This is a genomic window from Bacillus sp. NPDC093026 (assembly GCF_044754665.1).
GTDB classification, from domain to species: domain Bacteria; phylum Bacillota; class Bacilli; order Bacillales; family Bacillaceae; genus Bacillus; species Bacillus maqinnsis.
In genome coordinates, this window is record NZ_JBIVPN010000007.1 from 57,672 (window position 1) to 148,595 (window position 90,924).

Below are 90,924 nucleotides of genomic sequence, written 5' to 3' on the forward strand. Positions count from 1 at the left end.
CGACGGCGAGCAAGATAAAGCTGTATTTTACCGTCTTTTTAAAGAGTTCTGATTCTTTACCCGTTTCACCAACAGCGGCTGTTGCAATGGCGATAGACTGTGGAGAAATTAGTTTCGCCATAACACCGCCGGTTGTATTAGCTCCGATTAACAGACTTGCCTGTGATCCGATTTGAGAAGCAGTCACCGCTTGAAGGTTACCAAATAAGGCATTGTTACTCACAACAGATCCTGTGATAAATACACCAATCCATCCAAGCATTGGGCTGACAAGCGGGAACAGATCGCCTGTTTTCGCAAGGGCAAGACCGATCGCAGAGCTAAGTCCTGCAAAGTTGGCTAAGTTGGCAAAGCCCATGACAAAACAAATTGTGAGAACAGGTACCCAAAGTTCTTTCACTGCTGCTTTTAAGCAAGCAGCACCTTCTTTTAATTGAATCTGTCTGCTAAACAATCCTGTCAGCATGACAGCAATGAGAATGGCTGTACCTGTTGCACTGATCACATCAATCTTAAAGACCGCATCAATCGGTGTTTCTGTTTGTGCAATCGGCGGTAATTTGACGACTTGCTGATGAAGAAATGGCATTTTCACCAAGATGGTCGTCCAGTTCAGCGGCCCTCCAACTGCAAATAATGCTTTAAATGCTGGTAAGCTCCAAACCGTAATCACCGCTGTTAAGATATAAAACGGAGACCATGCCTTGAGCACCTCAACACCACGATACGTTTGTTTTGGTTCAAGTGCTAGTGAGCCTTCTTCACGATAAATATTCGTCGGCTGCCATTTACGAAGGAATAAAGCCAAGATTCCCATACTTGCCAAAGCTGATATTATGTTGGCAAGCTCAGGACCCATAGTAACCATGGTGACAGCTTGCAAGATCGCATAACTTCCACTGACAACAAGCAAAGCCGGCCATGTTTCTTTGATCCCTTTGATGCTATCTACAATCAGTATGAGTAAAAAAGGGATACAGAAAGAGATAAACGGAATCGTATACACGAGGGTTTGAGATAAAGAAAGCGGCGTCATATTCCCCATTTGTGCACCTGTAATGACTGGGATTCCAACTGCTCCAAATGCACCAGATGCAGCATTTGCAATTAAGCAGAGCATCGCTGCTTTCAGCGGTTTAAAGCCAAGTTCAGTTAACAAGGCGGCACTGATAGCAATTGGAACGCCAAACCCAGCCGCACCTTCTAAAAATGCGTTAAAACTAAAACCAATGAATAAGAGCTGAAGACGCTGATCTTGAGAAATTCCTGCTATACTAGAACGAATGACATCAAACTTCCCAGATCGCACAGCAATTTTATACAGCCATACGGCCATGATCACAATATATCCAATCGGCCAGAGCCCGTTAGAGATACCTAGCAACACAGCGGAAAATGCCTTTTCGATTGGCATATGAAAAAAGAAAACCGCTGTTACAAAACTGACGATCAAGGTAAAACAAGCGGATAACACGCCTTTTAACTTAAAAACGGTTAATGCGAGTAAAAAAAATAAAATCGGAAGCATTGCCACCAATGCACTTACGAACTCATTACCAAATGGATCATATATTTGCTGCCACATTTTGATTCATCCTTTTCTACTCAAATTGGTTTCAATTCATTGATTAAAAGTGCGGAGCCAATATCTCTTTTAAAACATGAACACTGCGTGTGAACTGCTCTTTTTCAGTGTCATTCAATGCAAGCTCCATCACTTTTGTTGCACCATTGCGGTTCACAAAGGCAGGTACACCAATGTATACATCTTCTGCACCGTACTCCCCGTCTAAATATGTGCTGACTGTCAGGATACTATTTTCATTGTGCAAGATGGCTTTTGTGATACGTGCCAGACTCATCGCTACACCGTAGTAGGTCGCACCCTTTTTCTCAATGATTTGATAGGCAGCATGGCGGACATTTTCCATGATGTCCTCTAAATCTTCTTGCTTGTATTGATCATTTCTCTTCAATAATTCTGTAATGGGCACACTTCCAATATTCGCATGACTCCAAACGGCAAGCTCTGTATCTCCGTGTTCTCCAATGATGTATGCATGCACATTGTGAGCGGCTGCTTCAAAGTACTCACTCAGCATATATCTCAATCTTGCTGTATCAAGCGTTGTTCCACTTCCAATTACTCGCTCTTTTGGAAGACCACTGAATTTCCAAGTCGCATAAGTCAAAATATCTACTGGATTTGTAGCGACTAAGAAAATCCCATCAAATCCGCTTTTCATCACATTTTCTACAATGCCTTTGAAAATGTTTAAATTCTTTTCTACAAGATCAAGTCTTGTTTCACCGGGCTTTTGGTTCGCTCCAGCACAGATACAAACAATATCTGCATCCTGACAATCCTCATAATTCCCATACCACGTATTCACAGGATGCGGGGCAAAAGCTTTACCATGATTCAAATCCATGACGTCTCCCATTGCTTTATCCTGATTGAGATCAATGACAACCAATTCATCTGTGATCGCTTGATTTATTAAAGTAAAGGCATAACTGCTGCCGACGAAACCTGCTCCAATAAGTGCTACTTTGTTGACTTTTTCGTTTGTCATGTTTCCACATCCTCCTGAGTAAAAACTCGGTTGTTATTTTTGTGAAATACTTCACATTCATATTGTGCAATACTTCACAAACTTTTTCAAGAGAGTTGCTCAAAATAAATATGTTGCGAATTTGTGAACACTCCTTATTATGGTTTCAATCAGCATTCTCCATACATTCAGAAGAATTTAGTAAGTTCCCCGATTGATGATGATCTCATGACAAATAAATACAAACCAAACGAGCACACAAAGGATAGAACTCTATCAGAACACCCGATGTTGGATGACACAAATGACCGCTTCAACAGCAATCTGCTTTGTGATGCCCATTCAATCAGTAACGAAGCAAGTATCGAAATAACGAAAACCGTCGCTGCTAATCCTGTGAAGATGAGGTAGTGAGAAAAACGCACTTGCAATATAGATGCCAATTATCTCGGCGATTGGATTTATATTTTGTCAGCATACATGCCAGTCTATTCACGACCGTATCAGTAATTTGCCGTCTTCTAGAAAGACAGGAATACAGCGTGCCCTTGGTACAATGAGTGACCCTAATACAAAGCCTAGATAAACGTTTTCGCAGTATGATTTTCTCCTAAGCCGCCGAGCGGTCAAGCATCAATCGCCACAAAGATAATCACACCCAAGACCAACAATATTTAGAAATGGTAAAAGACAAGAAGTTAGTCAAGGATGCTCATATAATGCAATGCCGCTCTAGGTTACCCGTTTATATCCTTCAATTCCTTCGGCAAATCACGCCCCTCCACAAAGCAAGTGACCATTTCGGTAAAAAGTTCTATCTTTTCAAAGGGAAATGTGTGCCCAATGTTTGGAATGATGACTCCTGTGGCTCTAGGGTGTGCGTTTGTTAATTGTTTCGCTGATCGTTGCATGATGCCTCTTTCTTTTTCTCCCACTGTGACGAGAATACGTGCCTTCGCTTGTTGGAAGGTCTTCGGGAGCTTGTAATGAAGATTTTCTTGAAACATCGTTTGAAGGGTTTCCTTTAACAAATGTTTAGAATCATTTACATAGTGATTCACTGCATTGCTTGGAATTCCTAGTTTCTCAGCTTGAAGCTGAATAAACCAATCCTTTTTTAGTAGCGGGTACGTAAGAGGTAAAATGGGTTTGACGAGTAGGTAGAGCCATGGTAATGGGATGACAAGGGCACTATTGATCACTGCAATATCCACTAAATCCGGCTTCCTAGATAAAATGTCAACGACGATCTGTGCACCAAGCGAGAAGCCAACTAGCATAATCACTCGGCCATGCGCCTGTTGCTCGATCCAAGAGATAATTTCATAGGCACTTTCCCTCATCGAAAAAGGCTGTACATTTGCTCTTGTCCCATGACCTATTAAATCAGGCGTGTAGCACTCGTACGCTTCATTCAATTTCTCGACCTGATTCTTCCACATCCAGCTACTAACCCCTCCGCCATGCAAGAACATCATCATTGGTTTACGATCTATCGACAACACATCCACCATCCTTATATATAAGAAAAAAGCAGCCGCTTTTGAGCAGACTGCTTTTTTCCATATGCTCCCTTCTATTATAAAGGAGTCATGATATAGTTGGCTATTTTTTCAAATCTTCTATTGAATTCACATTCTTCATATAAGTCGGAACAACCAGACCCATTCGAAGACCCTTCATGCTTGTACCGAGGTCATCATATTTGCCTTTAAACTTAGCTGCATACGCTTTATGCGTATTCGGCAGCCATGCGGATAATGACGCATCTGCACTTCCGGTTGCAATTGCTGTCCACATCGGACCTGCTTCAACCTGAGTCAAAGTTACTTTAAAACCAAGTTCACGAAGTACTTCAGCCGCTACATTGGTACTTGCAATCTCACTATCCCACGCTACATAGGCTAGATTGATTTTTTCACCATTTGACTTTTTCACGCCTTTTGTCCATTTAGCGACTTGATCTTTATGCTTTTTCACATATTTGATGGCCGCATCCTTTGGTTTGACACCATCTTGGATGTCAATCATCACTTCACCCATATCATCCTGAGACCATTTAAACTGACTGAGCATTTTAGCCGCATCCGGATGATCGTTCGCAAATCCTTTACGTGAGATGGTATGAATTTCTTCCTCTTCACCGTATGATTTCTTCGGATCATCTAAATATTTCAAATCAAAGCGGGAAAACATCCAGTGAGGATTCCAGCCAGTGATAATAATTGGCTTTTTACGGTCGTAAGATTTCTTCAATGTCGCTGTCATTGCCGCACTTGACGCAGAAACAATCGTCCAATCCTCTAGGTTATAATCTTTTTTCGCTTGGTCCGTCAGTGTCATAATTCCTGAACCTGGATCAATCCCAATAATGGTTTTATTAACCTGCTGTGCAGCACTTGCATTTGAGTCTGTTTGTGCTCCACAAGCGGCTAGTAAAAAGACAAGCAGGGCGGTTATCCCAATGTAGATGAACTTTTTCCACATTAAGCATTCCCCCTGTTTTTTTTCACTTTTATGTTTTGTGTAATACGATCAAGTGTAATTGCAACAATAACAATGGCGATCCCAGCTTCAAAACCAATACCTGTTTTCAGTTGCGTCACCGCACTGTATACTTCTGAACCAAGTCCTGGCGCACCAACCATTGCGGCAATTACAACCATTGATAGGGCAAGCATGATACTTTGATTAATCCCAGCTAGAATGGTTTTTGTTGCAAGTGGAAGCTGGACTTTGAATAAACGCTGGAATGTTGTTGAACCAAACGCTTCTGTCGCTTCAATTAAATCTGCCGGTACTTGTTTAATCCCGAGAATCGTCATACGAATTGTTGGCGGCATGGAGAAAATAACAGATGCCACAACTCCAGGAACGACCCCAATGTTAAAGAAGAAGATCGCCGGTAATAGATAGACGAACGCTGGCATTGTCTGCATTAAATCTAAAATTGGTGTCACAATTTTACGCACTGTTTCTTGCTGAGAAGCCCAGATTCCAATTGGAACTCCAATCACAATCGAAATAATAACGGCTGTCACAACGAGTGCGAGCGTTTGAAGCATTGGCTGCCAGTATCCTAAATAGTCGATCAGTAAAAACCCAATAAGTGTAAAAAGAGCAACTCCTCTTGTACTGATCCACCATGCAAGCCCTGCAAAAATCAATGTTAAAATAATAGATGGAATGACACCAAGCACTGAAACAATACCGTTAACAGTTCCTGCTAAACCATTTGTAATACCATCAAAAAAACCACCAAAGGTTAATGTTAACCAGTCAACAAATTGATCGATATAATCCGCAAACGGTATTCTAGGTAAATCACTCATACTAAACATTTTATTCTACCTCCTGTGCAGAAGGCTCTTGTGCTTTGACTTCCTCTTGGTTGTCGGACATGTTGATATACTCATCATTACCTGATAAAGCACCAATCAATGCACCTCTTACCACAATACCCTTCATTCTGTTTTTCTCGTCTACAACAGCAATTGGAATATTGGTCGCATCAGATACAGCATCGAAAATCTCTGTCAAATACGTAGACTCCAATACCGTTGTGAATTCTTTATCAAGAACTGTTTCAAGCGACATACCCTCTTCTGCCGCTTTTTTTGCTGCTCGTGCAGAAATAACACCTAATAAATGCTTTTTCTTGTCTACGGCATAAATAGATGAAATCCCAAGATTCTTCATCAGCATCAAGGCAACACGTGCCCCTTTGTCGATTTGAACTGTTTCTGCACGTTTCATAATATGACCAGCGGTTAATACTTTAGAAAGGTCAACATCTTCAACGAAACGCTCTACATATTCGTTAGAAGGATTCATAAGGATCTCTTCTGGTGTACCAATTTGAACGATATTTCCGTCCTTCATGAGAACAATGCGATCGCCGATACGAAGCGCTTCATCTAAATCATGGGTGATGAAAACAATCGTTTTTCCTACAGATGTATGAAGATCTAGCAATTCATCCTGCATGTCTTTACGAATTAATGGATCGAGTGCGCTGAATGCTTCATCCATTAATAAAATATCAGGGTCATTTGCAAGTGCACGTGCCAATCCAACACGCTGCTGCATACCACCACTTAATTGATTAGGATACTGATCTTCAAAGCCTTCAAGTCCAACGAGCTTTAAAGATTCAAGCGCTTTTTGCCGACGCTTTTCTTTGTCCACACCTTGCAATTCAAGTCCGTATTCAGTGTTTTCTAGAATTGTACGATGCGGGAACAATGCAAAGTTTTGGAAGACCATACTGATCTTCTTCCGTCTGACTTCACGCAATTGATCCTTTGACATATTTGTTATCATATCCCCATCAATATAAATTTCGCCGGAGGTTGGTTCGATTAACCTATTTAGCATCCGCACAAGTGTGGACTTTCCGCTCCCTGATAGCCCCATGATGACAAATATCTCTCCGTCATATACATCAAAATTTGCTCGATTGACACCAACTGTTGCGCCGGTCTCTTTTAGGATTTCTCTTTTTGTCTTCCCTTGTTCAAGCATTTGAGATGCTTTTTTCGCATTTTTACCGAAAATTTTAGATACATTATTTATCTTGATCTTGATGTTTTTCTCTTCAGAATTCATTTTTTCCCTCCAAATTAGCATCTTTATAACCGTAACATAATCGTCATGATGCGAACAATCTTTAGAATTCGCTTATTTCAGCACAATATGTATGAATTCCATTTTGATGACAGGTGATTAGAGATCATACGCCGTTTTACTCTTAATTCCTATAGATTGCTTCAAAAACTACATATTTTACGGGGTATTTTCTCTTATCAGTCAATATTTTATCTAACATTTCTTATTGTGCTAAAAAACAAGTCGAATGCTTTCGACACTGGACTTTCACATTCATGAATGAAACCATTCCCTGAACAAGATTTACCCGAAAATGGTCACATAAAAACCTATTTCACTCAAATTTTAATGATTTCAACAAATAAGCTGTCTGCAACTATAGTTACAGACAGCTTATGTTCTTAGGACTCTAGTGCAGCACGCTTAATGCGATCTTGAAGTTCAAGGATCCGTTTTGTGCCTTCTTCTCTTAATCGTTTGTTTTCATCTTCGATCTGTTTTGTTTCTTTCATTCCTTGTACAATTGTATTAAAAGATGATTCAATGGTCTCAATGTCGATACTTGGACGACCAGATAATTTGGCAATCTCAACACTTTGACTCGAGATATTTTCAGCATTTCTTTTGAGCATTTCATTCGTTCTTCTGTCTAGCTCACTCATAGAATCAGCCACAAGCTTTTGTCTTTTAGCTGTGACAGCTTGAATAATTCCATTTTTGAAAATTGGAATGGTAATAATAAAGGCTGAGTTGATCTTCCCGATCAATTTTGTATTACCACGCTGTAGCAATCGAATTTGTGGTGCCGTTTGAAGGGCCACCATCCGAGCCATATCAAGGTCATACACACGTTCTTCAAGCGCTTGAATGCCGTTACGGAGCGTATCAAGTTCCATTTGTGCCAGTTGATTCCCACTAGCAGCCTTTTCCTCATAAGACGGAAGCAATTGCTTTAATTCCTCGATCTTCATTTGACCGGCCACCACATACTTTTCAAGCTCCAAATAGTATTGAATGTTACGCTCATACATCTCTTCAAGAGTCACCGTGGACTTGGTCATTTCGTCCTTATATTTACTGATTTCTACATTAATTTTTTCAATTTCTGCACCAAGTGTTTGATATTTACTGAAAATCTTTTCGATCATGCTGCCGCCACGCTTAAAGATTTTTGACAATAAGCCTCCTTTTGGTTCGTCAAAATCATTTTTATCAAAGCGATCCATAATTTTCCCCAGTTGTGTGAGCATTGCGCCCGAATCTGTTACACTCGTTGAACGCATCATAGATAGAATACGATCAGAGAATTTTGAGATTTCTACAGCTGGCTGTTTTCCGTATTCAAGAAGCTCTAGCTGATTTTTGACATCAATTTGCTTCGCAATATTTTGCACCTCTGGTTCGTTGCGAAGCTGAATACGAATGTCATCCGCTTTCTCAATACTAATTTCTTCTTTATCAATTGAAATGATGTCATTTCCGTTTGTATTTGTCATAAGCTATGATCTCCTTATCGGTTTTTAATGGATTGAAATAATTTTCTGACGATGGACGGCTCCTTAAACTCCTGATTCATGACCATTTCATCTAGCCAATGAGTATCAAATAATTGGTCATCTATAAAACGTTCGATACACTGATATCCCGCTGGATGATACACAAAAAGATCTACACCCATTTCATTTAGAAAGATCAATGTAGCCGCATCAGAACGAGTCAGCTCTCCATTATATTCGGTATGGTATAAAATCACCTTCGGAACGGTTTGTGCATAATCAAATGTTTGAATGAGTTCAATGATATCTTGGCTTACATGCAAGATTTGCTTAAAAAGATAAATTTGAACATCTAATACGGTTTCATTTCCTTCTCGTAAAAGCTTCGGATGTTTACATATTCGAGAAATCGCCTCAGCGATTGCGCGTTGTGTGCCTTCATATAAGTGAGAAAACTGCCAGACATTACTTCTTATTAATAATTCAGGATCAATCTCTCCAGCAGAAGATAGCGCATGCTGATAATGAAATTGATAATTCGACGTTACCTCTTTTGTGAAAGGAAAATGACGGATTGTCTTTGTCTCCTTCCACTCCATTAATGTGTGGATACGATCCCAATATTCACGCTTGTCCCTCGTAACCCCCATCATTTTCGCAAAGAGATTTGGAATCTGTATGGATTCCCGATCCGCTTTGAAATTAGGGCGGATAAAGGAACGTTCCTTGGCAATTAAAAATAGCTCGTCATACGTAGTCTTTAATGTAATGGAATAAGGTGTATGATCTCTAAATTGCCATGGCTTATACAACATGGAATCCTCCGTGTGGAGAACCTCTTCAAGCTCTCTTGTAGAGCGGTACGCCACCGTCGATTTTCTCTCGGGCTTTTCTATAGGAAAAGGTTCGAGCTTTGAAGTACCTGGGTACTGATCAATAAAAGTCAGCTTTTCCTCTGGATCTAATTCTTGAAATGGATCCTTGCCTTCTGGATGAAACAGCACAACATCACAGCCAATCAGCATTAAATAATAGAGAAAATAAAGCTGACTTTTATTCGCCTCTCCATACCAAATGACAACCGGCATCTTTTCTTCTATGTTCACTTCCTTTAGCCATTTCCCTAGATGATTATTTGAAAACTTCACCACATCCAATAAGACTCTGCGAAAGTCAGGATGCTGAAACCCGCCCTCATGCTGATGTTTAAAATGCTCAAAAACCTTGATGAGGGAAAGGCGGATATGCCGATTCATTACAGGATTAGGATGGCGCACAATCAGCTTCTCCCCGTCTAGAAAAGCCACAAAGCGGCTGACAGACAATCCCTTTTCTTCTTGATTAATCAAATGAATGCGCTGAAGTGCTTGAAAATGCTCCTGCTCAATACGACGATCAAGCGCTTCACTTAAAATATGGATGCCGTCTGTTTCATATAATTCATGTAAATAAATAAAGTAATCGGTTGCATCATGTGGAGTTCCAAGTACGCGGGCGGCGAGATGCGGCAATGATAAGGTATGCTCGTCCTTTACAAAGCCGTCTCGTTCAGGTAGCGGCTTTTTGATTAGATTTTTCCAAGCTTCCTGATCCGCCCGTATATGGAAGACATTGATCTCTTTATAGCTCATGCCGCCCCTTCCTTTCTCCTATATTTTTCGTTCTGCATCATAAAAGCTACTTCTATCATATCATTCAGCCTTCTATTTCTGCTAATGAATCGTAGGCTTTTTTACTGTTACCATCTGCTCAGCCACACATACGGCTATCTCATCCGCTGCAGCCATCCCAGAAGCCAATGTCGGCTCAAGCGACTGGTCAAAATCTAGGACTTCCCCATGTCTTGGCACAAATCCAGTATCAGCCTGACGAATGAGCTCAGCATCTAACAAAGAGTCACCCGCGCCAAATACATGTTCAAGCTGAAGCCTTTCCTTTAGAAAAGCAACAGCAGCCCATTTATTGAGCGGCTGTGGAATAAAATAAAGCTTCCGGCCCTGAAGCGAAACTTGCCAGCCTCTTTCCTCGCCCCATATCCTCAATTCAGCAAGCGGAATTTGAGTAATATACTCATCTTTCATGATCAAATAAAGAAACCTTCCCTCTGCCGTTCGAGTACGCTTGACCCAAAATGAAATCGACAGAGCGGAAATCGCCCGCAGCATCTCTCTCACCGGCATACACAGCCTTAACCTCTCATCCACAATGGCCTGCCAATCTTCAAGCGGCTTGCCGTGATGAAGGATGCAACCTCCATTCATCGTGACCGCATACTCCGGCTTGAGCTCTTCTTGAAAACAAGTAATTCGTTCATACTGTGCGGTCGTTCTAGTTGTCACTGGCATGAAACAACCTGCTTGATGGATCGCCTTTAAGGACTTTTTCGTTTCAACAGACATGTAGGATAACGGACGTTCATCAAGCAATTCTACTAATTCATACGCTCCTTCATAAGGATACTGCTGAATCATTCGCTGTGAATAAATCAGTGTTCGGTCTAAATCACTCGCAAACGCAATCCTCGTCATGACGATTGCTCCATAGGGCGAATTAACCCGCAGCAAGTGTAAGACATATTGGCATATTCGATCACTGGTACGCCTCTGTCTTCTGCCAAAAGCAAAATATGCTTCAGTTGATCGTGAGCTCCTGGCTGAATCAGGATTTTCCAAGGGATTCTTCTGAGCAACACACGGGTTGTCTCACCAACACCTGGCTTAATCAAATGCGTATTTTCAATATGAAACTCCTGACCAATCGCTTCAATGGACGTCATCCCCCGCCAGTCAGCGGGTTCACCTTGCGTGAGAATTGCCTCCGCCTTCTTTTGTACATTTGATCCAATGCTAGAAAATGCGTCTTCAATCGTATCTACATACAGATTGGATACATCCTCATCTAATAACTCTTGATAATATTTTGCCCCATGAAAATCATCGTCCTTCATCCAGCGGTTGTTTAATACTGTTCGACTGACAAGACCAGAAACAGTCGAATTTAAACAAGCGCTCGGAATGAGGAAATCTTCTCTTGTTCCGTATACATTCGTACAATAGCCTGGGTCAGCCAACACAGCAAGCTCACTCGACAGACGAATGCCATATTTTTGTTCAAAATCAATCACAGCTTTTTGAAGCTCTTTGGAAATAGCGCCTTTACCAGTCCAGCCATCAATAAAGGCAATCTCAAAGCCCGGATGTTCTTTGAGCATATAATGCAATGCATTCTCATCTATTCCTCGGTCTCGAATAATAGAGATACTGTAATGAGGCAGATCGAGACCATATGTCTTTCGAATATATCGTTTGATGAGTACCCCGATCGGTGTCCCAGCCCGCGCCAAGCTACAAAGCACCGTTTGGAAGCCTCGCTTTTTTACGATTTGTTCTGCCACAACCGCCACTGCTTCAGCCACTTTATGCTTACTTTCTTCAAGAGATTGATAGAATAAGGTCATGTAAGATGCCGTCGGCTTATACTCAATTGGCAACATTTCAGAATAGTGCGTACCACTTTGAATCGAACGCTCACGCTCTTCTGTGCTTTTCTCCATATCAATAGATGATAAGTCCTTGAGTAAAAAGGTCACATCCTGCTCTGGATAACTTCCCATCTTTGTATACACATTAGCCATTCACCTTCACCCCATCTGATAAAGTCACAATATGCACATGCTTCACCTTCCGCTCTGCAAATAGGTGAACAAGTGGAAGCAGCGCATCATGAGAGACCTTTTTCTCAAAAAATACAAACACATCATCATATACATCTCGTGGTATGTTGTACACATAATGCTGAATACGATCATCCTCTGGGCTCGCAAACGTAAAACCATTCTTCACAGCATACCCTTCACTTGGTACCGGATGAATCGGACTTCTGGTTGTAGAATGAAAGAGAACTCCTTCTCCCATATGTGCAGCCACTCTCATCGGCACATACATGAGTTCACCAGTACCTAAACATAGCGTTTGTTTGCCCTTGCGCTCTTGCTTTAGTTTCAATCCGGCTTGGTAAACCGCCTTATCTATGACTACGGAATCCTCTGTGTTCAGCCCAAATCGACCGGTTTCATAAATATATGGCGCATGACCTGTAGTATCTGTTACATCACGAGGTGAATACGGAACACTTTGAAAGAAAGAACAAAGTGAATGAAAAGAAAGATTAGGCCTCTCCTCATGCTCATGGACCTCATACGAGTAAATAGGCTCATCTAATGTTTTGCCCCGAAAGACCATTTGCCCCTTTAATAAAGACAATGATGTGATGTGAATACCAAGCTCTTCCTGAAGCTGATGCAATGCTGCTTCATGCTCCTCTGTACGCCAATCCAAAATGGAGAGAATGGTATATGTGTTTCTTGGAAACTTCGCATGAAGATCACGAATGATGTTGATATTCGTACGACCTGTCGTGACTTCATCATCTACTAAAATAATGGGTCGATTTGTTTGCAGAAGTTCTTCCTCTGCATAACAAAGCTGATCTGTTGCATGCGAATGCTCTTCTTCAAACACTAATGTTGGGTCAAGATGAAACAGGCGTTCACGTGTTGTATGAATGTACGATGCTCCTTCAAGTACGTCAAAAACACCATGACCAAGTGCTGTCGCTGTTTCAGCAAAACCAATTACAATCGGACGTTCACCCGAAGAAAGCTTCTCCTTTTTAAGAGCATCATATGTCTCTGTAAGGTTAGCATGATCATCCGTCTTTAAAGCTTCAACCAAAGAGTCTTGAATCAGCGGTGTCTCGCCAGTTTGTTCTTTGACATAGGCCATTGCCAAAAGACCTGAAACAATGAGCGGTTTCACCGGATGGACGGGAATATGCTTACCGAGCACCTTACTGACAAATAAAAAGGCCCGTTTTTTGTTCACCCTTGCCGCCATGTCAAAAAGATGCTCCTTTGCCAATTGAATGTCTCCTTGTTGCAGATAAAGGTCAACCTCCATATGTTCCAAGATTTTCAGTGTATGCGGCGTCTGCTTCGGTGAGTATGTCGATGTAGCTTCTATTTTCATGAAACACCCCGTAAATGTTTGACTTGATCAATATGTGCTCTGCCCATCTGTAATGCGGCTTCGTTTCATTCATCTTGTTGGAGAATACGCTCTTCATCACACCCGCTGATCCATCTGCATGTTCCAAAATGCTTACTGCATCCAAATACTCTTCCTTTGTCACAACATACATACTTTGAACAGGCTTGAGATGTGTTGGATGAATGACTGTTTTTCCATGAATGCCATTTGCGACATCTAATTTGGTCTCCTTGAGCAAACCATGTAAATAATTGAATTCTGATGGATAAAATTCACTGCCCTTAGGCAGTGCACGTAAGTATGGTTTTGTGTCCTTTCGTGCCACTTCAAAGTATTCCCATACAGCACCGGACACCACAAAAGAACGACCGAAATAATTCATGATATCTGTAATCAAATCAGCAATAATCTTGATCTCATATATCGTGGTCTGGTGATTTCGGCGAATGCCGTACAACCCGCAAAGATCTGTTGCACCAATGCGAATATTCAAAATATGCTCCTCGTGATTCAGCATGATTTGCTTTAATTTTGACAGCACCGGAAATCTCGTCTCTTTTTCTAATAAATCTGGTGTTTCAAGAATGGGCATACCATAGAGTCTCGTATTCGTTTGTACCGCTGCCAATTGCAAATTGTCCAAATACTGCACTGCATTATGCACAGAACACTTCGGGAACACAAAACCCGTCAGCAAATGAAGCGATGGACCGAGCATATCCGCCATTTTCAGTATCTGCTTCGGTGAACGAACCCGTATAAATAAGAGCGGCAATTGATCAGCCGTATCAGGAGAATGGGTCAACTCCTGTGCGAGACGTGTCAATTGTACCACCAAGTTCCGTTCCGCCGTTTCCACCTCTTGATCGCCAATCGCATCCTCCAAACAAAACACAACAGAGCAAAGCGCTTCATATTTCTGCGAAAGCAGCATATCTGCTAAATCTTGTCTCGTCGCAGGCATATACAAAGTAGCACCTAGTGCATGCGCAAGTACACGCCTTGGCGATAATGGATGAATCGCCGCTGGTCGTTTCAAAAAGATGTCGTGCTGTCTCGCTTCTGATAAAAAACGAAAGTATCGCATGCAGTGCCCTCCTCCTGTTGTTCAGAGATCATCTATCAAATGACTTGAAGATTCAAAAAAGGATGGAGCCGCTATTCAACTCCATTCCTTTTTGGTCATGCTATTCTTCTTTTGAAGCTGCCGCTTCGCTCGTCACATCTTGATGCTTTTTCTTATTGATTTTATGAACAATGAACGTTCCGATAAATGCAAGAATAATAATTGCAAAGAATAATAGATGCGGAATCTCAATATGAGCAACGCTTAATGCCATTTTTGCTGCGATAATTCCAATGAGAATAAAAGCTGTATTCTCAAGCTCCGGCACACGGTCAATGAGAACAAGGAACAACTGCGCCACTGTACGCATCATGAGAATACCAAGCATACCGCCTAACAGAAGAATCCAGACTTCCTCAGATACAGCGAATGCAGCAAGGATACTGTCGACTGAGAACGCAAGGTCCATAATTTCAACAGAAATAACTGTTGCCCAAAAGACACCAAAGACGCGAATCAGCCATCCTTCTTTCTTCAATTCCTTTGCTTCATCATCTCCGTCACCTAACCAGAAGTGCTTAATCACAAGCCATGCTAAGTAGGCAGCGCCTAGGATTTTAACCCAAGCAAACTTGATGAGTAGCATCCCTACGCCAATGAATAGAAAACGGAAAAAATAAGCACCAATTAATCCGTAAGTTAATGCCTTTTTGCGCTGCTTTTCTGGTAAATGCTTCACCATAACAGCTAGAACAAGTGCGTTATCAGCTGATAATAATCCTTCAAGCACGACAAGTGTTCCAATTAACCCCCATGATACAGGGTCTGTTAATACCTCTACCCACATATGCCAATCAAAGAAAGAGGCATATGTGTCAAGCATATGTTTCAAAATATCCAAATGGTTTTCCTCCTATAAAGTGTAGAAGCATCAGCAGGCTTTCGCCTGCTGTTATTCTTGATCGCTGTTACTTTCTCACTTTGGGAAAGTCCTTCTATGAGTCATTGGCAGCGCCTCTGAATCTATTTCTCTTGTTTACACTTCTAACCCATAATTTTGACAAAGAGCCGCAAGTCCGCCAGAGAATCCGCTCCCGATCGCATTGAACTTCCAATCACTGCCATGGCGGTACAATTCACACACAACCACAGCCGTTTCAATTGAAAAGTCTTCACCTAAATCGAAGCGAATCAATTCTTCCCCGCTCTCTTCATTTACAACACGAACAAACGCATTAGAGACTTGTCCAAAGTTTTGGCTTCGCGCCTCTGCATCATGAATCGTGACTGTAATTCCGATACGATCAATGTTAGCAGGAATTTTGGAGAAATCAACGAGAATTTGCTCGTCATCTCCATCTCCTTCTCCTGTCCGGTTATCACCTGTATGTGTGACGCCACCGCTCGGATGCTGAAGGTTATTATAAAAAACAAAATCTGTTTCTTGCTGACAGCGATTGTTTGCATCCACTAAAAAAGCTGAAGCGTCCAAGTCAAATTCGGATCCGCCTGAATATTGATTCGTGTCCCAACCGAGTCCGATCATCACTTTGGTCAGCCCTGGGTTGGTTTTGGTTAAATCAACACGTTGCCCTTTTGAAAGCTGAATCGCCATAACCGTTTCACTCCTGTCTATTAACTTATTTGAATCAATCCTTACCCGATATCTAAGCCGTAATCCGTTGCAATTCGAGCAAGACCGCCTTGGTAGCCTGACCCGATCGCCGAGAATTTCCATTCACCACCATGACGATATAATTCACCAGCAATAATGGCTGTCTCAATTGAGAAATCCTCTGCCAAATCATAGCGAATGAGCTCTTCATTCGATTCCGCATTTAAAATACGAACGTATGCGTTCGAAACTTGTCCGAAATTTTGACTGCGTGCTTCTGCATCATGAATCGTAATGACAAAAGAAATCTTTTCGATACTCGCTGGTACAGATGAAAGATCTACATTTACTTGCTCGTCATCACCGTCTCCAGCGCCAGTACGATTATCGCCTGTATGTACGACACTACCGCCGCCGCCAGTTGTTTGGTTATAAAAGATAAAATCAGATGGAGAACTTGCTTTGCCCGCTGCATCTAAAAGGAAGACACTTGCATCTAGATCAAAGTCATGCCCGCCGTCATACTTGTTCACGTCCCAACCAAGACCTACAACAACCTTTGTTAAACCTGGATTTGTTTTGGTTAAATCAATTTTTTGACCTTTCGCTAAAGAAATTCCCACAGGAACCTCTCCCTTCTGATTAAATGTAGTTTCTCGTAACATCTGCTAGTTTCGCATCGTTCGTGCCCTTTCCAACAGCAGCAAACTTCCAATCATTCTCGTGACGATAAATTTCTCCAACGATTAATGATGTTTTACCTGCGTATTCATCTTTTAAGTTATATTTAAGTAATTCTTGATTGTTTGATCGATCGACCACTCGGATATAAGCATTTTGAATCATACCGAAATGCTGGTTTCTTCTTATCGCATCATAAATGTTTACGACAAATACCAATTTATTCACATTGTCTGGGACCTTGTTTAAGTCGACGAGAATTTGTTCATCATCTCCGTCTCCTTCTCCGGTTAGATTGTCACCCGTATGCTCTACACTGCCACATCTGCTTTTCAAGTTGCCGAAGTAGATCAAATCTTTATTTTCAGTAAAACGATCGTTTTTCAGCATCAACACTGAAGCGTCACAATCAATATCAGCTCCCCCGCCCCCACCAAACAGCTTTCCTAAAAAACCGCCGCCTTGTGATACTGGGTCCCAGCCAAGTCCAACAAGAATATTGGATAGTCCTGCTTTCCCTTTTGTTAAATCAATGCGCTGACCTTTTTCTAATGAAATTGCCAAATCACTCACTCCTCCACCATAATAAAAATCTATTTATTTAGCGATGGACCCTATTAAAATTATCATACATGAATATTCGACAAAATTCATGAAATGACTATGGGACCTCTTACTCTTTTTCTATTTACTAGTATATACGATCTATGATCATTCAAGGTTTCAAGAACATAACATTTTTTCAAGGAAAAGCTTGCCATTCACGGTTCATGTCATAAACGAAGTGTTTCATGTGAAACATTGTCGAAATACGCCGATAGACAGCCTCTTGTTGATCGAGTGAATGAAAGCAATACTTGATATGTTGATATAAAAAGTTGATGTTATCTACTTGAATTTGAGGTCAACGCTCATAGCCCAGTGTTTCAGCCAGCATGGCTTCTTTTTTTACATTGTCATAAAAAATGGGAAATGTAACATGAAGATGTCAAAATCCCTTTCGTCTGTCATCTGAACGCAAATGTTTCTTCCAATCGTTAGGGAACTGTAAACGCATTGAAGGTGTACCTTTTATATAGTAAAGGTAAGTATTCAATGAACTGTTCATGACAACTAGAAGGAAGGAGACGATATGCCAATGAAGAAGAGACTCGACTGGGTAGATGCAGCCAAAGGAATAGGGATATTGCTCGTGGTCATGGCACATGTACCCATCCCTGACTCGTTAAAGCAATTCATTTATTCCTTTCATATGCCGCTGTTCTTTATATTATCAGGTATGATGTTTCAATCAGCATCACGTCCTGCTGGTCCCTTTATTCAGAAGAAAGCAAAAAGCCTGCTCTTGCCCTATCTCTATTTCTCCATTATTACGTATGTCTTCTGGTTCTTAGTGACACGCTTTTTCGCATTCAAAGGGCAAACAGATATTGACCCTTTTGTTCCATTTACAGGTATCTTTATTTCCAATGCAGATGAAGCAAGGCTGACTCATAACCCTGCCATCTGGTTTTTAACAACACTCTTTTTAGTAGAGATTCTCTTTTTCTTTATGCATCGTCTGACGAAAGGAAAGCCTGCCACTTTGATCTCACTCACCGTTCTTTGCGGAATAACTGGATATGCGTCTACCTTATTTTTACACCAAAGTCTTCCTTGGAATGCCAATGTAGCCTTGACTGCTGTCGTGTTTTATTCAATTGGATTTTTGGCGAAGAAATGGTTTGTAGAATTAAAAACAGACCCAACCCTTCTTCTGTGTACAGGGCTATTTGTTCTCATCGGGTACGTGCAACATTTTAATTTACGGGTTGATATGCGAGTCAATGAATTTGGCGATATTCTGATCTTTTATGTTTGTGCACTGCTTGGCTCAGCCGCTGTTATTTATTTGAGCTTCAAATTCAAAACATCATCTATTTTGACGTATCTCGGACGAAATTCCATTGTGATTCTCGTATTACAGTTTGCCGGAATTGATATAATGAAAGCATTTGTTTATTACGGACTTGGTGTCGATATTTCTGACACAACGCAGTTCTCATGGACACTCTTTTATACCATTGGCACCTTGCTTCTCATGGTTCCATGCATCTCCTTTCTGAGCAAATATCCAATGTTGCTCGGCAAAACGACCAAAACAACACATCACTACGAACAAAAAACATCCGCCAGCTAATCTGACGGATGTCTTCTTTTTAATCATTGATTTGTGATAGATAAAGTGTCATCCCTCCACCGACAAATCATGCTGTACCCGTGATGTACACAGCTTCACTTGAAACTAGAAATGCCCTAGTTACATTGACATCCATGACTTTTTGCCATTGATCTAGTGTCATCTCATGGGGCTTCTTCTCCATTAAATGAATTATTCAAAAACTCATCCACTGTTTTGAAATGCTCTAGCGCCGCATCCATTAACGCTCGAATTCCTTCCTTTTTGGAAACATCCGCATGTACCTTGGACCCCGTGCTGCTGAATGGCTTGGACAGTCTTTTTTTGTACCATCTTCATCACCTTTATCGTTCACCACCACATTCATTTGTTCTTGTCCAAATCGAATTGCTACTGCCTGTCCAATTCCTTTTAAATCTTGATACATCTTGGTTTCCTCCAATCACGTGCCTGCTTCTTTGTTGGTACACAATGGTTACCCATTTTGAAAAAAGGAAAAACACAATCCCCTACTTTCTTGAAAGGATTGTGCTGATGATCATGCTAAAAGGTGTTATATACATTTTCACACGTTTCTGCTGTTGGTTGATAAAAACAATGCGACTTATACCTTGCAACAAACGGCTGATTGTACCATGTAGACGGACAATCACCAGGCGGTCTGAAATACCAAAGGCTAAATTTCGCTGGCCAAAATCGCTCTCCATTAATATTCCTTCTTGCAAGTGTCTTTTCACTTTCTCGTGCCCGTTGATAAAAATACCCATGTGTGACCGCTTCAAACGCATGCTCCTGATAAATCATTTGTGGAATCGTACGCAGCCCTTTAAAGTCAGAGCAGTTGGCACGCAAACGGTTGATGCCCACATTCCCTACGAGCAGCATCCCTCGTTTTCCTTCACCCTCTGCTTCCGCCCTCAGCAGTCTAGCCAATAAATCAATATCAGAGCTTGTCGCTCTTACCACTGCCATACATCCACCTCCATCTCATTTCCCTTTTATTTTATGTAGCGATTTTGTGTAGATGACTGCCATTTTGACATGAAAAGACGCTATGTCTGTCGATAGCCTGTCTTAAAAAAACAATGATGGAGAATTTCATACAGGACAAGAGTCTCACATTTCAACAACACGAGGTCTATGCGGAAAACCAACAAATATTAAAAGACGAGATTCACTTTTCAAATAACGCCAATTTTACCAATAGAATTCTATTAGTTCTTAAAACACACTGAGATATTGACAGTACTTTCGCTTCATTCTACAGTTAAAAAACAAACAGTATTTATCTTTTTGTGCAAAAAGGTCGATATAAGCTAAGATTTCCCAATGAAATTCACCATGAACCCGAGGAGGAAATGAATTCATGTTTAAAAAGAAATTATCCCTGTTTCTCCTGATTTTGTGTTTGACTGTTGTCGCTGTAGCTTGTAGTGGAAAAGATAAAACAGCCGCTAAAGAAAACGATACGAAGAAATCTCTTGATGCAGCAGAGGTCAAGGTGGAAAGTGCTGAATATACATTACCACCTCAGTACGATACATCTGTACAAGATGACCAATATGTACTGAAAGTGAATGTATCTGTAAAAAACATCAGCAAAGAACCTCTGAATGTCGACAAAAGCAACTTCACGCTTTATCAAGATGATGCACAAGTCTCTACAATCTCTCCAGATGACTACAATGAAGTATTATCTACTAGCTCGCTAAATGCTGGAAAAGTATCAAAAGGTGGTCTTTTCTACGTCGTTGATAAAAACAAAGATTATCAGCTTGTGTACACAGAGCCTGCTTCTGAATCGAAAAAAGACGACAAAACACTAGAATTCGATATTAAAGGAAAAGACTTAATGAAAAAAGCAGATACGCTTCAAGCATCTGCAAAAGCTCTTTCTTCTTATATTGATGTCATGATCTTTGGTAAGAAAAACGACGATTTCGAAAAATTAACTGGTGATAACAAATCAACCGTAGTGAACGAGTTTGATAAGTCATTCAAACAAGGCTATATCTCTTCTTCTGGTATCTCATCAAGCTCAGCTAAAGACGAAAACCTTGATAAGCTATTAAAGGCTGTCAAAGAAACGTTAGCTGAAAAATCTAAAGTATCGACAAAAACAAAATCAATCAGTGGTGATAAAGCAGTGGTATCTGTTACAGTGACACCAATTGATGCAAGCCCACTTGTCGATCGTTTGAAAGAGAAAGCAACTGAATTCTACAGCAAAAATCGTTCAGCGTCTTACGATGATGCACAAAAATATCTACTCTCTATCTATCCAGATGAGTTTAAAAAATTAGGACCATCATCTTCTGAAGAAACTGTAGAAGTCAACATGAAGAAAAATGATATTGACCAATGGAAACTTGACTTGAACGATTACAAAACAAGCAGTTTAGTCGAAAAATTCATCAAGAACTAATAAAAAAGCCACCGATCTCGGGGGTCACAGATTGTTGGCAAAGGGGTAAAATGATATTTATTTTACCCCTTTTGTTTTCTTTTCAGCGTGAATTAAAATGTTTAAAGTCTAGGAAAACCTGTGCTACGTGCTACTTGTGCGGAGCGAATGAAACATCTTGCGCACCAGTGCTCGATATCTGACAACAAATGCGAGGATTTGTCTACAAGCTGAAATAAGGTGCAGCAGCGCACTTTATTTTTTCGTTTTAAGAAAAGATTTGATCAATTTGCTTTATTTCTTCTTCAGTCAATTGAACTTCATTTGTTTTGAGGTTTTGTAGAACCTGCTCTGCCCGTTTTGCACCAGGAATTATGGCATCAATGCCATCCCTTGTTAAGAGCCAAGCCAGCGCAACGTGCGCCGCTTCTGCTTGTTTCTTTTGAGCAATCGCCTTCAGCTTGTCTACTTTTTCAAGGTTTTGTACAAAAGCTTCGCCTTGGAAAAGTGGGTCCTTCGCTCGAATATCATCAAATGTAGCATCTTTAGTGAATTTGCCTGTCAATAAGCCTGATGCCAATGGAAAATAAGGTATAAATGAAATGCCGTGTTCAACGCAGTATGGGAGAAGATCCTGCTCTGCCTGACGCTTTAACAAGGAATACTCTGATTGGAGTACATCTAAGTATCCGTCTCGGTTGAAAATTTGAAGCTGTTCAAAATCTAGATTAGATGCACCAATTGCCCTGATTTTCCCTTCATCCTTTAATTCCTTTAAAGTACCTGCCACTTCATCAAGTGGTGTTTTTCCATCTGGGAAATGCATATAGTACAAATCAATATAATCCGTTTGCAGTCGTTTGAGACTATTTTCTACTTGTTGTCTTAAGAAGTCACGACTATTATCGAGTTCGATTTGCCCGTTTACTTCTTTATGAGCCCCTTTTGTTGCAAGGACAAGTTCATGACGATTCCCTCTTTTAGCAATGATTTCACCAATCAGTTCCTCCGAACGGCCAAACCCATAAATAAAGGCAGAATCTAAGAAATTGACACCTTGATCAAGAGCCGTTTCCACAAGCTCGCGTCCAGCCTCTTCACTAAGGTTCGGGAATAAATTATGTCCGCCTACTGCATTCGTTCCAAGTCCTATCGGATTGACCTGTAAATCAGTTCTTCCAAGCGTTACCTTTTTCAAAACCTCATCTCCCTTGTCTGGTTCATCATCCTTATTTTCCCATGAACCCATTTTAAAATTCAAGTTTCCCGCTCTCTCAAAACCAATCTGTAGGTGAACGAATAGAACATCAAAGACGCTTATATGAAAATAAAAAGGTGCGGAACTTAAAATACGGTTGACGCGTCTTCTTTAATGACTATGATACTGTCGCCTCTTGCTCTTCTTTGACCGCTTTTTCAATATCTTTAAAACGGCTAGATACAGTTGACGCACTAATACCATATTTTTTAGCCAACTGTGCTTGAGAAAGTGGTGCTTCACTTGTAAGCGAATGAATATAGTATTCAATTCCCGCAGCAAATGACTCTGCTTTACGGATGACCGGTGATTTCTGATCACAGTATGCTTTCCAAACAGTTAGAGCACCATCTATCAAGCTTTGATCACCATGTTCTTTCATCCCATCTTCAATCAGCTTCGCTGTTTCAAACTGAGCATCACTTGTCCAGTCCATACGCTCTGCTGATAATCTTGTGCCTTCTTCAGTTTGATGAGCGATTTCAGACCCTTCAACTTCTTGTTTTGCAAACATGCGCTTCAACACTTCAGGATATAACTCTCTCATAAATGTGGTACGCTCTCCCCCATTTACTTCATAGTCCTCGACCAGTTGGCGAATTTGAAGTAGAAGTGTATCTGTAAACTCTTTAGCAAACATCGTATATTGAATGAAGAACTCTGCTTTTTTTTCAAATTGAACAGGAAAGCCAAGTACGAGACTGCCCTTTTCAGGCAGTACAGTTTGATCCGGTTTCACGTCAACTTCAACCTTCTTATTTGTTACCATATCTTCAAAATAAAGAGATTTATCTGTTTTTTCATTGAGTAATAGTAAAGATGGCTCCATGTCCGTCCAAGATTGAACCACTTGTCTTGTTTTAGGACGTGTAATATCTCCTGCTCTTTTTGAAAGGAATTCACTAAAAATCGTTTCACCTTTCTCTGTTAATGGACGGAAGAAGATGCCCCAAACGCTCAAATGAAATACTGAGATTTGTTGCGTTTCTTTATCCATTTCTGCAAGAAAAGAAAATTCATTTATGAATTGATTGATCGCTCTCTGATGCTTAGAAAACGCATAATTCATTAAATCCTTTTGAACTTGTACAACTTCCTTAAACACAAGCTCAGACGTTTGTTGCCTGCCTGATTTCTGACCACAGCAATGTTTATATTTTTTTTCGCTTCCGCACGGGCAGAGCGCATTTCGTTTAATTTTTCCCAAAATAAAACCTCCGACATTCTAGTCTAACCTCACTATTTTAACAAACGATTGTACAAGAGGGTTTCATTTTCAAGAAATAAGAAAAATCAGAATGATCAGAAATATAAGCAAACCTTACTGAAATGAAAGTTTATCATAGGAAAAACACCAATCCCTTGTTTATATTCCCCATTCATTCCAACAGATTTTTTCAGCTCATCCCTTCGAAAAGCTGTTTTGCTTCAAAATAAAAGATTTGAATAAACTTCTTCGTATTTACTCTGCCAGTCGATCCGGCATGTGAAGATGTTTTTTGCATCTCTTTCATTCTTTGGCTGACATCGGTAAAATCAAAAAACTTCGAAGCATAATGTTCAAACTTAGGATTCGAGAAATCTGTTAGCCCAAGTGAAGCGAAATGATTCAATGAATGATGAATCGCCCGTCTAATACGCTGTTCAGCTGCTTTCACTTCCCTCATCACCTCCACATCGGTCGCACCGTGATGTAGCTTTCTTTCCGCAGTCTTGATAAAAAGCTGTTTTAATGGAGGGAAATTTACTTCGTGGGAATTGGCTGTCTGTGTTTCATGTAAATATGTGAGAATCTCAAGTAAATCCTTTGAGCCACTCTCCCCTACAATGCCTAATTCAGATAAGAGAAACTCGCCAGCCTCTTTCATCGTTCTTCGCTTTATTACAGCTCCCGTTTCATGAGAGATCATCGGCTGTAAAGGTAACACACGTTGAAGTGAAACTTGAATATCGAAAATTGATTTCTCCAATTTTATGCGCTCAATCACTTTTCGAATGACACTGACAATCTCAATGCGGTTGACAGGCTTATGAATGTAATATTCAATTCCCAGTTCATAGGCTTCTGCCATCATTTCTTTCGCCTCTACTTGAGAGATCATGATGACCTTGCCTTTGAATTCATGTTGAATATGCCGAACCGTTTGAATTCCATCTCTAGCAGGCATCAGGAGATCAATCAGAAGGATGTCTACTTTCTTTAAGTTCAATGAATGAGCTTCTAATCCATCTCCGTCATCTGCTTCATCCACTACCTCTCCCAAATCTTCATCCTCTATGATTTGGCCTAAAATCGAGCGTATCGCACGATCATCATCTGCAATGAAAAACCGCATACACTCACCCTCTCTGTATTAAATTTTTTATAGGAAGGATCAGCTTAAAAGCCGTACCTTTTGTTTCTTTTTGTTCGATCAACAATTGACCGCCAAGCTCTTGAACCAGCTCTCTAACATACGATAAACCAATCCCAGTAGACGGCGTACCAAATTCATCAAATTTTGACGTATAACCTGGGTCAAAAACAATCTCTCTCAGCTTTTCAGGAATACCCGGTCCATCATCCTCGATCCGAATCTCTAATTTATCATCAATTCCTTTAAGGACGAGTGAGATTGTTCCGTTATCTTCTATCGCTTCAACCGCATTTGACATCAAATTATTAATCAATGATAAGAAAATAAAGACATGAAAATCCTGCATATGAATTCCTTGAATATCGGACTTAAATAAAATGGTTTTACCAAGGGATTGGGCATATTTCTCTTGAATGCCGATCACAAGTTGAACAAGCTCTTCTGCTTTCATATAGTCTTGCATATTTTCCTTGGAAATCAGCTTAGAAAGCCCAGCAAAAATACGCTGATTATCCTTTTTCACTTCATGAATTTCTCCTGCCAGCTTTAATAACTCTTGACTCACTTTCTTACCTGCTTCGTGGTCATTCAATATGCGGTATAGCCGGTAAGATTCTTGCGTAATGTGTTCTGTGTGCTTTAATGTCTTCTTCAAATGTACGGTTTCCTCGTATAAATTCGAAATGACCATCATCATATGCTCATTCTGTTTCATAATTTGTTTTTCTCTTGATTGTGCCTCATAGAGTTTCATCATATTAAAAAAGCTGATGACCACAAAGCTATGAGCAAACGCAATTAAAACCATATCACTCAGCTTTGATAACGTCATGGTTGTATCAAACACCAAAAATTGTACAAATAGCTCTACAAAATCAGCAAGTAATTCAATTATAAGACCGATCAGTCCAATGAAAATAGATTGTTGCTTAAAACTTCCGGTACGGATGAAATAAAACAGGAAGGCATAAGTAAGATAAAAAAAGAAGCTTGGGAACTGTTGATAAAATGATTCCACTACATTTGCCTTGTGCTGAATAAGATCTAACCCTACTCGAACAATAACAATGGCTGTTCCTGTTAAGAAGCCAGGCAATAGCGGTCTTGATTTCCTTAAGAGTAATAAACAAAAGAAAAATGTGGGTGGACCGAAGCTGATGCGAAATGTTTCGTTCACAGGATAGAATTTCAACTCTCCTGCAAGGGGCACAATTACGATCATAAAAAATAAAATGAATGCGTCCTTTTTAACAAGCTGATTTATACTCAAATGACTGACATCCCTTCACCTTTTGCATAGCCACAGTATACAAGGAGACGCTTTTCTTCACAATGTACAAAAAAATAATTTTCACCCCAAGTTTTATCCCCAAAATCATTTTTTAAGACTATTCTCCGGAAAAGCAAGGTGACCTTTCAGCTATCCGACTTTTGAAAAATCCTCTACAATGATCGGAATTATTTAACACAATAAAGCCGCACAGATTTTTATTTGTAAGTTTTTTTGTAGAATTTCGTCAGATTGTGTAGTTTCCAAGATAAATTGAATGAACAATTTTAGTGAAACTATATGTAAGCGTTTTCTGAATTTTCACTAAAAACCCTTTCTCCGCCAAAGCCTTTATTTGAACATACATTTAGGTGTAAAGGAGTGGGACAAGCAGCGCATGACAAGTTCATTGAAGATGTGTAACATGTTTTCGTGCCTATTTGATCGCATTTTTTGTCATCCGCCAATTCAATAGTGTACTTTTTTATTTTTGATTGGAGGAATCGTATGAAAACAGCTATTTCTAATCCTACGCAACACGCGTGTCAGTCTTCTGTCGATCAATGGGCAGAAGAAATACGACCTTATTTCAAAAACGGTCAAAATGCTGGCTACATTCCAGCACTCGGAAAAGTCAATTCCTCTCAACTGGGTATCAGCGTCATAGGACCAGATGGATCATCCGTTCGATATGGTGACTGGGACGTTCCCTTTACCCTGCAAAGTATCTCAAAAGTCATCAGCTTTATAGCTGCCTGTTTAGGAAGAGGTGTACCATACGTCTTAGACCGAGTAGATGTAGAGCCGACTGGTGATGCATTTAATTCCATCATACGCCTTGAGATGCACAAACCAGGGAAGCCTTTTAATCCAATGATTAATGCTGGAGCTATTACCGTATCCTCCATTCTTCCCGGAAGGACTTCTACAGAAAAGTTAGCATATATTTTCGATTTAATCGAAAACTTAATAGGGCAGCACCCTTCTGTAAATGAAGAGGTGTACCAATCAGAATGGGAAACTGCCCACCGAAATCGGGCACTTGCCTATTACTTAAAAGAAACCAACTACTTAGAGTCAGATGTTGAGGAAACATTAGAGGTCTATTTAAAGCAGTGTTCTATTGAGGTAACAACAGAAGACATCGCCTTAATCGGACTGATTATTTCAAGTGATGGCTATCACCCTTTTAAACAAGTCCAAGTCATCCCAAAAGATATCGCAAGACTGACAAAAGCGTTAATGCTGACATGCGGCATGTATAATGCGTCTGGTAATTTCGCTGCATTCGTAGGCGTTCCAGCCAAAAGTGGTGTGTCTGGAGGAATTATGGCTTGCGTTCCGCCAAGCGCAAGAAGAGAATTCCCTTTTAAGACAGGCTGTGGGATCGGCATTTATGGTCCGGCCATTGACGATTGCGGAAATAGCATTACAGGCGTCATGATGCTAAAAAAACTCGCTAAAGAGTGGGATCTCAGTATTTTTTAAAAAGAACAGTGATGAATTCAAAGAGGTGTTGTTATGAACGAAAAAGCTTTGTTATCTTATTTAACATATACAAATGATTTTATTTGGACTTATATTATCATTGTGCTGTTACTTGGAGTTGGGATTTTCTTCACGTATAAAACACGCTTCCTGCAAGTCAGAATGATCAAAGAGATGGTGCGTGTCCTTAAAGAAGGAACAAAAGAAAAAGAGGGCATTTCGCCGTTCCAAGCATTCGCCATCAGTATGGCGGCGCGTGTAGGAACAGGGAATATCACAGGGATTGCCATCGCTATTGCTATAGGCGGACCTGGGGCGATTTTTTGGATGTGGATCGTAGCCATCATCGGTTCTGCCTCAAGCTTTGTCGAAAGTACACTGGCTCAGGTATATAAGGTGAAAGATCATTCAGGATTCCGCGGTGGACCAGCTTATTACATGGAAAAGGGTTTAAACAAACGTTGGATGGGGATTTTATTTGCTATCCTTATTACGATTTCATTTGGAGTCGTCTTTAACGCTGTTCAGTCAAACACCATTACAGTCGCCTTCAAAAGTTCATTTGGACTTGATCGTTTAATGGTTGGTATCATCATGGCTGTCATTTTCGCAGCGATTATTTTCAAAGGAATCCATGCGATTGCAAAGGCATCTGAATACATTGTCGTTGTGCTTGCCATTGCTTATATCGGAATTGCCTTCTTTATCATCGTAACAAATATCACAGAACTCCCTGGCGTTATCGGAACCATTGTGAAACATGCCTTTGGATTTGAACAGTTTGCTGGTGGTACACTAGGCGGTGCTTTACTGCAAGGGATTAAACGTGGTCTCTTCTCAAACGAAGCCGGTATGGGTAGTGCACCTAACGCAGCAGCGACTGCTGTAACGAGCCACCCTGTCAAACAAGGGTTAATTCAAGCATTTGGTGTGTTAACAGATACGTTAATCATTTGTACAAGTACAGCCTTTATTGTTTTGTTCTCTGATGCGTATCAAACAACCAATTTACAAGGAATTGAATTAACACAGGCGGCATTAAGTGATCACATTGGACCTTGGGCATCCGGTTTCCTTGCGATTATGGTTTTCTTATTCGCCTTTAGTACATTAATTGGTAACTATTACTACGGTGAAACGAACATTGAATTTCTTGGAGCAAACAAATTTTGGCTTAATTTGTATCGAGTTGCCGTTATTGGTATGGTGCTCTTCGGTGCCGTTGCCAAAGTTCCTGTTGTCTGGGGTCTAGCCGATTTATTTATGGGTTTCATGGTCATTGTCAATCTCATTGCGATAACCATGTTGTCTAAGGTCGCCTTTGCGGCATTAAAGGATTATACGAGGCAGAAAAAAGAAGGGAAAGACCCTATCTTTTATAAAAATGCCGTTCCGCACAATGAATACATTGAATGCTGGGATGACGAACCTGCATCTATTAAAAAAAATCAAATTGGCTAAATCTAAAAAGCTCTGGTCATCCGATCAGAGCTTTTTCCTTCACTTCAAAAATTCCAGCATGAGCTGATTCACGATGTCTGGCTTTTCATGGTTGATCCAATGCGAGGCATCATCGACAAATATCAACTGTCCATTTGGACAAATTTTGATCGTTTCTTTCGCCAGCTTTCTGCTAAGAAATTTGTCCTCCATTCCCCATATCATCCGAACAGGAACTAGAATACGTTTTGAAATCGGCTTTTCAAAGCCCCCCTTTTTTATGGCTCGATACCAATTCAGCATCGAAGTGATGGCTCCAGGCTGTGTCCATGCAAGTTTGTAGCTTGAGACATCCTCCTTGGTGAACAAATGTGGTCTAGAGCTAAGACCTATTGCCTCGTCCAGCCTTTGAAAGTGATTTTCCTGAAGCGCTGCCTCTGGTATATGTGGAAGCTGAAAGAAGGCGATATAGGAGCTCTTTTTCCATTGTGGCGGATAAAAAGGGAGAACCTTCATCATGACACGTGGATGGGGCATATTGACGATCATTAGTTTCTCTACATATTGAGAACGCGTGGAAACCAAATGCCATGCCACAGTTCCGCCCCAATCATGCCCACCGACAATCGCTTTTTGATTTGGACTAAGCTCCTTTATCAGACCAACGATATCATCTCTCAACTTATCCAAGACGTATGATTCGATACCTTCTGGCTTATCGCTTAGATGATACCCTCTTTGATCTGGAACGACTACACGGAAGCCAGCCTCAGCCAGCGGAATAATTTGATGTTTCCATCCGTACCAAAACTCTGGGAATCCATGCAACAGCACAAGCAGCGGACCATCCTCAGGACCAGCGATTGCTGTATGGAGTGTTACACCATTTGTTTGGATATATTGAAACTCGATTTGTTCCATTCCTTTGCCACCCTTCCCCTTGTCCTTTTATTCTTCCAACATAGCATATTTTCCATTTTTCAGAAAATAAAAACACTCTCACAAAAAAACCTCCACCTTTGGTATTGGTGAAGGTTTTCCTTTATTTCATATAATTCAAAACCCAAATAATTCCATTCTTCCGATCCTGTACCTGTCCGTTTAGTGCACCAAAGAACGTATCCTGCAATTCCACTAGCACATCTCCATCCGCTTCAAGCGCTTCATATACGGCCTTTAATTCTTCCTCATTGTCAAATTGCATGATTAGACGAAGATTCTCCGATTTTGGTGTGCGACCGAACGTATCTGAGAAATGAAGCAACGATTCACCAAGGTGCAGTTCAGCATGTAACACACGATCTTGTTGCTCATTTAAAATATGAATGTCTCCACCAAAAATCCCCTGATAATATTGAAGAGACTCCTTGACATCATCCACTACAATATAAGGACTAACGCTGATCATTTGACTCATCCTCCTCTTGTTCCGTACAACATGCTCTTATATAGCTTATCCCAAATCGTAAGAAAAAAGGCACAAATCGTCAACGGATTTGCACCTTTTTCTCATGAAGTTTTCGCTAATTCACTGTGTCTGTTTGAATAAGCTACATACATGACAAAACCGATCAACAACCAAACCCCAAAGTAAAGCCACGTCCGGATTGGTAAATTGAGCATAAGGAATAGGCAACAACCCATAGATACAATGGGCAATACCGGAACAAAAGGAACCCGGAATCCCCTTTCGAGCTGTTTGTGCGTCTTTCTTAAAATGAGCACAGATAAACTCACCATCGCAAACGTCAACAATGCCCCAATGTTCGCTAAGTTTGAAAGATCTTTCAAATCAATAAACCCTGAAATAACAGCTGTCATTCCGCCAATCATCCATATGCTTGCAACAGGCGTATCACTCTTGCTTGTTTTCGAAAAAACTTTAGGTAAGAGACCATCACGCCCCATCGCATATGCGATTCGTGTCGCCGCATAATTATTGGCGAAAATCACAGCCATCAATCCAATGACAGCACCGACAGAAATAATGCCAGCTACGCTATGCTGATGCACACTTTGGAGCACATAGGACATCGCTTCTGTCACATTTAATTCTGTATAATGCACCATTCCTGTCATGACCAAACAAACGGCAATGTAAATGATCGTACATATGAGTAATGACCCAATAATGCCAATTGGCAGGTTCCGCTGTGGATTTTTGACTTCTTCCGCAGAAGCTGAAATCGCATCAAATCCTAAAAAGGCAAAAAACACAGCAGCTGCGCCCGCAATGATACCTTCCGCGCCAAACGGCATGAATGGCTGCCAGTTATCTGGCTGCACATAGAAGCCACCTACTACAATGAAAAGAACAATAATGCCAAGTTTCACAAACACCATGATATTATTGAACTTTTTACTTTCCTTCGTTCCTCTTGATAAAATCCACGCAATCAGTAAAACAATGAGAATCGCTGGCAGATTCATAAGCCCGCCTTGTTCAGGTCCCGCTAGGAATTGATGAGGGATGGATACACCAAACCCCTCCAGCAAGCTATTGAAATAACTGGACCAGCCACTAGCAACAGCCGAAGCGGTCAGCATATATACGGACAATAAGGTCCAGCCCATGAGATGACCTACGAGCTCACCCATCGTTGTATATGAATAAATGTATGCACTTCCAAACACAGGCATCGCCGAAGCCATCTCTGCATAGCAAAGTGCTGCTAAACTGCACACAACCGCTGCAATAGCAAAGGAGAAAATGACGGCCGGTCCTGCATCCTTTGCTGCTGTGATGCCGGTTAAAACCATGACCCCCGTCCCGATTACAGCCCCGATACCTAGGAGTGTTAAATCGAGTCCTCCCAGCGTTTTCTTTACTTTTTGTTGTCTACTCCGTTCTAACAAATCATGAATGTGTTTCTTACGAAGAATATGTCGCAAATCCTTTCCCTCCAAAACGTTAGAAAACCACAAAATCATTCATATTTTATTATAGCAGAATAAATCCTAAGACTTCATAACCAATTCACGTAAATCTTTCTTCATAATTTTGCCAAGCTTATTTTTCGGTAATTCTTGAGTGAAATGAATGGACGGTACTTTGTAATCTGCCAAACGCTGCTGACAATAGTTCACAACATCTTGTTCACCAATATCGGCGGATTCATCTTTGACGATAAACGCACTTGGCACTTCACCATATACATCGTCTGGTACACCAATGACCGCTGATTCAATCACACCTGGAATTTGATCAATGACTTCCTCGACTTGATCAGGATAAATATTATCTCCACCATACAAAATGACATCCTTGTATCTACCTGTGATATAAAGAAAGCCGTCTTCATCTAAATAACCTGCGTCTCCCATATGGAACCAGCCGTCTTTCAGCACCTTTTCAGTGGCTTCTGGCTGCTGATAATAGCCAAGAAAATAAAATGGGCTTCTCATGACAACTTCGCCAATTTCTCCGATTGGCATTGTCTCTTTCGTATCAGGATGGACAATTTTTACTTCTACCTCGGAATCAACCTTACCAGCAGATCCCATTTTATCTTCACCCATTTCAGGATGCCACGAACTGACAATCCATGCCTCTGTACTGCCGTATCCATGCATCATTTGAATCCCAGCCTCATTGTAGTCCTTAATCAAGCGTACCGGCACCTTCGTTCCACCAGAAATCGCAATTTCAAAGGATGAGAGATCATACGAACCACGTTTCATCTCTTCTAACATATACGTATAAGCAGATGGGAAGGCCATCATGAATGTAATACGTTCCTGTTCAATGGTTTCTAAAATGCGTTTTGGTGTAGCGTCATTTAAAAAGACAATGGTATACCCTTCAAGTGCCCCAGAAATTAGATGATTTATAGAACTCATATGATACAGAGGGTGACTCGCCAAATATCGTTTTCCTCTTAAGTCAAATCCTCTATTACGGGGTCTCGTAAAGAATTGATACAATCGTCCATGTCCGACCATACAGCCTTTTGGATTGCCAGTTGTACCAGATGTAAACAAAATCATCGCAAGGTCATCTTCTGAGACCGCCTCTGCAATATGACTCCCATCATTTGTATCCAACATATCTTCAAATAGCTTCGTTGTTTTTGCATTCACGCCAGATTCAATCATGAGACAGTCTTCTAAAGAAACATTCACAGCGGCAATGATGTCACGAAATTCCCGATCAAAAAATAACGCCTTCGGTTCTGCTTTTTTCAAAATACCTTCCAGCTCAAAAGAAGTGAGCTGCCAGCTAAGTGGCACTGCGACTGCACCTGCTTTGATCACAGCTAACATAATCGTCGAAAAGTGGTGGTGATTTTGACAAATAAAGCAAATACGGTCACCTTTTCGAATCCCTTTACGATTTAAGTAATGAGCCAGTTGGTCGATCCGTTTTGCGTATTCTTCAAATGTATAAGACACACCTCCGCCAGTTACCGCCTCAAGATGAGAAGAGCGCTCCATTCTGTCGTTTAGTAATGCCTGTAAAGTATTCAATATCTTCATCTCCAAACGTTTGATTTCCATTCACCGATTTCCAATCAATTGGATTGGTAGATTTTATCTCAATCATTCACATTCTAAAATAAAAATTGCCGAAAGTAAAATTATTTCATTTTGGAATTGTTCTTTTTATTAATTGATAATATAGGTAATTTTCTAACTGACTTCCATTTTGGTTTAAATGATGATGATGAATATGATAAGATAGACCTAGTAATTGATCGGAAAAAGTGAATGCAATAGGAAAAGAGGTATGGAGAATGCAACATTTCGAGCTAGAGGCAAGTTTGTTAGACCATGCACTGACGAAATACTTAAAGGCGACAAAACGAATAGATGAAAAGAACATTCCGAAAAATGTCACGAATGTGAAAGGGTTTATTTTGCGTATCATTTACCGTCACCAATCATGTACTGTAAAGAATATTTTGCAGGAAGTTTCATTATCTCCCTCTGCTACAACCACCGCTCTCAATCACTTAGAAGATGAAGGGTTAATTATTCGCTCTAGAAATAACAATGACCGCCGTACAGTATGGATTACTTTATCTGAATCTGGTAAACAAATTGCAAAACAAATGATCGACAATCGTCAGTTACTCGTCAATCAATTTTTTGATCACCTATCAGAGGAAGATAAAAAAACATTCTTTGAATTGATCGAGAAAATGATGGATGAACGCACATTAAAGGCTTAGGAATCCCTCTTAAGCCTTTTTCGTTTTATGGCTTCAAAATGACTTTAATACAATCATCTTGCTTTCCATTGAATATTTGATATGCATGCGCTGCTTCATCTAACGGCAGTTGATGGGTAATAATTTCTTTAGGATCAATTTCACCGTTTGCCACCTTTTGATATAACTTTGACATATACCCCCTTGCAGGTGCCTGTCCCATTTTCAATGTGACATTTCTTGCGAAAAAAGCGCCTAATGGGAACATATTATACAGACCGCCATACACACCAGTCAGTTGAACCGTTCCACATTTCCGAACGGCTTTGGTGGCGATTTGAATCGGTCCAATCGTCCCACCTTGTAGCTTGAGCTTCTGCTCAATTTTTTCAAGCGGCGACTTTTTCCCATCCATACCGACACAATCAATGACGACATCCGCTCCACCCTTGGTAAGCTCCTTTAAGGTTTCCCCCATATCGGCATCTTCTGTAAAATCGAATACTTCTACACCGCTCATACGTTTTGCATGACGCAGGCGATAATCAATATAATCGACGGCAATCACCCGCTTTGCACCTTTTTGCCAAGCAAATTGCTGTGCCATTAACCCAACAGGTCCACAGCCTAGTACGATGACGGTATCGCCCTTTTTCACACCGGCGTGCTCCACACTCCAATAGGCGGTTGGCAGAACATCAGATAAGAACAACAATTGTTCATCTTCTAACTCACAATCATCAGGAACCTTAAACGGTGTATAGTTTCCAAATGGAACACGTAAATATTCCGCCTGCCCGCCGGGGTAATTCCCGAATTTCTCACTATATCCAAGTAATCCACCTGAATCATAATGAGGGTTAGATTCATCACATTGACTTTCTAAATGATGATGACAATACTGACAATTGCCACACGCCATCGTAAATGGAATGACGACACGATCTCCCTTTTTCACAGCCGTTACATCTGACCCGACCTCCTCTACAATACCCATTGGCTCATGTCCAATAATATAGCCGATCGGCAGAGGAAAGTTCCCTTGATACAAATGCAAATCTGATCCACAAATAGCAGTAGACGTAATCCGAACAATCACATCTTCACGATCTTGAATAGTCGGCGCATCCACTTGCTTCACGGCAATTCGATTCTTTCCTTGATAGGTAACAGCTCTCAACGCATTTCCTCCTTTATCGCAAGTTATCTATCATAGCTTCACCTTGAAAGAATGGTTTATGCATAAAAAAGGGAGTAGAGAAGCTTGTTCATTCAGAGAACCTATAGGAGTGCGCGCGCTCTCTAATGATTTGATTTAATCCAGTAGAATGATATCCCTGTTTACATTAAAAATGTGCTGCTGTATGAATAATGTTCTCTTTCGTATTCACTCCCTTTACTCAATGAATTGATGTCTATTTATAGCAAGTTGTTCCTTTCCACAGCGAGGATTGCTCCATTTCCGCTGCAAGTCTCAACAACCAATCTTCTTTTCCTTTAGGAGCTGTCACCTGTACACCTAAAGGCAGGCCTTCTTGCGTCAGATGAACAGGAACACTCATGGACGGCTGACCTGTTAAGTTGGCTAACTGTGTAAATGGTGTGTAGGTGAGACTTTTCAAGAACATATCATAAATGAGATCCTGCTGTGCTTGCATAGAAAGAGAAGAGACACGTAAAAGTGCTGATATTTCCTGATCTGTTTGCATGAGCTCACCAATGCGCGGAGCGGAATAAGCGGTGGCAGGTGTCACGTAGAGGTCATACGTCTGATGAAATTCTGCCATTTGTGCAGCCGCCATATCCCATGCATCAAGACTTTCCGTATAGGCAGCAGCCGTAACATTCTTCCCTGCCTCTGCCAACACCCACGCAACGATATCAGTTTCCTCTGGCTTCACAGGTCGACCAAGTGATCGAGCCAAGGATGTAAATAATGCAGACATTTCTCCACTGTTCATTACATAATATTGCTGTATCAGATGGACACCATCAATAGCTGGCTTCGCTTCCTCTATTTGGTGACCCTGTTCACTTAGCCATTTCATTGTTTGCAGGACAGCTATTTTTGCTTCCTCACTGACTTTCGTTCCAACTGGGGATTCTATGCAATAAGCTACACGCATACGAGGCATACGCTTCACTATATCCTCTTGATAGCTGCCATCGTATAACGGTGTTTGGAAGGCGGCTTCCGGCTGAATGACTTGAAGCAAGTCAAGAAGTGCTGCACTATCTCGAACCGTTTTGGTCAAAGTAAAATCTATCGAAGCCCCTTGCCACTGTCTTCCTACGCCAGGACCTACTGGTGTTCTGCCTCTTGTCGGCTTTAATCCAAACAAACCGGTAAATGATGCTGGAATACGAATGGACCCCCCACCATCACTTGCACCTCCTGCTGGCACAATACCGCTTGCAACTGCGGCGGCGGTGCCACCGCTTGAACCGCCAGGAGAATGCGCCTCATTCCATGGATTTCTTGTCGGACCATGTAACGCTGGTTCCGTTACATTTCTCAAACCGAATTCTGGTGTGTTTGTATGACCGATCATCAGGAGCCCAGCCTGCTTCAACCGGCGGACAAAGTGCGAATCCTTTTTTGCTTTTACATCTTTTAACAGCATAGAACCCGCTGTCAAAGGCTCATTTTCTAGTCCTTGTGATATATTTTTCAGCACAAATGGAACACCCGCAAACGGCTGATAGGCTTCGAGATGCTTGATATCTTGTGCAACTTGTTCTTCTCTTGTGCGAATGACCGCATTTAATGAAGGATTGACTTCCTCCAGTCTAGTAAACGCAGCCTGCACAAGCTCTTGAGGGGTCACCTGCTTATTTCGTACAAGCGCTGCCAAACCAGTCGCATCATACGTCATATACTCTTTTACATTCATTTGCATATCCTTCTTTCTCTGATCATGATCTCTCTATTGTCTACTAGAAGCGATTGAATTTCAATGTAAGGCTTTTTGAGAAAAAACTTACATACACACAATGAATCTTCTAACAAAAAACTTGTATTCTCCGATATAATAGAGAAAAAAAGACGGAGGTCATCTCGTATGCAAGGAGCCCTTGCTCTGAAAAAGAAAGTATTGGTTGTCATTGCGTTTCTTCTTGCCCTGACAACTGCTTTGCCCTTCCACACACAAGCAACACAAGCAGCCACACCGCCAAAAGAAACAGAGGTCATCATCGTATATAAAAACCAAAAAGGAAAACAAACAGCACTTGAGGAAAGTGAAAAAGTGAAAGCACAGTACATACACCTTCCAGCTGTTGCTGTCACAGCGAATGAAAAAGCTGTATCCTCCCTAAAAAAAGACCCAAACATTGCCTATGTGACAAAGAATGTCAAAGTGAAACTGGCTTCTTCTACCATGACAAAGCACACTACTACACTACAGGATGAATTGGTTCAAAAATCTTATAACCTACAGAGATTGAATATAAAACAAGCATTAAAAGATGGGGTCACAGGGAAAAATATTAAAGTAGCAGTCTTAGATACTGGAATTTTTCCGCATGAAGATTTGAAGATTGCTGGCGGTAAATCTTTCGTGAATTACACATCCTCTTACAAAGATGATGAAGGACATGGAACGCATGTCGCTGGAACAATCGGTGCTCTGAATAACGATTACGGTACAGTCGGTGTCGCTTCTGGTGTGAAGCTGTATGCCGTGAAAGTATTAGATAAAAAAGGAGAAGGCGATTTGTTCAGTCTGCTTCGAGGCATTGATTGGGCAATTACCAATAAGATGGACATCATCAACTTAAGCCTTGGATTTGAAGATAACATTCCTATCTTACATTCAGCTGTAGATAAGGCTTACAAAAAAGGACTGCTCGTCGTTGCTGCCAGCGGAAACGACGGGAAGAAAAACCATATCAGTTATCCAGCCGCCTACAGCAGCGTCATTGCTGTCTCGGCTACCAATAAAAAAGACAAACTCGCTTCCATTTCCAATACAGGGAAGGCGATTGAATTTTCTGCCCCTGGTGAGAATGTCATCAGCACCTATTTGAAAAATGAATATTGGTACGCAACTGGTACATCTCAAGCCGCACCGCATATCACAGGAATGCTCGCTCTATTAAAGCAGCTTCATCCGAAGAAAACAAACGTACAGCTTCGCACCTTACTGCGCAGCTATACGGTGGACCTTGGAGCAAAAGGAAAGGATTCACAATTTGGCTATGGCCGCGTGCAATATATTCCGCAATCCACCTTTTTAAAGGCGGCAAACAGTGCTGTTAAAAAAGCCGAAACGTCCAAAAAGCAAGCGGATGTCGATCAAGCCAAAACGAAAATAAGTCGGCTCACAGCAAGTAAACAAAAAACAGCGCTCACTGAGCGGATTAAAAAGGTACAAACGATCATCAATATCCGTTCAGCACGTGCAAAGGTCAAATTAGCTGAAAAAAACAAGACGCAGGGCTCCATAAAAAGTGCTCAAACCGCAATCTATAAACTAAGCACAAGCACAGAGAAAAAGAGTCTGCAAAAACGGCTCGATCAAGTCAAAAAACAAGTGGACTATCAAAAGAAAGTAACCGACGCAAAACAAAAAGTAAAAAAAGCCGAAATCAAACGAACAAAGAAAACAAAAGCTGCCGCTCAACGTGCAGTAAAAAAGCTAAAGGCATCGAAAACGAAAACAGAATTACAAAAACGATTAAACCGCATTAAAGTATGACTTGTCTTTGGCTCTGCCCCACTGAATAACTAAAGCTAGCAGCCTATGAAAATCGATTCCTTAACGTAAAGGAATCGATTTTTTTGCGTCTATTTATCAACTAATAGCGGAACAAATGTTGCGTGATGATACACTCCTTCTGCATCAGACTTCACTTGAGAAAGTATGCTCTCTAAAGAATCAATTAATAGATATAACACATTGTAAACCGAACCATTCTCAAAACACTCCAAAGCCTCCGGCAATTCATCTTCATCTAAAATGAAATAGTCACCATTTGGAAAGACTAAAAGATCAATCATTAAATCTTCAAAGATGACCATTTGTTCCTTTATACAAGTGTTCTTTACAATATTAAAGTAGGAGCCGAGGTAATTACCTTGATGATCTCTCCAAAAATATAAATTGTAGGGGCGATCTTCCCAATAATACGCGGTGGTATAACTCCCCTTAGGAATCGTCAATTTGTTTTGACCGGCGATCATTGAAAACGTGTCTTCAATCTTGTGAAACAACACAAGTTGTTGTTCTTGTGAATCTAAAAACTGACAAGTATATTCTACAACCCCTGCATCATATCTGATTTTTCTCTCTATCACTTCATCCCATTGATGTGCATGTATCTGAAACAAGATTTCACTGCTCCTTCCGACATCTACTTTCATTGCACCTTTTAGAATAATTTGTCGTATTTCGTATTAGTAGCTCTTCACTTGCGTACCATTCTGATTCACAAATTCTTTCTCAAACGTACGCTTGAAGCCCATTTTTTCATATAATCGAAAAGCGGCTTGATTTTATCAGATGTATGAAGATAAAGGACGTTCTCGCCCCATGTTTCTGTCAGCGCAATGCTTTTACATAATAACGCCTCTACAATCCCTTTTCCTAAACGGACAATAGCTGATGTAATGCCCATCCTCACTCACTGCCTCACGAATGATCAGCTCTTGATATTGCTTCATTTCAGCACCTCCAAGTGTCTAATAAAAATCATGTGATAGCTGCATGTCAATCATCATCTTCTTTTCTCTTCATCCAATGTAAAGAGTCTCTTCCGAAAGATCAATCATTTTTCATGAATCAGGCTTCGTATTTTTTGATTGAAAAAGAAGGCTTGATTCATTATGCTAATTTGAGGACGTTATCAGTTTATACACTAGGAGTGTTGTCATCACATGAATTCATTATCTGACCCGCAAGAATCGAAGAAAAATCGCTTTTTACTTGCAGCATTGCTTGGTTCTTTAACAGCACTTGCACCTCTGGCAATGGATATGTATTTACCTGCTTTGCCAAATATTTCTCGTGATTTTGAAGCAAGCACAACCTTATCCCAATTAAGCCTAATGGCTTGTTTAATTGGGCTTGCCCTCGGTCAGTTGATTGCTGGACCGATCAGTGACACCATTGGCAGAAGAAAACCGCTCATGGTTGGACTCGTCATCTTTATTGCAGCATCTCTTTTATGTACGGCTGTCACATCCATTTGGATGTTTATTCTGTTAAGACTGATTCAAGGACTGGCGGGATCAGCAGGAATTGTCATTGCACGTGCCATTGTACGCGATCATTATGAAGGGTCAGAGATGACGAAATTCTTTGCACTGCTTATGCTTGTAAATGGGGTTGCCCCAGCAGCGGCCCCTATCGTTGGCGGACAGATTTTACGTTTCACCACATGGCAGGGCGTGTTTATTTTACTAGGTATCCTTGGAGCTCTCATGCTTCTAAGAGCCATGTTTTCTTTGCAGGAAAGCTTACCTGTTGAGCGAAGACAAGCAGGGGGCTTCCAACAAATCCTTGCCTCCATGAAAATACTGACCAGTGATCGCTTATTTGTCGGTTATGCACTTTCGCAAGGTCTTGTCTTTGCCGCAATGTTTGCGTATATCTCTGGTTCACCATTTGTTTTACAAGAGATCTTCCACCTCTCTCCGCAAGGCTTCAGTGCGGCTTTTGCTGTCAATAGCCTTGGCATCATCACAGCAGGACAAGTATTTGCTCGTATCGCTACGAAAATCGGCGAAGAAAAAGTGCTGCGTATCGGGCTAGTGACAGCTACTGTAGGCGGGGTCACCTTATTCATGATGATCTCTATTGATGCAGGATTGCTTGGCATTCTCATCCCGTTGTTTTTTGTCGTTTCAAGCGTTGGAATTGTCGGTACTTCTGCTCCATCTCTTGCGATGCAGCATCACGGTGCACATGCAGGAAGTGCGGCTGCCCTTATCGGCGTTGCGCAAATGCTTCTAGGTGCGTGCGTGACACCGCTTGTCGGCTTAGCCGGAAGTCAAACAGCCTTCCCAATGGGGCTCATGATCATGCTCTGCGACCTCGGCGCACTATGTTGTTATTTTTTCTTTGTCGCTCGATCTAAAAAAAGAACCGTGTAATCGGGGCTTTTCGTTTTAGATCAATCATCTACTGACAATAGATAGTGTAAAAATCCTTTTGTTTTATGTGTATGTAAGTCAAAGCCGATATTCTAAGACCAGTCGCACACACCCCATACTGGCTAGTTGCAGTTTTAAACAACCTTTACTTTTACACCAATCATACTGTTTATGATTGGGGCGTCCAGAGAGATCATGAGAAGAAAGAAAATGCGGTTAGAAAGTAGACATTGAAAAAGCCCCACTCTTTACGTTTGAAAGAGTGGGGCTTTATCGAACTCTTTTATATGTGCACAAATCCTTCTCCAAACACATCGCGCACGTCATGAACAACAACGAATGCGTTTCGGTCAATTTTCTTAATAATTTTCTTTAAACGCATAAGCTCCTGCTTTTGAATAACCGCATATAAAATTTCTTTTGATTCCTTTGAATAATGACCTCGTCCATTTAAGATCGTCACACCTCGGTCAAGGGTGTGATTGATTTCTTCTGCAATGTCATCTTTACAAGAAGAAATAATTGTGACAGCCTTTTTCGTGTTAAGCCCTTCAATGACAAAATCCATAACCTTTGTTGCAACGTACAGCATCACAATAGTCAACATTAATTTTTCAGCACCAATAATAAAGTAAGAAGCAAATACAACAATAAGATCAAAAAACAAGATAGCATAGCTGACATTCCAGTCTAAATACTTATTCGCCATTCGCCCAAGGATGGCTGAACCTGCCGTTGTTCCACCGGCTCTTAATACAAGGCCGATACCAACCCCGATAATGATCCCTGCGAAAATGGCACCAATGATCAATTCATGTATATTTACAACCCATGTTGTGGTCAGGTGTAAAAATAGTGAGTTACTTGCGACGGCGACCACTGTATAGATTGTGGTCTTCTTGTCCAAATATTTATACCCCACAAGAAGTAGAATGGCATTAAGCACAAGGTTCGTCAGCCATGGTGCAACCTCAAACAAATAATAAAAAATAATGGAAAGCCCCGTTACGCCGCCTTCACCAAATTCCAGCGGGATGACAAACATATTCACAGCTACTGCAAATAAAAAAGAACCGATCAGAATCATGACAATATCTTTTACACATTTCTTCAATTTCATCTTTCCTCCCTTTTTTAAGCATATAAAAAACCCTCTTTCTGCACGAAAGAAGACAGTCGATAGGCAAAATAAAATCAAAAGACCCTGCCTTTTGATGATGCTTTCTGATATGAACCTTTCCATAATATATATCTCTTTTTAGAGACTGTCAATGACTTGATTTCCTAATATTTTGACTGCATTTTTATACATTAAAACCCGCATGTTTTAAGGTTTTTTTCATCAATTCATGCTTTTTCCTCTCCTTGACAAAAACACTTTAGTCATTTAAACTACTGCCTCATATCATATCCATCATTTCCAATCTAAAAAGGAGGCTGTTCTATTCATATGAATCCACTTCAAAGCCGCTTACAGACTCATGCGCCATTGATTTTGGACGGTGCTCTTGCGACAGAGCTTGAACGAAAAGGCTGTGATTTAAACGACCGTTTATGGTCTGCCAAAATACTCATTGAACAGCCTGAATTGATTCAGCAAGTACACTTGGACTACTTCCAAGCAGGTGCTGACTGTGCAACAACTGCCAGCTACCAAACAACCATTGATGGCTTCGCTGAAAAAGGTTTTACAAAAGAAGAAGCCATTGAACTAATGAAACAATCTGTCGTTTTAGCAAAAGAAGCACGAGATGTCTTTTGGCAAGATGAGAACAATCATCAAGGGCGGGTAAAACCATTTGTCGCTGGTTCCGTTGGACCATTCGGCGCTTATTTGTCTGATGGTTCTGAATATAAGGGAAATTACGGGCTGACAGAGCAGGCGCTCATTGATTTTCACAGACCCCGAATTCAAGCGTTAATTGACGCTGGTGCAGATGTTCTCGCTTGTGAGACGATTCCTTGCCTCATTGAAGCAAAGGCTATCGCAAGGCTGCTGAAAGAAGAATTTCGTGACACCTATGCATGGATCACATTTAGCGCAAAAGACGATCTACATATTAGTGAGGGTGATTTGATCAGAGAATGTGTACAAGCAATTGAGTCTTACGAACAGATTGCAGCTGTTGGCGTGAACTGTACGCCGCCGCAATTCATTTCATCCCTAATTGTAGAAATGAAAAAAGGCACAAGTAAGCCAATTGTGGTGTACCCAAATTCAGGGGAAGTGTATGATCCAAAGCAAAAGGTATGGAGTGGAGACACTTCTCATAATACTTTTGGCGATTGTGCTTATCAATGGTACAAAGACGGCGCACAAATCATCGGCGGCTGCTGCCGAACAACGCCAGAGGATATTACCGACATCCTGCAATGGGCAAAACCGTAAGCTTCTTGAAGCTTCACACATACTTCTAAGCAAAAGGACGGGAAGACATGGAACAAGCAAAAGATCAGTCACAACAATATCAACGAAAAATGACGAGCCGGCACCTGTTCATGCTTTCTTTAGGCGGTGTCATCGGAACAGGACTCTTTTTAAGCTCTGGGTATACGATCAATCAAGCTGGACCAGCGGGAACGATTCTCGCCTATCTCGTTGGTGCATTAATCGTTTATCTCGTTATGCTCTGTTTAGGTGAGCTGTCTGTCGCGATGCCGGTCACAGGGGCGTTTCATACGTATGCGACGAAATATATTGGTCCTGGTACAGGCTATACGGTCGCATGGCTCTACTGGCTGACATGGACGGTGGCACTTGGTTCTGAATTTACAGCGGCAGGACTTTTAATGCAACGCTGGTTTCCAGATACGTCGGTTTGGTTGTGGAGTGGTGTCTTCGCTCTCTTCATTTTTTTACTAAATGCTTTTACAGTCAAATTCTTTGCCGAATCAGAGTTTTGGTTTTCTAGTATTAAAGTAATGGCTATTATGCTCTTTATTATCCTTGGCGGGGCTGCCATGTTTGGCGTGATTCCACTAAAAGGCGGTGAAGGCGCTCCGTTTTTTTCAAACTTCACTGGGGAAGGTGGTCTTTTCCCAAACGGATTTTTACCGATTATCATGACCATGCTTGCGGTCAATTTTGCTTTTTCGGGTACTGAGCTCATTGGGATTGCTGCAGGTGAAAGTGTGAATCCAGATGAGACCATTCCGCGAGCGATTCGCACAACAGTACTACGCCTTGTGCTGTTCTTTGTTGGAACAATCATTGTTCTAGCCGGTTTGATTCCCGTGGAAGAAGCCGGGGTGATCAAAAGTCCCTTTGTTGTCGTATTTGACCGGATCGGCATTCCTTATGCCGCAGATTTCATGAATTTTGTCATCCTTACCGCCATTTTATCAGCGGCTAATTCTGGCTTATATGCGTCTTCACGCATGCTCTGGTCTCTTTCAGAGGAACGCACACTGCCAAAAAAATTGGCGAAGCTCACAGCAAAAGGCATTCCTTTGAATGCACTCATTTTAAGTATGATTGGCGGTATCTTATCTTTGTTATCGAGTGTCATTGCCCCAGAAACTGTGTATCTTGTACTTGTCTCAATCTCGGGGCTTGCGGTTGTTGTCGTCTGGATGGGGATCGCCGCCTCACAGTTCATGTTTCGGAAAAAATTTTTACAAGACGGCGGGCAGCTAAACGATCTGAAATTTCGGACACCACTCTATCCAGTGGTTCCTATTGCTGCCTTTCTCCTATGCCTTGCATCAGTGATTGGCATTGCCTTTGATCCAAACCAACGAATTGCACTCATTTGCGGTATTCCCTTCATCATTCTCTGCTATGCCGCTTATTATATGACCGCATGGATTCGCAAAAAACGAGAAAAACTTGATGTGTAATGTACTAAAAGGCAATGATTGATAGACGAGCGCCTTTTGTTAATGAGCCGAAAATCGTTGAGCCGAAACACATCTAAGGGGAAAGTTTATTCCCTCATCATTTGTGTTCAACTCACGATAACCCTAATCAAAGCTGAAGCTCGATTTGTGGGAGACACGCTGATGAGTGTTTGTTTATCGACGATCCCTCCTTTATGACGATTGGGATTAATTGGTTCCAAAAAACTACCCCTTTTTTAGAAGGGAAAGCTTTCAGCGTGTAGACAAACCCTAGCATTCGTTGTCAGGCCTGCGCGCTGTTGCTCACAAATCACACATTCGGTTCCGCACAAGTAGCTCATCCTTCCTAGACTTCAAGGGTGTTCCATTCACGCTGAAAAGATGACAAAGGGCTAAAATGAAACCATTTTAGCCCTTCGTCAACAATTCGAGTTTTTTGATTATTTTTTCACGACCACTTTCACAGCTTTACTTTCTCTTTTTCTCACATCTGAAGCTGTCACGTACAAGATTGTTTTGGCTTTTTGCGGCTTGATACTTGCTGTAAATTTGCCCTTGCTATCGGCTTTAACTGAAGTGATGACTTTCTTAGATCTGTTTTTCACTTTAATGGTCAAACCCGCACCTGCAGTACCTTTGATCGTTTTACTTTTGACCGTTACTTTGCCAACCTTCGGCTTTGCTGGTGTCTTACCTTTTTTCACAACGGTTTTAATTGAAGTGGCTGCCTTTCCTTTTGAAATCTTGATGTGAAGCACTATATTTTTGTTCTGATGCTTGATCTTCACACTAAAGGTTCCTTTTTTGCTTGCAGTTCCTTTTCCAAGAAGTGTCTTGCCTCGATACACAGCGACGGCAGCTCCCACTTTTGCTTTTCCTGTCACCTTTTGATGCTGATCTTCTACTTTGTTGACAGATGCATTCAGCTCTACAGCACTTAAAGCGGCAAATGCATTGAGCCTGCCATGTCCTGTCATCCAATCGATACCCGGAATTTTCGGATCAACAATTGGCTCATCGTTTTCGTCATAGAAAATCTCATCTTTTCCATCAACAGATTTAAATGAAATATCATCTGCTGTATTTTGCAAAATATTTCTCAATTGATTCGGCTTCAGATTCGGGTTTTTAGAAAGCAGTAAACCTGCCGCTGCTGCTACATATGGCGTTGCCATTGATGTGCCGCTGAGGTATGTGACATTACCATCAGGCATCAAACTTGGAATATCAGATCCTGGTGCAGACATGCTCAGTTCTTTCCCAAAGCTGGAGAACTCAGCCGCTATATCCATACGGTTACTTGCACCAATAGCCATTGTATATTGAGAGGTCGCTGGATAGTCCATTTCTGGAATGCCATCGTTTCCGCTTGCCACTACCACTAGTACATTCCTTTGTGCAGCATATTTCATCGCATATTCAATCACTCGGCTATAATAGCCGCCAAGACTAAGGTTGATGACCTTTGCGCCTTTGTCCACCGCGTGCTTAATACCAAGTGCAATGTGCTCTGTATCACCATTTCCATAGGCATCTAACACCTTTACCGGAATGATGCCAGCGTGCTGATTAAGTCCTGCCATGGAGTAATAATTATCTGCCTCAGCTGCAATGATGCCTGCCACATGAGTTCCATGTCCATTGTCATCAATGGCATCTTTATGTCGACTAATCAGATTCGCACCTAAGTCTGTGCGAACGGTCCCGCTTAAATCTGTCAAACGGCTGTCGACACCAGTGTCAACAACAGCAATCAACGTTTGCTTCATTTTGCTTGTGCCAATCAGTGTATTCATTTGTTCAAACTTGACATCAGCGCCTTTTTTCCCGCTGTTTTGTGCACTATTTTTCAGAGGCCACTGGTATGAGTATTGCATATCATTGCTAAGTGCACGATAGGTTTGCACAGGCTCTGCAAATTCTATATTCGGCATGCTAGACAGCTTTCGGGCTGTGCTTTTGATCGCACTCTTTCCTGCCTTTAGCGTTTTGCCAGCTGTCTCTTGCCCTACTGGGACATCATATACATACATTCCTTTAAATAAAGGACTGACTGATTGCGATATCACACGATTTTCTTGAATACCATAGCTTTTCATTTTCTTTTTCGCTGATTGAAGCGTTTGACCATCCTTTAATTTAAAAATGATTTTGTTTGTTTTGACTTTTTCTTCAGAAACAAGCTTTTGCTTCTCTAGTACATATCCAATGGACTTCCCTTCAAGATGATCAATCCCAATCTTTTGACTAGTCGCATCCAGTTCTTTTTTCAAATAAGCCGGACTTGCATTTTTGAGCATATCAAAAAGGGTACGGATTGCCTTTTGTTCTTTCTCTGTGACGATATGTCCGCTAAATGCCCCATTTTTTTCTACATCATTCAGTAACGGTTTTAAAGTGAGCAAATGATTGTATACCTTTTGCTGCTCTGATGTATTCTTGATGAGTTTGGATGTGAGAAACGGCTTCGTTTGTTGAAGAAGACGTGCCAGCCTCTTTCCATCCGTTGTTTCGTTGAGACGTTTGTCCTCAATACTGCGAATCGATTGAAGAATTTCACGACCATACTTTTTCCCAATAATGATGATGAGAGGCTCTTCTTCTTCTTCAGGGAAGATAGGCTCTGAAGGTGGAAGATTGGCTCCTTTATAACCAATTGTATAAGTCGCATCCTCTTCCTCGTCCCGGCTATCATCTTCTGACCCTAAATATAGCACTTTGATATAATACGGACCTTTCCATGCATGCGGGAAATCAATCTCTGTCTCTCCGCTTGCTGTATCGACACGATATCTCGAATACGTGTCATCCTTTATCGCTCTTTCCTTACTTGGATAGACCGAAACGGACAAGATTTGTTTACTTTTCACTGAAATACGCATATGTGTATGTTTTTCTACTTCTTGTGAAGATGGCGTGATTTGATACCACGATTCTTCCTTTTCATTCTCTAATGTACCTGAGATGGTTTCACCATTTTTTAACCCCATGGCTTCATTCACATTTGTTCCTTGATTAACTGCTGTTGCCTCGTATCCAGGTAATACAGCCATACATAAGATGACTGTCATGAGTACGATTAAACAGGATTTCACTTGCTTTTTAAACATGGAAAGACCCCCTTAACTTTTATCACACCTTGGAAGAATATCACAGAAAGTCTTTTAATAAAATCTGTTTTTTACATAATTAAACTTGTTTTAAGCTAGGATTTGAGATATTCAGATGCAAGTTTCATTGCTTCATCATTTTTTGTCATTTCAAACGGAAGATGATTCTATTTAGTCCTGTTTAAAAGTACATCACAATCACTTTGTAAGCGCTTAATAAACAAGAGAGAAGGGGTTAGTTTTGTTCCAAAAAGATCATGCTTTTACACAAGTTAACGGTCGATCAAAGAATGAGATTTTACAATACATTTCCAAGAAAGCTGAAGACCTTCATATCACAAAAGATCAAGTGGGGTTAACATTTTCTCTTTCTTTTTTTGCCAACACAGGGTTTCTCTCATTTTTTCAAAACAACGTACCAACCTACATAATGAAGAGATTTTCAGGAGTTGTTGGTGTAGTTGAATCAGTAATTGTAATAGTTCTTACGTTCTCAATTGGATGATTAGCTGAATACTGGTTTTCTAATCATTGGGATTGTGATAAATATGGTCGTTTTAAAAAAAGTAAAAAGTTAACTATTTTTTCAAATGTAGTCATTGATGAAGAACAAAAGTAACAACTGCTTGATTTCCCATATCAAGCATCTCCAAACACCTCCATCTCTGACCAACCACATTCACACAATGTATGCTCTCATCTTGACACAACTGTCAAATTCCTTGGTGTTTTTAGATGACTTATTTCTACTGCTTTCTTACCGGTCTGGTCCTCTATAGACCTGCATACAATATATCAAGGAGGTGAAGCAAATGAAGGCTTTCTTCTGGTCAACATCTTTTTTATTCATGCTCATCCTCACCCTAGTTTTCCTAGGAATTGTTTTTCTGCTTAGCGGACAAGGTTTGGATCAACTATGGAGATACATGCTTATTTCACTGATCACAGCGTCTGTCTTGAAGGGGGTGACCATTTGGCTGAAACGCCATCTTGTTTTAACAAAATAAAAAGGCTGCCTTTGTCATGTTCAGGCAGCCTCCCCATTTATTCTTTAGATGATGCTACTTCTTTTTGGGAAGCACGTAGCTCATCGTTGATTTTTCTTGCCTCTTCTAAAAACTCTGTCTGATATCCGCTTTTGAGTGCCCACATATAGAACAGCAGGGCCACAACCGCAATGAGCCCCATATCCCAGCCATAATGAATCACATTGTAACCGCCAAATTTACTACTACCCAGACAAGAGATGGTCATCATGACAAGTAAATAAACGACCATCCAAGCACCCGCTTTAAAGTTGCGGCCAAAGCCTTTCCATTTCGCTTTTGCTTGATAGTAAAAATAGATCGGCAGTCCGATCAAAATAATGAACAAGACCTGCCCAGTTAATGGCCACCTTGCCCAGTACAACGTCAGCGACGCAAAGATAAAGCCAAGCGGTGCAATGATAGCAAGTCCTTTAACACGCAATGGACGATATAAATCAGTACCCGTTTTTCTTAACGTCATGACCGTGACCGGTCCTGTGAGATAGGAGATCAGTGTGGCCACAGAGATGATTTCTGCCAGCACTCCCCAGCCTCTAAATAAAAACAGAAAGATAAACGATACACCTAAGTTAAAGAACATTGCTGAACGAGGCACTCCATAAATGGGATGCAGACGTCCTAGAACACTCGGCAAGTATTTATTTTTTTCCATCCCATAAATCATCCGAGAAGTGGTTGCTGTATACGTAATCCCTGTACCAGAAGGTGACACAAACGCATCCGCATATAAAATAAGGACAAGCCAGTTAATACCAAGTGCAATGGCAAGGTCCGCAAATGGAGAGTTGAAATTCAAATGACTCCATCCATTGACAATCTTTGATGGATCGACCGCACCAATAAAGGCAATTTGCAAAAATACATAGATCACAGTCGCAATCAAAATAGAACCAACAATCGCAATGGGAATCGAACGGCCTGGATTTTTCGCCTCACCTGCCATATTAATTGGGCTCTGGAAGCCATTAAATGCAAACACGATACCTGATGTTGCAACAGCTGTCAGCACACTGGCCCAACCGTTAGGAGCAATACTTGTTCCAGAAGTAAAATTCTCACTATGAAATCCTACGAATAAGAGCGCACCAATCGTTAATCCTGGAATGACAATCTTAAAAACCGTAATGAAAGTATTTGCCTTAGAAAATAACCCAACTGTCCAATAATTGAATAGAAAATAAATCACGAGAAGAACACTGGCAACAAGCAGTCCTTCAATAGTCAATACACCCTTTGTGACTAAATGACTTGTCCACTTTGCCCACTCCCAAGGCCATGAGCTCATGTATTGTACAGAAGCAACAGCCTCAACGGGAATCACGGAGACAATGGCGATCCAATTCGCCCAACCTGCGATGAACCCAATAAATGAACCGTGAGAATATTGCGTATATTTAACCATTCCGCCTGCCTCTGGAAACATCGATCCGAGTTCACTATAAGACAAAGCGATAAATAAAATAACAACCATCCCAATCAACCAGGACAAAACCGCAGCAGGACCGGCGATTTGAGCGGCACGCCAGGCACCAAAGAGCCATCCTGAACCAATGATTGAGCCAAGTCCTACCATCATTAAAGAGAAAGTTCCTATCCTACGATGCAAATGATTCATGTTCAATAACACCTTTCGATTAAAATACAGAGCATGGTTAATTCAGCCATCTAGCTTTTCCATTCTCCTGTCAAATGGTTTCCGAATGGAATCCCTATCCTTGTCCATTTTTTTGACCTTTTCTATTATCTCTCAATTCTTCTTTTTCTGAAATAGTCGAACATGCTTATTTCAGAACAAATTGCTCTAAAATCTATTAGACTGATTCAATACCTTTACCCTTATTTTGAAAAAACAAAAAGAAAGAGGAAATGACTCCCTCTTCCTTTTGGACACCTCATCATGAAATGTATCCACTTTAACCGCATTTACAGCCTCATCCCCGCCTATTACTTACCAAACACCAAAGCCCAACTTTGGCATTTTTACTCCGTTTGCTAATGTGACTCATCTGTTAATCTACTCATCAAATCAATCTCCGCTTCATTTTTGTTTACCGAGCACTTTACCCGAATTGTCTTGGATATCATGCATAGACTTCAGATCAGCCAATGACCGCAAGAAGTTATTTGATATATTTCCCGATATCGACATGGTTGCCATCAACGATACGATATTCACTGGGTTTATTTTTCGTTTTAGAAAAATCAAATGATTCTAAATCATCTTGACCATATAAAGTGAGACCGTACTTTTCTTTCCCATCTTCAAACACTCTGATCCAATAAGGTTCATCCAATGATGATTTAGTAGAATCCATTCTATTCTTTGTGTTCTTCAACTTGATAATCGACAGTTCATCTACCAACTGAAGCATTTTCTCTTTATTTTTCATGACAACCTTCTGATCTTTATACTCAATTTCAATAGATGAGACTTTGTCTCGATCAATAGGAATCACATCCTGAAAAGAAAACGTTCTTGCATGAAGAGTAAAATTAAAACCAATAACGAGCAATATCAAAATAATGAAAACAACAATCCAATTCTTCAATCTTACTCCTCCTACTATTCACATACGTTTACAAAACAATCCAACCCAGTCATCCGCCTTTAGAGAACAACTTGATGCCATGCTGTTGAGCAAAGTTGAAGTGACACCATCTCCAAACTTCACCTCACTGCCAAAATCCCCCTGATAGATCATACGGCTTCCACAAGATGGACTGTGTTCTTTTAAAACAACAGCCGTTGCTGCAAGAGCTTGTACTTGCTTCAACGTGTCTTGCGCTTTTTTACATACGATTTGTGACATCCATTCCATTCAAATCGACAAACAGGCTCGCCCTTTAATCCATCATCTCCATCTTCCGCCAACGATTCTGTCGGAGCTCTCGGTGTTGAAAGCCACATCAAGAAGCTCAGGGGGGCAAACCATAAATTCGCTCGTCCAGTCGATAGCTACCATTATAGCGGACCTTTAACCCAGCGAGACAAGCGCTAACAACAATCATATATCTTCCTATTTCTACTCATTGAGCATTTCCTATTTTCAACATGACTCATTCATTTTGAAATAGATACATAAAGGCAAATAGGAAATCATGTTAAATAAAAAAGGAAGGGCACAATACAATGCAGCTAACCAAACATCTTCTTCGACCCCTACAATCCAGAAAAAATAGACGAATGATAACAGACTGACAATCAATCCAACAATCGGCATGATGAAGACATACTTTTTAAAATTTTCCATCATCTCTTTAGCCATTTAGATGACCCCCCTTTTCATTAAAATCATTTCATCAGACTTACAAAATCCTACATCTCTTATGATTAAATAGAATCAATCCAAAAAGCCCTTTTTTACTTAATGTTTGATTTCCCTTTGCCATGATGATGTTTATTGGTTTGATTGAAAATAAACAATATGATGGCAGATGATATTAAACTAATCATTAACGATTGTGTGTCCATATGAAAAATATTTTTTACACCATTTACTAGCAATGTCCATAAAACATAGATAGTTACGGCTGTCAAAATAAACATTCTAAACCATCTTGGGATAGATAACCAAACTTTTATCATTTCAGTTTGAAGTTTCCCCATGTAACTCCTCTTTTCTGTGAATTAAATGTCTGACCTTTGCAAGTATATATCGAAAAGCACTGAAAATCATTAGGCGTCAACTCGTCATTTTCAGTGCTATTTTGCGAAAGAGAGTATTGTTTATTATGATAAAAAAGTATTGTTAATCTCATGAACTAGCAAAAGACATGCAATCTATTTTTAGAAATTGATTATATGTAAAAATGACTTATTCTTGCGGGGCACGCTTAGCGTACGTTCTTCTTTTAAAACCTATAGTTTTTCCTTCCAAGCCTTTAAAAAACGTTCAATGACATGTAATTCATCTTCATTGAACTGACGAAGGAATTCTAAGTAGGATTTTACTGCTTTTTCATGGAGTTCATCATGTAACGCAGCCAATTGCATGCCTTCCTCTGTCAATGAATAATAGACTGATTTTTTATCTCCTTGACGGTGACGATAATGAACCATACCCTTTTCAATGAGCTTCTTGACGGCTTTTGTAATGGCAGGCTTAGACAGCTTAAGTTTTTGAGAGAGAAACGTATTATTTGATTCTGCCGGATTGGCTTGAATCATTGATAAAATATGGAGCTGTGTGAGTGTCCAATCTTGCTTGAGTGTGTCCGTCGTGGTAATGAGTGGATCTGTTGGGTCATTACGTCTTTTTTCCCTGTGCATGATCAGATCTTGAATCGCTTTTAATACCATGTGTTCTTTCGTTTCCATCTGAACCTCCACTCTTAACTGGTTAATAAAATGGTACTAATAATTATGAGAAGAGTCAAAAGAAATGTCGATGCGGAAAAAGAAACAGGACAATCTTCCTGCTCTTTTGTCATTTTTACAAAAACATGAGCACTTCCCTTATGATTCTACCTTTCATAATGAGAACGTGTTTTCTTCTCTGTCAGTTGGCCAACAGCGATTCTTTTTGTTGGCATGAGATGCTGATTGCTCTATTTTCACATCAAGCTTTTCCAGTCTTCTTCAACTCCTCATCCTCCTCTAATCTTCCCTCTTTTCACCTGCCGATCGTTAAACAAGCTGTGATGGGAATATGTGAAGGAAGAGTGCACAAAAATGAATGTACATTCATTCATTCCTTTGGTACATTTAAAAAAAGGAGCTGAATGAAGAGATGGTTCAAACAGGTGATCAATTCCAAACAAGCAGAACCTATACACATGAAGACGTGATTCAATTTGGTGAGATGACAGGTGATTTCGGAAAACACCATACAGAGCTGGATGATCAAGGCCGGCGAATGGTACATGGCTTTCTCACCGCAAGTTTGGCAACGAAAATTGGCGGACAATTTCATTTTATTGGTCAAGACATAACTTGTACTTTCATCCGGCCTGTTTATACAGGTGATACAATTACCTGTCATACGACAGTGACAAAGGTAGAAGAGCATGAAAAATATCACCGTATTCACCTTTTTTCTCGATATTTGAATCAACACGGTAAAGAAGTCATCACAGGAAAAAGTGATGGTGTTGTTCTCAAATAGATAGATCTGCTACATCACGGACGACCTTCAAAAAAGCTGCCTAATCAACAGGCAGCTTACTCGGTGCTTCTTTTACTTTCCATATAAAGTGGTGGTCTCTTTAATGAGATCATCGCACAGCTAAAGGCAATCAGAACAAACACAGCACCAAATTTAGCCAAATCAACGGATGAGCCGGTCATGGTAAACACGACCCCTCCGACGGCGGATCCAATAGAGATGCCTATTTGCAGAGCAGATGTATTTAAACTTTGCTGAATATCAGACGTCACCGGATCTGTTTGAATTAAGTAGCTTTGCAAAGCAGGCGTCAGTGCCCAGCTAAGCGCTCCCCACAGGACAACCATCACCATAAAGAGCACAAACACACCCGCTGTATAAGGAATGATAAACAAAACAGCCGCAAACGCTATTGTCACAAGCAAGATGGCTTTCCCTGAACCCAGTTTGTCACTAAGCCAGCCGCCAAAACCATTCCCTCCAATCGAAGCAAGCCCGAACACCAAATAACAGACACTAATCCAAAAAGGTGTCATATGCATGACTTCCATCAGAAACGGTGTGAAATAAGAATAAAGCATATAATGACCAGCAAGCATAAACAAACTAATCAAGTGTGCACTAAAAATTTTCGGATGTCCTAGGGAACGAATCTGTTTTTTAAGAGGTGTTACCTTTTCAACAGGCATCTTTTCCAATAGGAAATAAATCAAAACCATTGAAATGGCAGACAGAACACTGATTCCTAAAAACATCACTCTCCAGCCAAAGCTCTCTGTAATAAAAATACCGATTGGTACACCGAGAACAAGTGATGAACTAATCCCAATAAAAATCAGTCCTAATGCCTTCGCTCTATGTTTTGGCTCCACCAATTTGGCAGTAATTGTTAGCGATAACACCACCACAAGAGCTGTACTCATCGAAATAAACACTCTTGAAATCATCACAAAAAGAAAGGTTGAGCTAAAATACGTAAACACGTTCCCAATTGTAAACACGAATAGTGCAATTAAATACAGACGCTTTCTTTCTATTTTTGCAGTGACAGTAAGTAGTACTGGTGCTGAAATAGCATACACGATCGCAAACACTGTGATCAGCTGTCCAGCTGTTGCAAGAGTCACATTTAAGTCCTCTGCAAGACTAGGCAAAATACCTCCGACCACAAGCTCAACCAATCCTACCGCAAAAGTAGAAACAGCTAATAAATATACTCTCCAGTTCATGTCAAACATCCCTTCTGTATATCATGGCTTTCGCTTTTGTTGATACAGGGCGAAGACAAACAAAAAAAACCCTGATTACAAAAAAGGAAAGCACGCTTTTGTAATCAGGATTTATCGGATCCTGGTAGAAACCCTCAAACCATATTATTGAGGTTATACAAGTCTATTTTTTTCATCAAATATATTAGCATAGCCATACATAACTAGCAAGCTGTAAGAATAGAAAAATTATGATTAAAACAAAAGACAACATAAGAACAAAGCTAAAAAACCGAATCACCCACACACCTTGATTTACACACCAATTATAGGTAAACTGATGAAAAATCAATGAACGTTAACAATGTAGATCAGGAATATTAGCTTGAATCGATCTTTAACAGAGAGAGAGCGTTTCCCTGGGAAGTTCCTACTGACATCTTCCAGTGAACCTGCCGATTTAGTACCCTTGAAGACATTGAACAAACACTTTCAAAAGAAAATCGTCTGATCAAAGCCATGTTGTGCGGCAACGGGACCTGTGAAGATGAAATAAAACAGGAGCCACCTCACGCTGTATTCCATTTAAACATGAAAACGTGTGTCTGCTACGGAAAACCTACAACTGATATGATGCTGGACAAGAGCCTACTAATCGAAGAATCATCCTTCAAGATGCTTCTATTTTGTTAAAAAGAGTCAAAACCCATTGACCTTACCTAAGCGATCACCTATAATTCTTATTAAAATAATCGGTTTTTAAGACTTTAAATGGAGTGATGACGTATGAGGTTATGGTCATCTTTATTTACGGAACGCTGCCCTAAATGTAAAACGGCATTAGAAGTCTCAAAATCCAATGCCCTGAAAGGCAAAGTCGTTAAAACATGCCCCAACCTTCATTATCAAAAAGAATACCACCCAGCACTTGAAACCTATATCGAGCACGATGACGTCGAATAAAAAAGCCCAACTTGCTTTTAGCAGCTCCTGCTTTATAATAAATCCAGCCAAATTTTCATCGCTGTCGCTGTAATCATCACCGCAAGTAGCCATTGCAAATAGATGGCATTCATTTTCTGACCCACCTTTGCACCAATCGGAGCGGCTATCAAGCTTGCTACTATTAAGACAACAGCCGGAATGAGCATCACTTGACCAGTTAGCACTTTCCCTGTCGACGCCCCAATGGCAGAAAGAAACGTAATCGCAAGAGACGACGCAATCGTCATCCGTACTGGAATGTTTAAAATAGACAGCATGACTGGCACCAAAATGAACGCCCCACCTGCTCCTAAAACACCTGAGACACTGCCAATTAGAAAAGAAATAACGGATGCTAATCCTTTATGAAAAGTCACCTCTTCCCCCACTTCTGCACGCTGTCCTTTTTTCGGGATCAGCATGAGGATAACGGCTACAATGGCGAGCAATCCATAGACGAGATTTATCCCTTTCTCCGGCATGAAATGTGATACATAACTGCCTAATAAGCTGCCCGACAATATACTGCATCCCATATATAAAATCAACGAGCGATGTAAAAATCCGCTTTTCCGATACGCCAGTACACCACCAAGCGTTGAAAACAGGACTTGAATAGCACCAATACCTGACACCTCATGTGCCGAAAGTGACATTACACCTACTAGGGGAGGAATATACAAAAGCATTGGATAATTAATCACAGATCCCCCAATGCCAACCATTCCTGATAAGAAGGAACCAATCAATCCGATGAAAAATAATGTAATCAAAAACGCAACATCCACGTTGGTCTCCTCCTTTGAAAGGGAAACTTTAGCAGAGAACCTTACAGCCTTTAACCCCCTTTTCTCAATCAGAACTTCAGTACATTTCCTTCATCCATTCTTTGTGTGACTGCTTGACTTCGTCCATACCGCTAAGTCAGCTTTAGCCCTTTATCTGTTGCATGTATTTCTAATGCTTTGACCTTCGATTCAATAATCCGATAGGGCATGCGAGCCCCGTTACGTCTAAAATGTGATCTAATATCATCTGATCTTCCTCTATTTTTTATTTTATTGAACATGAACAAATCGCACAATGGGTTAGACCAAATTCCATTTCTCGTTGCTTTTCTTCATCTAGATTCAGCTCTTCCCCATATTGGTTTGCCGATTGTCTTGATCAGCATGTGGCTGTGCAAGCAGGTTTTGCGTAATTATCTGTCTAAAAACGATTTCACCTTCAATGTTGAGTCCCTGAATTTTATCAAATAATTAAAAAAAGAAAACACAGTCACTAATCTCTTTTATGCGCGGACATAAATAATAAGGCAAGAATACGTTTAAAATCGAATACGATTACCAAACTATGAAACCAACCGAAAATTGAAGTATCCATATAATCCCTATGAATAAATCCGCCATTGTGCGGATTTTTTGGTTACTTGATTTTTCCAAAATAATGACAAAAGCCTCATCATAAATACCCCTTTCATCCGATATGATTGGAGTACAAAAGAAAGCGTTATCAATTCTTTTGTCTCTGAAAAAGTACAAGATCTGAACGACTCTCATACTTTTTCTTCATGTCAAATATGTATCTATAAAAGGAGGATCTTTATGTTGAATTGGTTCAAACCAGCCCCGCATATTGAAAAGCTTGATGATGCCAAGATAGACGAAACCTATAAACGGTTACGCCTGCAAGTCTTTTTAGGGATCTTCATTGGCTATGCCGGCTACTATTTGCTTCGCAAAAATTTCGCCTTTGCCATCCCTTATTTACAGGAGGAAGGGTTCACGAAAAGTGAATTAGGCTTTGTCCTAGCGGCAGTCTCCATTGCCTATGGATTTAGTAAATTCATCATGGGGATGATCTCTGACCGCTGTAACCCTAGATACTTTTTAGCGACCGGACTTTTTCTATCCGCTCTCATCAATATCTTATTTGTCTCATTTCCATGGGTGACATCCAGTGTATGGATCATGTTTTTATTCATGTTTTTAAACGGCTGGTTTCAGGGAATGGGCTGGCCGCCATGCGGACGTACGATGGCGCATTGGTTTTCTATTAGTGAACGAGGAACGAAGATGTCCATTTGGAACGTCGCTCATAATATCGGCGGAGGCATTCTTGCACCGCTCATTACATTAGGCATTGTGCTGTTTGCTACTTGGAAAAGTATCTTTTTCTTCCCTGCCATCACTGCCATTATTGTTTCTTTCGTCATCATTCTTCTCGTACGAGACACGCCGCAATCTGTTGGTCTCCCGCCAATTGAAGAATATCGAAATGACTATCCAGCCCAGAAATATGAAGATCAGGAAAAAGAATTAACAGTGAAGGAAATCTTGTTTAAATATGTACTGAACAACAAATTCCTTTGGTATATCGCCATTGCCAACGTCTTTGTTTATTTCGTCCGTTATGGCGTCGTTGACTGGGCACCAACATATTTGACGGAAGCAAAAGGTTTCTCACCAGAGAATTCCCGCTGGTCTTATTTCCTTTATGAGTATGCCGGCATACCAGGCACGCTATTGTGCGGATGGATCAGTGACCGCTTCTTTAGAAGCCGCCGCGCTCCAGCAGGCGTGATCTTTATGGCAGGTGTTCTCATTGCTGTACTCATCTATTGGTTAAACCCAGCTGGAAATCCGCTGGTTGATAACATTGCACTCATCAGCATTGGCTTTTTGATCTATGGGCCTGTCATGCTCATTGGACTGCAAGCAATTGACCTCGCCCCTAAAAAAGCAGCTGGCACCGCTGCCGGACTAACAGGTTTCTTCGGTTATATTGGTGGCTCGGCCTTTGCCAATGCGATGATGGGTGTTGTTGTTGATCACTATGACTGGACAGGAGGCTTCATTTTACTCATCAGTTCATGCGTGCTTGCCATCGTTTTCCTTGCAATGACGTGGAATACAGGCAAGCGGGTAGAGACAGCTTAATAAAACTCACATAAAAGATTTATATCTGCCCAACATGCCCTTTACATCTATTTTTTATGATAGAGGCAGTTACCGTAAAAGGAGGATAAAAAATGAAGAAAAGTAGATTTCTTTCTTTTGTGTTACTCTCTTTTGCTTTGCTGTCTTTTGCGTGGGTGCCGACAACCATATCGGCACACGAAAATCTTTTATCTCCAGATCGTATCCTAACCGTTGCACATCGCGGAGCATCAGGGTATGCACCAGAGCATACCCTTGCTTCCTATAGACTCGCCACAAAGATGAATGCGGATTACCTCGAACTCGACGTTCAAATGACAAAGGATGGACACCTCATCGTCATGCATGATGAAACCGTTGACCGGACCACAAACGGAACAGGCTGGGTCAAAGACCTCACACTCGCCGAAATCAAACAGCTCGATGCCGGCGCATGGTTTAACGAAGCCAACCCCGACAAACAAAATGCCAACTATATTGGACAGCAAGTACTCACATTAGATGAAGTATTACGATATTTTGGCAAACGTGAAAATTATTATATTGAAACAAAAAAACCAGATCTTTATCCCCAAATAGAAGAAAAGCTATTGGCCACCTTAAAGAAACATCATCTTCTCGGAAAACATACGAGAAAAGGGCAGGTCATCATTCAATCCTTTAGTCAAGACAGCCTGCTAAAACTACAGAAACTAGCTCCACGCCTTCCAAAAGTACAGCTATTAGACAGAGCCCAAATGACGGCCATCACAGACGATCAGCTCGACTTTATCAAAACGTACGCCGTGGGTGTCGGCCCGAACTTTAGAGCATTAACACCTGAAAACGTACAGCAGGTCAGAAGCCACGGGCTCCTTCTTCATCCATATACAGTAAACAGCGAAGCAGACATGACCCGTCTTCTGCAATATGGCGTCACCGGCCTTTTCACCAATTTTCCAGATGTCTTTCAGCGTGTAAAAGCATCGCTATAAACAACAAAAGCCTTGCGATTCATTCCGCAAGGCTTTCTATTATTTCACAGTTTGAGCAGTTGAAGCTGTTTCAATCGGTTTTCGTTTTCCAATCCCAAATACAAAAAAGCTAAGCGCCACTACAATCAAGAACAAAATTCCCACAATAAGAGAAATGCGCGTATCCTGATTGATGAGCATAAACACAAGAACCATCAGTAAGAAACCGATTGTGAGATAGTTAGAAAGTGGCGCAAGCGGCATCTTGAATGGGTGCTGATCAAGTGCTGCACCCTTTACCTTTCGGAAACCAATATGACTAATCAAAATCACAAACCAAGGCACCATACCTGGAAGTACACTCGCACTATACACATAGACGAAAATATTTGGAGGAGAAACATAATTCAGGACAACTCCTACCGCCAAACCAACAAGCACAGCGATTGTACCAAAATACGGCACACCGTTCTTTGAGATTTTTGTAAAGAAGGCTGGTGCCTGTCCATTCATACCTAGCGTATAAAGCATACGCCCCGCACTGAAAATACCACTGTTACAGCCAGACATAGCTGCTGTAATCACGACGAAGTTAATAATACCAGCAGCCGCTGTAATACCGATTTTCGCAAAAGTCGCCACAAATGGACTACCAAGGGTATTCAGCTGATCCCAAGGATACACTGTCACAATGACAAAGATCGCACCGATATAGAAAATCAAAATACGCCAGATGATACTTTTAATCGCATTTGTCAGCGTCTTTTGTGGATTTTGCGCCTCACCTGCTGTAATCCCAATGAGCTCTACGCCTTGATAGGCAGCAATGACAAGAGACAATGCAAACAAGAATCCACTAAATCCACCCGTAAAGAAACCGCCATGCGTCCAAAGATTAGACAAACCAATAGCTGTTCCACCATTTCCAAATCCAAAGAAAATAATGCCTAGACCTGCAATAATCATCAAGATAATCGTCACAATCTTGATCATCGCAAACCAAAATTCAAACTCACCGAAAGATTTCACCGAAATTAAATTAGCCGCACCTAAAATGATCATCGCAATCAAACCTGGAATCCAAGCCGGTAATTCCGGGAACCAATATTTCATATACGTTCCGACGGCAATCATTTCAGACATCCCGACAATGACCCACTGGAACCAGTTACTCCAAGCGGTCATATACCCCGCAAGCGGATGAATATATTGATGTCCAAATGTAGCAAACGATCCAGTACTCGGTTCAAGATATAACATTTCTCCCATGGCACGCATAATAAAAAAGATAAAGACTCCACACACCGCGTACGCAAGGAGTACCGACGGACCTGTCCATTGAATGGCACTGGCTGATCCCATAAAAAGACCAACACCAATCGTACCGCCAAGTGCAATCATTTGAATATGACGCGCACTTAACCCTCTCTTTAATCCCTTTTGAACCACTTTTCTTCCCCCTCATCAACATAAAACATAAAAAAATCAGAATGTTCATTCTGATTACGAATCATCAATCTATTGATGTATATTATCATAATAAATCTACCCTTAAAAAACAATTGTTTTTTTGAGGGAAACACTATTTTCCTAATATTCCGAAATTAAAACCCCTTCAATTTTGTTATTTACATATAAAGAATTTAGTAATCTAGTATCACTAAATATATTTTTAAACATGACCTTCTTCTACTAAGTGAAGACAGAACAATGATAAATAAAAAAAGACAAAATAATTTTTCACCATCTGGATTACTTCTTACAGGTGTAAATAACGATCCAAAAAAGCCTCTTACACGTTTGTCTGACGCACGGAAAGCATGAAGACTTTTGTCCGAGCAAGATATTGAACAATTAAGTCACCCTCTTTATCGAATTAAAGTCCCGTATCGCTGGAGCGTTTCAACGCCGGTCGAATTACAAGAGACAAGTCCTTCACCAATTATAAAAGGAACAATTGATTTACCAGAGGTTACAGCTGCATTTTATCCAGATATGGTAGCATCTATTAATAACTTAGCAGCTACATCATTAGAGAAATTTAGAAATGCGATTCGTAAAGTTTCATTTGGTATTGATGTTACTCCAGGTCGTCTAGTGTATATTAATAATCGATTTACATTTCATTCAAGAGATGCCTTCAAACCTACTTTGGATAAATCAGGTAACCCAATTCGGTGGTTGCAGCGGATTTTTATAGCACCTGATTTATGGAATCATCGTACTCTAGAACCTGTTAAATATCGAGTTTTTAAACTTGCTTTAAATCACTAACGAGTGTGAAAACGCCATAGAATGAAAATAAGGTCATTCTATGGCGTTTTTTTCTATTTTAGAGATACGTTTTCAGTTTCTTTTTGCGTTTGAAATTTATTGTTTCTTTCGGATAAGTTAAGCCATATACCCCCTAGTGATATAAACAATATTAATAGGAAGAACGGTAGTTTATATCCATTAAAATAATCCACTGATAAGCCAAATAGAGAGGGTGCCAGCACAATAAAAATTTGATTTAAAGTTAATCCAAAGCTTACAGTTAATCCGATAAACTCTTTATCTGCTTTTTCAGACATTAACACAATAAATAAACTGTACCATCCCACTCCTAAAAAACCTAAAATGAAACAAATTATATAAATTCCCCATAGTGGAAGATAATTCAAAAAATAGACTAGAACAATTAAAATACTGACAGTTAATAATATTGTAAGTTGTAATGGCTTACTTCTATCTCCATTAAACAAATTGTCACTGATCCATGCTAACAATATCCTTCCAATTGCACCGCCAATTAAAACCACACTTAACAACGTTCCAGAAATACTTAATGATATATGTAAGGTATTGCTTAGATAACTCATCAGGTGAGCTAATATGATTAATTGTAAAGAAATCATACTCATTCCAATAAAAAATACTGGATAAAGACTCGATTTTGCTTTGATCTTATTAATTTTCTCCAAAAAACGATCATTCTGTTGTCTTTGCGCAGTCATTCCATGATCTTTGTAGAAAATTGAAAAGATTAAACCACCTGCAATTGCTACAATAGCTTGTGTTAATTTAGCTGAAGATAGACCATATCTATAAAAGAAAAAAGGTAGAGTTGTTGAAGCTAAAGCACCACCAAGTGGTATTCCAGTTTGACGAATCCCCATTGCAAGTCCTCTGTTTTTATTTTTAGGGAACCAATTGATGATTGCGCTGCTCCCCCCTGGTTGAGCCGTCCCGTACCAAACCCCGACAAAAGCAAGAACAATCAAAAGGTATACGTATTCATTAATAGGAATTGTTATTAACATGGTAAGTCCTAATAAAATTGATCCTATTCCTACAACCCACCGCTCACCATATTTATCCATTAGGTTACCGAATATTAGCATAGAGAATATAGGACCAATATTTACAGCTGATACAATTAAGCCTGTTTGAAATTGTGATAAGTTATATATTTCTTGACAAAAAGTTGCTAAAGGACCTACTCCGTAATTTACAAACGTTGCACATGTTTGTGAAAAGGTAGCTATTATGAGTATAACCCATCTATAGCTCCCCTTTTCATGATTAGCTTTAATTTGTGACATGTAACCCACCTCTCTTTTTATTCTAAATATGTAAACTTTATGTCATTATCTCAAATATAAAAAGAAGTTTGAATGGGATTTTTAAATTTTCTATCCGATTTAAAATATACTGGATGAATGTTATATAACGGTGACCTGTATAAGTGTCAGAGAAAATCATAAAATTCAATCATCACCCTAGTAGGAATAGTTTCTTAGATTCAATTAAGATGGAACCCGTATTTATACATATTTATTTTTTCCAATACTCATGATTAGTAAAAATTAATTTTGAGGATTCCCAAAAGAGTCATAGGAGATTACAGTCTTAAAGTGGTCTATTCTCAATAGTAAACTCCTTACCTGTTCACGTTTTCATAAAACATTTATCTCCAATACACCCATTTTCCCATCATCCACTCCACCGGACCTCTTCTCCATTTTTTCAAATAGAGTTAGCTGATGAACAGCTGTGCTGTGTACAGTCCGACAGCGAGCATCAGTCCCAACATTGACCCCATCTGTCCAAATAGACCAAGTCCATAAGAATAGAAAATCGTTGTACAAATGATCGACTGCGCCAAATAATTTGATAGGGACAAACGGCCAAGCCCTGCAAGCCGTAGCACGATTTTTGTTAACAAACCAAATTACTAACCATCATAAAAACATAATAAAGGGTTTCAAAAGGAGAGGAATTAAGTTATTATGTACAAAAAGGGAAAAAGGGAATTTTATGTTAATTTTGAAGCGTTTTGTATATGGTTTTATTATTTTTTATTCCATATTTTTAAGCACCCTCTTTATATATAGATTTATAAATGGAGGAACAGGAGATAGTAATGCAATTTTCGTATATATTATTTTGCTACTATCGTATATACCATTGCTCGCCATTATTAGTTATTTTATATTTTCTTATACTTTTGGTTACTTCAGATTAAATCCAAAGCTTAAAATCTTTATTGTTGCTATATTAACATCTATCTTCATTAGCTTTTTTCTAGAAATTCAACTTAATGCCCTTTTTTTTACAATCAATTCTTTCATTTCTGCTTTCATCATGAGCTTAATTTTACCTATTTTTAAAAACAACCTCACTAAAACCAAGTGAGGTTGTATCTTTTTATATCTTGGAATTTATGCTCATTCTAGCAGAAGGTGCTACAGGAAACAGATACTCAAATCCCTTATTAGATGCCTTAAAAAGGGTGATACTAACATCTGTATACGGAATATATGCATACATTTCGTGACTTGGAGCTTGGTCTCTTGAGCCACTGACAGTAATTCTTCCATTTTTGTAAATGGCAATGCCTGCTCTATAATTAATAGATGGTGTAACAAAACCAAAGTCATTAAAACCTACTGTTGCATCATGATCAATGACATAATAATTCATATTTTTATCTTTTTTTCCCTGTTTAAAAATAATATTTTTATCTGTTGGTTTCTGCTGTTTTTTAAATTTTCCGTTCTTATCATAAAGCTTTGTATAGTTCACATGAATTATGACCTTTTTCCTCTTACCACAGCACACGCTTCAAATAAAACAAAATCCCCAATCCGAACAAAATCAACGTCAGCTCCCAGTCTGCTGAAATCGGCAACCATTTCAGCATCATGAGAGTCAGTAAGACAGCTCCCACACCTGCGAAAAAGACCGCATTTCTTTTTAATTCTTTGTTTGATTGAAACAAAACGCTCTCCTCCACAACCCCTATTAAGATTGTTTTTCTAACTTTTTCAACATCTTCTCCCAGCCGATATCTCCCATTTTTCGATCTACTAATTGCCCCTCTTCATTCATTAAACAAAAGCTAGGCAACCCTTGCACCTTATATTTTGTGACGATCTCATAATCTTGATCCAAAATAATTGGAGCTGTGATATTCTTTTCTTCAGCATACGTTGAAACAACGTCTATGGATTTTTCTTCCTCCGTATATGGCACATGAACACATGTTACATTGATTCCTAGCTGATTCACACTTTGCAAAACATCCTTTGTTAACTCTTCACAATGAGGACAATTGATCGACCAAAAATAAAGGAGTTGGATGCGACCTTCTGACGAAAGCGGTTGATCTGAACGTCGAATCCAAGGTAGATGATCAGGCCATTTAAACAGTTGAGTCTCCATTTACTCATCCTCCTTTTCTTTTAATTGAAAAGCAATGATTTTCCCTAGAGCCTCCTCTGCAGCAAACGGTGCGACATTCCCAGAAGGATTCTCCTGTTCGTGTTTTAAACACTCGTACATGTTTTTTTCAATTTTTGACGGATCAATCCAAGAAATACACCACGATGCCCAAAAACAAGTAGGGCCTTCATAACGCTTAGCCAACGGAATGAGAAACGGTAAACTAGGCTGACCAATCCTCATGAGTGAAATCGCAGCCGCCATTCTCGTTTCCTCTTCTTCACTTTCTAGTAACTGTGCAAGTGACTCTGCGGCTTCTCCTGCATCTTCTCCAAACTCACCCAGTACAGCCGCTGCAATATTCCTTAAAGACCCCTCTTCTTTCAAGGCTTCAACAAGGACTGGAACTGCATCTTTCCCTGACTTTTTCAATTCTCCCATCGCTTGAACGATCGTCACTTCATTTGTATTGACTAAATGTTGAACTGAATTGTATAGCTTATCTTCAGGTTTCATTAAAATCAACTCCCCTTATTAATTGGTCGCACGGAATCGATAACAAACAGCACAATACAGCAACCCAATTATGATGAATGTAATCGTTGTATACCAGCCATCAGTGAAAGCATGAATCCCTATTAAACTAAGAGCACTTATCACTACCGCGATGAACAACGATTGATAATATACAACCATTGATAATCTCGCTTCTCGTCTCAATGGTTGAGTGAAAGCAAACAGCCTTGTGGCCAAAAACCATATATAAAGTCCTACCCCATACATAGACCAATAAAATAAATCATCTACCTCATTGATAAGAAGAGAGATGAAGTAGACAACATATAACCATATGGTCTGAAATCCCTCCAATATAAGGATTTTTTGATAAAGGGCACCTGGAAAAAGGTACAGCACGCCTGTTTGTGCATGCCTTACGATTCCAGCATAATATGAACTCAGCATAACTGATGCAAGAATGATGACAATGAATAACATCAGCCATTCTGAAAAAAAAGAAAGCACCACATAAAACAGACCAATCAGTAGCATGGTAGACAAAAGGTGGAAGGTGATATATTTTCTGATCAACAATAATTCTAGCCACAGGAAAGCCCAATTGCCGGTTAATTTTTTTCCCCCCCACCATGTGTTGCTCTTTTTTTGAAGCATCTGATTTGAATGGATTTGTTTTCCTTCAAATTCCTCCCAAAACTCCGCCTCTTTGACTAACGACTCCTTCATCTCCAAACGGTTGCAAGCCAGATAAATAGTCACCAAAGATAAAGCCATAACCCCGAGAAATATAAATAAATAGAGAAGTGAGACCGTTTCAAACATACGCCCAACATGATTCATAAAAGAATCGGCTTCGCTTAAAAATGAGAAGCGTTGCAGGATAAATCGACTCAAAAAAAGCAATAAATAACAGCCAAACATCATCAAAAAAATAAACAAGTAGATTCGTTTGTACGCTTTAATGGTTCTAGCAGAAGAAACAGCAATCATCCATGTTTCAACCATGAGTAACATGCCAGTCAGAATTAAAGATTTTCCGAGTAGAAAAGGATATTGTTGTGTAAAGAAAAAAATAAGAAAATCCGTAAAAATGGCAGAGACAATGAGAAGAGCACTTCTCCAAAAAATATGATACATCCATACACTCATCACCACTGTCCATAGAGAAGCACCATTCCCATATAACCAAATGATATCGTTCATTTGACTAGGTAGCCGATTCGAAAACAAACCAAATCCAGTATAGAGAATAAAAAGAAAAACAATCATCCAACCTGCTACACTAGGATCCCAACTACCCATGCTCAAGACGGCACTGAGCTGAAAACCAACCGCTCCAACTAAAAGCAACAATATGAGTAAAGGCATTTTCTTTTCTTGGTTTTTGCTGATAAAACGCCTTTTGGACTTGGTCCATAAAAGAGAAATCGTATTATTCACTTGACCACTCTCCCAGAAGTTGGATCACTTCTGACCTCCATCTTATTTGCTCTTCTTTCAATTGAGGAACAAGAATACTTTTCATGATTTCACCGTCTCGAATCAGAATCACTCTGCTAGCTGTATCAAGAACGAATTCCAAACTATGAGTAGAGACAAGAACAGAGCCACCATCACGGCTTTTTTGTTTCAACCAATGCGATAGCCATTGTTTTGAAGGAATATCTAATCCCACAGTAGGTTCATCCAATAAAAAGAGTGAAGCATCTTGAACAATCGCTCCTGCTAAAACGACACGTTGTTTTTGGCCTCTCGAAAGCCTCCCGCACAGTTCGTTCATCTTCTTCTCCATATTTACTTCTGTCAATGCTTCATGTACTTTTTCTTTTATATGCTTTAAGCCTTTATGATATCCTCTTGCACGAAATTGAACATGTTCAGCAACCGTTAACTCGGGATACAAATACGGTTGATCAGGAATAAGTGCAACTTGCTTTTGAACATGAATATGACCAGGGGGAGAACCCTCTATGAGAATCTCCCCTTGATCCGGTTTATATAGACCCGTCAAACACCGAATCGTCGTTGTTTTACCAGCACCATTAGGTCCAAGCAGTGCAACGACTTCTCCCCGCTCGATGGAAAATGACAAATTCTCTATCCCATCACCGTTGCTATATCGTTTGCTTACGTTCTGTACCTCCATGAATGGCATGAAATCTCTCCTTTATATTAGAGTGATGTTTGCTGAGACTTTTTCGTATGTATATACCTTTGAAGTTTAAATTGCCATAAAGGCATACAAACAAGTACAAGATTATGAATAAAATGTGCGACCAATACACAAATAAAACCATATTTTACGAAAAGGAAGCCAAGGAAACATCCGAATACAAAAAGATGCATCCATCGAATCCATCTAGGATCATACCCTGTGACTTGATGCATGATAGCCCACAACAAAGATGAGAGTAAAATTGACAACACAATATTTTCACTTAACCAAAATAGTAAGGAAATGATTAAAAGTCGATAAATCACTTCTTCCCCAATAGAACTCTGCAGACTCATATTTAACCCTTGTCTTAAGGTAAAGCCTGATAAGAACATACTTCTATTCGATAATTCTGGGGAAATGCGCAAATGATTTCGGCTCTCTAATAAATAAAAAATAAGAGATGTGATCCCTAAACTGATTAATCCGGCACCAAGCCCTATAAAAAACTGACCACCGAACTGATCTAACCCTTTCCAATTCAATTCATTCGCAAGCGCCTCTCCTGCCAATGAACATACAAATACTACAAATCCTGTAAGTAATCCTGCAAGAAGTGTTGATATGACCCCAAGTAAACGTACCGTACTCACGCTCATTCTTGCATCGTAAGCATTTACAATTGTCAACTGTATATCTTCCTTGATCGTAAGAGATTGTACAAAAACGATACATAAACCGAGTATAAGGCTAAGCATGATTTGAGTTTGAACTTCCATCAATACTAAGACGAGAATCGCCATCACCATTGCTGCAGCCGACCCCAACATACCTGAAATGCCAAAAGTAGATTCTACTTGTTCATCTCGTATCACTTTATTCATCTGATCTGTTAGAATCTCTGCATCTGTTCCTATATAGGTGATAACACCAGCTTGCATTTCAACCGTCAGCTTCAGCCGAACATCTTCCTCTTCTGCAAGATACCAATACGTTTGAATTTTGCGAAAGTCCTCTTCCTTTGAACCTGAACCAGTTGTTTTTGCCTTCGTCCATAGTCCTTTGGAAGATCGGGTTAATTGCTGCTTTAATATTTCCGGTGATAATTGTTCAGCTTTTTTAGATAGTGATTTTTGACTCACATCTGCATAAAAGAACGTCACTTCACGTCTAGCATTCACTCCTACAACAAATGATTGGTGTTGATGGACAAAGCGAACTCGCCATGATTCAACCAAACCTAGATCGTGAAGTATGCTTCGATTTTTCTTCAGTAACCCTAAATGATGGAGTTTGTTCACTGTCTCATGATCGTACCAATAGACTGAATAAACATCCCATTCATCAACATTGACTCCTACAAATTCTTTGATAAATTCAATGCTGATTTCTCTTGCTTCACGTTTATCTAAAAGGTTTGACTCAATGGTCGACGTTTTATACTTAAGAAATAACACAATCCCTATCAACCCAAGCCCACCCCAAAAAATGAATGTAAAGCTACTCATTTGCCATTCCAGCTTTCATTTCGTTTTGAAAAGGCAAATCTGGTTCCGATAATTCAACTTTCCCTATGCATTTGCAGTTTTTCGCTTCACACTTTAATTGTAATAGACGTGCGGGTGAACCAATATCAGATAGATGATCATGTAATATATGGCCTAGAGAAACATCTTCCAATTGACAAGGCGTTACATAGCCGTCCGCTCTTATATACCAAGCTAAGTAGCCAGGCGTACAAAAATCAGTCGTAAAAGAACTCTCTTCATGCCCCCAATCAATTATATTCAAGTGATTCCCCCATTTATGACGTGCTTGCTGTAATTGACTTTGAACACGCTGTTCAAAGTCACTGTCCAGCGCTTTAAAATTTTTTGTTGCACGCCCAACAGACAATGTTTTCCCAGCACGGAAAATTGAAGCATTCGCATTTGCACAGTGATCAATAACCTCTGATACTTGGTCTGCATTCATTTCGTTAATGGTCATTGCAACAATGACAGGTACTTGAGCTTCTGCCAAATGTTTGATCGTTTGCATACTCTCATGATAAGCACCTTTTCTACCTCTAAGTGAATCATGCGTATCACTCATGCCATCAATGCTAATTTGTACAGATACATTTCCAAGATGACTAAGCAATTCTATTTCTTCACGTCTCCAGTTAAGTCCGTTGCTAAAAACATTAACATTTGTAAACAAGCAACTGGCAGCCATAACGATTTCTTTAAATCCTTTTATTAATTTTGCTTCTCCTCCAGTTAAAGTAACATCTGCTACGCCTTGCGCTGCTAACTTTTGCATCACCATGATCCACTGTGAACGATTTAATTCGTTCGGATAGGGCTTGCCCGAACTGGCATAACAAAAGGAACAGCCTAAGTTACAAGCATTGGTTAATTGCAGAGTGCAGCTAACAGGCATATAGGTCTGCAGCGACCCAGAAATTTGAATCGGTCGATCCAACAAACCCTGTGTCCATGCTTCTGTAAAAGGGTGAGCACTCAGTTCGTCTCGAAGCTGATCTGCAGTCAGTTCTTCCTTTTTCACAATTTCCCAAATACGTGCGGTTTTGGCCAGATCTTTATTTTTGGACAATAAAAATGCCAGTTGAGCACCCCTTCCGCTTAGTCTAAAATAATACATCGACTTCCTATCTATCATGACAGCTCCATGAGGCTGTAAATGGATGGCTAGTTCAGGTAAATCGTAATCTACTACTTGATTATTTGACATAAATAGACACCCCTTTTTGAAGTATAAGGAGTTAGCAAAATATGCTCAACTCCCTATGTTACCATTAAAGAGCCCGCATAGCAGGATGTGGTAGTACACAAACACGTGTCATGGCAATACTTTTTGAGGCCCAGCACCCCATACATCCAGCCGCCTTCACAATGGAAGTACCACCTTGGCGCTTAAGGGCTTTTTTACTCACAGATTCCCATTCTTTTTGGTTTCTTTTCATAAGTAAAACCTCCTCTTAAATTTTGCATAGTGTCAATAGACCCACCTACCATGCACCCTGATATTACCATATGAAAGGTGTCGAAGTAAGGGGAATTTTGTTATTCATCCTAAAAAAATCCTCATTAGGAAAAATATATAAATGGTAGTGAGAGATTGAACAAATAAAAAAGATTGGACAGCAATATCCAATCTTTTCGTCTCATCTTTTCTCTATATGGTGGTTTTGAAACAATCCTCATTAGAAAGAATGCGTTATTAATACTAAATTAGATTTATCAATATTGTTTTTTTATCGTAAGTAATATTCTTTATCACCCCAATTGCATTGGGTACTGTAAGATTTCACACAGGAAATCTTACTTATTCTCCTTTTAAGCTCTTGATCTTAAATTTTTCGCTTAAAGAAATTTTTGCCAAATCTACTTCCAGTGTTTCCCGATTCTCTTTAATTCATTTATTTACTTTAAATGATCTTTTTTCGCCATAAAAACACCCCTTTAGACAATCATATCCAAAGGGGTAAAACGGTACAATTTTATTTCTAATCTAGTTTATCAATCATCCTTTTCCCTATTCCACCGTCACACTCTTCGCAAGGTTACGTGGTTTATCCACATCACACCCGCGGTGAAGTGCAGCGTAGTAAGCAATTAGCTGTAATGGGACAACAGATGCAAGTGGTGCAAGTGCTGGGTGTACAGCTGGAAGAACGAAACGGTCGCCTTCGTCTTCTAGACCTTTCAGTGAAATGACACATGGATTAGCACCACGTGCAACGACTTCTTTGACGTTACCGCGAATGCTAAGGTTCACATGCTCTTGTGTTGCAAGAGCGATAACTGGTGTGCCTTCTTCAATTAGAGCAATGGTTCCGTGTTTGAGTTCCCCTCCAGCAAAGCCTTCTGCTTGAATGTAAGAGATCTCTTTTAGCTTAAGAGCACCTTCTAGACAAACATAGTAGTCAAGTCCTCTTCCGATAAAGAAAGCGTTACGTGTCACTGTGAAGAAGTCACGAGCGATTTGTTCCATTTCATCCTTTTGATCGACAAGGGCTTCCATTGCGTTTGCTACAATCCCAAGCTCTTTCACAAGATCAAAGTCAAGAGATTGACCATTTAATTCTGCAGCGACAGATGCTAGGATCGCAAGAACAGCGATTTGCGCTGTGTATGCTTTTGTTGAAGCCACTGCAATTTCTGGTCCAGCATGCAGAAGTAATGTGAAGTCCGCTTCACGTGATAGCGTTGAACCTGGCACATTTGTAATCGTTAATGCTTTATGGCCAAGCTCTTTCACTTGAACAAGTACAGCACGGCTGTCCGCAGTCTCCCCAGATTGAGAAAGGAAAATGAATAGCGGCTTTTTCGATAAAAGCGGCATGTTGTAAGAAAATTCACTTGCCACATGAACTTCCACAGGAACTTTCGCCCAATCTTCAATATATTGTTTACCGACAAGTCCTGCATGGTAGCTCGTTCCGCAAGCCACAATGTAAATTCGGTCTGCTTCTGCTACTGCGCCTGCGATATCGCCAGCGACAGACAGCTTACCATTTTCATCTTGATATTCTTGGATGATTTTTCGCATGACAAGCGGCTGTTCATCCGTTTCTTTTAACATGTAGTGAGGATATGTGCCTTTCTCGATGTCGCTTGCATCAAGCTCAGCAATATAAGAAGGACGTATCATGATGTCACCGTCAAGGTTCTTAATGATGACCTCGTCTTTTGTGACAATGACCATTTCTTTATCCATTAATTCCGCATATTCGTTCGTTACTTGAAGCATCGCCATTGCGTCAGAAGCCACAACGTTGAAGCCTTCACCAAAACCAACTAAAAGCGGGCTTTTGTTTTTCGCCACATAGATTGTTTCTTTGTTTTCGTTATCGAATAGAGCAATTGCGTAAGAGCCTTTTAGTTGAAGAAGCGTTTGACGGAAAGCTTCCTCTGTATCAAGACCTCTATTCACAAATTGTTCGATGACTTGAACAACAACCTCTGTATCTGTGTCGCTTTTTAGTGTGACGTCTTGTAAATATTCACGTGTCAACTGAACATAGTTCTCGATGACACCGTTATGAACAAGCGTAAAACGGCCAGAAGCACTCTGATGCGGATGCGCATTAAGATGGCTTGGTACACCGTGTGTTGCCCAGCGTGTATGTCCAATTCCTGCTGTTGATGCCACGTTTGCATCAACGACTTCACGAAGCTTAGCGATACGTCCTTTTTCTTTGAACACATGCACGCCATCTTCGTTTGCCACAGCAATACCTGCTGAGTCATACCCGCGGTATTCAAGCTTCTCTAAACCTTTTAATAAGATTTCCTTCGCATCATTCTGACCAATATAACCTACGATTCCACACATATTTTTCTTCCTCCCGATGATGAGAAAGGGGACAAAGAAAGCCTACTAAAATAGAAGGGACATTTCTTCGTCCCTCTCTACATGTTTAATTTGGGAGATCATGTGTATTCCCTTTGTTCAAAGAGTCACCTCTTTGGTTTAAAGAAACACTTGCGGCTGTGATCTCTTTTGATCAGCCGGGAGGCATCCGCCGAAAATTCGATAACCTCCATCCTCGTCAACTAAGCATCTTTTATCCGATCGCTTAGTTCGGGCGCTATCATTATAAGAGTTACGAACATCTACCCTGCCTTTCCTGCTAGAATAATAATCCAATAACACAAGGATGATTGTACTACAAGGTCTGACCTCCGTCAATCACATTTTAGCGGGCATCACCTTCCTTCAGAAAGTTATACCTCTTTACACTATATGCGAAGAGGCTTGGCACGTTCTACCTTTGATGTGCTCTCCTATGTATGAGCAAGCAACAGCATAATGCCCTCGATTATATCATTCGTACAGGATGCCTCTCTTATGACGTATATTTTTTAAAAAAGCAAACCGCTACTATGCGATTTGCTTTTATTTTTTATTCGATACCCATTTCTTCCTTCACTACAGCTGTAATTCGAGTAACATACTCCTCACACAGCTCTTTCGTTTTGGCTTCTGCCATCACTCGTACAAGCGGTTCTGTACCAGATGGGCGCACAAGAATACGGCCATCACCGTTCATCTCTTTTTCCACCTCTTGGATGACCGCTTTGACTTTTTCATTTTCTTCCACTTTATATTTATCAGACACTTTGACATTCACAAGAAGTTGCGGAAACTTTTGCATTTCCGCTGCAAGTTCTGACAATGTTTTTCCTGTCGCTTTTAACGTATTGACGAGCATGATCGCAGAAAGCATCCCGTCACCCGTCGTATTGTAATCAAGGAAAATCAAGTGACCTGATTGCTCGCCGCCGACATTATAGCCATCCTTTTTCATAGCCTCTACCACATAACGGTCGCCGACAGCAGTTTGAATACTCTTGATGCCTTGCTTTTCTAGCGCTTTGTAGAAACCTAGGTTACTCATAACCGTTGATACAACCGTGTCATCCTTTAGTCGACCTTCACTCTTCAAATAACGTGCACATATGTACATAATTTGGTCTCCGTCTACGATTTCGCCTTTTTCATCTACTGCAATTAATCGGTCGCCGTCACCATCAAAAGCAAGGCCAATGTCTGCTCCCTTCTCCTTCACAAAAGCAGAAAGTGCCTCTGGATGAGTTGAGCCTACCCCATCATTGATATTCAACCCGTTTGGTGATGTCCCCATTGTCGACACATCTGCATCCAGATCTGCAAATAAGTGAGTCGCAAGGGAAGATGTTGCGCCGTGGGCACAATCAAGCGCCACGTGAATACCTGTGAAATCCTCATCCGCTGTCTGTTTCAAGAATTGCAAATATTTCTGACCGCCCTCAAAATAGTCATTCACTGTCCCAAGATCGGCTCCAACCGGACGTGGTAAATGGTCAACTGGCTGATCCATCAACTGCTCAATTTCATTCTCCTGCTCATCAGACAGCTTAAAGCCATCGCCGCCGAAAAATTTAATCCCATTGTCTTGAACTGGATTGTGAGAAGCAGATATCATGACGCCCGCTTCAGCATCCATTGCTTTTGTTAAATAGGAAACACCAGGTGTTGAGATCACACCTAAACGCATGACTTCAGCTCCAATAGAAAGCAAGCCTGCAACCAGTGCTCCTTCTAGCATATGACCGGATACACGCGTATCTCGTCCAACGAGTACCTTTGGACGTTCTTTATCCTTCGTGAGGACATAGCCGCCAAATCTCCCAATCTTAAAAGCGAGCTCTGGCGTTAATTCGCTATTAGCCACACCCCTTACACCATCAGTTCCAAAGTACTTGCCCATGTTTCAATCGCTCCTTTTTTACCATTCAAGAGGACGCAGCGTCCTCTTTTGTATCTTCTTTGATACGTTGCCTTTGACTCGATTCTATCTTGCCTTTATCCTGTGTCGATTGCTCTTTACTCTTATCTTCTTGATCATCATCGTCCGGCGATTGATCCCTTCGATCATTTTTAGAAGCAGGTTGATCCTCCGAATCGGTTGAGATGAGTTTGACCTTGACCTTCGATCTTGATAATGACCATGTCACATTTTGAGGGCCATTCACTTGCACTTTGACCTCATGTGAACCTTCGTTCAGATCTGCGACATTGATATAGGCATCAACATCTGAAGCTTTTAGATGATCAATTGCGCTCTTTGACCCTTTGGCTGTCAATGTAATCCGTCCAGAAGATGGACTCACAAATTGAGAGGTGAGATTCTTACTAAGGCCCACGACGGATATCGGCACATTATCTATTTTTTTCTGCTCAGCTGTTGCAACCTTCACTTTGATTTTGACTGTTTCAGGTGAAACCTTTTTCACACCATCTGGCAACGGAATTTCCGCATCAATCTCTGTATCATCTTTAATTTTACTAAGGTCTAGCTTGACTCCATCAATAAAATCAAGTGCATCCAGTACCTTTTGAGAACCGTATACCGTGACCTCACTCGGGCTTGTCTCGATGCTTGAGATACTAATCCCATCCGGTAAATTACCTGTCCGCTCAATCTTAAACGGAACCTTTTTACTCGGACTTGTGATGGGGACTGTAATATCGACAACCGATGGACTTACTTCAACCGGCAACTCATTTCCATTGCTATCGTATACTGTGAGCTTCGCTTCTTTTTGAATTTGTTCATCGACATCCTCTAAATTGACAAATGCTTTAATAACAGAAATTTTGTCAATGACATCCTTCGACCCAGTGACTGTTACTTTTTTCGGATTCACAATTGGCTGTTCTGGTGAATAGCCGTCTTTTATTTTATTTTGATTGTAAAATTCTGTTTCAACAGGAAATTCCGCTGATGTTTTCTCTTGTATCGTTACGGTCGTAACAGATGGGTTAATCGTTAGGGTGAGACCCTGCGATACACCTCTTGCCTTCAACTCCACCTTATGTGTACCTGTCGTTAAATGTTGCATATCTGCGTAAATTTCAAAGTTTTTTGTTTGTCTAGCCGTTTTCACAGCACTTGTTGATCCTTTAATGGTGACATTGACTGTCTGTGGTACACCTGTGACGACATATTTTTCGTCATCATAATATGCTTTAACAGGAATGTCTGTTAAGGTTGCTTCATCAGTTGTAGATGTTGGAAAAAAGGATTCACCGATTTTTTTCGGCGAGGGCGCTTGCGCTGAATTGACTGCTCCATACAGCAATAAAGCGAAGACCAATGCAAGAAACTTTACAGCCCAGCGATTATTTAAAATCTTATCCATTTTTCTTGCCCCTCCAATACCATTTGGTCGAGGAAGCATCTTTGCTGTTCTTACTAAACTCAGCAATCAGCATTTCTTCAAGCGCTTCTTCTGTCAATTCTCGATGGAGATCTCCATTTCTCGCAACACTGATACTGCCTGTCTCCTCCGAGACGATGACTGTTAAGCTGTCAGTCACTTCACTAATACCTACAGCCGCTCTATGACGGGTTCCCAGTTCCTTTGAGATAAAAGGACTCTCTGACAGCGGCAAATAACAAGCCGCAGCTGCAATCTCATCACGCTTCATAATCACAGCACCGTCATGAAGTGGTGTATTCGGAATGAAAATATTAATGAGCAGCTCAGAACTCACCTTTGCATTCAAAGGAATTCCTGTCTCTATGTAATCATTCATCCCAGTATCGCGCTCAATTGTCAATAGCGCCCCTATTCTACGTTTTGCCATATAATTAATTGCTTTTGTAATTGCCTCGATCGTTTTTTTCTGCTGTTCCTCTACAGGTGTCCCGCTTCTTGAAAAGAAACGGCCGCGCCCAAGCTGCTCAAGTGCTCTCCTTAGCTCTGGCTGAAAAATAATAATGATCGCAAGGAAACCCCATGTAATCGCTTGATCCATCAGCCATTGAAGTGTGTTTAGACCGAGATACGCACTTCCCATTCTGACGAGAACAATGACCACAATTCCCTTTAAAAGCTGAACAGCTTTTGTTCCGCGGATGACCATCATTAATTTATATATCACATACCAAACAACGAGAATATCAACAGCATTACCGAGGTACTGCAAAAAAGGAATATCCCCTAAAGCCATTTCCTCGTCCTCCAGAATTTTTAAGTTTCTTCGTATGTTGCATTTTTTATAAAAAAAGAGCCTATGTATAAATACATAGCGTGGCTATTATATCACATTTTGTTTCAGCAAGGAAAATGGTTGCCCTATATAGTTTACATTGCGACAAGTATAACCGCCGATCGAATAGAAAAAGAGCAGCCTCACTAGGAGTCTGCTCTATGTTGTTTGATTACTTTTGCTCCTCTGGTCCAATCACCCGCATCACTTCTTGTGCTGTGGATTTCATTTTATACCAGATCCAATCAAACACTTCATTAATTTCATTGATTTGACCAGTGACTTGTCCGGCAGAAGCTGTCAACTGTTCTCCATTGACGACCGTTACATTTCCATCAACCTTGCCCTCTACAATCAATTTGCCATTTTTGACAGTCACATCACCTTTGACGGTTTCCCCTTTAGGCACTGTTACTGTACTATTTTCAACAACGAGATTCGGCTGCTTAGACACACTGAAATTATGATCAGTATTCCAGCTTGTAAACAGACTGCCTCCCATCAATATCACAAAGAGAGCAGCGGCTACCATCAGTGGGTGAGATTTGATCCATCTTTGAATCGACACGCGCTTTTTCTCCTTTGGAAGACCACCCATCACCTTTGCAGTGAAATCTGACGGTGCTTCTATATGAGACGTACTCTGCACAAGCGCAACGGATTTCTCAATTTGTTGAAAATGAGTACGGCACTCCTCACACGATTGCAGATGGGTCTTTAACTCTTTTTCATCTTCGGGCATGATATCCCGGTCTAAATACTGATGCATAAGCTGGACGATTTTATCCTGACAGCTCATCAAAATCACCTCACTCAAAGGTCTCTCAACTGTTTCCGGAGAGCCTCTCTCCCCCTGTGTATTCTCGTTTTCACCGTACCAACTGGTATATTCAGAATTTCACTAATTTCTTTTAATGAGAGTTCATCAATATACTTTAGTACGATGACTAAACGATATTTATCAGGTAATCTTAAAATTTTTTGCTGAATGGTGCTCGATAATTCAAGAGACAACACCTCATCCTCTGGCAGAACGCCGTCGGCAGCAATTTGAGAATACATATTGAGTCCTTCTGTTCCTGCAACCTCTGCATCTAAATAATAATCCGGCTTTTTTTTGCGAATACGGTCGATGGTCAAGTTGGTTGCAATGCGATACAGCCATGTGGAAAACTTACGATCCACATCATAACTTTCAATATTCACATAGGCACGAATGAAAGCTTCCTGCGCAATATCCTCCGCTTCATGTGCGTTCCCAAGCATACGATAGCATAGCTGATAAATTTTGTCTTTATACAGGTCTACAATGTCTGTAAAAGCGTTCTGGTCGCCTTTTTTTACTTGCTTAATTCTTTTTTTAATTATTGTTTCCATAGTATATTCAACCTCTGCCTTCACCGGTCTTTATGTATACGAACCTTTTACCAAAAGGTTTCATTCTCCTCTAAAAAATAGTGTAACAAATTTTTGACAGCGTGTTATGCATATCAGCTGGTAAAAACCTTAACATATCCTTAAAATTCATTCTCTTTTGCTTACAATAAAAAAAGACCGGGAACAAATCCCGATCTACAATAACTTTTCACCCATTAAAGAGCCAATTAAAGCAACAGCCGCTTCTGCTGTTTTATTTCGCTCATCTAATACTGGATTAACCTCAACAAATTCAGCAGAAGTCAAAATGCCCGATTCCTCTAAAAGCTCCATAGCAAGATGACTCTCTCGATAACTCATTCCACCTGCAACTGGTGTCCCTACGCCAGGGCATTCTGCTGGATCTAATCCGTCTAAATCAAGAGACAAATGAACACCGTCGGTTCTCTCCTTTAAATACGAAATAGATTCCTCCATTACCTTCGTCATCCCCAACCGGTCAATCTCATGCATCGTATATACCTTAATGCCTTTTTCTCTAATTAACACACGCTCTCCTTCATCTAAGGAACGAGCACCAATTAAAATAACATTTTCAGGTTTTACTTTTGGAGAATAACCACCAATATTCGTTAAATCAGAATGCCCAAGACCAAGACTGACTGCAAGCGGCATTCCATGGATATTCCCAGAGGGAGACGTTTCCTCCGTATTTAAATCACCGTGCGCATCATACCAAATAACACCTAGATTTTCATAATGCTTAGAAACTCCTGCCAATGTTCCAATTGCAATGCTATGATCACCGCCTAAAATCAGCGGGAATGAACCTGACTGAACAATTCCATCTACCTTTTCAGCAAGCAGCTTATTCGCACTCGCATTCTCCGTTAAATTTTTTAATTTCTCACTCGTATACAGCCCTTTTTCATCGTCCCTTTGCTCGACTGGAATATCTCCTAGATCTTCCACATCAAATGAAAGCGATTCCAATTTTTCCTTTACTCCTGCACACCGAATCGCACTTGGCCCCATATCCACGCCTCTTCTCATTTGACCCAAGTCCATTGGAACACCCACAAGTGTAACCTTCTTTTGATTTTTTCCCATATGTACATCCCCTTTCCGTTCATGCTTTTATTCTACTGTCTCGATGCCTCCTGACTCAACTCGACAACATTTTGAATAGTTATACAACATAAAAAAAGACACCTTTTTTTGAAAAGGTGTCTTGACTGGGCTAGCTGGATTCGAACCAACGCATGACGGAGTCAAAGTCCGTTGCCTTACCGCTTGGCTATAGCCCAAAAATGGTGGAGGGGGACGGATTCGAACCGCCGAACCCGGAGGGAGCGGATTTACAGTCCGCCGCGTTTAGCCACTTCGCTACCCCTCCACATATAAAATTGATAAAGAAAAACAGTGCCGGCAAGAGGACTTGAACCCCCAACCTACTGATTACAAGTCAGTTGCTCTACCAATTGAGCTACACCGGCATATTATGGTGGAGGATGACGGGCTCGAACCGCCGACCCTCTGCTTGTAAGGCAGATGCTCTCCCAGCTGAGCTAATCCTCCACATCATGGTGACCCGTACGGGATTCGAACCCGTGTTACCGCCGTGAAAGGGCGGTGTCTTAACCGCTTGACCAACGGGCCAATTTTGTCAAGTTTACTGTTTCCTTGAAGCTGACAAAAGTTATTATATACAGGTTGTTCCCTTTTTGTAAAGGGGAATTTTATTATTTTTATTTTCTAACAATTCACCTTATCGTAAGTCATCTTCATTTTTGAAATGAAATTTCAATATATAAATATAATATTGAAATTTCATGCCAGAATGAATATACTGAAAATGAAGAAATAACAGGCGCAATGCCAGGAGGTATATCACATGCAGCCATCTCAACTGCGTTCTTTAACAACTGAATCAAGAAATCCTCACACGATGAGAATCTCACAAGCTAATCCACTTGAAATACTTCAGATGATTAATGAAGAAGATATGAAGGTCGCTCAAGCGGTCAATCGCGTACTTCCACATGTGAAAACAGCAAGTGATTTTGCCGATGAATCCATCACAAATGGAGGAAGATTGATCTACATGGGCGCAGGGACAAGTGGGAGAATCGGTGTCATGGATGCCGTTGAATGCCCGCCCACTTACAGCGTCTCACCTGATGTGATTGTAGGCATTATGGCAGGCGGAGACTCAGCCTTTTCTCAAGCTGCCGAAGATGTAGAAGACAGTGAAGAAGCCGGCAAACAAGATTTGAGACGGATCCAACTTTCTTCAAAAGATACTGTCGTCGGCATAGCGGCAAGCGGTAGAACACCTTACATTATTGGCGCTTTAACCTATGCAAAATCTATTGGGGCAAAAACAGTCGCCCTCAGCTGTAATGAACAAGCAAAAATTAGTGAGCTGGCAGACTGCGCCATTGAAGTCATCGTTGGGCCTGAAGCCATCACCGGCTCAACACGAATGAAAGCTGCAACCGCTCATAAAATGATTTTAAATATGATTTCTACATCAGTCATGATCAGACAAGGCAAAGTATACGAAAACCTAATGGTCGATGTAAAAGTGAGCAATCATAAATTAAAAGAACGAGCCATCGCCATTATTCAACATGTGACAAATGCTTCCTATGAACAAGCTCTAAAAACCCTTGAGGCTGCCGAATTAGAAGTCAAAACAGCCATCGTCATGCTCCAGGCAAAAACAGATAAGAAAACAGCAAAGAATTTACTTCATCAAACGAACGGCCACATCGACAAAGCCATACTACGTCATCAATCTTAAAGGAGGCGGTTATATGTCAGCAGGTGGACTCACCCTACTACACACAATGAAATCAAAGCTCCCCCAATCTGAAAAAACCATTGCAGACTACATTCTTGCCTATCCTGACAAAGTCATTAAGAGCACAGTACATGAAATCAGTCAGGCTGCCGGTGCAAGCAGTTCAGCTGTCGTTCGCCTTTGTAAATCTCTTGGGCTTGATGGATATCATGATTTAAAAATGAGGATCGCTGGAGATTTAATGAATGCAGACAAACAAGGCTACCGAGATATTGAACAAGATGAACCACTGAACTCCATCATTCAAAAGACAGCGGGAAACTCTATTCAATCCATTCGAGACACAGCCTCTATTTTAAATGTAGAAGCTTTAGAAAAAGCCGTTCAACTGCTTCTCTCTGCGAAACAAATACACTTTATCGGTGTTGGTGCATCAGGTATCGTCGCAGCCGATGCACAGCAAAAATTCTTGAGAATCAACTATGCGGCGACAGCATTTACTGACATGCATATTGCATCCACTGTCATCGCAAACGCAGGAAAAAATGACATCGTGTTCGGTATATCCTTTTCAGGAGAGACCGAAGAGATTATTCATGCTCTTCAGCTCGCAAAAGATCATCAAGTGAAAACCGTCGCCTTAACGCATCCAGGTCATACCAGCGTTTCTTCGTTGTGTGATGTTCACCTAACGACTTCTGGTTCGAATGAAGCACCTTTTCGCAGCGCTGCCACTTCCTCTAGAATGGCACAGCTTTACTTAATTGATGTCTTATTTCTCAGCCTAGCTTCCCGTCAATATGAACAAACAGCTCAATATATTGACAAAACAAGGCATGCCATCCGCTCCATGAAAAGAAAATCAAAGGGGGATTCAACATGAGTCATCAAAATAAATATCAGCAGTTAGCGGAAGAGATTCTTTCGCTTTGCGGTGGTCCAGATAACATCTCTTCCCATACACATTGTATGACACGTCTCCGTATTACACCAATCGACAACGAGAAGATTCAATTGGCAAAGATCCATGAACTTGATGGCGTCATCGGCGTTGTTGAAGCTGAAACACTCCAAATTATTTTAGGCACTGGCGTCGTAAACCAAGTATCAAGTGCGTTTGAACAACTGCTGAACTCATCCAATACGTATGACCTGAAAAACGAAGCACAAAAGAACAAACAAGTCATTTCACAAAAAAATCGCACACCCTTCAAATTATTTTTACGCCGCATTGCCAGCATCTTTATTCCAATTATTCCTGCGCTTGTTGCCTCAGGACTCATTACAGGTATTACAAAAGCAATCGTGCAAGCGGGCTGGCTTGATGAGAAATCCCAAGCTTCGATTATTTTAACCGTCATTGGCTCAGGCTTGTTCGCTTACCTCGGTATATTAGTTGGTACAAATGCCGCAAAAGAATTTGGTGGCTCTCCCGCATTAGGAGCGTTAGCTGGTATTCTCATTATCAACCCAGCTTCTGCCGATATTATGTTATTTGGTACAAATATTCTTCCAGGAAGAGGCGGATTAATTGGGGTTCTTCTTGCAGCCATTTTTATGGCACTAGTTGAAACCCGTATAAGACGCTTCGTCCCGCAATCTCTCGATATCATCATCACACCAACATTCACATTACTCATTACAGGAATTTTCACGTACATGATCTTCATGCCTGTCGGTGGATTTATATCTGATGCCATTACCTCAGGATTGACTTACTTATTAAACATTGGCGGTATTTTTTCAGGATTTGTTCTTGGCGCCACCTTCCTTCCACTTGTAGTTACAGGACTTCACCAAGGCTTAACACCTATTCATATGGAGCTCATCAATTCCATTGGGGATGATCCTCTTTTGCCAATTCTAGCTATGGGTGGTGCAGGTCAGGTCGGTGCTGCATTCGCTATCTTTATGAAAACAAAGAAGAAAAAGCTAAAGAGAGCCATTGCAGGTGGACTTCCTTCAGGCATGCTGGGCATTGGAGAGCCGCTCATTTTTGGTGTAACACTGCCGCTAGGAAGACCTTTTTTAACAGCCTGTCTCGGTGCTGGAATAGGCGGCGCATTTCAAGCCTATTTCCAAATAGCAACAAAGGCTATTGGCGTCTCAGGTCTTCCGCTTACCTTCATTGTACACACACATCAAATGGTCCTTTACTTAATCGGCCTGTTTATTGCGTATGTCGCTGGATTTATTTTCACATACTTATTTGGCTTTCATGATGACATGGCTGTTGAATTCGAGGAAACCACCAATTAAGGAGGTCTAAATCTTGAAGAAATGTTTTCTACTAACGACATGCCTGCTCATGCTCCTTGGCTTACCTGTACAAACATTTGCAACTAGCTCCCTACCTGTATCGTCTTCGTCTAAAACAGCACCTGAAGAATATCCCATCTTAAAAAAAGCAAAACGACCGGAACAAGTAGGTTTTTCTTCTAGGCAGCTTAGGAAGGTTGATCAAATGATTCAAAACGATATCAAAGCAGGATTCCCAGGAGCCGCTCTTATCATCATCAAAAACGGGAAAATCATACATCAAAAAGCGTACGGCTATCGACAAAAATATGACGGCACAAAGGAACTCAAATCGTATAAAAAAATGAAAAAGGACACACTTTTTGACCTTGCGTCCAACACAAAAATGTATGCCACCAACTACGCTCTGCAAAAGCTCGTATACGAGCAAAAACTAGATGTAAATGAAAAAATCCAGTCCATCTTGCCAGACTTTAAGGATGAACCAAATGCAAAGGTAACTGGCAAAGATCAACTTCGCGTGAAGGACCTTCTGACTCATTCCGCTGGGCTCCCTTCAAGTGTATTATTTTATAGTAAAAAAGCGGCTGGCTCATTTTTCTCACAAGACAGACAAACAACAATGAAATTGTTACCAAAAGTGCCTCTTCAATACGTGCCAGGAACCCAGCATATTTATAGTGACATTGATTACATGCTTTTAGGTATGATCGTCGAGAAAAAAACTGGGCTGCCTCTTGATCAATATGTAGAGTCCACCATCTACCGGCCATTAGGACTCAAACATACAACATTTAATCCACTGCAAAAAGGGTTTCAACCAAAGCATTTTGCAGCAACGGAACGTTTAGGTAATACACGTGACGGTGTGATTGATTTTGAAAACGTTCGTCGATACACACTCATTGGCCAAGTACACGACGAGAAAGCTTATTATTCAATGGCAGGTGTCTCCGGTCATGCTGGTCTTTTCTCGAACATATCAGATATGGCCGTACTGCTTCAGCTCATGCTGAACAAAGGTGGCTATGGGAAAACGACAATCTTTGATCAAGCTTCTATTGATCTCTTTACGACCTCCTCAGAGACGAACCCAACTTACGGTCTAGGCTGGAGAAAAAACGGACATACTGACATGGAATGGATGTTTGGAAAACATGCAAGTAACGAAGCTTTCGGCCATACTGGATGGACAGGAACAATGACTTTAATTGACCCAAAGTACCAACTGGGCGTTGCCTTGTTGACAAATAAGAAACATTCACCAGTCGTTTCACCCAATACCAACCCAAATCAATTTGAAGGCGATCTTTTTCCAACGGGTACTTACGGAAAGATCATGACAGCAATCTACGAATCTTTTAAGTAAAAGGAGGCATTTGATGTTAAAATCTCTCTTCCCTGCTGCTCTTCTTTTGGCCTTGCTGACCTCTTCCATCCCAACGGAAAAGGTCAACTCTTCCCCTATTCCAACCGCCAAACAAATGGTTCAAGGCATGTCACTTGATGAAAAAATTGGTCAGATGCTCATGCTAGACTTTCGCAATTGGCAAACAAAAGATGAATCCACCCCTACAGGCTTAACGGAAATGAATAAAGAAGTATCTCACATTGTGGAGAAATATCATCTAGGCGGCGTCATTTTATTTGCAGAAAATGTCGTGAATACGAAACAAACCGTCAAACTAACTCATGATTTCCAAAAAGCCTCACCGAACATTCCTTTACTCATTTCTATTGACCAAGAAGGCGGAATCGTCACAAGACTACAAAAGGGAACACATTTCCCAGGAAATATGTCGATTGGTGCCTCTAGAAGTAACAAAAATGCATACAACACAGGAAAAATCATCGGTAAAGAACTAAAAGCATTAGGTATTAACACAAACTTCTCTCCTGTTCTTGATGTGAATCATAACCCTAACAACCCCGTCATTGGCGTCCGTTCCTTTAGCTCTGACCCTGAACTTGTCACTAAGCTTGGCCTGCAAACCATGAAGGGACTTCAAAAAGAAGATACCATTTCAACATTAAAGCATTTCCCAGGACATGGTGATACGGCTGTTGATAGTCATTATGGATTACCTCTTGTGGAACATGATCTCGAACGATTAAAAAAAGTTGAACTGTATCCTTTCCAACAAGCGATAAACGCAGGTGCTGATATGGTCATGACCGCACATGTTCAATTTCCCGCCATTGATGACACCACCTATAAAAGTAAAAAAGATGGCGAGGACATCATGGTGCCAGCCACCCTGTCAAAAAAAGTCATCACACATTTATTAAAAGAAAATATGGGCTTTCAAGGAGTTGTTGTCACTGACGCCTTAAATATGAAAGCAATTGCAGATAATTTTGGACAGGAAGAAGCCGTGATCATGGCTATTAAGGCAGGAGTCGACATTGCTCTCATGCCAGCGCCTGTTACGTCCTTAAAAACAGAGAAAAACCTAGAAAATGTGTTTAATGCTTTAAAACGAGCCGTTCTAACAAAAGAAATCCCGATGTCTCAAATCAACCAATCTGTCGAAAAAATCCTTCAATTGAAGATCAAGCGCGGCATCATTTCCACTAAAAAGCCAGTAAGCCTTGAGAAAAAAATCAAAAAAGCCTCACAAGTGGTTGGAAAAAAGTCACATCGCAGAACAGAACAAAAAATGGCCCGAGAAGGAATCACACTGCTGAAGAACAACCATAAAACCTTACCTTTCAAGCCAAAAAAGAATAACCGGATTCTTGTCATGGCGCCTTATCAAGATCAGACTGAAGCCATGTCGGTCACTATACAATCACTGATTAAACAAAAAAAGATCAAACCAGTGCGTATTCAAACATATGCCTTTGCTGACCGAGCCTTCTCAAAAGAAATAGCCAACTTCATTAAAGAAGCTGACTATGTCATTACCGGTTCTTACGTTGTACAAAACGACCCTGCTGTTAATGATGGGATAATTGATGACAATGTACAGGATCCAAAGAAATGGGCAACTGCCTTCCCTCGTGCTGTATTGAAAGAAACAAAATCACAAAACAAAAAAATGGCAATTATGAGCCTAAGAAACCCTTATGATGCAGCGAACTTTGAAGAAGCAGACGCATTACTCGCTGTCTATGGTTTTAAAGGCTACGCAAATGGACAATTCAACCAACCGAATATTCCGGCTGGGCTGGAAGTGATTTTTGGAACTGTAACACCTAAAGGGAGACTGCCAGTTGATATCCCATCTGTGACCCAGCCGAATCAAACCCTTTATCCATTTGGCTATGGACTAACCATGAAAGGTAAATTGATGAAATAGGAGGGTTCCCCATGAAAAAAACAGCAAGTTTTGTACTCTCAAGCATTCTTATGATGAGCACATTGACCGCCGCTTCCCCTGCAGATCATGGACGTTCGGATACAAAAATGGTGAAAACGGGTATCGAAACACTACTCTCAAGTAACCTCTCATGGATGAAAGGAAAAAAAGTAGGGCTTATTACCAACCCAACTGGCATTGATGCAAACATGAAAAGCAGTGTCGACCTCTTATTTGAACATCCGAATATTCAATTGTCTGCTCTATATGGACCCGAACACGGCGTGCGTGGAGATGCGCAGGCGGGTGAAGGGATTGAATCCTATACAGATGAAAAAACTGGCTTACCCGTTTACTCATTGTATGGAAAAACGAGAAAACCTACTCCTGACATGCTGAAAAATATAGATGTGCTACTGTTTGATATTCAAGACGTCGGCACTCGTTATTACACTTATATCTACACCATGGCCTATGCAATGGAAGCGGCTAAGGAAAACAACATACCATTTGTCGTCCTAGACCGTCCCAATCCATTAGGCGGCATAAAAGTAGAAGGACCTGTATTAGAGCCCGAATATGCCTCATTTGTAGGTCTCTATCCGATTCCATTAAGACATGGAATGACCACCGGAGAACTGGCACGTATGTTTAATAAAGAATTCAACATCAACGCAGATCTGACGGTCATCAAAATGAAAAATTGGAAGCGTTCCATGACTTTCGATGACACGAAACTTCCTTTCGTCCTTCCTTCACCTAACATGCCGACTGTCGACAGCACCTTTGTTTACCCTGCAACGGGCTTAATTGAAGGCACAAATGTTTCTGAAGGAAGAGGAACGACAAAACCCTTCGAGCTCATTGGTGCTCCATATATTAATAGTAATGAACTAGCAGATCGATTAAATCGTTTGAAATTAAAAGGCGTTCAATTCAGACCTGTCTCTTTCACTCCAACCTTTTCAAAGCATGCCGGCACTCTTTCTCACGGTGTCCAACTATATGTGAAAGATCGTTCTTCATTTGAAGCCGTCAAAACTGGGTTGTCCATCATCAAAACGATACATGATTTATATCCTGAAGACTTTCAATTCCTTCAAACAGAAAGCTTTCATAAGCTTATCGGCAATGGTTGGGTAAGAGAAGAGATCAACAAGGGCACTTCAGTCAAACACATCATGAAACGCTATCATCATGACCTCAAAACATTTGAAAAGAAACGAAAGGGATACCTCCTCTATTAAAAACGATCATGAAATGAAGAAAACATTTCTAACAAAAAAGCCTCCACCAAGAAAAGTGGAGGTTGATTCATGATAAAGACTTGGTCACCAAAGGTGTTTTCCGCTCAAAACGATTGAGCAAATTGCCAAATAAGAAGCAAGCACTTGCTGAAACAGCATGTCAATCACAACGGGAACAGCTAAAGCAGGAGGAAAAAGCTAATGGCAAGCACGGTTCTACTCCCCAAAAGCTTGGGAACATCCCCATCGTCGGCTAGGCAGGACGCATTTTCAAAGGCGGAAAAGCCATCTACAAAACCACTCAAGCCACCACAGCCGCAGTCAGAGCGGTTTTATAAGACATCACAAAAATCCTTTGACGTCCTAAAAACATCGCAAAAAAGCTTGTACGGACTTACTACCGCAAACAACTTTAGCGAAGCGATTACAGAAAGAGGTATGAGATTTTAATTTTTGAATGTTGGAACAACGTTGAAGAGAGCTACCAAAACATTCTCAAATCTTAATTAACCTATTAAATAATTTTAATGAACAATATACACAATGGACATACGAATTCGGTTATAAATACAATTCTAAAACCTTGATTGACTAAATACCTTTCACGTTTTTTGTTTTTATTGGACTTCAAACCGACAAAAAAACGAGAAAAGGGGGGATAAAGAGGCATGGTTGCCGATGCAATTTCGAATCTTTTGAAAGCAAGGTAATACGAACCTAATTAAAAAAATAGACACAAAAAAAGCCTTCTCACCTTCGAGAAACCTTGTCATATCAGCATATAGAGGAAAGCTTCCAAGCGGGCTCGAACCGCTGACCTCTTCCTTACCATGGAAGTGCTCTACCTACTGAGCTATGGAAGCATGGCTCCGCAGGTAGGATTCGAACCTACGACCGATCGGTTAACAGCCGATAGCTCTACCACTGAGCTACTGCGGAATGGATAAAGTGACTTCTTCCATTGGAAGGATATAATCAAAAAGCTTGGCGGCGTCCTACTCTCACAGGGGGAAACCCCCAACTACCATCGGCGCTGAAGAGCTTAACTTCCGTGTTCGGTATGGGAACGGGTGTGACCTCTTCGCTATCGCCACCAAACCTGATGGAG

General features: G+C 40.6%; 79 protein-coding genes, 7 tRNA genes, 1 rRNA gene, 3 pseudogenes and 1 riboswitch (1 of these 91 cut by a window edge). Of the genes and pseudogenes, 22 read left to right on the forward strand and 68 right to left on the reverse strand.

Annotation, left to right across the window (positions count from 1 at the left end; translation table 11 throughout):
* The 16 genes from ACIQCE_RS13830 to ACIQCE_RS13905 form a co-directional block, all read right to left on the reverse strand.
* Nucleotides 1–1,585: the 5' portion of an L-lactate permease gene (locus ACIQCE_RS13830; protein ID WP_400495502.1), read on the reverse strand. Its footprint begins 38 nt before the window's first position; 1,585 of the gene's 1,623 nt are visible here — the first part of the coding sequence; it begins with the start codon at nucleotides 1,583–1,585; its stop codon lies off the left edge, out of view.
* A 43-nt stretch (nucleotides 1,586–1,628) separates the two neighbouring features.
* The gene (locus ACIQCE_RS13835; protein WP_400495503.1) at nucleotides 1,629–2,576 is read right to left on the reverse strand and encodes an L-lactate dehydrogenase; all 948 of its coding nucleotides are present in this window, start codon (nucleotides 2,574–2,576) and stop codon (nucleotides 1,629–1,631) included.
* A gap of 716 nt (nucleotides 2,577–3,292) precedes the next feature.
* Nucleotides 3,293–4,060, reverse strand: coding sequence for an alpha/beta fold hydrolase (locus tag ACIQCE_RS13840; RefSeq protein ID WP_400495505.1), 768 nt, complete (start codon nucleotides 4,058–4,060; stop codon nucleotides 3,293–3,295).
* A 100-nt stretch (nucleotides 4,061–4,160) separates the two neighbouring features.
* Nucleotides 4,161–5,042 (reverse strand): glycine betaine ABC transporter substrate-binding protein, encoded by an 882-nt coding sequence (locus ACIQCE_RS13845; protein ID WP_400495506.1) that lies wholly within the window; start codon nucleotides 5,040–5,042, stop codon nucleotides 4,161–4,163.
* Entirely contained in the window at nucleotides 5,042–5,887 is an 846-nt protein-coding gene (gene opuAB, locus ACIQCE_RS13850) for a glycine/proline betaine ABC transporter permease subunit OpuAB (protein ID WP_353856631.1), read from the reverse strand. The genes ACIQCE_RS13845 and opuAB overlap by 1 nt, the downstream gene beginning before the upstream one ends.
* 10 nt (nucleotides 5,888–5,897) lie before the next feature.
* On the reverse strand, nucleotides 5,898–7,163 hold the full coding sequence (gene opuAA, locus ACIQCE_RS13855) for a glycine/proline betaine ABC transporter ATP-binding protein OpuAA (RefSeq protein ID WP_353853877.1): 1,266 nt from the start codon (nucleotides 7,161–7,163) through the stop codon (nucleotides 5,898–5,900).
* 401 nt (nucleotides 7,164–7,564) lie between these two features.
* Nucleotides 7,565–8,659, reverse strand: coding sequence for a toxic anion resistance protein (locus ACIQCE_RS13860; RefSeq protein WP_400495507.1), 1,095 nt, complete (start codon nucleotides 8,657–8,659; stop codon nucleotides 7,565–7,567).
* Between the two features lie 14 nt (nucleotides 8,660–8,673).
* Nucleotides 8,674–10,290, reverse strand: coding sequence for a YceG family protein (locus tag ACIQCE_RS13865; RefSeq protein WP_400495508.1), 1,617 nt, complete (start codon nucleotides 10,288–10,290; stop codon nucleotides 8,674–8,676).
* Between the two features lie 81 nt (nucleotides 10,291–10,371).
* Entirely contained in the window at nucleotides 10,372–11,187 is an 816-nt protein-coding gene (locus tag ACIQCE_RS13870; RefSeq protein ID WP_400495509.1) for an HAD family hydrolase, read from the reverse strand.
* On the reverse strand, nucleotides 11,184–12,293 hold the full coding sequence (locus ACIQCE_RS13875) for a cysteine protease StiP family protein (protein WP_400495510.1): 1,110 nt from the start codon (nucleotides 12,291–12,293) through the stop codon (nucleotides 11,184–11,186). The genes ACIQCE_RS13870 and ACIQCE_RS13875 overlap by 4 nt, the downstream gene beginning before the upstream one ends.
* The gene (locus ACIQCE_RS13880; RefSeq protein ID WP_400495578.1) at nucleotides 12,286–13,617 is read right to left on the reverse strand and encodes a phosphoribosyltransferase family protein; all 1,332 of its coding nucleotides are present in this window, start codon (nucleotides 13,615–13,617) and stop codon (nucleotides 12,286–12,288) included. The genes ACIQCE_RS13875 and ACIQCE_RS13880 overlap by 8 nt, the downstream gene beginning before the upstream one ends.
* The gene (locus ACIQCE_RS13885) at nucleotides 13,607–14,794 is read right to left on the reverse strand and encodes an HpcH/HpaI aldolase/citrate lyase family protein (protein ID WP_400495511.1); all 1,188 of its coding nucleotides are present in this window, start codon (nucleotides 14,792–14,794) and stop codon (nucleotides 13,607–13,609) included. Before ACIQCE_RS13885 ends, ACIQCE_RS13880 begins: the two co-directional genes overlap by 11 nt.
* Before the next feature lie 100 nt (nucleotides 14,795–14,894).
* Nucleotides 14,895–15,674, reverse strand: coding sequence for a TerC family protein (locus tag ACIQCE_RS13890; protein ID WP_400495512.1), 780 nt, complete (start codon nucleotides 15,672–15,674; stop codon nucleotides 14,895–14,897).
* A gap of 135 nt (nucleotides 15,675–15,809) precedes the next feature.
* On the reverse strand, nucleotides 15,810–16,388 hold the full coding sequence (locus ACIQCE_RS13895) for a TerD family protein (RefSeq protein WP_400495513.1): 579 nt from the start codon (nucleotides 16,386–16,388) through the stop codon (nucleotides 15,810–15,812).
* A 41-nt stretch (nucleotides 16,389–16,429) separates the two neighbouring features.
* Entirely contained in the window at nucleotides 16,430–17,011 is a 582-nt protein-coding gene (locus ACIQCE_RS13900; protein ID WP_400495514.1) for a TerD family protein, read from the reverse strand.
* Between the two features lie 19 nt (nucleotides 17,012–17,030).
* On the reverse strand, nucleotides 17,031–17,633 hold the full coding sequence (locus ACIQCE_RS13905; protein WP_353853886.1) for a TerD family protein: 603 nt from the start codon (nucleotides 17,631–17,633) through the stop codon (nucleotides 17,031–17,033).
* A 574-nt stretch (nucleotides 17,634–18,207) separates the two neighbouring features.
* Here ACIQCE_RS13905 and ACIQCE_RS13910 point away from each other — a divergent pair.
* On the forward strand, nucleotides 18,208–19,248 hold the full coding sequence (locus ACIQCE_RS13910) for an acyltransferase family protein (RefSeq protein WP_400495515.1): 1,041 nt from the start codon (nucleotides 18,208–18,210) through the stop codon (nucleotides 19,246–19,248).
* Between the two features lie 88 nt (nucleotides 19,249–19,336).
* On the opposite strand, the pseudogene ACIQCE_RS13915 reads toward ACIQCE_RS13910, so the two are convergent.
* Together ACIQCE_RS13915 and ACIQCE_RS13920 are read right to left on the reverse strand one after the other, a co-directional pair.
* A pseudogene (locus tag ACIQCE_RS13915) lies at nucleotides 19,337–19,675 on the reverse strand (SDR family oxidoreductase); the annotation flags it as partial.
* 116 nt (nucleotides 19,676–19,791) lie between these two features.
* Nucleotides 19,792–20,220 carry a cell wall hydrolase gene (locus ACIQCE_RS13920; RefSeq protein WP_400495516.1) on the reverse strand — a complete coding sequence of 143 codons (429 nt, stop codon included), beginning with the start codon at nucleotides 20,218–20,220 and terminating at the stop codon, nucleotides 19,792–19,794.
* A gap of 394 nt (nucleotides 20,221–20,614) precedes the next feature.
* Between ACIQCE_RS13920 and ACIQCE_RS13925 the strand changes: the two genes are divergently transcribed.
* Nucleotides 20,615–21,673 (forward strand): DUF5105 domain-containing protein, encoded by a 1,059-nt coding sequence (locus ACIQCE_RS13925; RefSeq protein ID WP_400495517.1) that lies wholly within the window; start codon nucleotides 20,615–20,617, stop codon nucleotides 21,671–21,673.
* Between the two features lie 247 nt (nucleotides 21,674–21,920).
* Here the strand turns inward: ACIQCE_RS13925 and ACIQCE_RS13930 are convergent, their stop codons facing one another.
* From ACIQCE_RS13930 to ACIQCE_RS13945, 4 genes are all read right to left on the reverse strand, one after another.
* Entirely contained in the window at nucleotides 21,921–22,850 is a 930-nt protein-coding gene (locus ACIQCE_RS13930; RefSeq protein ID WP_400495518.1) for an aldo/keto reductase, read from the reverse strand.
* A gap of 178 nt (nucleotides 22,851–23,028) precedes the next feature.
* Nucleotides 23,029–24,117 (reverse strand): SEC-C metal-binding domain-containing protein, encoded by a 1,089-nt coding sequence (locus ACIQCE_RS13935; RefSeq protein WP_400495519.1) that lies wholly within the window; start codon nucleotides 24,115–24,117, stop codon nucleotides 23,029–23,031.
* A gap of 190 nt (nucleotides 24,118–24,307) precedes the next feature.
* On the reverse strand, nucleotides 24,308–25,246 hold the full coding sequence (locus ACIQCE_RS13940; RefSeq protein ID WP_400495520.1) for a response regulator: 939 nt from the start codon (nucleotides 25,244–25,246) through the stop codon (nucleotides 24,308–24,310).
* Nucleotides 25,247–25,250: 4 nt separating this feature from the next.
* Nucleotides 25,251–26,537: an ATP-binding protein gene (locus tag ACIQCE_RS13945; protein ID WP_400495521.1), complete on the reverse strand. Its 1,287-nt coding sequence runs from the start codon at nucleotides 26,535–26,537 to the stop codon at nucleotides 25,251–25,253.
* Between the two features lie 507 nt (nucleotides 26,538–27,044).
* Between ACIQCE_RS13945 and ACIQCE_RS13950 the strand changes: the two genes are divergently transcribed.
* Both ACIQCE_RS13950 and ACIQCE_RS13955 read left to right on the forward strand, forming a co-directional pair.
* Nucleotides 27,045–28,025 (forward strand): glutaminase, encoded by a 981-nt coding sequence (locus ACIQCE_RS13950; RefSeq protein ID WP_400495522.1) that lies wholly within the window; start codon nucleotides 27,045–27,047, stop codon nucleotides 28,023–28,025.
* Between the two features lie 33 nt (nucleotides 28,026–28,058).
* Nucleotides 28,059–29,486, forward strand: a complete 1,428-nt coding sequence (locus tag ACIQCE_RS13955; RefSeq protein WP_400495523.1) for an alanine/glycine:cation symporter family protein — start codon at nucleotides 28,059–28,061, stop codon at nucleotides 29,484–29,486.
* 39 nt (nucleotides 29,487–29,525) lie between these two features.
* Here the strand turns inward: ACIQCE_RS13955 and ACIQCE_RS13960 are convergent, their stop codons facing one another.
* From ACIQCE_RS13960 to ACIQCE_RS13975, 4 genes are all read right to left on the reverse strand, one after another.
* Complete coding sequence (locus tag ACIQCE_RS13960; RefSeq protein ID WP_400495524.1) at nucleotides 29,526–30,386, reverse strand: alpha/beta fold hydrolase; 861 nt, start codon at nucleotides 30,384–30,386, stop codon at nucleotides 29,526–29,528.
* Nucleotides 30,387–30,507: 121 nt separating this feature from the next.
* The gene (locus ACIQCE_RS13965) at nucleotides 30,508–30,873 is read right to left on the reverse strand and encodes a VOC family protein (protein ID WP_400495525.1); all 366 of its coding nucleotides are present in this window, start codon (nucleotides 30,871–30,873) and stop codon (nucleotides 30,508–30,510) included.
* Between the two features lie 101 nt (nucleotides 30,874–30,974).
* Nucleotides 30,975–32,357, reverse strand: a complete 1,383-nt coding sequence (locus tag ACIQCE_RS13970; RefSeq protein WP_400495526.1) for an amino acid permease — start codon at nucleotides 32,355–32,357, stop codon at nucleotides 30,975–30,977.
* 66 nt (nucleotides 32,358–32,423) lie between these two features.
* The gene (locus ACIQCE_RS13975; RefSeq protein ID WP_400495527.1) at nucleotides 32,424–33,932 is read right to left on the reverse strand and encodes a class I adenylate-forming enzyme family protein; all 1,509 of its coding nucleotides are present in this window, start codon (nucleotides 33,930–33,932) and stop codon (nucleotides 32,424–32,426) included.
* 266 nt (nucleotides 33,933–34,198) lie between these two features.
* On the opposite strand from ACIQCE_RS13975, the gene ACIQCE_RS13980 reads away from it, so the two are divergent.
* Nucleotides 34,199–34,636: a MarR family winged helix-turn-helix transcriptional regulator gene (locus ACIQCE_RS13980; protein ID WP_353853901.1), complete on the forward strand. Its 438-nt coding sequence runs from the start codon at nucleotides 34,199–34,201 to the stop codon at nucleotides 34,634–34,636.
* Nucleotides 34,637–34,661: 25 nt separating this feature from the next.
* Here the strand turns inward: ACIQCE_RS13980 and ACIQCE_RS13985 are convergent, their stop codons facing one another.
* Both ACIQCE_RS13985 and ACIQCE_RS13990 read right to left on the reverse strand, forming a co-directional pair.
* Nucleotides 34,662–35,795 (reverse strand): zinc-dependent alcohol dehydrogenase, encoded by a 1,134-nt coding sequence (locus tag ACIQCE_RS13985; protein ID WP_400495528.1) that lies wholly within the window; start codon nucleotides 35,793–35,795, stop codon nucleotides 34,662–34,664.
* Nucleotides 35,796–36,030: 235 nt separating this feature from the next.
* Complete coding sequence (locus ACIQCE_RS13990; protein ID WP_400495529.1) at nucleotides 36,031–37,509, reverse strand: amidase; 1,479 nt, start codon at nucleotides 37,507–37,509, stop codon at nucleotides 36,031–36,033.
* A gap of 168 nt (nucleotides 37,510–37,677) precedes the next feature.
* Between ACIQCE_RS13990 and ACIQCE_RS13995 the strand changes: the two genes are divergently transcribed.
* Nucleotides 37,678–39,315: a S8 family peptidase gene (locus ACIQCE_RS13995; RefSeq protein WP_400495530.1), complete on the forward strand. Its 1,638-nt coding sequence runs from the start codon at nucleotides 37,678–37,680 to the stop codon at nucleotides 39,313–39,315.
* A gap of 89 nt (nucleotides 39,316–39,404) precedes the next feature.
* Here ACIQCE_RS13995 and ACIQCE_RS14000 read toward each other — a convergent pair whose 3' ends face one another.
* Together ACIQCE_RS14000 and ACIQCE_RS14005 are read right to left on the reverse strand one after the other, a co-directional pair.
* Complete coding sequence (locus tag ACIQCE_RS14000; protein WP_400495531.1) at nucleotides 39,405–39,947, reverse strand: DUF402 domain-containing protein; 543 nt, start codon at nucleotides 39,945–39,947, stop codon at nucleotides 39,405–39,407.
* 98 nt (nucleotides 39,948–40,045) lie between these two features.
* Nucleotides 40,046–40,234 carry a hypothetical protein gene (locus tag ACIQCE_RS14005; protein WP_400495532.1) on the reverse strand — a complete coding sequence of 63 codons (189 nt, stop codon included), beginning with the start codon at nucleotides 40,232–40,234 and terminating at the stop codon, nucleotides 40,046–40,048.
* Between the two features lie 259 nt (nucleotides 40,235–40,493).
* Between ACIQCE_RS14005 and ACIQCE_RS14010 the strand changes: the two genes are divergently transcribed.
* Nucleotides 40,494–41,711, forward strand: coding sequence for a multidrug effflux MFS transporter (locus ACIQCE_RS14010; protein ID WP_400495533.1), 1,218 nt, complete (start codon nucleotides 40,494–40,496; stop codon nucleotides 41,709–41,711).
* Nucleotides 41,712–41,994: 283 nt separating this feature from the next.
* Here the strand turns inward: ACIQCE_RS14010 and ACIQCE_RS14015 are convergent, their stop codons facing one another.
* Complete coding sequence (locus ACIQCE_RS14015; protein ID WP_400495534.1) at nucleotides 41,995–42,825, reverse strand: YitT family protein; 831 nt, start codon at nucleotides 42,823–42,825, stop codon at nucleotides 41,995–41,997.
* A gap of 336 nt (nucleotides 42,826–43,161) precedes the next feature.
* On the opposite strand from ACIQCE_RS14015, the gene mmuM reads away from it, so the two are divergent.
* Both mmuM and mmuP read left to right on the forward strand, forming a co-directional pair.
* Complete coding sequence (gene mmuM / locus ACIQCE_RS14020; RefSeq protein WP_400495535.1) at nucleotides 43,162–44,100, forward strand: homocysteine S-methyltransferase; 939 nt, start codon at nucleotides 43,162–43,164, stop codon at nucleotides 44,098–44,100.
* A gap of 47 nt (nucleotides 44,101–44,147) precedes the next feature.
* Nucleotides 44,148–45,551, forward strand: a complete 1,404-nt coding sequence (gene mmuP, locus ACIQCE_RS14025; protein WP_400495536.1) for an S-methylmethionine permease — start codon at nucleotides 44,148–44,150, stop codon at nucleotides 45,549–45,551.
* A gap of 440 nt (nucleotides 45,552–45,991) precedes the next feature.
* Here mmuP and ACIQCE_RS14030 read toward each other — a convergent pair whose 3' ends face one another.
* A complete protein-coding gene (locus tag ACIQCE_RS14030; protein ID WP_400495537.1) occupies nucleotides 45,992–48,661 on the reverse strand; it encodes a S8 family peptidase in 2,670 nt (889 codons plus the stop codon).
* 812 nt (nucleotides 48,662–49,473) lie between these two features.
* Here ACIQCE_RS14030 and ACIQCE_RS14035 point away from each other — a divergent pair.
* Nucleotides 49,474–49,668, forward strand: a complete 195-nt coding sequence (locus ACIQCE_RS14035; RefSeq protein ID WP_400495538.1) for a hypothetical protein — start codon at nucleotides 49,474–49,476, stop codon at nucleotides 49,666–49,668.
* Nucleotides 49,669–49,705: 37 nt separating this feature from the next.
* Here the strand turns inward: ACIQCE_RS14035 and ACIQCE_RS14040 are convergent, their stop codons facing one another.
* The 6 genes from ACIQCE_RS14040 to ACIQCE_RS14065 form a co-directional block, all read right to left on the reverse strand.
* Nucleotides 49,706–51,325 carry a glutamate/serine transporter AimA gene (locus ACIQCE_RS14040; RefSeq protein ID WP_400495539.1) on the reverse strand — a complete coding sequence of 540 codons (1,620 nt, stop codon included), beginning with the start codon at nucleotides 51,323–51,325 and terminating at the stop codon, nucleotides 49,706–49,708.
* 505 nt (nucleotides 51,326–51,830) lie between these two features.
* Nucleotides 51,831–52,259, reverse strand: a complete 429-nt coding sequence (locus ACIQCE_RS14045; protein ID WP_400495540.1) for a hypothetical protein — start codon at nucleotides 52,257–52,259, stop codon at nucleotides 51,831–51,833.
* A gap of 18 nt (nucleotides 52,260–52,277) precedes the next feature.
* Nucleotides 52,278–52,520 (reverse strand): 2-thiouracil desulfurase family protein, encoded by a 243-nt coding sequence (locus tag ACIQCE_RS14050; RefSeq protein WP_400495541.1) that lies wholly within the window; start codon nucleotides 52,518–52,520, stop codon nucleotides 52,278–52,280.
* Nucleotides 52,521–52,757: 237 nt separating this feature from the next.
* A complete protein-coding gene (locus ACIQCE_RS14055; RefSeq protein WP_400495542.1) occupies nucleotides 52,758–52,976 on the reverse strand; it encodes a hypothetical protein in 219 nt (72 codons plus the stop codon).
* A 95-nt stretch (nucleotides 52,977–53,071) separates the two neighbouring features.
* On the reverse strand, nucleotides 53,072–53,317 hold the full coding sequence (locus ACIQCE_RS14060) for a hypothetical protein (protein ID WP_400495543.1): 246 nt from the start codon (nucleotides 53,315–53,317) through the stop codon (nucleotides 53,072–53,074).
* Nucleotides 53,318–53,569: 252 nt separating this feature from the next.
* Entirely contained in the window at nucleotides 53,570–54,028 is a 459-nt protein-coding gene (locus tag ACIQCE_RS14065; RefSeq protein WP_400495544.1) for a MarR family transcriptional regulator, read from the reverse strand.
* Between the two features lie 412 nt (nucleotides 54,029–54,440).
* On the opposite strand from ACIQCE_RS14065, the gene ACIQCE_RS14070 reads away from it, so the two are divergent.
* Nucleotides 54,441–54,815 carry a hotdog domain-containing protein gene (locus ACIQCE_RS14070; RefSeq protein ID WP_400495545.1) on the forward strand — a complete coding sequence of 125 codons (375 nt, stop codon included), beginning with the start codon at nucleotides 54,441–54,443 and terminating at the stop codon, nucleotides 54,813–54,815.
* A 56-nt stretch (nucleotides 54,816–54,871) separates the two neighbouring features.
* Here ACIQCE_RS14070 and ACIQCE_RS14075 read toward each other — a convergent pair whose 3' ends face one another.
* Nucleotides 54,872–56,044 (reverse strand): MFS transporter, encoded by a 1,173-nt coding sequence (locus tag ACIQCE_RS14075; protein WP_400495546.1) that lies wholly within the window; start codon nucleotides 56,042–56,044, stop codon nucleotides 54,872–54,874.
* Nucleotides 56,045–56,125: 81 nt separating this feature from the next.
* A riboswitch (purine riboswitch) is annotated at nucleotides 56,126–56,225 on the reverse strand.
* A 584-nt stretch (nucleotides 56,226–56,809) separates the two neighbouring features.
* On the opposite strand from ACIQCE_RS14075, the gene ACIQCE_RS14080 reads away from it, so the two are divergent.
* Nucleotides 56,810–56,986, forward strand: a complete 177-nt coding sequence (locus tag ACIQCE_RS14080; RefSeq protein WP_400495547.1) for a hypothetical protein — start codon at nucleotides 56,810–56,812, stop codon at nucleotides 56,984–56,986.
* A gap of 32 nt (nucleotides 56,987–57,018) precedes the next feature.
* Here ACIQCE_RS14080 and ACIQCE_RS14085 read toward each other — a convergent pair whose 3' ends face one another.
* A complete protein-coding gene (locus tag ACIQCE_RS14085; RefSeq protein ID WP_400495548.1) occupies nucleotides 57,019–57,795 on the reverse strand; it encodes a sulfite exporter TauE/SafE family protein in 777 nt (258 codons plus the stop codon).
* Between the two features lie 816 nt (nucleotides 57,796–58,611).
* Between ACIQCE_RS14085 and glpT the strand changes: the two genes are divergently transcribed.
* On the forward strand, nucleotides 58,612–59,946 hold the full coding sequence (gene glpT, locus ACIQCE_RS14090) for a glycerol-3-phosphate transporter (protein ID WP_400495549.1): 1,335 nt from the start codon (nucleotides 58,612–58,614) through the stop codon (nucleotides 59,944–59,946).
* A 92-nt stretch (nucleotides 59,947–60,038) separates the two neighbouring features.
* On the forward strand, nucleotides 60,039–60,920 hold the full coding sequence (locus tag ACIQCE_RS14095) for a glycerophosphodiester phosphodiesterase (RefSeq protein ID WP_400495550.1): 882 nt from the start codon (nucleotides 60,039–60,041) through the stop codon (nucleotides 60,918–60,920).
* Between the two features lie 39 nt (nucleotides 60,921–60,959).
* Here the strand turns inward: ACIQCE_RS14095 and ACIQCE_RS14100 are convergent, their stop codons facing one another.
* Nucleotides 60,960–62,348, reverse strand: coding sequence for an amino acid permease (locus ACIQCE_RS14100; RefSeq protein WP_400495551.1), 1,389 nt, complete (start codon nucleotides 62,346–62,348; stop codon nucleotides 60,960–60,962).
* A 381-nt stretch (nucleotides 62,349–62,729) separates the two neighbouring features.
* Between ACIQCE_RS14100 and ACIQCE_RS14105 the strand changes: the two genes are divergently transcribed.
* Nucleotides 62,730–63,173, forward strand: coding sequence for a Fe(II)-2OG oxygenase family protein (locus ACIQCE_RS14105; RefSeq protein ID WP_400495552.1), 444 nt, complete (start codon nucleotides 62,730–62,732; stop codon nucleotides 63,171–63,173).
* A gap of 53 nt (nucleotides 63,174–63,226) precedes the next feature.
* On the opposite strand, the gene ACIQCE_RS14110 is transcribed toward ACIQCE_RS14105, so the two are convergent.
* From ACIQCE_RS14110 to ACIQCE_RS14220, 23 genes are all read right to left on the reverse strand, one after another.
* Nucleotides 63,227–64,483: an MFS transporter gene (locus tag ACIQCE_RS14110; RefSeq protein ID WP_400495553.1), complete on the reverse strand. Its 1,257-nt coding sequence runs from the start codon at nucleotides 64,481–64,483 to the stop codon at nucleotides 63,227–63,229.
* A 434-nt stretch (nucleotides 64,484–64,917) separates the two neighbouring features.
* Nucleotides 64,918–65,106: a DUF418 domain-containing protein gene (locus tag ACIQCE_RS14115; protein WP_400495554.1), complete on the reverse strand. Its 189-nt coding sequence runs from the start codon at nucleotides 65,104–65,106 to the stop codon at nucleotides 64,918–64,920.
* A gap of 482 nt (nucleotides 65,107–65,588) precedes the next feature.
* Nucleotides 65,589–65,966 (reverse strand): hypothetical protein, encoded by a 378-nt coding sequence (locus tag ACIQCE_RS14120; RefSeq protein WP_400495555.1) that lies wholly within the window; start codon nucleotides 65,964–65,966, stop codon nucleotides 65,589–65,591.
* 22 nt (nucleotides 65,967–65,988) lie between these two features.
* The gene (locus ACIQCE_RS14125) at nucleotides 65,989–66,162 is read right to left on the reverse strand and encodes a hypothetical protein (protein ID WP_400495556.1); all 174 of its coding nucleotides are present in this window, start codon (nucleotides 66,160–66,162) and stop codon (nucleotides 65,989–65,991) included.
* 23 nt (nucleotides 66,163–66,185) lie between these two features.
* A complete protein-coding gene (locus tag ACIQCE_RS14130) occupies nucleotides 66,186–66,605 on the reverse strand; it encodes a TlpA family protein disulfide reductase (protein WP_400495557.1) in 420 nt (139 codons plus the stop codon).
* Nucleotides 66,606–67,121, reverse strand: coding sequence for a HEAT repeat domain-containing protein (locus ACIQCE_RS14135; RefSeq protein ID WP_400495558.1), 516 nt, complete (start codon nucleotides 67,119–67,121; stop codon nucleotides 66,606–66,608).
* An 18-nt stretch (nucleotides 67,122–67,139) separates the two neighbouring features.
* Entirely contained in the window at nucleotides 67,140–68,561 is a 1,422-nt protein-coding gene (gene skfF / locus ACIQCE_RS14140) for a sporulation killing factor system integral membrane protein (protein WP_400495559.1), read from the reverse strand.
* A complete protein-coding gene (locus tag ACIQCE_RS14145; RefSeq protein WP_400495560.1) occupies nucleotides 68,554–69,276 on the reverse strand; it encodes an ABC transporter ATP-binding protein in 723 nt (240 codons plus the stop codon). Before ACIQCE_RS14145 ends, skfF begins: the two co-directional genes overlap by 8 nt.
* A 17-nt stretch (nucleotides 69,277–69,293) precedes the next feature.
* Nucleotides 69,294–70,745, reverse strand: a complete 1,452-nt coding sequence (locus tag ACIQCE_RS14150; protein ID WP_400495561.1) for a CPBP family intramembrane glutamic endopeptidase — start codon at nucleotides 70,743–70,745, stop codon at nucleotides 69,294–69,296.
* Nucleotides 70,746–70,776: 31 nt separating this feature from the next.
* Nucleotides 70,777–72,012: a sporulation killing factor system radical SAM maturase gene (skfB, locus tag ACIQCE_RS14155; protein ID WP_400495562.1), complete on the reverse strand. Its 1,236-nt coding sequence runs from the start codon at nucleotides 72,010–72,012 to the stop codon at nucleotides 70,777–70,779.
* A 64-nt stretch (nucleotides 72,013–72,076) separates the two neighbouring features.
* Nucleotides 72,077–72,244, reverse strand: a complete 168-nt coding sequence (skfA, locus tag ACIQCE_RS14160; protein ID WP_353853933.1) for a sporulation killing factor — start codon at nucleotides 72,242–72,244, stop codon at nucleotides 72,077–72,079.
* Nucleotides 72,245–72,816: 572 nt separating this feature from the next.
* Entirely contained in the window at nucleotides 72,817–74,619 is a 1,803-nt protein-coding gene (glmS, locus tag ACIQCE_RS14165) for a glutamine--fructose-6-phosphate transaminase (isomerizing) (protein WP_400495563.1), read from the reverse strand.
* Nucleotides 74,620–75,190: 571 nt separating this feature from the next.
* A complete protein-coding gene (gene glmM / locus ACIQCE_RS14170) occupies nucleotides 75,191–76,537 on the reverse strand; it encodes a phosphoglucosamine mutase (RefSeq protein WP_400495564.1) in 1,347 nt (448 codons plus the stop codon).
* A 25-nt stretch (nucleotides 76,538–76,562) separates the two neighbouring features.
* Nucleotides 76,563–77,972: a CdaR family protein gene (locus tag ACIQCE_RS14175; protein WP_400495566.1), complete on the reverse strand. Its 1,410-nt coding sequence runs from the start codon at nucleotides 77,970–77,972 to the stop codon at nucleotides 76,563–76,565.
* The gene (cdaA, locus tag ACIQCE_RS14180; RefSeq protein WP_353853946.1) at nucleotides 77,965–78,786 is read right to left on the reverse strand and encodes a diadenylate cyclase CdaA; all 822 of its coding nucleotides are present in this window, start codon (nucleotides 78,784–78,786) and stop codon (nucleotides 77,965–77,967) included. Before cdaA ends, ACIQCE_RS14175 begins: the two co-directional genes overlap by 8 nt.
* Nucleotides 78,787–78,997: 211 nt before the next feature.
* Entirely contained in the window at nucleotides 78,998–79,624 is a 627-nt protein-coding gene (gene rsiW / locus ACIQCE_RS14185; RefSeq protein WP_400495567.1) for an anti-sigma-W factor RsiW, read from the reverse strand.
* A 14-nt stretch (nucleotides 79,625–79,638) separates the two neighbouring features.
* Complete coding sequence (sigW, locus tag ACIQCE_RS14190) at nucleotides 79,639–80,202, reverse strand: RNA polymerase sigma factor SigW (RefSeq protein WP_400495568.1); 564 nt, start codon at nucleotides 80,200–80,202, stop codon at nucleotides 79,639–79,641.
* 195 nt (nucleotides 80,203–80,397) lie between these two features.
* On the reverse strand, nucleotides 80,398–81,312 hold the full coding sequence (gene rocF, locus ACIQCE_RS14195; RefSeq protein ID WP_400495569.1) for an arginase: 915 nt from the start codon (nucleotides 81,310–81,312) through the stop codon (nucleotides 80,398–80,400).
* 125 nt (nucleotides 81,313–81,437) lie between these two features.
* A tRNA-Gln gene (locus ACIQCE_RS14200) sits at nucleotides 81,438–81,509 on the reverse strand.
* Nucleotides 81,510–81,513: 4 nt separating this feature from the next.
* Nucleotides 81,514–81,598 (reverse strand) — tRNA-Tyr (locus ACIQCE_RS14205).
* Between the two features lie 27 nt (nucleotides 81,599–81,625).
* Nucleotides 81,626–81,698: transfer RNA gene (locus ACIQCE_RS14210), tRNA-Thr, on the reverse strand.
* 6 nt (nucleotides 81,699–81,704) lie between these two features.
* Nucleotides 81,705–81,780: transfer RNA gene (locus ACIQCE_RS14215), tRNA-Val, on the reverse strand.
* Between the two features lie 6 nt (nucleotides 81,781–81,786).
* Nucleotides 81,787–81,861 (reverse strand) — tRNA-Glu (locus ACIQCE_RS14220).
* Nucleotides 81,862–82,096: 235 nt separating this feature from the next.
* On the opposite strand from ACIQCE_RS14220, the gene murQ reads away from it, so the two are divergent.
* The 6 genes from murQ to ACIQCE_RS14250 are packed head-to-tail and all read left to right on the forward strand — an operon-like array spanning nucleotide 82,097 to nucleotide 89,816.
* The gene (gene murQ / locus ACIQCE_RS14225) at nucleotides 82,097–83,008 is read left to right on the forward strand and encodes an N-acetylmuramic acid 6-phosphate etherase (RefSeq protein ID WP_400495570.1); all 912 of its coding nucleotides are present in this window, start codon (nucleotides 82,097–82,099) and stop codon (nucleotides 83,006–83,008) included.
* A gap of 13 nt (nucleotides 83,009–83,021) precedes the next feature.
* Entirely contained in the window at nucleotides 83,022–83,891 is an 870-nt protein-coding gene (locus ACIQCE_RS14230; RefSeq protein WP_400495572.1) for a MurR/RpiR family transcriptional regulator, read from the forward strand.
* Nucleotides 83,888–85,267, forward strand: a complete 1,380-nt coding sequence (locus ACIQCE_RS14235) for a PTS transporter subunit EIIC (RefSeq protein WP_400495573.1) — start codon at nucleotides 83,888–83,890, stop codon at nucleotides 85,265–85,267. The genes ACIQCE_RS14230 and ACIQCE_RS14235 overlap by 4 nt, the downstream gene beginning before the upstream one ends.
* A gap of 13 nt (nucleotides 85,268–85,280) precedes the next feature.
* Entirely contained in the window at nucleotides 85,281–86,636 is a 1,356-nt protein-coding gene (pbp4b, locus tag ACIQCE_RS14240) for a penicillin binding protein PBP4B (protein ID WP_400495574.1), read from the forward strand.
* Between the two features lie 13 nt (nucleotides 86,637–86,649).
* Nucleotides 86,650–88,569 (forward strand): glycoside hydrolase family 3 protein, encoded by a 1,920-nt coding sequence (locus tag ACIQCE_RS14245; protein ID WP_400495575.1) that lies wholly within the window; start codon nucleotides 86,650–86,652, stop codon nucleotides 88,567–88,569.
* Nucleotides 88,570–88,580: 11 nt separating this feature from the next.
* The gene (locus tag ACIQCE_RS14250; RefSeq protein WP_400495576.1) at nucleotides 88,581–89,816 is read left to right on the forward strand and encodes an exo-beta-N-acetylmuramidase NamZ family protein; all 1,236 of its coding nucleotides are present in this window, start codon (nucleotides 88,581–88,583) and stop codon (nucleotides 89,814–89,816) included.
* A 67-nt stretch (nucleotides 89,817–89,883) separates the two neighbouring features.
* Here ACIQCE_RS14250 and ACIQCE_RS14255 read toward each other — a convergent pair.
* Nucleotides 89,884–90,011, reverse strand: a pseudogene (locus tag ACIQCE_RS14255) (bile acid:sodium symporter family protein); the annotation flags it as partial.
* A 38-nt stretch (nucleotides 90,012–90,049) separates the two neighbouring features.
* Here ACIQCE_RS14255 and ACIQCE_RS14260 point away from each other — a divergent pair.
* Nucleotides 90,050–90,257 (forward strand): annotated as a pseudogene (locus ACIQCE_RS14260) (T7SS effector LXG polymorphic toxin); the annotation flags it as partial.
* A gap of 349 nt (nucleotides 90,258–90,606) precedes the next feature.
* On the opposite strand, the gene ACIQCE_RS14265 reads toward ACIQCE_RS14260, so the two are convergent.
* From ACIQCE_RS14265 to rrf, 3 genes are all read right to left on the reverse strand, one after another.
* A tRNA-Thr gene (locus ACIQCE_RS14265) sits at nucleotides 90,607–90,679 on the reverse strand.
* A gap of 1 nt (nucleotide 90,680) precedes the next feature.
* Nucleotides 90,681–90,755, reverse strand: a tRNA-Asn gene (locus ACIQCE_RS14270).
* Nucleotides 90,756–90,798: 43 nt separating this feature from the next.
* Nucleotides 90,799–90,914 (reverse strand): 5S ribosomal RNA (gene rrf, locus ACIQCE_RS14275).
* Nucleotides 90,915–90,924 lie beyond the last annotated feature (10 nt).

What these genes read in the sequence shown, in the direction of transcription:
- ACIQCE_RS13835 (WP_400495503.1), bottom strand. Translation starts at nt 2,576, where the DNA reads ATGACAAACGAAAAAGTCAACAAAGTAGCACTTATTGGAGCAGGTTTC.
- ACIQCE_RS13845 (WP_400495506.1), bottom strand. Translation starts at nt 5,042, where the DNA reads ATGTGGAAAAAGTTCATCTACATTGGGATAACCGCCCTGCTTGTCTTT.
- opuAB (WP_353856631.1), bottom strand. Translation starts at nt 5,887, where the DNA reads ATGAGTGATTTACCTAGAATACCGTTTGCGGATTATATCGATCAATTT.
- opuAA (WP_353853877.1), bottom strand. Translation starts at nt 7,163, where the DNA reads ATGAATTCTGAAGAGAAAAACATCAAGATCAAGATAAATAATGTATCT.
- ACIQCE_RS13860 (WP_400495507.1), bottom strand. Translation starts at nt 8,659, where the DNA reads ATGACAAATACAAACGGAAATGACATCATTTCAATTGATAAAGAAGAA.
- ACIQCE_RS13865 (WP_400495508.1), bottom strand. Translation starts at nt 10,290, where the DNA reads ATGAGCTATAAAGAGATCAATGTCTTCCATATACGGGCGGATCAGGAA.
- ACIQCE_RS13870 (WP_400495509.1), bottom strand. Translation starts at nt 11,187, where the DNA reads ATGACGAGGATTGCGTTTGCGAGTGATTTAGACCGAACACTGATTTAT.
- ACIQCE_RS13875 (WP_400495510.1), bottom strand. Translation starts at nt 12,293, where the DNA reads ATGGCTAATGTGTATACAAAGATGGGAAGTTATCCAGAGCAGGATGTG.
- ACIQCE_RS13880 (WP_400495578.1), bottom strand. Translation starts at nt 13,617, where the DNA reads ATGGAGGTTGACCTTTATCTGCAACAAGGAGACATTCAATTGGCAAAG.
- ACIQCE_RS13885 (WP_400495511.1), bottom strand. Translation starts at nt 14,794, where the DNA reads ATGCGATACTTTCGTTTTTTATCAGAAGCGAGACAGCACGACATCTTT.
- ACIQCE_RS13895 (WP_400495513.1), bottom strand. Translation starts at nt 16,388, where the DNA reads ATGGCGATTCAGCTTTCAAAAGGGCAACGTGTTGATTTAACCAAAACC.
- ACIQCE_RS13910 (WP_400495515.1), top strand. Translation starts at nt 18,208, where the DNA reads ATGAAGAAGAGACTCGACTGGGTAGATGCAGCCAAAGGAATAGGGATA.
- ACIQCE_RS13920 (WP_400495516.1), bottom strand. Translation starts at nt 20,220, where the DNA reads ATGGCAGTGGTAAGAGCGACAAGCTCTGATATTGATTTATTGGCTAGA.
- ACIQCE_RS13925 (WP_400495517.1), top strand. Translation starts at nt 20,615, where the DNA reads ATGTTTAAAAAGAAATTATCCCTGTTTCTCCTGATTTTGTGTTTGACT.
- ACIQCE_RS13940 (WP_400495520.1), bottom strand. Translation starts at nt 25,246, where the DNA reads ATGCGGTTTTTCATTGCAGATGATGATCGTGCGATACGCTCGATTTTA.
- ACIQCE_RS13950 (WP_400495522.1), top strand. Translation starts at nt 27,045, where the DNA reads ATGAAAACAGCTATTTCTAATCCTACGCAACACGCGTGTCAGTCTTCT.
- ACIQCE_RS13955 (WP_400495523.1), top strand. Translation starts at nt 28,059, where the DNA reads ATGAACGAAAAAGCTTTGTTATCTTATTTAACATATACAAATGATTTT.
- ACIQCE_RS13960 (WP_400495524.1), bottom strand. Translation starts at nt 30,386, where the DNA reads ATGGAACAAATCGAGTTTCAATATATCCAAACAAATGGTGTAACACTC.
- ACIQCE_RS13965 (WP_400495525.1), bottom strand. Translation starts at nt 30,873, where the DNA reads ATGATCAGCGTTAGTCCTTATATTGTAGTGGATGATGTCAAGGAGTCT.
- ACIQCE_RS13980 (WP_353853901.1), top strand. Translation starts at nt 34,199, where the DNA reads ATGCAACATTTCGAGCTAGAGGCAAGTTTGTTAGACCATGCACTGACG.
- ACIQCE_RS13990 (WP_400495529.1), bottom strand. Translation starts at nt 37,509, where the DNA reads ATGAATGTAAAAGAGTATATGACGTATGATGCGACTGGTTTGGCAGCG.
- ACIQCE_RS13995 (WP_400495530.1), top strand. Translation starts at nt 37,678, where the DNA reads ATGCAAGGAGCCCTTGCTCTGAAAAAGAAAGTATTGGTTGTCATTGCG.
- ACIQCE_RS14005 (WP_400495532.1), bottom strand. Translation starts at nt 40,234, where the DNA reads ATGGGCATTACATCAGCTATTGTCCGTTTAGGAAAAGGGATTGTAGAG.
- ACIQCE_RS14010 (WP_400495533.1), top strand. Translation starts at nt 40,494, where the DNA reads ATGAATTCATTATCTGACCCGCAAGAATCGAAGAAAAATCGCTTTTTA.
- mmuM (WP_400495535.1), top strand. Translation starts at nt 43,162, where the DNA reads ATGAATCCACTTCAAAGCCGCTTACAGACTCATGCGCCATTGATTTTG.
- mmuP (WP_400495536.1), top strand. Translation starts at nt 44,148, where the DNA reads ATGGAACAAGCAAAAGATCAGTCACAACAATATCAACGAAAAATGACG.
- ACIQCE_RS14030 (WP_400495537.1), bottom strand. Translation starts at nt 48,661, where the DNA reads ATGTTTAAAAAGCAAGTGAAATCCTGTTTAATCGTACTCATGACAGTC.
- ACIQCE_RS14035 (WP_400495538.1), top strand. Translation starts at nt 49,474, where the DNA reads ATGAAGGCTTTCTTCTGGTCAACATCTTTTTTATTCATGCTCATCCTC.
- ACIQCE_RS14040 (WP_400495539.1), bottom strand. Translation starts at nt 51,325, where the DNA reads ATGAATCATTTGCATCGTAGGATAGGAACTTTCTCTTTAATGATGGTA.
- ACIQCE_RS14050 (WP_400495541.1), bottom strand. Translation starts at nt 52,520, where the DNA reads ATGTCACAAATCGTATGTAAAAAAGCGCAAGACACGTTGAAGCAAGTA.
- ACIQCE_RS14055 (WP_400495542.1), bottom strand. Translation starts at nt 52,976, where the DNA reads ATGGCTAAAGAGATGATGGAAAATTTTAAAAAGTATGTCTTCATCATG.
- ACIQCE_RS14060 (WP_400495543.1), bottom strand. Translation starts at nt 53,317, where the DNA reads ATGGGGAAACTTCAAACTGAAATGATAAAAGTTTGGTTATCTATCCCA.
- ACIQCE_RS14065 (WP_400495544.1), bottom strand. Translation starts at nt 54,028, where the DNA reads ATGGAAACGAAAGAACACATGGTATTAAAAGCGATTCAAGATCTGATC.
- ACIQCE_RS14070 (WP_400495545.1), top strand. Translation starts at nt 54,441, where the DNA reads ATGGTTCAAACAGGTGATCAATTCCAAACAAGCAGAACCTATACACAT.
- ACIQCE_RS14075 (WP_400495546.1), bottom strand. Translation starts at nt 56,044, where the DNA reads ATGAACTGGAGAGTATATTTATTAGCTGTTTCTACTTTTGCGGTAGGA.
- ACIQCE_RS14080 (WP_400495547.1), top strand. Translation starts at nt 56,810, where the DNA reads ATGAGGTTATGGTCATCTTTATTTACGGAACGCTGCCCTAAATGTAAA.
- glpT (WP_400495549.1), top strand. Translation starts at nt 58,612, where the DNA reads ATGTTGAATTGGTTCAAACCAGCCCCGCATATTGAAAAGCTTGATGAT.
- ACIQCE_RS14095 (WP_400495550.1), top strand. Translation starts at nt 60,039, where the DNA reads ATGAAGAAAAGTAGATTTCTTTCTTTTGTGTTACTCTCTTTTGCTTTG.
- ACIQCE_RS14110 (WP_400495553.1), bottom strand. Translation starts at nt 64,483, where the DNA reads ATGTCACAAATTAAAGCTAATCATGAAAAGGGGAGCTATAGATGGGTT.
- ACIQCE_RS14130 (WP_400495557.1), bottom strand. Translation starts at nt 66,605, where the DNA reads ATGGAGACTCAACTGTTTAAATGGCCTGATCATCTACCTTGGATTCGA.
- ACIQCE_RS14135 (WP_400495558.1), bottom strand. Translation starts at nt 67,121, where the DNA reads ATGAAACCTGAAGATAAGCTATACAATTCAGTTCAACATTTAGTCAAT.
- ACIQCE_RS14145 (WP_400495560.1), bottom strand. Translation starts at nt 69,276, where the DNA reads ATGCCATTCATGGAGGTACAGAACGTAAGCAAACGATATAGCAACGGT.
- skfB (WP_400495562.1), bottom strand. Translation starts at nt 72,012, where the DNA reads ATGTCAAATAATCAAGTAGTAGATTACGATTTACCTGAACTAGCCATC.
- skfA (WP_353853933.1), bottom strand. Translation starts at nt 72,244, where the DNA reads ATGAAAAGAAACCAAAAAGAATGGGAATCTGTGAGTAAAAAAGCCCTT.
- glmS (WP_400495563.1), bottom strand. Translation starts at nt 74,619, where the DNA reads ATGTGTGGAATCGTAGGTTATATTGGTCAGAATGATGCGAAGGAAATC.
- glmM (WP_400495564.1), bottom strand. Translation starts at nt 76,537, where the DNA reads ATGGGCAAGTACTTTGGAACTGATGGTGTAAGGGGTGTGGCTAATAGC.
- ACIQCE_RS14175 (WP_400495566.1), bottom strand. Translation starts at nt 77,972, where the DNA reads ATGGATAAGATTTTAAATAATCGCTGGGCTGTAAAGTTTCTTGCATTG.
- cdaA (WP_353853946.1), bottom strand. Translation starts at nt 78,786, where the DNA reads ATGGCTTTAGGGGATATTCCTTTTTTGCAGTACCTCGGTAATGCTGTT.
- rsiW (WP_400495567.1), bottom strand. Translation starts at nt 79,624, where the DNA reads ATGAGCTGTCAGGATAAAATCGTCCAGCTTATGCATCAGTATTTAGAC.
- sigW (WP_400495568.1), bottom strand. Translation starts at nt 80,202, where the DNA reads ATGGAAACAATAATTAAAAAAAGAATTAAGCAAGTAAAAAAAGGCGAC.
- rocF (WP_400495569.1), bottom strand. Translation starts at nt 81,312, where the DNA reads ATGGGAAAAAATCAAAAGAAGGTTACACTTGTGGGTGTTCCAATGGAC.
- murQ (WP_400495570.1), top strand. Translation starts at nt 82,097, where the DNA reads ATGCAGCCATCTCAACTGCGTTCTTTAACAACTGAATCAAGAAATCCT.
- ACIQCE_RS14230 (WP_400495572.1), top strand. Translation starts at nt 83,022, where the DNA reads ATGTCAGCAGGTGGACTCACCCTACTACACACAATGAAATCAAAGCTC.
- ACIQCE_RS14235 (WP_400495573.1), top strand. Translation starts at nt 83,888, where the DNA reads ATGAGTCATCAAAATAAATATCAGCAGTTAGCGGAAGAGATTCTTTCG.
- ACIQCE_RS14245 (WP_400495575.1), top strand. Translation starts at nt 86,650, where the DNA reads ATGTTAAAATCTCTCTTCCCTGCTGCTCTTCTTTTGGCCTTGCTGACC.
- ACIQCE_RS14250 (WP_400495576.1), top strand. Translation starts at nt 88,581, where the DNA reads ATGAAAAAAACAGCAAGTTTTGTACTCTCAAGCATTCTTATGATGAGC.